Annotated in this window: 89 protein-coding genes and 1 tRNA gene (1 of these 90 cut by a window edge); 46 read left to right on the plus strand and 44 right to left on the minus strand. The window is 41.6% G+C overall.

Annotated features, from left to right (window positions below):
• The 10 genes from DCO56_RS07455 to DCO56_RS07500 all read left to right on the plus strand — a co-directional run.
• Nucleotides 1-171: the final stretch of a SusC/RagA family TonB-linked outer membrane protein gene (locus DCO56_RS07455; protein ID WP_108633133.1), read on the plus strand. It extends 2931 nt beyond the left edge of the window; only the last 171 of its 3102 coding nucleotides appear in the window; the start codon falls outside the window, past its left edge; the stop codon is at nucleotides 169-171.
• A 122-nt stretch (nucleotides 172-293) separates the two neighbouring features.
• Nucleotides 294-1808, plus strand: coding sequence for a RagB/SusD family nutrient uptake outer membrane protein (locus tag DCO56_RS07460; RefSeq protein ID WP_108633134.1), 1515 nt, complete (start codon nucleotides 294-296; stop codon nucleotides 1806-1808).
• Between the two features lie 287 nt (nucleotides 1809-2095).
• Entirely contained in the window at nucleotides 2096-5185 is a 3090-nt protein-coding gene (locus DCO56_RS07465) for a SusC/RagA family TonB-linked outer membrane protein (protein WP_245935790.1), read from the plus strand.
• An 11-nt stretch (nucleotides 5186-5196) separates the two neighbouring features.
• Entirely contained in the window at nucleotides 5197-6765 is a 1569-nt protein-coding gene (locus DCO56_RS07470) for a RagB/SusD family nutrient uptake outer membrane protein (protein WP_108633135.1), read from the plus strand.
• Nucleotides 6766-6783: 18 nt separating this feature from the next.
• Nucleotides 6784-8238: an alpha-L-fucosidase gene (locus tag DCO56_RS07475; RefSeq protein ID WP_245935791.1), complete on the plus strand. Its 1455-nt coding sequence runs from the start codon at nucleotides 6784-6786 to the stop codon at nucleotides 8236-8238.
• A 36-nt stretch (nucleotides 8239-8274) separates the two neighbouring features.
• Nucleotides 8275-10749 carry a glycoside hydrolase family 2 TIM barrel-domain containing protein gene (locus DCO56_RS07480; RefSeq protein WP_108633137.1) on the plus strand — a complete coding sequence of 825 codons (2475 nt, stop codon included), beginning with the start codon at nucleotides 8275-8277 and terminating at the stop codon, nucleotides 10747-10749.
• A gap of 4 nt (nucleotides 10750-10753) precedes the next feature.
• Nucleotides 10754-13324, plus strand: coding sequence for a glycoside hydrolase family 95 protein (locus DCO56_RS07485; RefSeq protein WP_219929341.1), 2571 nt, complete (start codon nucleotides 10754-10756; stop codon nucleotides 13322-13324).
• A 19-nt stretch (nucleotides 13325-13343) separates the two neighbouring features.
• Nucleotides 13344-14531 (plus strand): alginate lyase family protein, encoded by a 1188-nt coding sequence (locus DCO56_RS07490; RefSeq protein WP_108633138.1) that lies wholly within the window; start codon nucleotides 13344-13346, stop codon nucleotides 14529-14531.
• A gap of 87 nt (nucleotides 14532-14618) precedes the next feature.
• Nucleotides 14619-17312, plus strand: a complete 2694-nt coding sequence (locus DCO56_RS07495) for a glycoside hydrolase family 88 protein (RefSeq protein ID WP_108633703.1) — start codon at nucleotides 14619-14621, stop codon at nucleotides 17310-17312.
• A gap of 62 nt (nucleotides 17313-17374) precedes the next feature.
• Nucleotides 17375-21550: a hybrid sensor histidine kinase/response regulator transcription factor gene (locus DCO56_RS07500; RefSeq protein ID WP_181390492.1), complete on the plus strand. Its 4176-nt coding sequence runs from the start codon at nucleotides 17375-17377 to the stop codon at nucleotides 21548-21550.
• 183 nt (nucleotides 21551-21733) lie between these two features.
• Here the strand turns inward: DCO56_RS07500 and DCO56_RS07505 are convergent, their stop codons facing one another.
• The 7 genes from DCO56_RS07505 to DCO56_RS07535 form a co-directional block, all read right to left on the minus strand.
• The gene (locus tag DCO56_RS07505) at nucleotides 21734-22933 is read right to left on the minus strand and encodes an MFS transporter (RefSeq protein ID WP_108633140.1); all 1200 of its coding nucleotides are present in this window, start codon (nucleotides 22931-22933) and stop codon (nucleotides 21734-21736) included.
• A gap of 146 nt (nucleotides 22934-23079) precedes the next feature.
• The gene (locus DCO56_RS07510) at nucleotides 23080-24555 is read right to left on the minus strand and encodes a RagB/SusD family nutrient uptake outer membrane protein (RefSeq protein WP_108633141.1); all 1476 of its coding nucleotides are present in this window, start codon (nucleotides 24553-24555) and stop codon (nucleotides 23080-23082) included.
• Nucleotides 24556-24574: 19 nt separating this feature from the next.
• On the minus strand, nucleotides 24575-27643 hold the full coding sequence (locus DCO56_RS07515) for a SusC/RagA family TonB-linked outer membrane protein (RefSeq protein ID WP_108633142.1): 3069 nt from the start codon (nucleotides 27641-27643) through the stop codon (nucleotides 24575-24577).
• A 30-nt stretch (nucleotides 27644-27673) separates the two neighbouring features.
• On the minus strand, nucleotides 27674-28732 hold the full coding sequence (locus tag DCO56_RS07520; protein ID WP_108633143.1) for a dihydrodipicolinate synthase family protein: 1059 nt from the start codon (nucleotides 28730-28732) through the stop codon (nucleotides 27674-27676).
• An 18-nt stretch (nucleotides 28733-28750) separates the two neighbouring features.
• Nucleotides 28751-29773, minus strand: coding sequence for an NAD-dependent epimerase/dehydratase family protein (locus DCO56_RS07525; protein WP_108633144.1), 1023 nt, complete (start codon nucleotides 29771-29773; stop codon nucleotides 28751-28753).
• A 7-nt stretch (nucleotides 29774-29780) separates the two neighbouring features.
• Entirely contained in the window at nucleotides 29781-31013 is a 1233-nt protein-coding gene (locus DCO56_RS07530) for an Nramp family divalent metal transporter (protein WP_108633145.1), read from the minus strand.
• A gap of 4 nt (nucleotides 31014-31017) precedes the next feature.
• The gene (locus tag DCO56_RS07535; protein WP_245935792.1) at nucleotides 31018-32541 is read right to left on the minus strand and encodes a PQQ-dependent sugar dehydrogenase; all 1524 of its coding nucleotides are present in this window, start codon (nucleotides 32539-32541) and stop codon (nucleotides 31018-31020) included.
• Nucleotides 32542-32915: 374 nt separating this feature from the next.
• Here DCO56_RS07535 and DCO56_RS07540 point away from each other — a divergent pair, with 374 nt between their 5' ends.
• The 4 genes from DCO56_RS07540 (at nucleotide 32916) to DCO56_RS07555 (ending at nucleotide 41148) form a co-directional block, all read left to right on the plus strand.
• Complete coding sequence (locus DCO56_RS07540; protein ID WP_108633146.1) at nucleotides 32916-36032, plus strand: SusC/RagA family TonB-linked outer membrane protein; 3117 nt, start codon at nucleotides 32916-32918, stop codon at nucleotides 36030-36032.
• An 11-nt stretch (nucleotides 36033-36043) separates the two neighbouring features.
• Nucleotides 36044-37660 carry a RagB/SusD family nutrient uptake outer membrane protein gene (locus tag DCO56_RS07545; RefSeq protein ID WP_181390493.1) on the plus strand — a complete coding sequence of 539 codons (1617 nt, stop codon included), beginning with the start codon at nucleotides 36044-36046 and terminating at the stop codon, nucleotides 37658-37660.
• A 55-nt stretch (nucleotides 37661-37715) separates the two neighbouring features.
• Nucleotides 37716-40439 carry a hypothetical protein gene (locus DCO56_RS07550; RefSeq protein WP_108633148.1) on the plus strand — a complete coding sequence of 908 codons (2724 nt, stop codon included), beginning with the start codon at nucleotides 37716-37718 and terminating at the stop codon, nucleotides 40437-40439.
• A gap of 70 nt (nucleotides 40440-40509) precedes the next feature.
• On the plus strand, nucleotides 40510-41148 hold the full coding sequence (locus tag DCO56_RS07555; protein WP_108633149.1) for a GntR family transcriptional regulator: 639 nt from the start codon (nucleotides 40510-40512) through the stop codon (nucleotides 41146-41148).
• 38 nt (nucleotides 41149-41186) lie between these two features.
• On the opposite strand, the gene DCO56_RS07560 is transcribed toward DCO56_RS07555, so the two are convergent.
• A complete protein-coding gene (locus DCO56_RS07560; protein WP_108633150.1) occupies nucleotides 41187-41984 on the minus strand; it encodes an SMP-30/gluconolactonase/LRE family protein in 798 nt (265 codons plus the stop codon).
• Between the two features lie 159 nt (nucleotides 41985-42143).
• On the opposite strand from DCO56_RS07560, the gene DCO56_RS07565 reads away from it, so the two are divergent.
• From DCO56_RS07565 to DCO56_RS07595, 7 genes are all read left to right on the plus strand, one after another.
• Nucleotides 42144-43466: an aspartate aminotransferase family protein gene (locus tag DCO56_RS07565; protein ID WP_108633151.1), complete on the plus strand. Its 1323-nt coding sequence runs from the start codon at nucleotides 42144-42146 to the stop codon at nucleotides 43464-43466.
• Nucleotides 43467-43474: 8 nt separating this feature from the next.
• Nucleotides 43475-44653 (plus strand): galactonate dehydratase, encoded by a 1179-nt coding sequence (dgoD, locus tag DCO56_RS07570; protein ID WP_108633152.1) that lies wholly within the window; start codon nucleotides 43475-43477, stop codon nucleotides 44651-44653.
• A 13-nt stretch (nucleotides 44654-44666) separates the two neighbouring features.
• A complete protein-coding gene (locus tag DCO56_RS07575; protein ID WP_108633153.1) occupies nucleotides 44667-45437 on the plus strand; it encodes an SDR family NAD(P)-dependent oxidoreductase in 771 nt (256 codons plus the stop codon).
• Nucleotides 45438-45440: 3 nt separating this feature from the next.
• Nucleotides 45441-46832: a hypothetical protein gene (locus DCO56_RS07580; protein WP_108633154.1), complete on the plus strand. Its 1392-nt coding sequence runs from the start codon at nucleotides 45441-45443 to the stop codon at nucleotides 46830-46832.
• A complete protein-coding gene (locus DCO56_RS07585) occupies nucleotides 46813-48378 on the plus strand; it encodes an SLC5 family protein (RefSeq protein WP_108633155.1) in 1566 nt (521 codons plus the stop codon). Before DCO56_RS07580 ends, DCO56_RS07585 begins: the two co-directional genes overlap by 20 nt.
• Nucleotides 48379-48455: 77 nt before the next feature.
• Entirely contained in the window at nucleotides 48456-49655 is a 1200-nt protein-coding gene (locus tag DCO56_RS07590) for a M20 metallopeptidase family protein (protein WP_108633705.1), read from the plus strand.
• Entirely contained in the window at nucleotides 49648-50640 is a 993-nt protein-coding gene (locus DCO56_RS07595) for a Gfo/Idh/MocA family protein (protein ID WP_245935793.1), read from the plus strand. The genes DCO56_RS07590 and DCO56_RS07595 overlap by 8 nt, the downstream gene beginning before the upstream one ends.
• Before the next feature lie 28 nt (nucleotides 50641-50668).
• Here DCO56_RS07595 and DCO56_RS07600 read toward each other — a convergent pair whose 3' ends face one another.
• Together DCO56_RS07600 and DCO56_RS07605 are read right to left on the minus strand one after the other, a co-directional pair.
• Nucleotides 50669-51346 (minus strand): YiiX family permuted papain-like enzyme, encoded by a 678-nt coding sequence (locus tag DCO56_RS07600; RefSeq protein ID WP_108633157.1) that lies wholly within the window; start codon nucleotides 51344-51346, stop codon nucleotides 50669-50671.
• A 317-nt stretch (nucleotides 51347-51663) separates the two neighbouring features.
• Entirely contained in the window at nucleotides 51664-52158 is a 495-nt protein-coding gene (locus tag DCO56_RS07605; RefSeq protein ID WP_108633158.1) for a hypothetical protein, read from the minus strand.
• A 388-nt stretch (nucleotides 52159-52546) separates the two neighbouring features.
• Here DCO56_RS07605 and DCO56_RS07610 point away from each other — a divergent pair, with 388 nt between their 5' ends.
• The 5 genes from DCO56_RS07610 (at nucleotide 52547) to DCO56_RS07630 (ending at nucleotide 57354) form a co-directional block, all read left to right on the plus strand.
• Complete coding sequence (locus tag DCO56_RS07610) at nucleotides 52547-53356, plus strand: phosphoribosyltransferase family protein (RefSeq protein WP_108633159.1); 810 nt, start codon at nucleotides 52547-52549, stop codon at nucleotides 53354-53356.
• On the plus strand, nucleotides 53349-54857 hold the full coding sequence (locus tag DCO56_RS07615; protein WP_108633160.1) for a nicotinate phosphoribosyltransferase: 1509 nt from the start codon (nucleotides 53349-53351) through the stop codon (nucleotides 54855-54857). Before DCO56_RS07610 ends, DCO56_RS07615 begins: the two co-directional genes overlap by 8 nt.
• A complete protein-coding gene (nadE, locus tag DCO56_RS07620; protein WP_108633161.1) occupies nucleotides 54847-55629 on the plus strand; it encodes an NAD(+) synthase in 783 nt (260 codons plus the stop codon). Before DCO56_RS07615 ends, nadE begins: the two co-directional genes overlap by 11 nt.
• A 101-nt stretch (nucleotides 55630-55730) precedes the next feature.
• The gene (locus tag DCO56_RS07625) at nucleotides 55731-56645 is read left to right on the plus strand and encodes a cysteine hydrolase family protein (protein WP_108633162.1); all 915 of its coding nucleotides are present in this window, start codon (nucleotides 55731-55733) and stop codon (nucleotides 56643-56645) included.
• Nucleotides 56646-56649: 4 nt separating this feature from the next.
• The gene (locus tag DCO56_RS07630; protein WP_108633163.1) at nucleotides 56650-57354 is read left to right on the plus strand and encodes an NUDIX hydrolase; all 705 of its coding nucleotides are present in this window, start codon (nucleotides 56650-56652) and stop codon (nucleotides 57352-57354) included.
• Between the two features lie 74 nt (nucleotides 57355-57428).
• Here the strand turns inward: DCO56_RS07630 and DCO56_RS07635 are convergent, their stop codons facing one another.
• Nucleotides 57429-58004: a hypothetical protein gene (locus DCO56_RS07635; protein ID WP_108633164.1), complete on the minus strand. Its 576-nt coding sequence runs from the start codon at nucleotides 58002-58004 to the stop codon at nucleotides 57429-57431.
• A gap of 205 nt (nucleotides 58005-58209) precedes the next feature.
• Here DCO56_RS07635 and DCO56_RS07640 point away from each other — a divergent pair, with 205 nt between their 5' ends.
• The 4 genes from DCO56_RS07640 to DCO56_RS07655 all read left to right on the plus strand — a co-directional run bounded on the left by DCO56_RS07640 (nucleotide 58210) and on the right by DCO56_RS07655 (nucleotide 64486).
• Nucleotides 58210-58989, plus strand: a complete 780-nt coding sequence (locus DCO56_RS07640; RefSeq protein WP_108633165.1) for a hypothetical protein — start codon at nucleotides 58210-58212, stop codon at nucleotides 58987-58989.
• A 203-nt stretch (nucleotides 58990-59192) separates the two neighbouring features.
• Nucleotides 59193-61670: an SEL1-like repeat protein gene (locus tag DCO56_RS07645; RefSeq protein WP_108633166.1), complete on the plus strand. Its 2478-nt coding sequence runs from the start codon at nucleotides 59193-59195 to the stop codon at nucleotides 61668-61670.
• 9 nt (nucleotides 61671-61679) lie between these two features.
• The gene (locus DCO56_RS07650) at nucleotides 61680-64253 is read left to right on the plus strand and encodes an SEL1-like repeat protein (protein ID WP_108633167.1); all 2574 of its coding nucleotides are present in this window, start codon (nucleotides 61680-61682) and stop codon (nucleotides 64251-64253) included.
• Between the two features lie 8 nt (nucleotides 64254-64261).
• Nucleotides 64262-64486, plus strand: coding sequence for a hypothetical protein (locus DCO56_RS07655; RefSeq protein WP_108633168.1), 225 nt, complete (start codon nucleotides 64262-64264; stop codon nucleotides 64484-64486).
• A gap of 70 nt (nucleotides 64487-64556) precedes the next feature.
• Here DCO56_RS07655 and DCO56_RS07660 read toward each other — a convergent pair whose 3' ends face one another.
• Nucleotides 64557-65093, minus strand: a complete 537-nt coding sequence (locus DCO56_RS07660; protein ID WP_108633169.1) for a YfiT family bacillithiol transferase — start codon at nucleotides 65091-65093, stop codon at nucleotides 64557-64559.
• Between the two features lie 223 nt (nucleotides 65094-65316).
• On the opposite strand from DCO56_RS07660, the gene DCO56_RS07665 reads away from it, so the two are divergent.
• A complete protein-coding gene (locus DCO56_RS07665; protein WP_108633170.1) occupies nucleotides 65317-65982 on the plus strand; it encodes a DUF2625 domain-containing protein in 666 nt (221 codons plus the stop codon).
• A gap of 120 nt (nucleotides 65983-66102) precedes the next feature.
• Here the strand turns inward: DCO56_RS07665 and DCO56_RS07670 are convergent, their stop codons facing one another.
• The 3 genes from DCO56_RS07670 to DCO56_RS07680 all read right to left on the minus strand — a co-directional run bounded on the left by DCO56_RS07670 (nucleotide 66103) and on the right by DCO56_RS07680 (nucleotide 69700).
• Nucleotides 66103-66465, minus strand: coding sequence for a hypothetical protein (locus DCO56_RS07670; RefSeq protein ID WP_108633171.1), 363 nt, complete (start codon nucleotides 66463-66465; stop codon nucleotides 66103-66105).
• Nucleotides 66466-66758: 293 nt separating this feature from the next.
• Entirely contained in the window at nucleotides 66759-68069 is a 1311-nt protein-coding gene (locus DCO56_RS07675) for an NYN domain-containing protein (RefSeq protein ID WP_108633172.1), read from the minus strand.
• An 851-nt stretch (nucleotides 68070-68920) separates the two neighbouring features.
• Nucleotides 68921-69700 carry a helix-turn-helix domain-containing protein gene (locus DCO56_RS07680; protein WP_108633706.1) on the minus strand — a complete coding sequence of 260 codons (780 nt, stop codon included), beginning with the start codon at nucleotides 69698-69700 and terminating at the stop codon, nucleotides 68921-68923.
• Between the two features lie 153 nt (nucleotides 69701-69853).
• Between DCO56_RS07680 and DCO56_RS07685 the strand changes: the two genes are divergently transcribed.
• Nucleotides 69854-71062 carry a CynX/NimT family MFS transporter gene (locus DCO56_RS07685; protein WP_108633707.1) on the plus strand — a complete coding sequence of 403 codons (1209 nt, stop codon included), beginning with the start codon at nucleotides 69854-69856 and terminating at the stop codon, nucleotides 71060-71062.
• A gap of 116 nt (nucleotides 71063-71178) precedes the next feature.
• On the opposite strand, the gene DCO56_RS07690 is transcribed toward DCO56_RS07685, so the two are convergent.
• Complete coding sequence (locus DCO56_RS07690) at nucleotides 71179-73038, minus strand: CocE/NonD family hydrolase (protein WP_108633173.1); 1860 nt, start codon at nucleotides 73036-73038, stop codon at nucleotides 71179-71181.
• Nucleotides 73039-73595: 557 nt separating this feature from the next.
• Here DCO56_RS07690 and DCO56_RS07695 point away from each other — a divergent pair.
• The 6 genes from DCO56_RS07695 (at nucleotide 73596) to DCO56_RS07725 (ending at nucleotide 79383) form a co-directional block, all read left to right on the plus strand.
• Nucleotides 73596-74924, plus strand: a complete 1329-nt coding sequence (locus DCO56_RS07695; protein ID WP_108633174.1) for an inositol-3-phosphate synthase — start codon at nucleotides 73596-73598, stop codon at nucleotides 74922-74924.
• Between the two features lie 197 nt (nucleotides 74925-75121).
• A complete protein-coding gene (locus DCO56_RS07705; RefSeq protein WP_241254778.1) occupies nucleotides 75122-75862 on the plus strand; it encodes a nucleotidyltransferase family protein in 741 nt (246 codons plus the stop codon).
• A 4-nt stretch (nucleotides 75863-75866) separates the two neighbouring features.
• Nucleotides 75867-76760, plus strand: coding sequence for an ATP-grasp domain-containing protein (locus DCO56_RS07710; protein ID WP_108633176.1), 894 nt, complete (start codon nucleotides 75867-75869; stop codon nucleotides 76758-76760).
• On the plus strand, nucleotides 76741-77694 hold the full coding sequence (locus tag DCO56_RS07715) for a CDP-alcohol phosphatidyltransferase family protein (RefSeq protein ID WP_108633177.1): 954 nt from the start codon (nucleotides 76741-76743) through the stop codon (nucleotides 77692-77694). The genes DCO56_RS07710 and DCO56_RS07715 overlap by 20 nt, the downstream gene beginning before the upstream one ends.
• Entirely contained in the window at nucleotides 77684-78673 is a 990-nt protein-coding gene (locus DCO56_RS07720; protein WP_108633178.1) for a lysylphosphatidylglycerol synthase transmembrane domain-containing protein, read from the plus strand. The genes DCO56_RS07715 and DCO56_RS07720 overlap by 11 nt, the downstream gene beginning before the upstream one ends.
• A 2-nt stretch (nucleotides 78674-78675) precedes the next feature.
• Complete coding sequence (locus tag DCO56_RS07725) at nucleotides 78676-79383, plus strand: HAD family hydrolase (RefSeq protein ID WP_108633179.1); 708 nt, start codon at nucleotides 78676-78678, stop codon at nucleotides 79381-79383.
• On the opposite strand, the gene DCO56_RS07730 is transcribed toward DCO56_RS07725, so the two are convergent.
• From DCO56_RS07730 to DCO56_RS07760, 7 genes are all read right to left on the minus strand, one after another.
• A complete protein-coding gene (locus DCO56_RS07730) occupies nucleotides 79384-80256 on the minus strand; it encodes a helix-turn-helix domain-containing protein (RefSeq protein ID WP_108633180.1) in 873 nt (290 codons plus the stop codon).
• A gap of 1 nt (nucleotide 80257) precedes the next feature.
• Nucleotides 80258-80935 (minus strand): M15 family metallopeptidase, encoded by a 678-nt coding sequence (locus tag DCO56_RS07735; protein WP_219929342.1) that lies wholly within the window; start codon nucleotides 80933-80935, stop codon nucleotides 80258-80260.
• 134 nt (nucleotides 80936-81069) lie between these two features.
• The gene (gene ppk1, locus DCO56_RS07740; protein ID WP_108633181.1) at nucleotides 81070-83139 is read right to left on the minus strand and encodes a polyphosphate kinase 1; all 2070 of its coding nucleotides are present in this window, start codon (nucleotides 83137-83139) and stop codon (nucleotides 81070-81072) included.
• A 167-nt stretch (nucleotides 83140-83306) separates the two neighbouring features.
• Nucleotides 83307-83681: a hypothetical protein gene (locus DCO56_RS07745; protein WP_108633182.1), complete on the minus strand. Its 375-nt coding sequence runs from the start codon at nucleotides 83679-83681 to the stop codon at nucleotides 83307-83309.
• A 10-nt stretch (nucleotides 83682-83691) separates the two neighbouring features.
• Complete coding sequence (locus DCO56_RS07750) at nucleotides 83692-84270, minus strand: DJ-1/PfpI family protein (protein WP_108633183.1); 579 nt, start codon at nucleotides 84268-84270, stop codon at nucleotides 83692-83694.
• Nucleotides 84271-84347: 77 nt separating this feature from the next.
• Nucleotides 84348-84911 (minus strand): NADPH-dependent FMN reductase, encoded by a 564-nt coding sequence (locus DCO56_RS07755; protein ID WP_108633184.1) that lies wholly within the window; start codon nucleotides 84909-84911, stop codon nucleotides 84348-84350.
• A gap of 109 nt (nucleotides 84912-85020) precedes the next feature.
• Nucleotides 85021-85956, minus strand: a complete 936-nt coding sequence (locus DCO56_RS07760; RefSeq protein WP_245935794.1) for a 1-aminocyclopropane-1-carboxylate deaminase/D-cysteine desulfhydrase — start codon at nucleotides 85954-85956, stop codon at nucleotides 85021-85023.
• Between the two features lie 18 nt (nucleotides 85957-85974).
• On the opposite strand from DCO56_RS07760, the gene DCO56_RS07765 reads away from it, so the two are divergent.
• Complete coding sequence (locus tag DCO56_RS07765) at nucleotides 85975-87021, plus strand: RluA family pseudouridine synthase (protein WP_108633185.1); 1047 nt, start codon at nucleotides 85975-85977, stop codon at nucleotides 87019-87021.
• Nucleotides 87022-87041: 20 nt separating this feature from the next.
• The gene (locus DCO56_RS07770) at nucleotides 87042-87908 is read left to right on the plus strand and encodes an aminotransferase class IV (protein WP_108633186.1); all 867 of its coding nucleotides are present in this window, start codon (nucleotides 87042-87044) and stop codon (nucleotides 87906-87908) included.
• A gap of 37 nt (nucleotides 87909-87945) precedes the next feature.
• On the opposite strand, the gene DCO56_RS07775 is transcribed toward DCO56_RS07770, so the two are convergent.
• Nucleotides 87946-88521 (minus strand): NADPH-dependent FMN reductase, encoded by a 576-nt coding sequence (locus DCO56_RS07775; RefSeq protein WP_108633187.1) that lies wholly within the window; start codon nucleotides 88519-88521, stop codon nucleotides 87946-87948.
• 216 nt (nucleotides 88522-88737) lie between these two features.
• Here DCO56_RS07775 and DCO56_RS29030 point away from each other — a divergent pair, with 216 nt between their 5' ends.
• Together DCO56_RS29030 and DCO56_RS07785 are read left to right on the plus strand one after the other, a co-directional pair.
• A complete protein-coding gene (locus DCO56_RS29030; RefSeq protein ID WP_146190997.1) occupies nucleotides 88738-89253 on the plus strand; it encodes a hypothetical protein in 516 nt (171 codons plus the stop codon).
• A gap of 312 nt (nucleotides 89254-89565) precedes the next feature.
• Entirely contained in the window at nucleotides 89566-90492 is a 927-nt protein-coding gene (locus tag DCO56_RS07785; RefSeq protein ID WP_108633189.1) for a polysaccharide deacetylase family protein, read from the plus strand.
• A gap of 93 nt (nucleotides 90493-90585) precedes the next feature.
• Here the strand turns inward: DCO56_RS07785 and DCO56_RS07790 are convergent, their stop codons facing one another.
• Nucleotides 90586-91167, minus strand: coding sequence for a PhnA domain-containing protein (locus DCO56_RS07790; RefSeq protein WP_108633711.1), 582 nt, complete (start codon nucleotides 91165-91167; stop codon nucleotides 90586-90588).
• Nucleotides 91168-91337: 170 nt separating this feature from the next.
• On the opposite strand from DCO56_RS07790, the gene ypfJ reads away from it, so the two are divergent.
• Nucleotides 91338-92207, plus strand: coding sequence for a KPN_02809 family neutral zinc metallopeptidase (ypfJ, locus tag DCO56_RS07795; protein WP_108633190.1), 870 nt, complete (start codon nucleotides 91338-91340; stop codon nucleotides 92205-92207).
• A gap of 94 nt (nucleotides 92208-92301) precedes the next feature.
• Here ypfJ and DCO56_RS07800 read toward each other — a convergent pair whose 3' ends face one another.
• Nucleotides 92302-93282 carry a LuxE/PaaK family acyltransferase gene (locus DCO56_RS07800; RefSeq protein ID WP_108633191.1) on the minus strand — a complete coding sequence of 327 codons (981 nt, stop codon included), beginning with the start codon at nucleotides 93280-93282 and terminating at the stop codon, nucleotides 92302-92304.
• A gap of 138 nt (nucleotides 93283-93420) precedes the next feature.
• Nucleotides 93421-94164, minus strand: a complete 744-nt coding sequence (gene fabG / locus DCO56_RS07805) for a 3-oxoacyl-[acyl-carrier-protein] reductase (RefSeq protein WP_108633192.1) — start codon at nucleotides 94162-94164, stop codon at nucleotides 93421-93423.
• A 315-nt stretch (nucleotides 94165-94479) separates the two neighbouring features.
• Between fabG and DCO56_RS07810 the strand changes: the two genes are divergently transcribed.
• The 3 genes from DCO56_RS07810 (at nucleotide 94480) to DCO56_RS07820 (ending at nucleotide 97882) form a co-directional block, all read left to right on the plus strand.
• On the plus strand, nucleotides 94480-95979 hold the full coding sequence (locus DCO56_RS07810) for a malate:quinone oxidoreductase (protein WP_108633193.1): 1500 nt from the start codon (nucleotides 94480-94482) through the stop codon (nucleotides 95977-95979).
• Nucleotides 95980-96192: 213 nt separating this feature from the next.
• Nucleotides 96193-96813 (plus strand): nicotinamide riboside transporter PnuC, encoded by a 621-nt coding sequence (gene pnuC, locus DCO56_RS07815; protein ID WP_108633194.1) that lies wholly within the window; start codon nucleotides 96193-96195, stop codon nucleotides 96811-96813.
• Nucleotides 96788-97882, plus strand: coding sequence for an acyl-CoA dehydrogenase family protein (locus DCO56_RS07820; protein WP_108633195.1), 1095 nt, complete (start codon nucleotides 96788-96790; stop codon nucleotides 97880-97882). Before pnuC ends, DCO56_RS07820 begins: the two co-directional genes overlap by 26 nt.
• 201 nt (nucleotides 97883-98083) lie before the next feature.
• Here DCO56_RS07820 and DCO56_RS07825 read toward each other — a convergent pair.
• The 17 genes from DCO56_RS07825 to DCO56_RS07905 all read right to left on the minus strand — a co-directional run bounded on the left by DCO56_RS07825 (nucleotide 98084) and on the right by DCO56_RS07905 (nucleotide 115285).
• Nucleotides 98084-98155 (minus strand) — tRNA-Arg (locus tag DCO56_RS07825).
• Nucleotides 98156-98549: 394 nt separating this feature from the next.
• Nucleotides 98550-99842, minus strand: coding sequence for a flexirubin biosynthesis putative acyl-CoA ligase FlxY (gene flxY, locus DCO56_RS07830; protein WP_108633196.1), 1293 nt, complete (start codon nucleotides 99840-99842; stop codon nucleotides 98550-98552).
• Nucleotides 99839-101503 carry a C45 family autoproteolytic acyltransferase/hydrolase gene (locus tag DCO56_RS07835; protein WP_108633197.1) on the minus strand — a complete coding sequence of 555 codons (1665 nt, stop codon included), beginning with the start codon at nucleotides 101501-101503 and terminating at the stop codon, nucleotides 99839-99841. Before DCO56_RS07835 ends, flxY begins: the two co-directional genes overlap by 4 nt.
• A complete protein-coding gene (locus DCO56_RS07840) occupies nucleotides 101460-103001 on the minus strand; it encodes a phytoene desaturase family protein (protein ID WP_108633198.1) in 1542 nt (513 codons plus the stop codon). The genes DCO56_RS07835 and DCO56_RS07840 overlap by 44 nt, the downstream gene beginning before the upstream one ends.
• Entirely contained in the window at nucleotides 102994-106620 is a 3627-nt protein-coding gene (locus DCO56_RS07845) for an MMPL family transporter (protein WP_108633199.1), read from the minus strand. Before DCO56_RS07845 ends, DCO56_RS07840 begins: the two co-directional genes overlap by 8 nt.
• 1 nt (nucleotide 106621) lies before the next feature.
• Complete coding sequence (locus tag DCO56_RS07850; RefSeq protein WP_108633200.1) at nucleotides 106622-107794, minus strand: DUF2062 domain-containing protein; 1173 nt, start codon at nucleotides 107792-107794, stop codon at nucleotides 106622-106624.
• Between the two features lie 6 nt (nucleotides 107795-107800).
• On the minus strand, nucleotides 107801-108178 hold the full coding sequence (locus tag DCO56_RS07855; protein ID WP_108633201.1) for an ApeI family dehydratase: 378 nt from the start codon (nucleotides 108176-108178) through the stop codon (nucleotides 107801-107803).
• A gap of 56 nt (nucleotides 108179-108234) precedes the next feature.
• Nucleotides 108235-108849, minus strand: coding sequence for a flexirubin biosynthesis protein LolB2 (gene lolB2, locus DCO56_RS07860; RefSeq protein WP_108633202.1), 615 nt, complete (start codon nucleotides 108847-108849; stop codon nucleotides 108235-108237).
• Nucleotides 108830-109462 (minus strand): flexirubin biosynthesis/transport protein LolA2, encoded by a 633-nt coding sequence (lolA2, locus tag DCO56_RS07865; RefSeq protein WP_108633203.1) that lies wholly within the window; start codon nucleotides 109460-109462, stop codon nucleotides 108830-108832. Before lolA2 ends, lolB2 begins: the two co-directional genes overlap by 20 nt.
• Nucleotides 109452-110174 carry a polysaccharide deacetylase family protein gene (locus DCO56_RS07870; RefSeq protein ID WP_181390494.1) on the minus strand — a complete coding sequence of 241 codons (723 nt, stop codon included), beginning with the start codon at nucleotides 110172-110174 and terminating at the stop codon, nucleotides 109452-109454. The genes lolA2 and DCO56_RS07870 overlap by 11 nt, the downstream gene beginning before the upstream one ends.
• A gap of 41 nt (nucleotides 110175-110215) precedes the next feature.
• Entirely contained in the window at nucleotides 110216-111205 is a 990-nt protein-coding gene (locus DCO56_RS07875; protein WP_108633205.1) for a beta-ketoacyl synthase chain length factor, read from the minus strand.
• Nucleotides 111186-112379, minus strand: a complete 1194-nt coding sequence (locus tag DCO56_RS07880) for a beta-ketoacyl-[acyl-carrier-protein] synthase family protein (protein WP_108633206.1) — start codon at nucleotides 112377-112379, stop codon at nucleotides 111186-111188. The genes DCO56_RS07875 and DCO56_RS07880 overlap by 20 nt, the downstream gene beginning before the upstream one ends.
• Nucleotides 112380-112382: 3 nt before the next feature.
• Nucleotides 112383-112640, minus strand: coding sequence for a phosphopantetheine-binding protein (locus tag DCO56_RS07885; RefSeq protein WP_108633207.1), 258 nt, complete (start codon nucleotides 112638-112640; stop codon nucleotides 112383-112385).
• Nucleotides 112641-112644: 4 nt separating this feature from the next.
• Nucleotides 112645-113244: a 3-oxoacyl-ACP synthase gene (locus DCO56_RS07890; protein WP_108633208.1), complete on the minus strand. Its 600-nt coding sequence runs from the start codon at nucleotides 113242-113244 to the stop codon at nucleotides 112645-112647.
• On the minus strand, nucleotides 113245-114399 hold the full coding sequence (locus DCO56_RS07895) for a beta-ketoacyl synthase N-terminal-like domain-containing protein (protein ID WP_108633209.1): 1155 nt from the start codon (nucleotides 114397-114399) through the stop codon (nucleotides 113245-113247). It lies immediately after the preceding gene.
• The gene (locus tag DCO56_RS07900; RefSeq protein ID WP_108633210.1) at nucleotides 114396-114845 is read right to left on the minus strand and encodes an acyl-CoA thioesterase; all 450 of its coding nucleotides are present in this window, start codon (nucleotides 114843-114845) and stop codon (nucleotides 114396-114398) included. Before DCO56_RS07900 ends, DCO56_RS07895 begins: the two co-directional genes overlap by 4 nt.
• A 2-nt stretch (nucleotides 114846-114847) precedes the next feature.
• The gene (locus DCO56_RS07905; RefSeq protein WP_108633211.1) at nucleotides 114848-115285 is read right to left on the minus strand and encodes a hotdog family protein; all 438 of its coding nucleotides are present in this window, start codon (nucleotides 115283-115285) and stop codon (nucleotides 114848-114850) included.
• Nucleotides 115286-115343 lie beyond the last annotated feature (58 nt).

The following is a 115343-nucleotide window of genomic DNA, read 5'->3' on the forward strand; positions in this document are numbered from 1 at the left end:
CTAAAATATTTAAGAATATATGTCAGTGCACAAAATATATGGACATGGACCAACTACACGGGTTTTGATCCTGAGGTAAGCTATCAGGACTCTAACCGAAATGTCGGATTAGATTACATGGGCTACCCCAACATTAAATCGTACACCCTTGGCCTAAATCTGAGATTTTAATAGCACGGATAATATTTTAAGGTGTTAATGATGAGTGAATTAAAGATAAATAATATATAATTAGAGTGTATCATTTCAGTTAACAAATCGAAATACGCACTTGTTAATAATAATTTATGCTAATGAAAAAGATAACGATATATCGTATTATACTTACGACGCTGTGTTTTACCAGCCTGTTTTCCTGTACCAAACTGAACGAGGAACCGGTAAGTATTTTGGATCCCAAGCAATATTTTAAGACAGAAGCGGATGCAGAAGCTTCCGTGATGGGGATTTATGGGCTGTTAGCCAATGCCGATTTTTATGGGCGGCGATTGACCATGGTACTGCAATTGCTGGGGGATGACATTGATATTGCTGATATAGGTACGCAGTCTAGTCGGATTCAATTGAACAGTTTTACGCATGATGCGAGCAATCAGGATCTGCTCGCTGTGTGGAAAACCGCTTATCTGGGTATTGGCGCGGCAAATGCCGCAATAGATGGTATCCCGGCCGTAACAATGAATGAGACTAAAAAATCGGCACTTATTGCCGAAGCGAGGCTACTCCGGGCTTTGTATTACTATCACTTGGTGCAGCTATTTGGGGATATTCCATATATCGGTGAATTCGTCAGTGATCCAAGTAAAGTAATTGCAATCAGCAAAACTCCGGCAGCAAAGGTTTATGACAATATCATCGCAGACTGTGAATATGCGGTTGCAAATTTGCCGGATACCCATGCCAATAATAACAAAGCGAGGCCATCTAAAGGAGCCGCTCAGACTTTGTTGGCTTCGGTCTATATGGTCTTAAAAAAATGGGATGATGCCGCCAGGATGGCTGAGACTGTGATCAATGATGCAAACAAATACCAGTATGCATTGGTTAAAGATTATAATAACCTATGGGATGCTGATCTTGGTTTTCAGACTGAGCATGTCTGGGTCGTTGATTTTCTGGGCGGAATTACCGGAGAAAATTCATCCAATCAAGATTATACGGCACCGATGACCGGTGTGCGGGACGCTGATATGTTGGGTTGGAGCGTTCTTGTACCATCAACTGGCGTATATGGTAGTTTTTCTGATCAAGATTACAGAAAGAAAATTAGTTTTCTGACCGAAACACCGATAAAAGGAGTGATGACACCTTATCAGAAATGGAAATGGCCTCGTATACATACAGCAAAATGGTGTTTGCATCCGGGTACGAATGCTGGAGCGGATGGTTCGGATTCGGATATCAAACATGTTATCTTTCGCTATGCTGAAGTTCTTTTAATGGCAGCTGAAGCATTAAACGAAAGTAAAGGTGGACCGACAGAGAAAGCATATACCTATATAAATGCGGTTCGGGCTAGAGCAAGATATACACCACAGGGAGTACAGAATTATCCTGCCGACCTGGCAACGGGTATGTCGCAGACAGACTTTCGAAAAGCTGTGCAGGAAGAACGTCGTGTTGAATTAGCTTTTGAATGGAAAAGATGGTATGATATCAAACGTTGGGGACAAGTAGTGGATGCATTTACTAGGCAGGGAGCCTATGAAAGCCAGCCAAAAGTAAAAGATTTTCATGCGCTGATGCCTATTCCTCAGGATGAAATCGCACGTAATACAAATTTACTCCCCCAAAATCCAGGGTATTAAAATACTAGTATCAGACTACTTTGAAGCTAAATGAAAGAAAATATCAACTTATAAATAGGTTGATATTTTCTTTTTGAGTATAGACATCGCATTTTTATGCTATCTCCAACAAAGAAACAGCGATTAAAAATTTAATTTTCTTCAAAATCCATTCAATTCTGTCATAAATCAAGGAAAAAGACATTTTTTCCACCTATTTGAACGAAAAATACCCCGCTTGGACGGGGGCTATTCTTGATCTTTGGTTTCATTTATTGAGTTAAATAACCAAATAAACCAAGACAACTATGATAGCACCGATAACCAAAACGGTAGGGAAAGGGTTGCTTTTGTTTTCGCTAATGAGTATGGCCGCACCACAAGTGTTCGCACAGTCACAGTTGAAAATATCAGGAAAAGTAACCTCACCGGCGGGCGAACCACTCGCGGGGGTGACAGTACAGATTAAAGGCGCAAAGAATGGAACCGTTACAGATGTATCCGGCAATTATCAGATTCTTGCCAAGGATATTGATGTACTGATTTTTTCACTGGTAGGTAGAGAAAAAACAGAAATAGCTGTTGATAAAAAAGAGCATATCAATCTCGTACTACAAGAATCAAGTAGCCTAATGGACGAAGTCGTCGTTGTAGGGTACGGAACGCAGAAAAAGAGCAATTTGACGGGAGCAGTTGCTGCAGTAGACGGAAAAACCTTGAATAAACGAATTGCGACTAATCCTACCCAATTACTTCAAGGGCGTATGCCAGGACTTCGTGTGACACAGGGATCCGGAGAGGCGGGTAATGAAAATGTGAATTTACAAGTTAGGGGATTAGGATCTTATGGTGCTTCTTCCGCACCATTGGTCATTGTGGATGGGATTCCCGGTAGTCTGGAAAACCTGAATCCACAGGCAATTGAAAATATTACGGTATTAAAAGATGCAGCCTCAGCAGCAATCTACGGGGCAAGAGCTGCAAACGGGGTGATCCTCGTGACAACCAAACAGGGTAAATCCGGGAAAGCCCAGCTGAGCTACGATTACAATGTTGGAATAACAAAGGCTTCAGCATTACCTGATTTGGTCTATAATTCGGTAGATTATATGACCCTTTATAATCAAGCTGCTAAAAATTCAGGGATCACCAATGCGAATTCGCTGTTCAGTCAGGAAATGATTGATGCTTATAAAAATGCGACAGACAAAACGCTTTATCCTGACTTTAATTGGTTGGATGCCGTGTTTAAAACTGTACCGGTGCAAACGCATAACTTAAGTTTAAGCGGTGGTGCCAATGGAACCAATTATAACGTTATCCTCGGTTATGTTTATCAGCCCGATATTATGATCGGGACTTCCTTTAAGAAATATAATCTCCAATTGAATCTGAACTCAAAAATCAATGATAGAATAAGTTTTGGTTCAAGCATTACGCTGAATTACGGTGATCGAAAATATCCCAGAAATGGAGCCGAAGATCAGTTCCTTTCAACAATAAGTCAATCTCCATTATATGGTCCTGTACTTCCGGATGGTAGTGGACGATATACCTCAAGAGCATATCCTTTTCAGTCACCCAATAAAAATCCTGTAGCCGTTGCTGAAAATGCATTCACAAGACTGAACAATTACTTTATGCAGGGCAATATTTTTGTCAATGTAAAACTGTTGGAGGGGTTAGAATGGAAAACTAGTGGTGGTCTGACCTATGGATTTACCAAAAACTATACGAACAAGCCTGTGATCAATCAATACATGTGGCAGGCAAAACCAGATGCACTGCCTGCACGTCAATTGGATGTCGGAGGACAAGGATTGGAGGTGACTGATGATAACAATGTATATCCTGTTGGGTATACCCAACTGACTTACGACAAGTCAGTTGGAGATCATAACTTGAAAGTACTTGCCGGTACACAGGCAGAATATAACAAAACGCAAAAATTATTTGGCAGTAGGTTACAATTCCCTAATAAGGATCTGCTTGAATTGGATGGTGGTGGGGCGGGACAACAGTCCAATAGTGGTATCACGAATGAATGGTCTCTAAGATCCTATTATGGACGTTTGAATTATGACTACAAAGGCAAGTACCTGTTGGAAGGAAATGCCCGTTATGATGCTTCTTCACGTTTTCCCGAAAATCGTAAATGGGCCTTTTTCCCATCGGTATCAGCAGGATGGAAGATCTCAGATGAAGCTTTTTTTGGAGAACGACTTAAAGAGACAGTCAATGAAGTTAAACTTAGGGCTTCTATCGGAACCCTCGGGAATCAGAATATCGGAAACTATCCCTATCAAACTGTTTACAGCTCAGCTTTCGCCTATCCCTTTGAAGAAACTCTACAGCAGGGAGCACGTCAGGTTGCTATGGCAAATGAACGCATCAAGTGGGAAAGTACCAAAGTATTGGATTTTGGTATTGATCTTGGATTCTGGAATAATAAGTTGACAGCCTCTTTTGATTGGTACAATAAAGTGACCTCCGATATTCTGTCATCATCGACAGCATTCCCTTCCTATATCGGTCTTACTGCACCGACCGTAAATTATGGAACGTTGCGTAATCGAGGGATCGAACTCGGACTTCAATACCGTGAAAAAATTGGGGAGGTATCCTTAACATTAAATGGTAATATCCAGGCCAATCGCAATAAGGTTATAAAATATGGGGCTGAACGTATTTCAGGAAATACCATTATTCGGGAAGGTTTACCATATGGCAGTTTCTACTTGCTGGAAAGTGTAGGAATATTTCGCTCGAAGGAAGAGATCGCAAGTTCGCCAAAACAACAAGTCCCAGCGCAACCTGGCTATTTGAAATTTGCGGATGTCGATGGTGATAACAAGGTGGACAATAATGACCGCGTTGTAGTACCTGGGGCATTTCCAGATTTTGATTATTCATTTAATGCAACCGCAGTATGGAAAAACTTTGATTTTACAGCATTTTTCTTTGGATCTCAAGGCCAAAAAATATTTGTTAGCGAATGGGGAATCGTTCCTTTTAGACAAGGTGGGACTTTCACGCGAGAATGGATGGACGCCTGGACACCGGAAAATCCAAATGCATCATTGCCGATTGTAGGATTGGACAATTCGCCTGCAGCAAATAATGTACGGACGGCCTCTACATTTTTCTTGAAAGATGGATCTTTCTTACGGTTGAAAAATATTCAAATAGGTTACAGTATCCCACAGAATACATTATCAAAGGCAGGTATTTCGGGACTACGTGTTTATTTTGCCGCGGATAATCTGGTTACTTTTTCGAAGTTCCCAGGTTTAGATCCAGAACGCGGCGTATCGTCCAGTGGTGGGGCGACCTCAGGACGTTATGTAACCCATCCTCAAAATAAAGTTTTTGCATTTGGTGCTAATATCACCTTCTAACTGATGAGATCATGAAAATTAAACTAAAAAAAACATATCTATATTTTTGTTTGGCGGCTACCACAGCGCTGGGCAGCTGTGCAAAAGATTTCTTAGATAAAAATCCAACTGATAAAATACCTGAATCAACTTTTTGGAAAACCCAGGCGGATGCAGACCTTGCACTATCGGGCGTATATGAATTCTTATGTAGGGGATATAACTCTACATCTTCTTCCAATGCCCGGGGGGGCTGGGGTGGGGCCAGCATGTTCTGGGATGGCTTGTCCGATGATGCATTCATATCCAGCACATCCAATAATTTTAATACGATTTCTAGAGGTGGATTGACCTCAACGACAGGCGGTATGCAGGCGGAAGGTTATGAGATCTCCTATCAAGCAATCGCAGCCTGTAATAAATTGATTGCCAATATAGACCGTATCACCAGCATGAGCCAGCAGGATCGGGATCGCTATAAAGCCGAAACCCGTTTCATTCGCGCGCATTATTATTTTTTACTGACCAATCTCTACGGTGATGTGCCACTGACACTTGAGCCCCTGGGTTTGGATGATGCCAGCGCTAGACTGGGAAGGACTGAAAAAAGCAAAGTTTTAGAAGCTGTTTTAGCCGATCTTGATTATGCCATTGAAAAGTTGCCAAATACCGCGTATAAAGGACATGCTGTCAGAGGTGCTGCACTCGGTTATAAAGCAAAAGTATTATTGACAAATAAAAAATGGACTGAAGCTGCCGCAGTGGCAAAGATGGTGATGGATGAAAACAAATTTTCGATCTATCAAGGCGGCTATCGGGATTTATTTAGAAAACCTGGCCAAAATAGTAATCCTGAAATTATGTTTTCAGCGCGTTTTTTACCACCTAATATGTATAGCCCCGCAGATATGATGTACTCCTATTTAATGACGGTACAACCGCTGGGGTATCTGGTTGATTCTTATTATTGTATTGATGGCAAAGATATTAGTACTTCTGCCAAATATGACGCGAAAAATCCTTATGAAAATCGTGATCCCCGATTGAAGGCAACTATTATCTATCAGGGGGTATGGCGTGGAACAACAGCTTCTTCTGCCTTTGATCCTGTGGCGGCGGATGTTAAGGGAGGCTTCTTGCCCAGGAAATATATCAATGAAGCCAAATGGCCAACCAGCTACGCTACACAAAGTGATCAAGATTGGGTATTTCTTCGTTACGCGGATATTCTGCTGATGTATGCAGAAGCAAAAAACGAAAGTGCTGGACCTGAGCAAACAGCCGTAGATGCATTGAATCAGGTACGATCCCGTGCAGATGTGAAAATGCCTTTGCTGCAATTTAGTTCCGGATTGACAAAAGAAGAATTTCGCGCTATTATCCGTCACGAGCGACGTGTTGAATTGGCGCTGGAAGGACAGCGTTACTTTGATCTAAAGCGTTGGGGACTTATAAAACAAGTCATGGACAAAACCAAAGATCCCGATGGTGCAATGCGCTTATTTGCTGAGCGGGATACCTTATGGCCTGTACCACAGTCCGAAGTAGATATTGCTAAAAGTTTGGGAAATGATAAATTTACGCAGACAAAAGGTTTCTAAAATATAACCATTATAGGCATGAAAACTAAACTCAAGATGTATAAAATATTATTCCTGATACTCCTGATCTCAGGAATATCCAGTAGCGCATCAATGGCGCAAGAAAATAAACTACCTGATAGTCTACGGATGAAATGGTGGGAGGAAGCCAGATTTGGGATGTTTATCCATTGGGGTGTATATGCACAATTTGGCGGTGTCTATCGTGGTCATGAACAGGCTCGGGGTGGAGCGGAATGGATTATGAACCGTTCAAAAATCCCTGTTGACCAATATCAGGCTATGGCAGGCCAATTTAATCCTGTACAATATAACCCCGATGAATGGGTGCGGATGGCAAAGGATGCCGGTATGAAATACCTCATTATTACGGCCAAACATCATGATGGTTTTGCGCTATTCGAGACAAAAACCAGCAAATGGAATATGGTTGATGCAACTCCCTATGGTAAAGATCTGTTAAAGCCTTTGGCCGCAGCTTGTAAAAAGTATGGAATCAAATTAGGATTCTATTATTCGCAAGCGCAGGACTGGAATAATCCCGGAGGTTCGGCCGCCCGAAAACTCATGCGCGAAGGCTGGCCTAATCCGGATTCAGCCAAAATAGATGCCTATACTTTAGCACATAAAGGCCATTGGGACCCAAAGCAAGAAACTGCGAGTTTTGACGACTATATCAAAAATGTAGCTGTACCACAGGTGAAAGAACTTTTGAGTAATTATGGTGATATTTCCGTCTTGTGGTGGGATACGCCAACAAATATGACCGATGAAGCGGCGAGCATGTTACAGGAACAACTGCGCCTGCAACCCAATATTATTACCAATGACCGCTTGAAAAGACCAAATTTTCCGGGTGATACAAAGACGCCTGAACAGAAAATCCCAGATTGGAGCGAATTGGAAGGGAAGCATTGGGAAACTTGTATGACTATGAACGGAACCTGGGGCTTTCGTACGTCTGACCAGAAATGGAAGCCGGCAGAAATATTGATCCGTAATTTGGTTGATATCGCATCAAAAGGCGGGAATTATTTGCTCAATGTCGGCCCGAAACCCGATGGAAGCTTTCCGCAGGAAAGCATAGATAGGTTGGCGACGATAGGCAAGTGGATGAAAATAAACAGTGAAGCAATTTACGCAACCAAAAGCAGTCCGCTGCAACCTTTTGAGTGGGGAAGATGCACAATGAAGGAACAGGGCGACAAGACCCTGCTTTACCTGACCATATTTGATTGGCCTCAAGATGGAACGATCGTTCTTCCAATAAAAAATAAAGTTTTAAAAGCCAGTTTTTTAGCGAATGGTAAAACGCTTAAAGTGAAATCGCAGTCTGATGCGATCAAAATTGAGGTTGCCAAACAGGCAATTGATCCTGTCGCAACTGTGATCAAAATTGAGTTGGCTGGAAAACTAGAAAAAGAGAAGACCGCCACAGCAAAGAAAATGAAAACCGGAGCCTTGGATGAATAACCCAGATCTAAAGATTAAGAAAAGAGAAGCATATTAATGATAACAGAAAATAAATTTTATAAGATACTGACACTGCTATTGGGATTTGGCACCTTACAACTCCAAGCGCAGGAATCAAGACGCGTTGACCAAGAATGGGACTTTCTGAAGAGTGATCTCGGAGGGATTTGGGAGGCTGTACGACCGGTCGGAGCTGGTAATCCGGAATCCGTTCCCCTATGGCAAACAGTTAGTTTGCCTCATTGTTATAATGCTTTAGATGCTGTTGATCCAGCTGTCAATTATTATCAGGGCCCAGGTTGGTATAGAAAGACATTAACCATTGAAAATCCCTATCCAAATGGTCGTACATTGCTTCATTTTGAAGGTGCAGGACAAAAGTCTACGGTTTATATCCATACGCAAAAGGTTGGGGAACATGTCGGTGGCTATGACGAATGGACAGTAGATATTACTGAGGCTGTCGAACAGTTTAAAAAAACGGAAGCCTATAAAACACAGTTTAAAGGGAAGATACCGCTTTCAATTCGGGTAGATAATTCGCGTGACCTCGAAATGATTCCTTCGGATCTATCCGATTTTAACCTATATGGTGGCATCTACCGCCATCTGAATTTAAAATATGTACCACAGACAGCCTTAGAAAAAGTCTTTGTTAGCCCTACAGTGGATGCAGATGGAAAACAGGGGGTATTGCAAATCCGTGGTCGGCTATTAACACCATCCAACAGCTCAAATTTTGATGTCGAAACACAGCTTTATGACCCTTCGGGTAAATTGCTACTGAGTCAGACACCAGTTGTTCGTTCGGTGGAAGGATCTCTTGACTTTGGAAAATTAACGGTTAAAAAACCAGTATTGTGGAGCCCTGATCATCCCGCTTTGTATCGTTTGGTAACCATTGTCAAAAGCAATGGACAGACATGTAAAGAAGAGAGCCTTTTTGGTTTCCGGCATGTAGAATTTAAAGATAATGGCCCCTTTTTATTAAACGGAAAAAGACTTTTGCTTCGGGGCACGCATCGTCATGAAGATCATGCTGCTGTAGGCGCGGCAATGACAGATGCACAGATTTTACAGGAAATGACGATGATGAAAGAGATGGGCGTCAATTTTATTCGGTTGGGGCATTACCAGCAAAGCCGCAGGGTGCTCGAAGCCTGTGATAGTCTTGGTATTTTGGTTTGGGAGGAAATCCCTTGGTGCCGGGGTGGCTTGGGTGGTGAAATCTATCAGCAACAAGGGAAACGGATGCTGACAAATATGATTGAGCAGCACTATAATCACCCTTCGATCATTATTTGGGGGCTCGGTAATGAAAATGATTGGCCCGGCGATTTCCCCGAATTCGACAAAGAGAAAATCAGGACATTTATGCGTGAATTGCACGTCCTTTCCCACCAATTGGATCCCAGTCGAAAAACAGCCATACGACGTTGTGACTTTTGTAAAGATATTGTGGATGTGTATTCACCCTCTATCTGGGCTGGTTGGTATCGTGGAGTGTATACAGACTATAAAACGGCCTCGGCAGAGGAAATGAAAAAGGTTAGACATTTTCTTCATGTGGAATGGGGCGGAGATAGCCATGCTCGCCGCCATGCCGAGGATCCGGATCGGGCACTAGCCAAAATAGAAGGTGATGGTGCCACCGATGAACGGGCTGGCGATGCATCTCTCGTGGGGGGGGCTGCAAGAGTTTCCAAAGATGGTGACTGGAGTGAAAGCTATATCTGTAATTTGATCGATTGGCACCTCAAGGAGCAAGAAACCATGCCTTGGCTTACGGGTACCGCATATTGGCCCTTTAAAGATTTTTCGACACCTGTTCGGCCGGATAATCCAATTCCCTACGTCAACCAGAAAGGTGTCGTCGAACGCGATTTTACGAAGAAGGAGTCCTATTATGTGTTTCAGTCGTATTGGACTTCAAAACCCATGTTGCATATCTACGGACACTCTTGGCCTGTTCGTTGGGGGGAGCCAGATGAAGCAAAGATGGTCAAAGTATATTCTAATGCAAAGGCGGTCGAACTATTTGTTAATGGCGAAAGTCAGGGGATAAAGAAAAGAAATAGCCAAGATTTTCCTGCTGCCGGATTGCGTTGGATGGTGAAGTTACGTGAGGGAAAAAATCAGATCAAAGCTATTACCAAAAATGGTAAGGAGCTTATAACAGATCAAATTGAGCAGGTGTATCAGACACAGCGTTGGGGCAAACCTGCGAAATTACAGGTTGAAGAAATTGCACGGGAAGATGATATCATAACCGTACAAGCCAAGGTATTGGATAAAGATGGTATTCTTTGTCTGGATGCCAAAAACTGGATCTATTTTGATGCTACAGGAGATGGTGAGCTGATCATTGATCAGGGAACATCCATAGGGGCGAGAAAAGTACAGGCATACAATGGAAGAGCCTTGATACGGCTTCGCTTATCCGCGGGAAAAGCAGTTGTGTCCGGACGGATGGACGAATCAAAAAGTACGTTGTTGACAATTGAAAAATAGTGAGATGTTAAAATTAAACACTAATTTGAGCTTTTTTCTTTTGCTCGGAATCATGGCCATTGCTACCTGTGGTCATGCACAACATAAACAAAAGAAGCGCCAACTGTGGTACGATAAACCTGCTGCATATTGGGAGGAGGCACTACCATTGGGTAACGGTACGACAGGAGCAATGGTCTTTGGCGGGGTGAGCAGGGATCGTTTTCAGATTAATGATAATACCCTGTGGTCGGGCGAACCTGAGGCTGGAAACAATCCCAATGGTCCGAAAATTTTACCATTGGTACGTGAAGCTGTTTTAGCTGGGAAATATGAAGAGGCTGCTGTGCTCTGGAAGAAAATGCAAGGCCCTTATTCAGCACGTTATTTACCCATGGGTGATCTGTGGCTGGATTTTCATCAAGACGAGAAGGAGGTAAATGCTTACCGGCGGGATTTGGATTTGGAGGGGGCGGTAAGTACGGTAAGTTATTTGTATCAAGGTGTCCAATATCAAAGAGAAAGCTTTGTCAGTTATCCGGACAAAGCTTTGGTCATTCGCTTAAAAGCAAATAAAGCTAAATCGATCACTTTGGATCTGTCCATGACCAGTAAACTGAAAAGTACCGTTTCAGCACTCGGCAACGATGTACTAAGCCTTGTGGGCAAAGCCCCCAGTTTTGTGGCCAATCGGGATTACGAACCTAAACAGGTGGTTTACGATAGCATTGAGGGAAAGGGGATGACTTTCGAAATGCGTGTTAACGTACAGGCAAAAGGAGGGAAGGTCCAGCAAGAAAAGGATAAGCTTCGTATCATTGGTGCTGATGAGGTGCTATTATTACTGACAGAAGCGACCAGTTTTAATGGTTTCGACAAATCGCCGAGCCAAGCTGGAAAAGATGTAAAGGCGACAGTTAGCAGTTTAATGAAACAGGTCGCGGTAAAAAGCTTTACAACACTGCTCGCTGATCATCAGAAGGATTATAGATCGCTATTTAACAGGGTAGATTTTGAACTGGCTGGAACTTCAACACATGTGGATTTACCTACGGATCAGCGGATTATGCAATTTTCAAAAGGCCCTACAGATCTGGATTTACTGACTTTGTATTATCATTTTGGACGTTACTTGCTGATCGCTAGTTCGAGACAAGGGGGAAGACCAGCCAATTTGCAAGGCATCTGGAATGATCATGTACAGCCGCCTTGGGGAAGTAATTACACCACGAATATCAATACCGAAATGAATTATTGGCTGGCGGAAAATACCAACCTGTCCGAATGCCATCAGCCCCTATTTGATTTTATGGAGGAACTGGCCGTCAATGGAGCGAAAACTGCTGCCGTAAATTACAACATAAAGGAAGGCTGGGTAGTTCACCATAATTCGGACTTGTGGGCTAAGACCTCTCCTCCGGGAGGGTATGACTGGGACCCTAAAGGTATGCCACGATGGTCTGCGTGGCCAATGGCCGCTGCTTGGTTCAGCACACATCTGTGGGAGCATTATCGCTTTACAGGAGATAAATCTTTTCTCCAAACTAAAGCCTATCCACTGATGAAGGGGGCGGCTCAGTTTATGTTGCATTGGCTGATCGCTGATCCTGATAACAAATATTTGATAACAAATCCTTCCACATCGCCTGAAAATACAATTAAAATAGCAGGAAAGGAATATCAATTGACCATGGCATCGACGATGGATATGGCCATTATTCGCGAGTTATTTACTGCGGTTATTCGCTCTTGCGATGTACTGCAGATCGACCCTGAGTTTAAGTCGATATTGGAACAGGCGCGTGCAAAATTATATCCCTATCAGGTTGGACAATATGGTCAACTGCAAGAATGGTTTCAAGATTGGGATGATCCCAAAGATCAGCATCGGCATATTTCGCATCTTTTTGGCCTCTATCCGGGCAACCAGATTAGCGTTACAGAAAATAGTGAATTGGCCGCTGCAGCAAAAAAATCACTGCTTTTGCGCGGTGATGTGAGCACAGGTTGGTCCATGGCATGGAAAACAAATTGGTGGGCAAGATTACAGGATGGAAACCACGCTTATAAAATTCTTAAGGATGCGTTGAACTTTATTGATCCCAAACTGGATCGCGCTCAGATGAGCGGAGGTGGTGCTTATCCGAACTTATTTGATGCACATCCCCCTTTTCAGATCGACGGCAATTTTGGCGCAACAGCTGGAATGACTGAAATGCTTTTGCAAAGTCACGATGGTGCTATTCATCTGTTGCCAGCGCTGCCCGATGAGTGGTCAACAGGGCATATCAAGGGAATTAAAGCAAGAGGAAACTTTACGGTAGACATCGATTGGAAGGATAATAAATTGCAAGAGGCACGCATCGTTTCCAATATAGGTGGAATATGCAAGTTGCGGACCTCTATGCCAGTGAAAGTAATTGGAACAAATGGGAATAAAGCCAATGGGGCTGAAAATGAATTGCTATACAAACCAAGTTCATTAGAATACCATATCCTTGACCGCGAAAAATTATCGCCTTTATCAACCAAAGAAACTTTTGAAATTGAATTTCAAACAGTCAAGGGCAAGGAGTACCGAATTATCCCGATATAGCTTATATAAATCTAAGGAAATGAATTTAAAATCAATCTTCAGACTAGCTTGCACATGTATTGGGATTGTGCTGCTCCCCCTATTCGCTGAGGCCAATGAACCCAATGGATCTTTCAAGAGTAAAATCATGACGGTTTTGCGTCCTATTATAAAAAAGCAATCAAAATGGGCCATGAAGCAAAAGCCTTTGACTGTGACGGCTTACCCTGCAGTTCGAAGTAGTGGTGGTATCCATGACTTTTACTCGGAAGGCGACTATTGGTGGCCAGATCCAATGGATGCGGGCGGCCCCTATGTCCAACGGGATGGTATGAGCAATCCAGCCAACTTTGTTGACCATCGAAAAGCCATGATCCGTTTTAGCCGAATTATCGGCGCCCTAGCTTCGGCCTACCGTTTGAATCCGGATAAAAAATATGTGCAGCAGGCGTTGGTTCATTTGCAAGCTTGGTTTGTCGACTCGGAGACGATGATGAATCCAAATCTGCTGTATGCCCAAGCTGTACAAGGTCGATTTACAGGTCGCGGTATAGGCATTATTGATACCATTCATTTAATGGAAGTGGCGCAGGGTGTCAAAGTGCTCGAAAATGACCCAAATTTTCCACAGTCGACCAAAAGTGCCATACATCGTTGGTTTGCGACATATCTGCGCTGGTTGACAGAACACCAATATGGTAAAGATGAAATGGATGCAGCAAACAATCATGGCACCTGTTGGGTGATGCAGGTCGCATCCTTTGCCAGTCTAGTGCAGGATACGGCTTTGCTCAAGATGTGTGCTGAACGCTACCAGCAAATTTTATTACCCAATCAGATGGAAAAAGATGGTAGCTTTCCGCGGGAGCTCCAACGGACCAAGCCTTTTGGCTATTCCCTCTTTAACCTTGATGCGATGACCATGATTTGCCATATCCTGTCTACAACAAATGAACCGTTGTGGCAATATACGTTACCCGATGGACGTACCATCAAAAAAGGAGTGGATTTTGTGATACCTTATATCAGTGATAAGAACAAATGGCCTTATCAAAAAGACGTGATGTATTGGGAGCAATGGCCTGTCGCCCAACCTGCTCTTGTCTTTGCTGCAAATGCTTACCAAGATAGTACCTATTTGCAACTTTGGGCTAAGCTGGATCATAACCCCAAGGAGGAAGAGGTCATTCGCAACTTGCCTATCCGTAATCCTTTAATATGGTTGTAATGCAGGGATAATAATTTTATTCCGGCGTGTAAATCTTACCGATTAACCTTTTACTTAAACAAACCTAAATGTAATATCATGTTCAATATGAATACACTGCTATCAAAATATATTGATGTTTCGAATCGTTTTATCCGAAAAAGACGATTTATCATTTCGATACTGGGCTTGACAACTATCCTTTGTGGCATTCAGGAAACAAAAGCGCAGAGCGCAAAGCAATTGAAAAAAGCCTGGGATCTTGCGGATCGACAGTCGCAGCTGCTCTACAAGGAACTGCAGGTGCTAAAAAAAGTTGATTCCACATTAGCTTCCCCACGTACGCTTTCCGAAAATAACGAGCTGGTGGCCGTTAAACGAGGCGATTGGACAAGTGGTTTTTACCCCGGGGTTTTATGGTATTTATATGAAAAATCCGGAAAACAAAAATGGAAAGAACTGGCGGACGAATTGACAAGCTCAATAGAAGACGAACAATATAATGGGAAGACCCATGATATGGGTTTTAAAATCTTTTGTAGTGTTGGTAACGGTTATCGCCTTACGGCCAATACACATTATCGGGATGTTATAATCCAGTCCGCTAAAACTTTGGCAACACGATTTAACCCCAAGGTCGGATGCATCCGTTCCTGGGATCATAATAGCCACCGTTGGGATTTTCCGGTCATTATTGATAATATGCTCAATCTGGAATTGCTTTTTGAAGCAACAAAATTGACCGGGGACTCTAGCTATTATCATATCGCTGTAAGTCATGCAAACACAACGATGAAAAATCATTTTCGGTCGGATTATAGTACCTATCATGTTATTGACTATAATCCTGCAACAGGTGAAGTCCAGCACAAAAATACACATCAAGGGTTTAGTGATGAGTCTACCTGGGCTCGGGGAGAAGCATGGGCACTCTATGGTTATACCATGTGCTATCGTGAGACCGGTGATCCAAAATACCTGCAGCAAGCTGAAAAGGTCGCGCATTGGCTTTTTGGCCATCCACGTATGCCCAAGGATTTAATCCCTTATTGGGATTTCGATGCACCTCATATTCCGAATGAACCGAGGGATGTTTCAGCTGCCACCGTGATCGCGTCGGGACTATTGGAGCTGAGTACATTTAGCAATCAGGGGAAAGACTATTTGAGCAAAGCGCGGACAATAATGTCTAATCTGATTGACCACTACATGTCCCCTCCAAATAAAAATAAAGGGTTTATATTACTGCATAGTACCGGGTCAAAACCCTCCAATACCGAAGTAGATAAGCCATTAAGTTATGCCGATTACTATTTTTTGGAAGCCCTGCTTCGGGAGGAAAGTTTGCGTTCGGGACGGGCACAGTCTAGCCTGGTTCGAAAAGACCCCGAAGGTAAACTTATTTATTTTCCGGATGATAAGGGAAATATGGTACCTGATTTCAGTCGGGTTGGTTATCACCAAGGAAATCGACCGCTCCCAGCTGTTGGCAGCACTATTTCATTGCATCCTACAGCAGATGGAACTGATCAGCAGATGATACAACGTGCCATCGATGAAATCTCAAACAAACCCCTTGATAAAAACGGATATAGAGGGGCGATAACGCTGAAAAAAGGAATTTACAATATACCCGGCAGTCTACTGATCAAATCGAGTGGTATCGTATTGAGAGGAGAAGGGGATGATGAAGGTGAAACGCTATTGCGTGCCACAGGAAAGCAACAGCGTAGCCTATTGAAAATTTCAGGTGATGGTAACTATGTCGAAGACCAGGCTAAAGGACATGTGGTTCAGTCAATATATATCCCCGTCGGAAGTAAGTATGTCGTTGTGGACGACAGTCGCGATTTTCAGAAAGGGGCATCAATACTTCTTTCTTATGAACTCAATGCGGCCTGGATTAAAGCAGTTAAAATGGACCAAATTATAGCAAGGGAAGGAACAAAACAATGGACAACCAAAGAATATAAATTGAAATTTGAACGTGTTATCGCAGCCATTAGCGGAGATACGTTGTTTTTGGATAATCCGGTCGTTATGGCCATAGATCCGCAGTTTGGTAAAGTATCGGTCGTACCTTTTAAGTTTCCGGGACGTATTCAGGAAGTAGGGGTTGAAAATCTACGTTTTGAATCCGAATTTACCAATGAAACGGACGAAAATCATGGCTGGATAGCCGTTGAGCTTGATAAAGTTGAAAATGCCTGGGTGCGCAACGTTACAGCTCGCTATTTCGGCTATGCGGCAGTAAGCTTGGGACCCTTAGCAAAACAGACAACAGTCATCAGGTCAAAATGTCTTGATGCTAAATCTCAAATTACAGGGGGGCGTCGGTACTCTTTCAATAACAATGGACAGCTCAACCTGTTTACGCAATTATATACCACAGAAGGAAGGCATGATTACGTCACTGGGGCGAGAACATTGGGGCCAAATGTATTTAGTATGTCTGCTGCAACGGATACGCACGCGGATATTGGTCCACATCATCGTTGGGCTGTAGGTACCTTGTACGATCAGATTACGACCGATGGCGAAATTAATGTTCAGGACCGGGGCAACTGGGGAAGTGGGCACGGTTGGGCCGGAGTTACACAGGTATTATGGAATTGCAAAGTCCGGGGAGCGGCGGTACAGCGACCCTGGGCATCAGGACAAAATTTTGCAATAGGAGTAAGCGGCGAAAAAATCCCCGGAAGATTTAAAGATAGGCCCATTGGATTTTGGGAAAATCAAAACAAAAAAATGCAGATTGAGTCGCTTTATGAGCAACAATTAAACGATAGGTTAAATAAATAACTATTGGTGCTTTATAAAATGGAATGATTATTTTTAGCCTATCCATTTCAATTATATTCCTTATGATGCCATTGCGTATTTATATACTCTGGGTTTTTAGTTCACTGATTACCTTTTCTATTTCTCATGCACAGGAAAAGAACTATCGTTTTTTACATCTGGATGTAAACGAAGGTTTATCGCAAGGGAGTGTTTTTGCTATTGAACAGGACCACTTGGGATTTATGTGGATCGGCACCCGTGACGGCCTGAATAAATATGATGGCCGCAAGTTTACAATTTATAGAAGCAATCCGCAGGATAGTCTTTCTTTAGAGCATAATTTTATACAGGCGATCACTGAAGACAAAAAAAAACGACTTTGGGTAGGTACAACAGGCGGCCTTAACTTATACAATCGTGATGCAGATAATTTTGCGCGGATCTCCTTGCCCGTAGTAGAGAGCAACAGTGGGAAGATAGAAGTAAATGTGCATCAGATTTTTCAGGATTCTAAAGACCTAATTTGGGTCGCAACAAATGTTGGATTATATCGGATAAAAGAAGGAGCTCATTTGGAAGCTGAGCTTGTTTTTAATGAGATTACGGTAGAAGGGAGCAATGGGCGTTCGTATTTTAGGAATTTTAGAACAATCTACGAAGACGGGAAGAAAAGATTATGGTTATGCACAGATGATGCAATTGTACTCATGCAGTCAGCTTCTAGAGGCGGCAATAGGTTGAAAGTGTTACGCACCTATTTCAATCAGAAAGGATTGATTAATAAAGTAAATCAGCGATTTCAGGCTGTACTGGAATTTGCTCCCGGAGTCTTTTGGGTGGGAACAAAATATAATGGAATAAAAATAATCAATGAAAATACGGGCGAAGTATCTTCCCTAATGGGTCATGATAGCCAGACTGCAAATTTAGCAAACCAAGATGTCCGTTCACTAAAGAAGGCTGATGATGGCAGCATATGGATTGGAACATTCAACGGTCTCTATCTGTATCGAAATGGAAAGTTATTATTTATACAGGCTGACGATAATAATCCCAATAGTTTAAGTAACAACTCTATTCGACCAATTTTTCAGGATAAAAGAGGTTCTATTTGGATCGGGACCTATTTTGGCGGAATTAATATCTATGATAAGGATATACCTAATTTTCAAAATTTTACCCATCAGTCCCGAAGAAATAGCTTGAGCTATAATGTTGTCAGTGCTTTTTTGGAGAATCCGAATGGAGAACTAGTCATAGGCACAGAAGGTGGTGGATTGAATTATTTTAACCGATATAATGGTTCATTTTTTAATGAAAGACACGATAAAAATAATGCTGGAAGCTTAAGCCATAACAATGTGAAATCTATCTGTCGCGATCGGGAGGGAAATTTATGGGTCGGTACCTATGATGGTGGATTAAATTTGAGACGCAAGGGGCAGCAGGTATACGAACATTTTCGTTTTGATCCAAATGCGGCAAATGGGCTAGCTAACAATAATGTCTATGCGCTGTTGGAAGATCGCCAGGGCGATATTTGGATCGGAACATTTGGTGGCGGTTTGCAGGTACAGCGGAAAAATCAAAAATCCGGTTATTTCCAGACCTTCAACGTCGCCGGTAAACAGTTGAGCTCAAATATGGTCAGAGCACTCATGGAGGATTCCAGCGGTAATTTATGGATCGGCACTTCTAATGGACTAAATCTTAAAATAGCAGGTACCGATAAATTCATATCGTTTTTGAATCACAAAAATGACTCCCTTTCGATTAGTGGTAATGATATTATTAGTATTCATGAAGATAGAAAAGGACAAATCTGGATTGGAACCTATATGGGAGGTTTAAATCGGTATCTACCCGAAAAGAAAGCCTTTAAGCGTTTCAATAAACAGAATGGTCTACCGATAAATAATGTTTTTGGTATTTTGAGCGATCTTAAAAACAAATTATGGTTGAGTACCAATACTGGGATTACCTGTTTCGATCCGCAAGCGGGGAGTGTTAGAAGTTATACAAAAGTGGATGGCTTGCCGGGGAATGAGTATATTCAAAATGCAGCCACGATACTGCGCAACGGAAAATTCGCTTTCGGTAGTTTTTCCGGCTTTACCCTGTTCAATCCCGATAGTCTGAGTGTGAATAGTTATGTGCCGCCGATACAGTTTACTGATCTCAAATTGTTTAACCGTACTGTCAGACCTGACGTGGATGGCGTAATCGCCAAGGATATTTCCATGATTGATGAATTGGTGCTGGATCATAATCAGAATGTATTTAGCTTAGAATTCAGCGTGTTGAATTATGTCCATCCCGAAAAAAACCAATATGCCTATTATTTAAAAGGTTTTGATCAGGATTGGAATTACGTAACAAATCCGGTAGCAACCTACACGAATTTAGATCCGGGCAATTATGAACTCTGGATAAAAGGATCTAATAACGATGGTATTTGGAATGATAAGCCACGGGTATTAAAAATAAGGATTCTCCCTGCGCCATGGAAAACATGGTGGGCCTATACCGGTTATTTTTTGATTTTAGGGTTTGTTGTATTTTTGATTATTCGTTTTTTTCATGGTCGAAATAAACTAAGACGCGACCTTTTGATTAGGAAGCTCGCTTCAGAAAAACAAGAAGAATTGCACGAAGCTAAACTGAATTTCTTTACAAATATCTCACATGAGTTCCGTACACCTTTGTCATTGATTATAGGTCCCTTGAACCAGTTGAAAACGGATCATTCCCTATCGGAGTACGCAAAAGAACATTTGGGATATGCCACACGGAATGCTGACCGCTTAATGAATCTGGTTAACCAGCTGCTTGATTTTCGAAAACAGGAAGGTGGAAAAATGAAACTGAATTATCAGAAAGTCCTGGTCGCCGAATACCTTAAAAATGTTTTATTAAACTTCCATTTTATCGCAGAAAAGAATAATATCCAGTTTTTTCTCGAAAATAATATCCCCGTCGATTACAGGACAACGCTGGATCCTGAACAGTTTGAAAAAGTACTTGTCAATCTAATCTACAATGCCTTTAAATTTACAGATAAGGGGGGACGGATAAAAGTACAAAGCGAATTGCAGGATGTTGGAGGTGATACCAGACTACTTATTTCCGTATGGGATTCCGGTAGAGGGATTCCGGCAAAAGATATTCCCCATGTATTCGAACAATTTTACCAGGCAAATACCGACAGAATCGTCGCCACCAGCAGTGGCATTGGACTTGCATTGTCACGATCCATCATCCATTTACATGGGGGCTTGTTAACTGTTGAAAGTAATATGGCAAAAGAAGCTCTGGCGTACAATACTGTTTTCCGGATTAGTCTGCCACAGCAGAATTTGAGTATGGATACCTCAAGTACCACGGATCTTTTAACAGATATGGCTGAATCCGACGTGACCGTACACACGGATCAACAGGTGGATGATCACGACAAAAACGATATCGAGGCGGAGCACATAGCGGATGAAAAACCGGTTATTCTCGTTGCCGAAGATAATGTGGAACTCAGATGTTTCCTTTCTGAAAATTTACGCAAGAAATATGTGGTTTTAGAGGCCAATGACGGAAATGAGGCGCTGGCATTAGTTCATACGAGGCAACCTGACATTATTATTTCTGATGTAACGATGCCCAATTGCGATGGGATAACATTGTTGCAGCAAATAAAAAATGATAATAGCACAAACCACATCCCTGTTATTTTATTGACTGCCCGAACGGCAGATCCTTATATTACTGAAGCCTTTGAAGTTGGTACCGACGATTATATTACCAAACCATTTAGTATGCCACACCTGATTCAGAAAATAGCCAACATTATACAGACAAGAAAACGTTTGGAAGAAAAGTTTGTGCAGAATTATCTGCTGGGAGGCCAGGGAACAGAGACAACCGAAAGAACGCGTTTTTTGGATCAGGTATTGGGTATCGTGGAGGAAAACCTGGGCTGTGAAAACTTCGGTGTACAGGAATTGACGAAGGCAATAGGGGTGAGCCGATCCGTTTTATACCGCAAAATAAAACAGCAAACTGGTCTCAATCTGGTCGAATTTATCAATATGGTCCGTCTAAAAAAGGCCGCCCACATATTAGTACACAACAGCGAACTGAGTATCAGTGAAGTTGCCTATCAAGTCGGTTTCAATGATCCAAAATATTTTAGTAAGACCTTTAAGAAATTCTATAAAGAAAGCCCGCGTACGTACATCGAGAAATTGAATGTGAAAGAAAATTAAGAGAAATTGTATCGCATAAAAAAAGGTTTTCAAACGGGGAGAATGAAAACCTTCAATAACCAATTATAAACCTAAATTATGATGATACAAAGATAACTGTTTTTAAACTTATTCCAAAAATAAAATAGCACCCTTATCGGAATGTGTGGCTTAAAATCTACAATGTAGTTTTATCTGTTTATATTACAGCCTATTCGTTTTAGCTAACTTACTAATGAAAAGAAGAGTGAGCAAGCCCAGTACCGCAAATAAAGCATAGCCCAGTCCGATTTCAAGCTGAGACGAAGGGTTGACCAAGCTGACAGTGCCATAACTTAAGGAGGATGTGACCAGGTAGGTAATTCCACCGACTAATCCGCCTGCAATCCCCGCCGACAAGGGGAATCTGCCCAGACAATAACTGAAATAGTTGTTAAATATAAATCCGGCTGTACAATGGATGGCAAACGCAAAGAATGTCAAGGTATATAAATTTGCTATATAGGGAGAGACCACAATCATGACTAACACCAAGATGATCTGAATAAAATTTGCCATTCGCAATTTAGGGAGGAGGGCTCTTTTGATCAATGCTTTTCCAATAAAGCCTCCACACATCCAGGCCAATCCCATGATAAGCGATATGTACCCCGTCGTGATTGCCCCGTAACCCAATTGGTGCTCGATGAAAAATGGACCACTAAGGTTATAAAACATAACAAGTCCATAAGATATCCCGCACATCAATACGCCGAACGTGAAGTCATTTGTCTTTAACATCATTTTAAATTCGCCGATAAGATAGCTGATGTGCAATGGTTTTCTTTGTTTGATCGTCTCTCCGGAGAAGATCAATTCCAGCACAAAAAGGATAGCGCTATAAACGGCAAGAACCATAAAATTAGACCGCCATCCAAACTGTGTTTGCAGGTATCCGCCAATAAAAGGAGCAATAATAGGTCCGATCGACCAGACGATGGTCATAATACTGAGGTAATGTTTGCGCTGCTCTCCTTCATACACATCCACAAAGTAGGCCCGTTTCGAAATCACAACGAACGCAGACAGAATTCCTTGGAGAATACGCATACCGTAAATGACCCAGATATCATGTGTAGTTGCGGTTATCCAAAAACTAAGGACAAAGAGAAACAGTGAAATCAGATTAATTTTATATCGTCCCCAGGCATCTACAAGTGCGCCAGTGAAGAATTGTGCGACACCATAACTGATTAGAAACAATGAAAGCGTTAACTGGATGTGACCTTCGCTGAGACCGAGTTCCAGAGCCATTTGTGGCATCGAAGGTAGATAGATGTCGGTAGCAAGCCCTGTTATGGGAACAAGTGCAAAAGCCAGTATCGTCGGAATAAAAGATTGGCGGGGTTTAGCGTTTTTTTTCATCTTGATAATTTGTCGACAAAAATAATTCCATTGATGGAAACAAAATATATAGAATTCAAACAAATTATTGTGAAAATCAAACAGCCTGTGCGGCAAACTTCCAGGATAGCAATGCTGGCAATGGCCAACATTGCTATATATGCGTTTTAATAGCCTGGATTCTGCTCAAGGATGGTCTTTCCGACCAGATCGATTTCTGTTTGTGGAATCGGGAAAAGATGCATATAATCTTTGGGTGATAACGTGACTTTCTGAGCGATTTGTGAGGAAGGATTGTAATTACGTTCTTCGACCTTCATCACTGCCGTCATTTTTCCTTTACGGACCAAATCGTACCAGCGTTCGCATTCAAAGGCTAGCTCGATCTGTCGTTCATCGAGCAATGCGGTAACAAATTGGTCTTTTTGCGTCAGCTGATCAATGCTGTAGTTATGATTTTGATTTCCGAATGCCCTTTGACGTATTTTATTGAGTTGTGTTATTGCATCGCCAAGTTTGCCGTTTTCATTCAGCGCTTCTGCATACAGTAAAATGATATCGGCCAATCGAAGAATGGGAAGATCCAATCCCGCTGCCAATGCCGTGTGTTTGACAATAAATTTGGAGGCATATGGAAAATAGATGGCATTTTGTCCACCTGATACTGCGGAAAAATAATTTGATTCAATCGTTTTGCGAAGACGTTTATCATCAGTCTGAATCTTTTTATGTAGACTCCAGGAAGGGAGTGCAACCTCAGAACCACGGGACACCAAATTATAAATTCCGCCATTAGGAACAAATGCTGTAGACAGGTCTTGACCGTTGGTACCGTCCGTATAGCCAATGCTGAAAAGAACCTCACTATTGTTCTCATTTTCCAGTGACCACAACTGATTATAATCAGCGACCAGCGTATAATTATCTCCATAACTGGTGAAAAATTGTCGCAACACTGTCTCAGCGTTCGTCCAGTCTTTTTTTGCCACATATACTTTGCCAAGCAGTGCAAGAGCTGCTTCCTTACTTGCCCGATTTCTGGATAAAGCGGATTTTAACGGAAGTTTTTCAATCGCATCGTTCAGGTCCTGAATAATTTGATCGTAAATTGCTTCCGTAGCACTTCTTTTGTATTGTCTGGCTTCGTCAATCGACAATGCTGTAAGTACTTTAGGAACAGCACCAAAAGTTCGGACCAGATCAAAATAAAATAAAGCCCGCATAAACTTAGCTTCGCCCAGATGTTGATTTTTTTTGCTCACGGTATAATCTTTAGGTTTGTCTATATTCGAAATTACGGCATTGGCCCTAAAAATTCCCGCATAGCTTTCCTGCCAGAAAGTGGTCAGGATAGGGTTGGTTGGAGAGATGGCCAATGCATCTATTTCAGGAATACCCGCAAAACCGGTATTGGTTGATCCATATAAATTATCGGAACAAAGCTCCAGCAACTGATAATCATTTGGCTTCCGGCTTTGCATTTTAGCATAAATACCGAGGACGGCTTTTTCCATATCGTTGGCATCATTGTAATAATTGATGTCTGTCAGTGATGATGGTGGAATTGTGTTCAATAATTCATCCGTGCAGCTGCCGAACAGCAAACTTGAAGCCAGTAGCAGGGTTGTTGTGTTTAATTTCATGATAGGCACACATTAATAATTAAAAACTGAGATTTAATCCAAAGGTGTACACACGGCTTATGGGTTCAGAGCCCACATTATAACCGGGCGTGCTGCTGATACCACCGACTTCACCACCCGTATAACCTTCAGGATTGTAGGCGTGAAAACCTTTTTTTGTCAACAAGAAAGCATTGTTTACCGAGGTAAATAGCCGAAGACTCTTTATGCCCATTTTTGAAGATAAATCTGTCGGGAAAGTGTACCCAAAATTGATATTACGTAAAGCCAAAAAGGAGGCATCTTCGATGTAAAGGTCCGAATTGGCGTTAAAGCTTAGTTGGCTCAGAGACAAGGCTGGAGTATGGCCATCGCCAGGGTCTTGTGGCGACCACCAAGAGCCGGCAACCAGCGATTTTCTCATATTCCCCAATACAGAACCCTGATAAAACTGATTCTCGAAATTGTACATTTTTGATCCGATTACGGCCTGCAGGGTGAAAGAAAGATCGAAGTTGCGGTAAGAAAATGTATTGGTCATCCCCCAGTAACTTTTAGGCATAAAGTTACCAAGGATGCTGCGGTCGTCAGCTGTTATTTTACCATCTTTATTGATATCTTCATAAATGGGATTACCAAGCTTTTCGCCCGTCAGTTTCGGTAAACTGTTTAGTTGTTCCTCACTCTGGAAAACGCCAATATGTTTATATCCGTAGTAGGAAAACATCGGCTCGCCCACGCGAAGGAGCCAGTTCATACCATAGGAAATGGACGTCATCCTTTCATTGACACCGCCCAGATTAATCACTTTGTTGCGGTTGATGGAGAAGTTGAAATTTGTGTTCCACTTCAATTTGCCAATGAGATTTTTGCTGTTCAGATCAAATTCGAAACCTTTGTTTTCGATTTCGCCAATATTGGATAGAGAGCTGGTAAAGCCGGTTGTACCGGGGATGGAGACTTGGTAGAGCAGGTTTTTTGTACGTTTACGGTAGTAGTCGGCGGTGATCGAAAGTCGATTTGTCCAAAACGACAGGTCAATGCCAAGGTCAAACTCATTGGTTTTTTCCCAGCTTAGTTTATTATTGCCAAAACTGCTTTGTGCTAGCCAGTTCTGTGTTTGATCATTTACCGTATATAATCCGCCAGTGACCAGGCCTAAATAAGCGAAATCGCCAATGTTCATATTGCCTGAATTTCCTAGGCTTGCACGCAATTTAAAGTCTGAGATCAGATCTTGGTCCAGCATAAAGTTTTCTTTGCTAATGCGCCAGGCCGCGGAGGCTGAGGGAAACAGCCCCCATTTGTTATCGGGTCCAAACCGCGACGAACCGTCGGTACGGATGGACGCAGAGAGTAAGTATTTTTCTTTATAAGCGTAATTTGCACGTCCAAAATAAGAAATCATTCCCCAGACGGATTTTAAGGTATTGCTTCCGTTGGGATTGATCAAGGCATTATTTAATGTTTCAATTATATTGTTGTTGAATGTTCCGTTGACGGCCAGCAAATTGATATTTCGGCTTGTAGCTTTTTGGTAAGAAGCGCCTGCCATTAAAGAAACATCATGATGTTGAGCAAACGTCCTGTTATAATTTAACGTGTTTTCATTGAGCAGCGTGATGATGCGGGAATCTGCGGCATTGCCCGAGGAAAGTCCGGTATTGGATGCCCAAGAAGCCTGAAACTTATCCGTATTGTTGTAAAACATATTTGCATTCAGGGTCGTTTTAAATGTCAGGCCATCGAGGATTTTGTAGACGGCATAGATATTGCCCAATGCACTGAGTGTCTGTCCCTGATTATTGGTTCCCATCAAGATTCCCATTGGGTTGGCTTGTGAGGATACGTTGAAGCCCCAATAATCACGTGCTTTAGGGTAGCTTCCATCCGGATTTTGGATCGCAACAAAAGGTGGGTATTTATTGTAGGAGTCCATTGTCAACGGGGAGGTGCGAGCTGACTGATAGGTTGGGTTGAGCATTGCACCGATCTGGAACCGTTCGTTGATCTTCGTATCTACGGAAGCCCGCATGCCATAACTCTTGAAAAAGGTGTTTAACAGCGTTCCCTGCTGGTCTTTATAAACTGCAGAGAGGTAATATTTAGTCTGTTCAGTACCCCCGGTTACAGAAAGATCATAACTTTGAAAAGGCGCATTTTTGGTTACTGCATTTTGCCAGTTGACGTCGTTACCATTCAGTATGTCCGGATTCACCTGGTAGCCTGCCGGGCGGCGTGAGTCCCCCCACAGTGGGAGGCTGGTATCGCCACCTACATAAAAGTATTCCCGATTCTGATATTTAATAATGGTTTCATAATACTCTTGGCTGCTCATAAAATCGTCATGTAGGATAGGTTGTGACCATCCCGCCAGGACATTTGCACGTACAACGGGCTTGCCCGCTTTCCCTGTTCTTGTGGTAATGATGATGACCCCACCAGAGGCTCGTGACCCATATATTGATGCCGCTGATGCATCTTTCAATACTTCGATGGATTCAATATCATTTGCATTGATATTGGACCAGCTCGCCCCGGGGAATCCGTCAACCACCAGAAGCGGATCATTTCCAGCAGAAATTGAGCCTATACCACGAATCCGTATGACGGGAGCGGCACCAGGGGTACTTCGGGTCTGCGAGATATTTAATCCTGGTAATCTAGCCTGAAGTGCGGTCTCCGGCCGTGCGCTTGGAACCTGGTCCAAATTTTTATTTTCAATTTTTGACACCGAGGCGGTTAGCGAGCTTTTTTTGATCGAACCATAGCCAATGACAACGGTTTCCTCCAACTGGGTTGCCGCCTTGACTAGGGGGATAATAAGCGTTGGGGTACTGGTCAGGGCTACCCGATAGCTATCATATCCCACGGAGGTGATGGTCAGGGAATCCCCCGGTGATGCCAAGAGCTTAAATTTTCCTTCGTTATCTGTTGAGGTGTACTTTCCGCTGGAGGTTCTTATGGTAGCTCCAGCTAGTCCAACATTAAGCTGCTTATCCTTGACCAAACCATCGTAGGTTATTGCTTGTTGGGCTACTGAAAACAGCGGGCTGGCGCCACATGTTGCGCAGAGCAAAAGGCAGGAGATATTGGTTAATTTTGCCATAATTTAGTTTGTAAAGTAGTACGCAGTAAGTTATCTTAGACCTAAGAAATTTTGTACGAATGCATCGTCGTTTAGTTCTGGATAATCGCTGTACACACGGTCGATTTCCTCTTTTTGCCCCGGCGATAGTTGTTCCTTTGGATTGATACACCAAGTACCTTTCATCAAGCCCTGACGCGTAAGGACTTCATGGAGCCCCGGTATACAGCCGTGAAAAGCATTTGCCGGATCAAAAAATGCAGCATTGCTGTCGGTTATTGCAATGGCTTTGCTTAATAGGTGACTTGCTGTCTGATTATCAGGATTGCATTTGTAAGCCTTAATTTCATCCAGAAGTGTTACTGCTTTTTGCGTCCACACGGCCCAATGACCCAGTAAGCCTCCTTTAAAATCAATCTCAACAATCTTCCCGTTCACTGGAAATTGATAAGTGGTCATTAGGTCATTGACAATATTGTCATCATTGCCTGTATACATGGCGATTTGATCACTACGATTTGAATTTGCGAGCGCACGCATGACATCCAGTGTTTGGTAGCGATTGAAAGAAGCACATTTGATAGCAACAACATTTTCTATCGCAACAAACTCCTGCCAAAAGGAATAGGAAAAAATACGTCCGCCCACCGAGGGTTGGAGATAGAATCCAAATACCGGAATGATAGCGGCAATTGCACGTACCCGATCAAGTATAGCCTTTTCTGTCCATCCGTTGAGCCCGCCCATACTTAATAAGCCAATATCATAGCCATATATAAGTGCTGTGTTTGCCTCCTGTATCGCTTGCTCGGTAGGTCCGCAGATGCCCGCAATCTTAAGAAAGGGGCGTTGAAGCTGCGCCTTGTCCACCTCTTCGCTGGCCCATTTTAAAACAGTTTCGAATAGGTTGATTTTTGGATCACGAATTTCGAACTGGGTGGAATGTACGGCGACGGCAATTCCTCCAGCTCCGCTTGCGATGTAATATTTTGTCAAAAGGCGTTGAGACTCTTCATCTATGCTGCGGTCTTCATGAAGAGCCAGGGGATGGGCGGGGATGACCGTTCCTGCCTGGAGATGTTGTTGTAAATTAGCGTCTAATTTTTTCATTGGAATAATTGTTTTTCTTTAGAATTTCCCTTTTCTTTCTTGAAAATGGGTGTCTTTGTTCCAGAGCTCACCGCCGTTCATTAACCAGTGTGCCGTAATAGCAATGGCTTCCCGGATGGTCGTTTTTGGATAGCCAAATAGGCGGTGACATTCAGAGGCATTGTTGAGCAGGGCTGTTCCTGCAGCTTGGTTTATAAATACCGGTGTACTGTTGAAATGTTCGCCAAATCGCTCAGCAATCCAACGTATAGATAGGATTTCAGGACCGGTCACATTCAATATTTTTGCAGGAGTCTGGCAGTGCAATAGGGATCTTAAAGCAATTTCATTCGCGTCCCCTTGCCAGATTACATTCACGTTTTCGGTTGTCAGGTCTATGGGCAATTGCTCCTTGACAGCTTTTGCTATTTCAACCAATACACCATAGCGAAAATCGACAGCGTAGTTTAGTCTATAGATAAGGGTCGGTGTATGGTTTTTCTTGGCAAAATATTCGAAAATGCGCTCTCGGCCCAAGCAGGATTGTGCGTACTCACCCACAGGTTCTGGTGTAGTTTCTTCGGATGCTCCGGCACGATTGATGGGCACAAAAGGAAGTACATTACCCGATGAAAAGGCGACAATATTGGATTTTTCGAAATGGGAGGCAACCATTCCGGGGAGGTAGGTGTTCATCGCCCAGGTGAAGTCCTCATTTCCCGTTGTGCCAAATTTATGCCCGGCCAGGTAAATAACATTGCGGACCTGCGGAAGCTCCTTGAGCTGATTGGGATCCAATAGGTCGCAGGCAATAGTCGAGACACCGATATCTTCTAATTCCTGCTGTAATTCTGTCGTTGAAAAGCGCGATACGCCAATAACCTTTTTTTTAATGCCAGCAGCCTCAATCGCCCGAATAGCCAATTTAGCCATGCTTGGCCCCATTTTTCCGCCGATTCCTAAGAATAGGATGTCTCCCTGGATTTTTTTTATGTCTTCAATGAGCTCCGCCGATGGCGCGAGTATCTGTTGCTCTAATGCTGCTAAAGTGTTGTTATCCATAGCTGATTTATTTGATTAAATTGTAAAAATTACTGATAGCGAGGGCGACGAGCAATACAAGTCCCAGGACGGTCCACAATTTCGTCAATGGTTTGTTTCGGAGATCGCCCATGATCTCCTGATCGTTGGCGATGAGAAATAGGATAATACCAATAAAAGGGACAAGGAAAATGGTGATACTTTGTGCAAAAACAATTAGTTCCAAGGGTAGGTTTCCGAAGATAAGGGCAATGACAGAACCAAAAATCATAACCATGGAAATGAACAGCTTGACTTTCGGATGGTTCAGGTTATTGCCATAACCAAAGGTATCACCGAGTAATGATCCGCCGAGGACGGCGTTTCCAATTAAGGACGAAAAAGAGGCTCCAAACAGTCCGACGAAAAAGAGGTGCGAAGCATAAGTTCCCAAAAGTGGCTCCAGCGCACGACCCATTTCAGCAGCCGAACGCAGTTTGATGCCCTGAGGATGGAGTGTGTTCGCCGCACATACCATTACGGCGGCACTCATAATGCCCAGGATAATGATACCGATCCGGCTTCCCATGAGCTGCCTTTGGGTCGTCTGCTGGTCGCCGGATAATTTGCGCCGGGATTGTACGAGATAGCTCTGATAGAAAGCGCCCACAATGGAAAAACAGGAAGCCGTAAAAGCAATGATCAGGCCGACTGAGCCAGGTGGGATACTTGGTGCAAATCCTTTAAGAAAGTCGCCTACAGGGGTCTCAATCATAATCGCTGTTGAAAGAAAGGCAAAGAGCATAAGAATAATCAATGCCAGCATTAATTTTTCCAGCAGTGCGTAGAATGATTTAAAGAAGAGTAGCAGAATACCGATCACATTGAACACAATAATCCAAATTTGCGGATTTGTTCCTGTTGCCTCCGAAATGGAAATGGATACCCCGGTGGCGTTGCCCGATTGGAAGCAGGTGGCGACGAGAAAAATACCGATGCCAATAACAATGGATATTGTCTTCCCGAATTTATTTCGGATTAAAGTGAGGAGGGATTCGTCACGGGCAATGCCGATACGTGCCGCCATATTGGTGAAAACTGTCATAAAACAGATGGCGACAACGACGACCCAAAGGAGTGAAAAACCGTAATCGGCGCCCATTTTTGATGTAATGGTCATTTTACTTGGACCGAAAACCAGAGCCGCAGTAATGACACCCGGTCCCAGGATGGATAACCAGTTCTTGAATAAGGAGCGTTTGGGAGCTTGTTGCTGTTCCATAAATTTAGCGTAATGAGGTTAAGTTCTGTTGGTTGATTTTAGAGGCATTATTCCCAAAATGAGTTCGAATATAATTTGCAACCGCGATGATCTCCTCGTCTTTGAGAAACGAAAATGCCGGCATTGCACCCTCATAGTTGACCCCATTGATCGACTGACCGTTCAGTCCATGTAAAAGCAGCTTTAATAGGGGTTTGGGCTCACCAATGACCGTGGCTGACTGTGTTAATGGCGGAAATGTATTTGTCAGTCCCTTACCGTCAGATTTGTGACAGGAAGCGCAATAGGAATCGTATAATGTTTGCCCGTTTTTTACGGTCGGCGCGATACTGTTGGCCGTTTGTGGCTTAAGGATGGGAGCGGCCGCCTTGTCTGAAAGCCGAAGCCGATAAATAACATCGTCATCTGGCTTCGGAAATCCTTTTTGCGGATTCCAGTCACGGTTGCTCGAACAGAAATAGATATCACCGTTGGGTAAAACCAAAACCGAGCGCAAGCGGCCAAGCTGATCTTTAAATAAAACTTTTTCATCGGTTATCTTTTTGCCATCGGCTGATAATTTCAGAATCCGTAAGGACTGGTTTTTTAGCGTTGCTAAAATCAAGCTGTTCTGCCATTCAGGGATGGTTGCGGCACCATAATAAGCCATTCCGGAGGGGGCAACCACTGGTGTCCACGATTTTATCGGTTCAGTTCGAGGGCTTAGCGTGGCTATAGCTTTTTCCTTTTCGGTATCAATCATACCTTCAATTTGCGGCCAGCCATAATTTTTAAGGGGCTGGATAAGATTAATCTCATCTTCAATGGCATCCCCATGTTCGGAGGTGTAGATTGTTCCTTTGTCGTTATGGGTAAGTCCCTGCATATTACGGAAACCCCAGGCATAAACATAACTGTTTGCTATCGGATTATCCGAAGGAATCGTACCATCCAAGTTTAACCGTAAGATCTTTCCATTTAACGAACAGCTATCCTGGGCAAAGGTATCACTTGCCGCATCGCCTGTCGCCCAATACACTTTCTTGTCAGAAGATACAATGACACGCGAACCATTGTGTCCGGTATTGCCGGGTATCTGCAACAGGAGCTTAGGGTTGGACAGTCTGCCATCGGCACTATAATCGTAGCGGTACAAATTTGAAAAAATAAGGCTGTCTCTTTTACTGGTATACGACAGATAGAGGTAGGCCTGCTCGTGTTCAGGCTGATACAGGGACATACCTAACAAGCCGAGCGTACGCTGATGGTAGACGTCTTTTAGGCTGTCGACTAAACTGACCTTTTTTGTTTGTATATCCAGCCTTCGGATACTTCCGCCAATTTCCGAAAATAAAATAGCCCCGTTTACATGATCGTATTGTAAGTCCCATGGAACTTGTAGGCCAGTGGCCTCTTTGGATAAAGAAAGTATGCTGTTCTCCAATTGGATGCTATTGATTATCACTGTCTCCTTTTCGTCCCTTGTAGAACAGGAAGACAGAAAGAACATCAATGGCAATAACCAAACATAGTTTATTTGTTGTTTCATTGTCGGTCAATGGTTACTTTTTTGATTTATCTGGTTATGTCAAAATTAGTTTATTAAAAATAAATATACAAAAAATAATGTAATTTGTATACAAAATTATTAGATACGTATTGCTAAATTCGATTTAGTGTTGTTATTAGTTAATTCTATAGATAGTTTTACTAGGTTGATCTGTGTTTATTAGGGAGGATGCTTTGTAAAAAAGTAAAAAAAATATTGAATTGTATACAAAAAATATATATTATTGTATTCACTATGATAAAGTATAGGAGCGAAGTCATTGTAAATTATAAAACGAAATGCCGCTTCTTTAAAATACCAATAAACTGAAGAGCTTATAAATCATTTATTTAACCACTTTAACCTGAGTATTCATGATACTAAAACAGATTAAAATACGGGATGTGATAAACAGGAACTGTCTTTTGGTTGGACTGCCTTTTATTTCAATGGGTGCGTTTGCCTCTGTTCCCTCTTTTCCCTATCTGGAAAAGATTCCTATTCAACGCGTTCTTAATTCGGCAGGGAGCGCAGTAAATTTTCAACAGCAGATCGTTGGGCAGGTGCTCGATGCGAAAGGTCAGCCACTGGCTGGAGTGGAGGTGCGCAATCTTAAAAACTCATCCGTTACGGTGACAGATCAGGAGGGGCGGTTCAAATTGAATGGGTCTTCTTCGGATCAGATTCAGTTTCGCCTGATCGGTTTTAGTACAAAGGTGGCTTTGGCAAGGGATGTGCAGGCTTTGGTGCTTGAAACGAATGAAAGTACGCTTGATGAAGTCGTTGTAGTTGGTTATGGTAAGCAGAAGAAAGAGACGCTGACAGGTTCTGTTTCCAGTGTTAGGTTTGATGAGTCAACGGTGAGCCGACCAAACATGAATTTAGCATCCGCTTTGGTCGGTAAGGCATCTGGACTTAATATTGCGCAGACCTCCGGTAGTCCCGGTGCAGAAGGATTTGATCTGTTGATTCGTGGTAAGGGGACAATGAATGATGCTTCTCCTTTGGTTGTCATTGACGGGGTGCCCGGTGCATTGAATGATGTCAATCCCAATGATGTGGAAAGTATATCCGTGTTGAAGGATGCATCATCGGCTGCAATATATGGTTCCCGGGCTGCGAATGGCGTTATACTGGTAACTACTAAGCGCGGGAAGGGAGAAGATTTTACTGTAACTTATAATGGGTACTTCGGGCGCCAGCAAGTGGCTAAAAATATCGATTTTATAACTGATATGGCAACCCATATGGAGCTTGTTAACGAGTCGGAAGGGCGGGAAAAATATAGCGCTGAATTAATTGATACCTGGAGAAAGGAGTCGGCGGCAGGTAATCCGCTGTATCCAAATACAGATTGGTACAAGGAAATGCTGAATACCGCGCCGTTAACCGAACATACACTGTCTGTTCGTGGCGGCGGTAAAAAAGGGAATTTTGCCATGTCCTTGGGTTTTCTGGATAACAAGGGGGTGGTGGATAATTCCGGTTTCAAAAAATATGATTTTCGGATCAATGCCGATACGAAGATCAAGAATATCTTGACCTTGGGCGGAAATGTTTTTGGTACCTGGTCAAACCGGCAGCCTCTGGATGTGAATAGCTTTTTTGGAGCGATCCGTAATACGACGCCGGGAGTTGTGCCACAGTATGAGGACGGCCGTTATGGAGGGGAGATGTTTCTAGGGCTGCCTCAGGGGTCTAATCCAAGAGCTTATGTAGATAATATTCGGGGTGACTACGAAAGGCAAAAGCTTGGGCTTAAGTTTTTTAGTATAGTGAATTTCATGGAAAATCTGGAGTGGGAGAGTAGTTTTGGTTTTAATTACAACAATAACCGGAATTGGGAATATGTGCGGCCTTACTCCTTGTGGAACTTACAGACCGGATTGGAATATCAAAAAAAGCCAAGCGTAAGTAGTTTGTTCAATGGTAGCATCCGTAATTATACAACGGTGCTGAATACCCTGTTGCGGTACCGTGAAACAATTGCGGACAATCATCATTTGGCGGTATTGCTTGGTTTTGATCAGCAGTATAACCGTATGGACAAATTTGATGCAAAAAAGAATGATATATTGGGGGATGATGCGATCTATATTCTGGATGCGGGGGCAAACCTTGAAGCGATCAATGGTTCCGGGACAGATGATGCTCTTCAGTCTTATTTTGGTCGTTTGAATTATGATTTTAAAGGAAAATATCTATTTGAAGCAAATGCACGCTATGACGGTTCTTCCCGGTTTGCAAAGGAGAATAGATGGGGGTTCTTCCCGTCCTTTTCAGCGGGCTGGCGTGTAACGGAAGAGGAGTTTGCGCAGCCTTTGAAAGCTATATTTGATGAAATTAAAATTCGTGGTTCATGGGGTAAGCTGGGGAATAATAGAATCGGCGATTATACTTATCAAGTCGTATACGGTTCCTATTTGTATCCATTTGGTGGTCAGCTGAAGCAAGGGGTGGCGCCAAAGGAAATTGCGAACAGTAAAATTATGTGGGAAACGACAACGATCGCTAATATCGGTTTGGATCTTGCTTTGTTAAATAATAGGTTGACTTTTAGCGCGGAATATTTTGATCGTAACACCTCGGATATCCTGACAAAGATCCCTATTCCTATGGTTATGGGTAACTTCTCGCCACCCTGGCAGAATATTGCCGAGATGCGTAACAGAGGGGTTGATCTCCAGCTTGGATATTTTGGGAAAATAGGTGCAGATTGGTCCTACGGTCTGAATGGTAACCTGTCCTTCCTGAACAATAAAGTGATTAAGTTCAACGGTAATAGATCAATCAATGAAAGTTATATTACCATGGAAGGAAAGCCTTTCAATAGTTTTTATATGCTTGAATTTGATCGAATTATACAGGACCAAAGTGAAATTGATCAATTGAAGGCTGATGGTTATACTTTTGGGACATATGTGGGCGGAGAACCTAAACCGGGGGATATGTTGTACAAAGACGTGAACGGCGACAAGGTGTTCAATGAGGAGGATAGGGTTGTCAAGAATTATTCGGGATTGCCTAAAGTTACCTACGGATTGAGTCTGAATGCAGGTTTTAAGGGTTTTGATCTGAACGTCGTGGCACAAGGTGTTAGTGGTGTGAAGCAATATTGGGGTAACGATGGTTTTAATACCTTCAACATCAATGAAGGTTTCTTGCAGAATGCGGAAATATTAAACCGCTGGACACCTGAAAACCATTCTACCGAATATCCGCGACTGCGTACTTCGGGCAGTGCTTTAAATACCGTATACAGTGACTACTGGTTGCATAATACCTCGTTTTTGAGAATAAAATCGCTACAGCTGGGCTATGCTTTGCCAAAAGAGGCTTCGGCAAAATTTAAAGTGGATAGGTTACGTGTATTCGCTAATCTGGAGAATTACTTTACATTCACAAAGTTCAAAGGTTATAATCCGGAGAACGCCAGTGTCTCTTATCCCTTAATGAAACAATGGGTAGTTGGTTTAAATGTAACATTTTAAGACGAAAAGCCATGATTAAGAAATTTAACAAAATAATAATTGCATCATTTGCATTGGCGCTACTAAGTTCTTGTAGTGATTTTTTGGACCGAAACTCACTGGTCGGTCTTTCGGAGGAGAGTTTTTGGAAGTCTGAGCAAGATGCTGTCATGGGGGTGAATACCCTTTACCATGCCAATAGGGAATTTACCAATAGTATCGTGATTTATGGGATGATGGATGATTTTACCGATATATCCTATCAGTCTTTTGCAACAGGATTGACAACGGGTGTTTTTCCTGCCAACGCAGGTTTTTACCTCACCTCCTGGGGGATCTTTTTTAAAGGAGTGTATCGTGCAAATACGGCCCTGAAGAATATTCCTGCTATCGCAATGAGTGAAGCTATAAAAAAACGGAGTATTGGCGAAGCTAAGTTTTTCCGGGGGTATTTTTATTTTAAATTATGGGATTATTTCGGTGGAGTTCCTTTGTATGAAACTCCTATTAATGTGGATGAATCTTATGAGCCCCGGAATACAGAGAAAGAGGTGTACGAGTTTATTGTTAAAGACATGACCGAAGCTTATGAGACATTGCCAGATACTTATGATGCGTCAAATAAGGGACGTGTGACCAAATGGGCTGCCCTCGCCATGCGGGGCAAAGCACATCTTTGGGCGAAGGAATATGCAAAAGCTGCTGCTGATTTTAAGGAGCTGATGGATAACAGTGACCGCAAGTTGCTTGCTGATTTCCATACTTTGTTTCGGGTTGCCGGCAATAACAATAGTGAAGTGATCTTTGATGTGCAATATATTGCTGAACAGGGGCATGGTATAGCGACCGACCGTAATTACGGTAATGCCCGAGGTGCGACGACAGGGTCCCAAAGGACAAGGCCCACGCCTCAGCTTGTCAATGCTTTTGATATGGAAGATGGAACGGCTTTTAATTTTGCGAATTATACCAATGCAAAAGGGCAGCCTTTTAACCCCAATAGTGCGGAGGATTGGAAAGACGAGGCTTCGGTGCGTAAGCTATTTGAAAAACGCGATCCGCGCTTGCAGCAGTCCATTGTTGTGCCGTGGTCAACTTTTGTGGGGAGAGGTGGCGTGACTTATCTCTACAAGTTTCCGGTAGCGAGCACCGACCCGAATGCCTATGTGCCCGTGTGGACAAATGGTAGCTATGCATGGCGCAAATTTGTGGAGACAGGTTCTGTTTATACGCTTCAGGATAATATGCCGCAAAACTTTCCGTTGATTCGCCTGGCGGATGTGCTTTTGATGTATGCTGAAGCAAAGAATGAAACCTTGGGTGCACCTGATCAAACGGTCTATGATGCAGTGAATGCGGTTCGTAAAAGAGTTAAAATGCCTGATCTGCCTTCTGGCTTGAGTAAGGAACTGATGCGTGAGAAGATACGTCACGAACGTATGGTAGAGCTGGCCGGTGAAGGGCAGCGGTATTCGGATATTCGACGATGGAAAATCGCAAAAGATGTCGTGGATAAAGTTTGGATGACAGATTTTAACGGGACGCAGATCAGGCAGCGGGGGTTCCCGGATCATTATTATCTGTGGCCTATTCCGCAGGCAGAAAGGGATGTGAATCCAAATTTGACACAAAATCCAGGTTGGGAGTAAAAATACTTCCGGCTGTTGGCTAAATAGTTATATTGTATCATTGGTAATGAGTTGGATGAAAATATATTTTTCGTTGTTTTTGGTGTTGGTGTCAACGTCGGCCTCCCATGCGCAGCAAAAAGAGATTCTAGTTGATTTGAGTCGGGGTGACTTAAATAAAAAGACCGTCGTTTATGAAAAACCAAAAGGAAAAGGTGAGCGGGGGCTGGTGTTGAAAACCGTTCCCGTTTCAGGTTACCCTGATCGTTTGGCAGATATTGAAGTTGCGGTTAAGGTGCCGCAGGCAGGGTGGTATGTGCTGGAGTCAGATGCTCGGCCCCGGGATCTGGAGCGGTTAAAACAGGAGGATGAAACGGGCTTACTGACAAAAGTCGCCTATTTTCAGTTGGGTAGACAGCGGGTGACAAAACGTATCGTGTATGATAAACTGAAAGGTGGGCATCAGGAGCTTGGAAAATTTGAACTCCTGAATACAACGGAAAAATTAAAAATCTGGCTGCCTGCAAATTTAATGTTGCAGGGCTTACGCATCAGGCCCTATGTTCCGCCTGTGGCACCTTTAGAGGCTGCACATTATCAGCCTAAAATTACGCCGCCGCAAGAAAGGCCAAGGTTGTGGGTGAATAAAGAAAGCTTGCCTGTTGTCAGGGCGCGGCTTTTATCTGAAGAGAATGGTCCGGCATGGAATAAAGTGAAAGTCTCGGCTTTGGCTCCCTATACCTTTCCGACCAATGAACATCAGGAAATATTTTACAATGAAGGGCTAGAGCATATCATTGAGCAGAAAGCTTTTTACTACCTTATGACGCAGGATGAACGAGTTGGCAGGGAAGCTGTGGATCTGGTCTCGCGTTATTTGTCAGTTCTGGAATTTGGGAATGTAACACACGGTGATATTACCCGCGAATTGGGGCGTGCGATCTATACAGGGGCACTGGTCTATGATTGGTGTTATCCATTGATGGATGCCGGTGTTAAAAGTCAGATGCGGAAGGATTTTAAGCGATTGGTCATGGATATGGAGGTGGGCTGGCCGCCATTTTACGGACTGGAAAGTATTATTAACGGTCATGGTAACGAAGCGCAGATCTGCCGGGATATGCTGTCCTGGAGTTTGGCGGTATATGATGAAGATCCTGAGCCCTATAAATATGTTGCTTATAGTGTTCTGGAGCAGCTTGTGCCGATGCGTAAGTTCGAATATCAGTCCCCACGGCACAACCAGGGGGTTGATTATGGTGGTTATCGCTTTGGCTGGGAAATGCATGCTGCCTGGTTGTATTACCGTATGTTGGGTTATCCCGTATTTGATGATAACATCAAGAATATGCCCTATTATTGGTTGTACATGCGTACGCCTGACGGTAAAATGCTGCGCGACGGTGATATGTTTAATGTGAAGTATAATTCCAGTGATGATTTTTATTGGAAAAATCCCCAGACAATGCTGCTGTGTTATGCCTATTCGGGAAATGCGATGATCAAGGCAGAGTTTTTGAAACAGGGTGGTTTGCCCGACAATCCGGTGTTGTTTCTGTTGTTAAATGATCCGAAGCTCAAAGCAGATTTCGATCGCTCAAAGCTGCCATTGACCAAAGATTTTGGATCGGTTTTGGGGGCTATGGTCGCCCGGACGGGATGGAGTGAGGAGAAAACAAGTAAGGAGGTTGTTGCTGAGATTAAAGGCGGTGGTTATCATTTTGGAAATCATCAACATGCGGATGCCGGTGCCTTGCAGATTTATCATCATGGTATTCAGGTGGGTGATCTGGGTTTATATCTTTCTTATGGATCACCTTATGACTTTAATTTTAATAAGCGCTCCGCGGCGCATAGTATGCTATTGGTTCGCGATCCTGCTGAACCGCTTTTATTCAGGACCAAAACTAATGATGGTGGGACACGCTTTAGTCAGCGTTTTCCGCGTACCGTAGCGGAAGTGCTCGGTGACTCCTGGTACCATACTGGGGAAATCAGGGCTTCGGCGTTTGGTGCGGATCCTATCCAACCTGCTTACAGTTACTTTAATGTGGACCTTACTGCTGCCTATTCGTCTAAAGTAAAGTCGTATGCAAAGAGTTTTCTGTTTTTGAATCTGAAACGGAAAGATGTGCCTGCTGCGATTGTGTTATTGGATGAATTGAAAACCAATAATAGCGAATTTCAGCCCTACTGGCAGATTAATACGCTGAATAAACCGGTCGTTAATGAAGCAGGGTTTGTTTTGAATAGTCAGTTTAAAAATGTGGGTGGAACGACTTATGTCGATATGTTTAAGCCTGCTGTGGTCGATCGGGAGGTGAAAGTTTATGCCGGTGATTCCACGGCTTTTGTATTTGGGGACCTGTATCAGGTGAAATCGCCCTGGCCTGAGGCGCGCGGGGCGCGGGTTTTGGTTAGTCCAAAAGCTAAAAGCACACAGGTGAGCTATGCGACGGTTTTTCAAATGGCGGAAAGTGCCGAAGCAAAATTACAGGTGAATTACGAGGAAAAGGAAGATTATTACTTGATTCGGATTGCAGACCGTATGCTCGTTATAGCCAAACCCGATCGGTATCTCGATAAAACGATTGAAATCGCTGTTCCTGCGGATCAAGAATACGAAGTGATTGTCGTGGGCCTGAAAGATGGTTTCTGGAATGTGAAAAATCCATCGAAAAATAGTAGCTTTAATATAAATATCCTCAAAGGGAATCATACGACCAGTTGGAAATCTAAGGCAGAACTATTCTATTTGTCACCGGGGAGACAGTATGGTGCCCGTGAGGGGACGTTTTAGTAAAGGAATATATTGTTTAAATTTTTTAAATGATTTTGTATTCTTATTTTTGTAGAAAATTGTATACAATATGAAAGAGGATTCGCTTGCCAATAAGGTTTATTTGGAAGTCCGCAAGAAGATTTTATCAAGTCAGCTCGCTGGTGGGGCGCGGTTGGTCGAAAGTGCCTGGGCTGATAAGTTGGCTGTAAGCAGGGTAGCTGTTCGCGAAGCCTTTATGCGTTTGGCCGGAGAGAGTTTGGTGGAGTTTGGTGAAAAAGGAGGTTGCTTTGTGAAAAAGATGACCGTCGAGGATGTGCGGGACATCCGTGAACTGCGTGAATTGCTTGAAGTCGGTGCTTTAAAGATTTTGTTTTCAAAAAAGAATAACGAACTGATTGATGATTTGGAATTGATCTGCAATGACTTTTCGGATATGGTGAGCAAAGGGTATTATGGTGGGGCCTGTGAGGCCGATGTACGCTTTCATGAACGAATTATCGAAGGTACTTGCAATTCCAGATTAATCGCTATTTATAAAAATAGCAATATTCCTTTATTTCACATGAAATTAGGGGCCATTCTTGGGCAGATGGAGGATTATCTGGACACCGAACAAGAGCATCGTGCAATTGTGGATGCATTAAAAGCGAATGATTGGAACAAGGCTTATGAGACTTTGGTGCATCACCTCGATCGAGGTGAGCAGGAAGCTTTGGAACTTGTGTAAAGTCTCGCTGGAACATACGAAAGACAAGGGGATATAGACTATAATATCCCCTTTTTTATGTGATTCAGTTGGAGTAATTGACCCTTTTCTGCTTCTGTAATAATTAATCCCATCGCCCCGGATGGGTCTAGCGCACAGTTGGTAGGGTTTTGTCCTGATGTTTGAATTTTTTCAGTGGCTGTACCGTATTGATCCAGTACTAAGATATGCGAAGAGCCATATATGGCAACAAATAAATTGCCTTCCTCATCAAATGCGATCCCATCGGGTCCGATCTGTCCACCTGCAAGTGCAAATTTCTCAATGGAATCCATTTGGCATGATAAGGCATTCCAGTTCATTTTCCAAATCCATTTACTGCCTGTTTCAGCAAGGTATAGTTTGCTGCTGTCGGGGGCAAAGGCTAGCCCGTTTGGATAGTACATGTTCTGATGGACTGCCTGAGCGGTGCCATCGGTCCGTAGGCAGCAGATGTAGCCCGTTCCATCTGTCAATTCGCTTCCCGGACAGGTAAATAACAGGTTTCCCTTGCTGTCAAAACATAAATCATTGGGCATTTTTAATGCCTTGTTGTCCAGTTTATTAAGGCGGGTGTCGCAGCTGTTGTCGGTGGGATTATACCTACGTATGCTGTTTTGTAATGCATCGCAGAACCAGATTGTTCCGTCTGGCGCAACAGCAATTCCGTTGGGATGCCCGTCAACAGGTATGCGATCGTACTTGTTGTCCCGGTAACGAATCAGGTTGCCGGCATTTTTTTCTACCAGCCATATATTGCCTTGATGATCAAAGGCGGGGCCTTCTGGAAAATGTAGGTCGTCAATAAGTATGTTCATCTGAATTATTTTAAAATTTATTTTAAATGTATACAAAAATATTGTAATTTGGTATACATAAAACAGTGTGTATTTAAATACAAGATTGCTGTATCACGGATTAGATACGAAGCAGTCACCCCAATTATAAAAATAATAAAAGCAAAACTTTTAATAAGCATGCAAGAAAACGAAAGATCAGCCGCAATACTGCGCGAGAATGCAAAATGGATACCAGGAGGTGTGGTATCGTTGAACAGAAAGTCGGATCCCAATATCTGCTTCGTTAAGGGAAATGGTAGCCATGTGGAGGATATCGACGGAAATAGTTATATCGATTATCAGGCTGGATTTGCCGCTTCCTTTCTTGGTCATAATGATCCAGATGTCAATGCTGCGGTATTGAAGACGCTTCAGGAACAACAGGTGCTGATGGGAGCAGGGCCCACTTTATTGGAAGGGGAGTTTGCGGAACTGTTTTGTGCATCGGTGCCCAATGCCGAGAGCGTGCAGATCACCACAACGGGATCCGAGGCCACTTATCATGCGATCCGGATCGCCCGAGCGGTAACAGGACGCGATCATATCATCGTCATGCAGGGCGGATACAATGGTTGGCATAATGATGTGGCCTGCAATGTAATCAGTCAAAAAGCTGATATCGGATCTTATCAAAGTCCTGGTGAATACCCATTTGACTCACTGAGTGCCGGGGTTCCCAAAAACCATAGTGATCTGGTACATGTCATCAATTACAATGATCTGGATAGTGTTAGCTATGTGCTGCAGAAGTATTCGGTAGCCTGTATTTTATTGGAACCTATTTTACAGAATATCGGTATCGTAAAGCCGCAACCGGGATACTTGGAAGGACTTCGTAAGCTCGCAGATGAGCAGGGTTTCTTGTTGATCTTTGATGAGGTAAAGACCGGATTTAGACATGCTTTAGGTGGTTATCAATCCATTTGTGGTGTTCAGCCAGATCTTTCCACCTTTGGAAAGGCGGTAGCGAATGGTTATCCTTTGGGCGTGATAGCGGGAAAGAAAAAGTATATGGATTATTTTGTTGATCCAGATAAAGCCAAGCGGGTCATGATTGCGGGAACATTCAATGCTTTTCCGTTGACTACGGCTGCGGCAATTGCAACATTGAAGAAACTTTCTAGTCCTGAGCACCAAGTCTATAAGCATGTTGAACGTTTGGGCGCACGTTTGGAACAGGGATATCAGGAAATATTTCCTAAATTAGGCATACCATTTTTTGTCGCTCGTCAAGGCTCGGCCTTCTGTACTTACTTTATGGATCATGCGCCGCTTAATTTTCACGATATTCTGGATAATCATGATTTCGAACTGGATATCCGCTACCGCAAAAATCTCATAAAAGAAGGGATCTTTAATTTCCCGGCTGCAATTAAGCAGGGAAGCATTTCCTTTGCGCATACGGAAGATGATATTGACCGAACCTTAGAAGCGACAGCACGTGTAATAAAAACTTTGTAACCCTAACTATGAAAATAACCGCTATCGAAACCTTTGTATGCCATGCGCGCATGCGAAATTGGATTTTTGTTAAAATTGTAACCGATCAGCCCGGACTTTGGGGTTGGGGTGAGGCGACGTTGGAGTGGCATACACAAAGTGTCGTTGGTGCAATTAAAGATATATCTCAGCTGTTGGTCGGCGAGGATCCACGGCGCATTGAATATCTGTGGCAGATGATGTACCGTCAGCATTTTTGGCATGGGAACGGAATTGTCCGCGGAACGGCAATCAGTGGTATTGATATCGCCCTATGGGATATTTTAGGTAAAATTCATAACGTGCCCTGTCATGAATTGTGGGGTGGTCGTGTACGGGATTATATCCGTCTCTATTGTCATTTGGGTGGTGGCCGAATGGAAGATTTTTACGAAACAGCACCGGACGACGCTAAACGTTTTGGCGATCTTGCCTTAAAAGCCGTTGATGAGGGTTTTACGGCTTTTAAATCCATGGCTGTTCCGGAAACGATGTCCCTAGAAGGGCTTCGTCCGATTAAATATGCTGAAGCCTGTGTAAAGGCAATGCGCGATGCCGTAGGTGATGATATCGATATTATGGTAGATTGTCATGCACGTCCTAGCCCACGCATGGGCATGCAATTTGCCAAAGCGCTGGAACCTTATGGTCTGTACTTTTTTGAGGAGCCATGCTGGCCCGAAACCATGGAGGATATCGCCCTGATCCAACGGGCAGTGGCGACGCCTATCGCTTCCGGCGAACGCCTGATCGGTGTGCATGCTTTTCGGGATATGCTTGAAAAACGTGCGGTAAGTGTTATTCAACCTGATATTACACATTGCGGTGGATTATCCGAAGCCCGTAAAATAGCTGCTTTGGCGGATGCTTATCGCGTGTCCATGGCGCCGCATAATCCACAGGGACCTGTAAGCACAGCTGCCTCTATCGAGTTGGGCTTTGCAACACCTTCGTACATTATCTGTGAAAGTGTTCACAAAGATGTTGAATGGCGGCAAGATGTCGTCAGTGAAGGATTTACGGTGCAAGAAAAAGGCCGTATTGTCCTCCCCAATACACGTGCCGGTCTGGGTATTGAAATCAATGAAGAAGAAGTGAAAAAGCACCCGTTCCAGCAGGAAATTTTACAGCGTACATTTTACAAAGATGGCAGTGTTGGTGACTGGTAGATTTTAAGTAGATATGAGAGCAGAATATAAAAACAAAGTAGTTTTGATCAGTGGTGGACTTGGTGATATTGGCAGGGCAATAGCCGGGGCTTTCCTGACGTCGGGGGCAATTGTCTGTATTGCGGATCGTTTTGTGCCAGCGCTCGCGAAAGAGCGCTGGCCCTTGCTCGATGAATCTCAGGTCAACTTATTTTACGATCAGGTTGATGTCTCAGATGCTGATCAGGTAGAGGCTTGGGTTGATCGTATACAGCGGGAGCTCGGAACAATAGCGATCTGTATTGCCAATGCGGCCTGTGTCACGATTCAAAATTTTCGGGAGCTCAGCAATGCGGCATGGAAAAATGAAATGGCGGTCAATCTGGACGGTGCTTTTTTTCTGGCCAACGCCTGTGCGAAATCATTTGTTGCTACCGGTGTTCGCGGGAATATTGTCTTTTTGGGTAGTTGGGCAGGGCATGCCGTGCATCAGAACCTGCCCGCATACAGTGTTTCCAAAGCTGGCTTACGGATGCTTTGTCAAGCCATGGCGCTCGAATATGCTGTTGATGGAATCCGTGTCAACGAAATTGCACCCGGTTATGTCAACGCGGGGTTGAGTAAAGTGGTTTGGTCCAAGGATGCCGCGCTTCAAAAAAAGGCTGCCGCGGTAGTACCGCTGGGGGATATCCTCGAAGCGGAGGAAATCGCCAAACAGGTGCTTTGGATATGCTCCGATAATTGCAGACAGATGACGGGGACAAGTATTGTACTGGATGGGGGACTCTCATTAATTAGACCTTAGATCATGGAACAAAAGGATCCAAGAAAAGAAACAACAGGTGGTTTACAGACCAAAATTGGACTTGCCCAATGCGATATTACACCTACTTTAGGGATCTACTCACGCAATTGGGGGGCTGCTACTGCTGATCGGGCTGTTGGCGTGCACCAACCCTTGCTGATGCATTGTCTCTATATGGCGCCTGTTGATTCTCCACCTGCCATTATATTGACAGCCGATCTGGGCTGGTGGAAAAATGCGGAAGACGAACGGACATTGCGTTTTGCATTGCTTGATCATTTCAATCTGACAGCATCACAGCTGGTCTTTACACTTTCACATACGCATGCTGGCCCCAGTATCTGTTCTACGGATATACATCAACCCGGAGGTGAGTTGATTCCACCGTATCTGGAATTCTTAAAAGCGCAGGCGATCAGCTGTATCCAGCGGGCAAAGGATGAATTGTTTGAAGGAAGTTTACATTGGAGTTATGGGGTATGTGATCTGGCCTGTAATCGGGATCTGGAACTTAATGGCGAATACCTCATCGGGTTTAATCCTGTAAAAGAAGCTGATCATACCTTATTGCTCGGACGTGTATACGATAACACCGAAAAATTGAAGGCGTTGATCTGCAATTATGCCTGTCATCCGACGAGCTTTGCCCACGAAAATGAACTGCTTTCTCCGGATTTTGTTGGTGAAATGCGGCATACGGTGGAAGCGGTCGTGAAAGTTCCCTGTTTGTTCCTACAGGGCGCATCAGGTGATCTGGCTCCCAAGCGTCAATATGTCAAAGATCCTGCTTTGGTCGAAGCCAATGGTCGACAGTTGGGCTATGCGGTGCTTGCAACGTTGGCTCAGGAGGATCATGCAGCTCAGCGTTGGGCGTTTGACAAAGCGTTAATTTCGGGAGCACCTTTGGCTTGTTGGAGTTTTCAGAAACAGGTGCTATCGACTGAATTTAAGCAACTTGTGCATACGGTCCAAGTGCCCTACAAAAACTTACCGAGCCTTGAGTCTATTTTCGAGGAGTACGAAAGCTGTTCGGATCGGGTTATAAAAGACCGCCTTTGGCGAAAATACAATACCCGCAAAACCATTGCCGATCAGCGCGAAGCAAACATTCCGGTATGGCTCTGGAAAATGGGGGACGCGATTTTGGTGGCTCAGGCCAATGAAGCATACTCTTGTTACCAGTCAATTATACGGGCCGAATTTCCCAATCATACCATTGTCTTTATCAATATCGCTAATGGTTATGTGGGCTACCTCGCGCCAGCGCAGCTCTATGATAAAGATATCTATGCCGTATGGCAGAGTCCTTACGAACGGGGTAGCCTCGAGATACTTATTGAACAAACGAAATTAGGAATTCAAACATTACTGACTGATGAAACTAGATTGGATTGATGTCATTATTTTTGCGGTATACATAGTCGGTATCGTCGTATTGGGATTATATGCTTCGAAAAAAAGTTCTTCGTCCAAACGGGACTATTTTTTGGCTGGTGATAAGTTGCCCTGGTGGATGATCGGAGGGAGTATTATTGCCGCAAATATCAGTAGCCATCATCTTGTCGGCGCCATGGGAGCGGCCTACAGCCGTGGGTTTGTGGCCATCACTTTGGAATGGGGGGCCATATTGATCGGTTTTAATGCGCTGCTTTGGATATTTCTGCCTTTCTACATCCGCAATGGTTTTTATACAATTCCAGAATATCTTGAAAAAAGATATGGAAATGCCACACGGGTACTCTATGCAATCTTGATTTTATTTACCTATGTATTTGTGGAGATCGGTGCGGTGCTCTATCTGGGTGGACTCTCTTTACATGCTTTATTTGGTATTCCCATTTTGTATAGTATTTTTGGGATGGCGATTTTGACGGGCTTGTATACCGTGTTAGGAGGGCTGAAAGCCGTTATCTGGACTGAAATGGTGCAACTTGTTATTTTGGTGCTCGGCGGTATCGTCCTGACCTTCGCTACCATTAATGCGGCGGGCGGATTTCAATCCGTCGTGGAATCATCCAAAGACTGGAAGATGTTCTATCCGGCGTCTGATCCCGATTTTCCCTGGACAATGTATCTGGGAGGTTTGCTTTGTATCAGCGTATTCTATTGTGCGACCAATCAATTTATTGTTCAGCGTGTCTTGGCAGCAAAAAATGAATGGCATGGCCGTATGGGGGTTATTTTCGGTGATTACCTTAAATTCCTGGTGCCGCTGATCATAACCATCCCCGCTTTGGTAGCACCCAAATTTTTACCGCATTTGGATCAGCCGGATCTGTTATTTGCGACGCTCGTGGAAACACTGTTGCCTAAAGGGCTGATCGGGCTGGTCATGGCTGGTCTCATCTCTGCGATTATGTCCCATATTTCAGGCGCTATAAATTCGTGTACTACCATACTCACGGTGGATATTTACAGTCAATACATCAATAAAAACGCCTCTGATGATCAAGCGATCCGCTTTGGTAAACGTGCAGGAGTCGTCATCATTGTACTTGGTATTATGAGTGCTATCGTGTTGATTAGTTATTCCGACAAACCTGTATTTCTCTACCTGATGAATCTGTATGGTTTATTTACACCGGGTATCGCTACCATGTTTCTGATGGGGGTCTTTTGGAAGCGGACTACGGCACAGGGCGCATTAACGGCTGGCTTATTGACCATTCCACTTTCGTTGCTTTTGGAGTATTTACTTCCTGACATGCCATTTTTTAACAGAACCGGCATTGTGTTCTGGACCTGTATGATCGCCTGTGTACTGGTCAGTCTATGTACACCGGCCGTTCCGGAAGCGCGTTTGAAAAATCTGATATTGACACGCGATTCGTTTCAGATGCCCGAAGGGGATCGAGCTTCTTACCGTGGCTTTCGGAATCCAACCCTCTGGTGGATCATTATTACAGTGATGGTGCTGTATTTTTATGTGCGCTATTTTTAACTTAACTTGTTGGACGATTCCTTATGAAAGTATCGTAATTGAAATATCTTTTTACCAATACATCGATGAAGAATGCTATGTTGAAAGAATTAGACGCTGAAATTGAAGCTATTTTCCCGGAGATTGTTGCGATCCGCCGGCATATCCATCAGCACCCTGAACTGTCTTTTCAGGAATATGAGACGAGTGCATATATCCAAGAGAAGTTGACCCGGCTCGATATTCCGTTTAAAGTTGTTGCCAATACAGGTGTGGTTGCCGTGCTTGAGGGCGAAAAGTCCTTAAGTGACGATATCGTGGTTTTGAGAGCTGATATTGATGCATTACCTATTCACGAGCAGAATGATGTGCTATACAAGTCCACAAATGAAGGTGTTATGCACGCTTGTGGTCACGATTTTCATACGGCAAATCTATTGGGTGTCGCTACTGTTTTAAAGGGATATAAAACCGAGTTTTCAGGAAAAATTGTGCTCTTGTTTCAGCCTGGGGAAGAAAAGATTCCCGGAGGTGCGATCCAGATCTTGCAGTCTGGTATTTTGGAGTCTTTCGGTGGAAAGATCAAAGCTGTTTTGGGTTTGCACGTCAGTCCACGTGTACCTTTAGGGAAAATAGGCTTACGCCCGGGGCGCTTTATGGCTTCAAGCGATGAGTTTTATTTTACCATTAAAGGACGTGGCGGTCATGCGGCCGAGCCACATCGTGCCGTTGACCCAATTATGATTGCCGCTCAGTTGCTGACCACTTTACAGCAGCTGGTCAGTCGTAAGGCAAACCCTGATATCCCATCTGTATTGACTTTTGGCCGTTTTATCGGCGATGGTGCGGCGAATGTCATTCCCGAAGAGGTCAAGTTGGCTGGTACCTTTCGTACCATGGATGAAACCTGGCGCAAGGAGGCGTTGGAGACTGTAGCGACAATTGCCCGGACATTGCCCGAGGCCTTGGGCGCGACAGCGGATGTGGAAGTGCGCCATGGCTATCCTGCATTGAACAATGATCCCCAATTGACCGGGCAAGTAAAAGATATCCTACAAAGAAGCATGGGAAATGAAGTCGTGCAAGATTTGGAAATCTGGATGGCAGCAGAAGATTTTGCTTATTACTCATATCGGTACCCCGCTTTATTTATGTTGGTGGGCACGAATAATGACAGCATCAATACCCAATATGGGCTTCATAATCCGCAGTTCAATCTTGATGAAAAGGCGTTTAAGACGGCGATTTCAGCGTTGGTGAATAGTGCTGTTTCCTTATTGAATGAGTCCAATGGATAGAAAACATTTCTTACTTTCTTTATTGCCGTTGGGGCTTTCTTTTCAAACAAAGGCAGATTTTTCTAAACAAGGGTTCAACCTGATATTACCAAAGCCGAAGAAGAAAAAAATCGGCATTATCGGTTTGGACAGTACGCATTCCATTGCTTTTACAAAAGCGATTAATACGGCCAGTGCCGATAGTTTATATGGGCAATTTTCGGTTGTTGCGGCTTATCCTTATGGTAGTAAAACGATCGCGCTTAGCGCGGAGCGTATTCCAAAGATCACCGCCGAAATTCAGCAATATGGCGTCTCGGTTGTTTCCAGTATTGCTCAGCTGCTCAAACAAGTGGATTATGTGTTTTTGGAGACGAACGATGGAAACCTGCATTTCCAACAGGCTCTTGAGGTTCTCGGGGCTCGAAAACCCTTGTTTATCGATAAACCTATAGCCAATTCGTATACCGATGCCCTAAAAATATTTGAAGCTGCCCGAAAATACGGTTGCCCTGTTTTTTCCTCCAGTTCATTACGTTACATTGTAGGCCTGCAGGAGCTTGATAAAAGTAAAGTTGTTGGAGCTGATGTCTATAGTCCGGCTGTCACGGATCCGTCGCACAAGGATCTGTATTGGTATGGAATTCATGCAGTGGAAATGTTATTTGCCCTAATGGGGCCGGGCTGTATGTCGGTGCGAACGGTACAGGAAAGGGGGACTTCCATGTACATTGGTCAATGGGATGATGGCCGGATTGCCTCGGTTCGCGGTATTCGCGAAGGGAAGGACGATTTTGGTGGTACCGTCTTTCTGAAAGATCAGATTGTTCATCTGGGACAATTTATGGGTTATGGTCCCCTGCTCGATCGTATACTTCCCTTTTTTCAAACAGGAGAAAGTCCTGTGGATGAGCGGGAAACCTTAGCAATTTGTGCTTTTATTGATGCTGCGGAACAGAGCAAATTGAATGGCGGCGCGCCCGTTAAACTGCAAAAGGTAGGCTAATTCGAAGCCGATGTCGTGTAAGGCTTGTTTAGTTGCTTGCTACTGTTGTCAAAAGATCGCTATTAAAAATCGATGCCGGTGAAATTACTGTTTCCTCCAAAGGGATCTGATTGCCGTAACGTTCTTTGAGTTTGCTTTTGACCTCGGCGCTACTGAGATCAAAATCTTTGAGTTTTTCCAGTTTGCCTACTTCAATTCCGGCCCCCCGCTGGTATATTTTCCAGATCAGTTCCGAACAATAAATTCTGTTATCCGACCATTCGAATGTAGCATCATAGTTTTTACCCAAAAATCCCTCACCGATCCCTTTCATTTTAGCTAAAACCTCAGCCGATAGTACTTTGTCTGCTTCTTTAAGTCGTTTGATGACATAATGTTCGTTTTTTCCTCGAGCGATCCAATCTGTTAAGCTGGTAACTGTTACGGGCTGAACAGCCTCTAGTACATATGGTTTTCCCTGTTCATGAAAAATTAACCCGCAGTGGGAATAGGGCGAGTGAGTCGCTAGTTGTACAGCTTTACATTGGGGGGAGATCGAGGATTGAAAGATCATATCCCCATCTTTTAATTCCGGTAAAATTGAACGGTTTGAAACGTTTTTGCCAGTAGAAGCAGTTTCGGCTCTTGTTTCATTGATCCGGAAATAAGCCCGCCCGATCAAGAGGCCGCAAATTAACAATAGGACAAATACAGCTTTTTTTTTCATGTAGCATAATTAAATCTCCAATAAGTAATAAGTGTTTATTCCAACAAGACGTAAAACGTACCGGCTTAATTGACGGATTTACTTGTCCGATAATAATTTGATAACGTTATTTAAGCGATTATTAGTATGTTATGACTCCACATTTGTGCGCAGGAGCAGATTGTGCCGATTCAGTGCCATAGCAAGATAGCTGCTATCGTTTACCGGTAGATTATAATGTAAAGGTCTCGAGTGGTATTAAAAGTGTACTTAGACTGACGTGTAAACAGGAAATGTACGCTGAGGTTCTCAAGAACAATGCTCGAACGAAAGACAATTTATTCATCATCATATTGTGCGAAAATTGTGTTGATTTCATCTATAATTTTATAGGCATCTGATTCCAGTAGGTCTATTTCTGCTTGAATGGCAGGTGTAATCGGCGATTGCATCAATTTTTGATACACCTGTATATCCAGTTCAATAACGCTGAGTTTGAGCTGAAGTAAATATTGTCCTTGCTGGGTTTGTAAACTTAATTGGCTGAGCGCCCGTTTCAATCCTTCCAGTTCGGCAATTGTTCTGCTGTGGTCATTTTCTCCCGCGAGACCATAATTGGGATATTTTTCACCTAATTGATTAAACGCATCAAGATATTCTTGTTCCGATAGGGAATGTATATTCATGTAAAGCAGATTATAGGCATATAAGGCTTCCTGATTTTCCTCACTGATCGGAACGTCCTGATAATCTTTGACCAGATCCGTGATATCCTGATATTCAATTTGTAAAATAGCTTCGATATCCTTATTGATTAAATCTGATGTGTTCATGTGTATATTTTATCCTCTTTGGCAGTCAACGATAGTGATCAATTCGCTTGAGCGCTTGTCTTAAGGGCAAAGATCAGGTTTTCAATGAAAGAAACTATCCCTATATTCAGCCAATTTTTTACGACTTTCTTTATCTTTTTGTTTCTCTCACTTTCAAGCCATTCTGCGATAATTGAAGAATATTATCATTCTACGTAAGGTATATCCTTATGTTTTAAATGAATTGGTAGTTTTAGGGTTTTAAATTATTTAGTTTAAAATCAATTAATTATGTTTTAGTATGGGTTTGTTGAGTATTTTTTACTCAATAAACTTTGGTGAAATAAAAATAATGTGCATCTTTGTTGAGTAAAAAGTACTCAAATAGAGTAGTGGTAAAAAATGAAAAATGATTATATTAAATAAACATCAGCTTATCACCGAACAGTTTCCCAATGGGGAAACGAAGGTGAAGGATTTCGATCAGTTGATCAAAGCGGAAAACCTGCTTGAATTTACCTATCAGGAAGATGGCGATTTGATTCGTCTGTTTTTTGTCAGGAAGCGATTGGAAGAAGCAGGGGCAAGCTGTCAATTATGGATTCGTTATATGCCCTACAGTCGTATGGACCGTAAAATTGAGGGGGACCTATTTACGCTAAAATATGTCGCTGCATTTATCAATAGTTTACAGTTTGATAAGGTTTATGTTGTTGAGCCACATTCCGAAACAACCCTCACATTATTGGAAAATAGCATAGCGATCTATCCTGCTTTGGACTGGCTGCCGAAACTGATGGAAAAACTGAAATTCTCGGACAATGACCGCATAGTATTTCCGGATAAAGGGGCGGCGGCACGCTATCTAAATAGCGGTTACGACGATGCCTGTGTCTTTGAAAAACAACGCAATCCGCAAACGGGGCGTATCGAAGCGATGGAATTGAAAATAGGAAACATTGAAAAGGGGGCGAAATGCATTATTGTCGATGACTTATGTTCTGCGGGTGGAACGTTTCTTTGGGCGGGAAAAATTCTAAAGGAGATGGGAGCAAGTGAAATCTATCTGTTGGTGACGCACTGTGAGCCAAGGGTTTTCAAGGGGGCTTTACTGGATGAAGATTCACCGATCGACCTTGTTTTCACGACAGATTCGATGATGAACACCATGCATCCAAAATTAAATTATATCAACTTAACAACTGAAAGCTATGTTTAGAGCAATGAGCAAAAATCCGATTCTCTGGACGGACGGTTACAAATTGTGTCACAAAGATCAGTATCCGACACATACAGCGTGGGTTTACGAAACCTGGACTCCCCGGATGTCACGGATCCCAGGAGTAAGCCATGTTGTCTTCTTCGGCTTGCAGGGTGCCCTGGCCGAGATCAGCAATTCTTTCGATGAATATTTCTTCGCCCAGCCGGAGGATGCTGTTGTCGCACAATACGAAGAAGCCATCCGCGAAGTGTTCGCGATGACCAACCGTAATTTTGCGGACACACATCAGTCACAACATATACGCGATTTACACCGCTTGGGTTACCTTCCGATCAAGGTGAAAGCTTTGAAGGAAGGGAGTCTCGTGCCTATAGGGGTGCCTATGTTTACGATCGAGAATACCCACCCGGATTTCTTCTGGTTACCGGGTTACCTCGAAACGCAACTCTCTGCCTATATCTGGTCCCCGATGACTGCTGCAACTATTGCCGATCAATACAAAAGATTGTTGATGGGCTTTGCAGAAAAAACAGGCGATGTCAATAAGGTATTTACACAGGCCGGTGACTTCTCCATGCGCGGTATGGGATCACCGGAAACAGCTTATCGCACTGCGGGCGGTCATTTACTGAGTTTTGGTGTTTCAGCAACACTCTCGGTTCGGGAATACCTCAAAACCTATTATGGTGCAACAGGCGACGTCATGATGTATACACCATCCACAGAACATAGTGTAATGTGTTCTTACGGTGAACACGAAGTAGAGGCCTTCCGCCATTTGATTACGGAGGTCTATCCGAGTGGTAACATTTCGATTGTGTCCGATACCTATGACCTATGGCATGTTGTGGATCATGTATTGCCACAATTGAAAGATTTGATCATGGGGCGGGAAGGTAAAGTTATCATTCGGCCGGATAGTGGCGACCCTGTTAAGATTATCTGTGGAGATCCGCTGGCAGACCATGAAACAGTTCAAAAGGGGATTGTCGAGCGATTATTTGAACTCTTTGGCGGGACAGTTAATGCGAAAGGTTTCAAAGAACTTGATCCGCATATCGGTGTTGTGTATGGCGATTCCATTACCGTGGAACGGGCAGCTAAGATCTGCGAAGGTTTGATGGCCAAAGGTTTTGCTTCGACCAATACGGCGCTTGGAATAGGATCTTATACCTATCAGTATGTGACAAGAGATACCTTTGGATTTGCCTTAAAGGGAACAGCCGAAATTGTTGACGGTCAGTTTAAAGCTATTCAGAAAAGACCGGCCACAGATACCGGAAATTTTAAGAAATCCCAAAAGGGCATCGTTGCTGTCGTATTCGAAAACAATGAGTTTCGCTTGATAGATGATCTCAATCCAACGACCGTCGAACAATTGAACGATAGCAACTTGCTTAAAGAGTGCTTTTTGGACGGAGCATTTGTCAGCCCCGTTAGTTTTAAGGAAATAAGAAACAGATTACAAACAGAATCAATAAGAGTATATGGAAAATAACCTAAGAAAACCGTTTTTCATCAATGATGAAAACGTCGAACAGTATGCACAACAAATGGCATCATGGATTGCGGGACAGGTGAATGCGGCAAACCGTCAAGGTTTGGTGCTTGGCATGAGTGGCGGTATTGACTGTAGTGTGGTTGCTTGCCTATGTCATTTGGCCAACGTGGATGTACATTTGATCATGATGCCCTATGGTAGTGACATGAACAATAGCAAGAGCCATGCACATGGCATGGAGCTTATCGAAAAATTTAATTTTCCTTACCATATCTTTGATATCAAGCCTGCGGTCGATGCGCTGACCATCAATAATGAAGCTTATATTGCAGCTTCTAGTGAATCCAACCGTGTCTTGAGTTTGGCCAATATCCGGCCGCGGGTCCGCATGACTTATCTCTATCAATTTGCACAATTGGGAAGCCGTTTTGTGATCGGTACCGGTAATATGGCCGAAGCGACTGTGGGTTACTTTACCAAATGGGGAGATGGTGCTTATGATCTTAACCCCCTGGCCATGGTGACCAAACAAGAAGTATATACACTGGCAAAATATCTGGGTGTCCCCGAATCCATTCAAGATAAGAGTCCTTCAGCAGGGCTATGGGAAGGACAGACGGATGAAGAGGAGCTGGGAATGAGCTATGCACAGATTGACGCATTTATTCTGACCGGAACATCCGGAGAACCAGCGATAGATGAACTGATCCATAGACGTCAACAACAGTCTGCCCATAAGTTTGCTGCAATTCCAACATTTAAGGGCTGATAAAAAAATTAAAGCTAGAAATCAGTTAGGTTTAAAATTTTATCACCTAAAGGAATGTGAAATTGAACACATACAATACATAAATATTGAATTACTGACAGATGAAAACAAGATACGAACAGATCGTTGATGTAAGACATATAGCATCCGAAAAAAGGGATCATATTCCGTCCATATTGTCATTGGTAGGGCAGGAGCAAATCCTGCCCGCTTCTACCGATAAAAAACGGACACTGCTTTTGGCTATTGACATACAAAATGATTTTATGGAATCCATTGGCAGTCTACCAGTAGCTGGTTCGCGTGCTGATGTACACCGGCTGACCCAATGGATGTACAACAATATGGCTTCTTTGACCCAGGTTATGTGCAGCCTCGACTGTCATTCGCTACTACAGATCTTTCATGCAGACTGGTGGGTGGACAAGAAAGGAAATCAGCCTAAACCATTTACAGTCATCCGTTATCAGGATCTTGTGGATGGGACCTGGACTGTTTTCAATGCGGATACACTGGAACGTTCATTGGCTTATCTTAAAAATTTAGAAACCGAAGGGAAAAAAGAACTGTGCATCTGGCCATATCATTGCCTGGAGGGTAGCTACGGAGGGCAACTGGAAAGCCAGTTTGCCAATATGCTCTATTTTCACAGTGCCCTGCGCCAGTCCAAACCTCTCTTAGTCTATAAAGGACAGGATCCCTATACTGAAATGTATGGCATTATCAAGGCTGAATATGATAACAATAAATTTGTCAATCACGCTGTACTTGAAGCTATTCGGGCTTATGATGCAATTTATATTGCTGGGCAGGCATCAAGTCACTGTGTATTGGCCTCTGCAATGCAGATATTGGAATATTTTGCGAAGGACAAAGCGATTACCTCCCGCATTACCTTACTGATTGACTGTATGTCACCTATTGCGGGTTTCGAAGAGTCTACGCGGCAAGCCTTTGAATCACTACATGAAAAGTATGGTATACAAATCAAAAAGTCCACTGACATAATTTTATAAGACGATGGCTACCGCTCAAAAAAAATACACCTACGATTATCCAAGGCCTGCAGTTACAGTCGATTGTGTGATCTTTGGTTTTGAGAAAAATCAGCTTAAACTGTTATTGACCAAACGGGCGATAGAACCTTATTTAGGGAAATGGGCATTTCCCGGTGGTTTTATCCGGGAAGATGAAACTGCGGATGAATGTGCGCTGCGTAAACTGTCCGAAGAAGCCGGGCTAAGTAATATCTTTCTTGAGCAACTTTATACTTTCTCAGAGCTGAACCGCGACCCACGGGGACGGGTCATCAGTGTAGCCTATTTTGCGTTGGTCAAGCCGACCGAATATACGCTAGAGGCGGGACTTGACATCGATGCGGTGCAATGGTTTGGTTTAGAAGAGGTGGCTGATCTGGCATTTGATCATCAGCAGATCTTGTCTGTTGCGGTCGAACGGCTGAAAGGTAAAATCCGTTACCAACCGATCGGATTTGAATTGCTGCCAGCGCAATTTACGTTACCTGAGCTACACAACTTGTATGAAACAATCCTCCAGCGTTCAATAGATCGGGGCAATTTTCGTAAAAAGATGCTAAGCATGGGCTTGCTAATTGACCACAGCGACATGCAGAAGGATAGACATGCCAGAGCAGCAAAAATCTATAGTTTTGACAAAGTAAAATACGAGGAACTGAAGGAAAGCGGATTTTACTTTGAAATCTGAGCGCAGTTAACGATCCACCATGCTCATATGCGTGTCAAATGATGCTTGGTGGATATATCCATTGAAGGGCACAGTTACCCTTGAAAGTCTCCACAGTCATGTACTTCAAATTGGCCAATTAACCCATCTTGTGTGTAGAATTTGGCGATTCTCTTGTTTTTCAGAAGAAATGGTTCGCCAATAATCTTTAGTTCAAAAATTGGCTCTTTTTCAACTTTCCTCAGGATAAACTCGGAACGCTCGGTTTTTATACGGAGTGTAGAGTCGTTGGCAGTATAGCTGAAATTCCTGAGTTGATAGATTTCATTCGAATCACAGACATTCACAAACTGGACCAGATCTTTTTCGACCTTGATCTCCGCTAGATCACAGGAATAGCAGATACCCGAAAATTCGATGCCATATTTTTTAAATGTATCTTTGCTTTCGGGCTTTAGCATGTCAATCGGATAGAGTTTGTGAAAAATTTTCAAAGGATCAGTAGCGGTCAATAAGGGTTTTTCTTTCGCCTTTACCGTTTCCTTTTGTACGAGCGTATCTTTGACTGCTGCGCTAGGCTTGCGGACAACGTTGTCTCCTCTTTTTTCCGGATGACAGCTGAATATAGAAAGCAAGACCAGCAAGAAGAGTATTGTCGGATATAATTTCATACCAATGATCGTCTATTAAATATCAATAGCCTAATATACATTTAACTATTTAATCTTTACAAGTCGAATATTGATTGTCACGGCCCGTAAATTGAGTTACCTTTAGTATTGTGTGGCTAAAATACGATATTAGACAAAATATCTTATGGGTAACTTAGTTATGAAGAAAGTACTTTATTGCGCTGCCATTATTTTAATGTTGTGTATGGCATGTCAAAGAAATCAGGTAAAAAATGCTGCGAACATTTCCACGAACATTTCCGCCGGAAAGCTTGCGCCAACGAAGAAAACACCTGTGGACTCGCTTGTCTTTCAGGATAAAATGATCAGAATTTATAAGATAGATTCCATCAGCTTTTTTAAGGAGCAACAACAGGCCGATTATCGGAGAGATACCATTGCTTCAGTCAGTGACATAAATGTCGTAAAGAAGATGTTGCAGGGACGTGTCAAATTTGGAGGCTATACTCCGGGTAAGGACATGGAAGTCGACACCCTTGTGGAGGGAAATTTAATTGCTCTGGTACGATTTAATGATGGTCGATTGCTATCGGCCGGAAAAACAGAAGGTGCCATTGATCTGTTGGAGAATATGTTTGTGAAATATTTTCCTTCAGAGGAGGTTATGCTGCTTGAAGGTGGTCATACGACAGATCAAGCACTTGATTTGCGTCAGGGAAAATGGGACGTCGAGGAGATCGGTAATTTGGATTATGTCTATTTTTCGAAACATAAGAAATATAGGTTGAACGGCATGTTTAACGGGCAGGAATGTTCCAGTTACTTTTTGCAAAAAAAGGAAAATGGAGGCTATCTGACTTACGCGCAGATTCCCCTGGACTGGAACGACAACTTTGAGCTATGTACATTAAAAGAGATCTTTTGGAAAGGCGATCAGCAGGTGTACTTTCGGAATTTTTTCTATGGAGCACCACATGACAAACGAGCTGGTTTTTATAGGCTAGATATTATTTCCGAAGATTGATAGCGTCACCATGAAGGTGTCTATCAATCGCCCGGGCTTCTGTAAAACCACCTTCCGTACCTATTTAAAAAATCCCTGTTTTCCGCTAAATGGAATATTTGATAATAGCTGTATTTTTACTGCTTTAGATGTGGTGTTTACCGTTTTCATCCTATTGAGATAAACAGTATACATCTATTTTAAGACTATTGCACAATCAGATTATGGCACATCGCATTTACATATATAACGTCAATTCCAAAACAAAAGAAACATTTGAAACATATCTGGCCGAATGGAATTATGAAATTCCAGCCCTGATGCTCCCGCTATTTTCTTCGGGTATCCATGCCAGGGGTACACAGCTCTATGCCAATAAGGAAGATGGTATTGCAAGACTGCGCTATTTTTATGCGCTGCTTGCCGATGTTTATCAATTGCATTACAAAAGGAAATATACGGAACCCGTCAATAAGATGTTTGAGTTTTTGGAAAGTTTACCGTTCGATACTTTTCAGATTGATGCACGGGATGTATTCAACATGAATGTGGAAAAACATACGGAACAGGCAAGTGACTGGGTCGCTGAGATCAGGACGACGGGAGCAGTATATACACAGGCGTTTGAGCAACAAAGTTTGGATCCTTTACAGAAGATCTTGCGATTGTCTGGCTACCATACTTTCCTGGAAATGCTCGAGACAGACTGGATTAACTATGGCTTGGGTCTTTGGGAAGAACATGCTTTTCAGCAGCATGGGGTCGAAGTCTTTGATGAAAATGGAAAACAGGGATTGAAAGACAGACTTGGGAATATCCTGGCTGTTGCAAAATATAATGAAATATTTGAATTCAACGAAGCCGGGATTGCTGTGGTTCAGCTGGATAACCTATTTGGTTATATCAATGAGCAAGGAGAGGAAATTATACCTTGTCAGTACGTTGAAGCATTTGACGCGCGTGTTATCGATGGTGTTAATTACGCGGAAGTTGAAATCGAAGGCAAGCGTGGTGTATTGCACATTGCAAGCAAACAACTTTCCCTACCTGCTGCTTATGACAAATTGGACTGGTTTGCCCACGGTTTTTTGAACGCAAAGCAAGGTGCTGACTATTTTCTTTTTGCTGCTGATGGGGTAAAGGTTATTGACGAATCAGCGGATGAACCTTTTGGATACGATTACAGTAAGCTTTTTTATAAGCGGCAAAAAGGTACAATGAAGCGGAAATACTTTCGTATGGATGGTCACTATTTGGGCAGTTTTCTGGAAGATAGCCTACAGGCTCTTCCCAACGCCTATTTTTGGATCAAACCCAACAAGTTACAGCGGAAGATTTCAGTCATCAAGCCCGATGGTAACGTGCTTGATGAAGAGATTGATCGGATCATCGTTCTGGATGATTATCGCAGTATCGCTTACCTGAAAAATAAACAATGGCAGATTTACTCACTTGCGCATGACCTATTCCGCCTAGGCGATCGGACCATTGACAAAGTCTTGGTCGATAGCATTAAAAACTTTCGAAAAGATGTCTTTGTTGTCGCCTGTGCCGAAGGGCAGGGGATATATGAAGCTCATCTTGATCAATGGTTGCTCGAACCTGATCGGGCTTATCAGAAAATCGAATATTGCTATCTGGACTTTATGCGTATCCAGCAATCCGAAGGCATGCGCTATTTTGATACAAAAGTAAATTTCCGTAGTCCGCTTTACGATTATGTCAGTGCGCCGATTCATGATCCACATCCGGAACGAAGCGAAGGTGAATTCTTACTCTTATTTAAAGGAGAAAGGCTGTTTTATGTAGATCTAAAACGAAATGTCGCGGAATTTCCTGAAACAGCATTTGGCCGTTTGTATGCCGAAAAATATAATTTGCAGGGAGCTGACCAGAATTACTTTGTACAATTTTATCAAGCATGGACAAAACGAAAGGGGGCGGGCTACGAATCTTATCTCGATAATGAGACGCTATACGAAAAAGCACAGAAACTAAATTGGGCCGGTAAGAAAAACGAGGCGATACATTTGTTGACCATCGGTGCCTCCCGAGGTAGCGCTGACTGCCAATACCTTCTCGGCAATATCTATTGCGATACAGATCATGAAGATTTTCTGGATATTCCTAAAGCGATTCGCTTCTACGAACAGGCCATTGCGCAGGATCATGCGCAGGCTTGGACGAACTTAGGGTTCATATATGCTACGGGCCTCGGCCTTCCGCTTGATATTCCCAAAGCCTTAGAGGCCTACCAAAAAGCTGCGGCATTGGGGGAACCACAGGCGATGAGCAATCTTGGCAATTGGTATTATGAAGGGGAATATCTGGAACAGGATTTTGTGCAGGCCTTACACTATTTTAAACAGGCTGAAAAAGAAGGTATCAATAACGATGCGCAGGTAGCCGAAATTTATTACCAACAGAAAGATTACGCCAATTTATTACGCTATCTTAAAAAGGATAAAGACGGACAATATGCTGCGATTTATTATGGTATTTTGTATGAAGAAGGCTGGGGCGTAAAACAGAGTATGGTGAAGGCACTGCGTTACTATGAACAGGCAAACGAAAATGCGACCTATGCTTATGCCGTCAATCGTCTCTTGTATTACTATAAAAATGGAGCGTTTGCAGATTCCGCTAAATACAACTTTTGGTTGGATTTTGCCAAAAACAATGCGGTTGATATTGAAGAATAAAAAAAGAATATGGCACATCGAATTTATATTTATAACACAGATAAAAAAGATCAGGAGTATTTCCATGCTTATTTGGGTGAATGGAACTATGTCATTCCAGATTTGTTGCTGCCTTTGTTTGCCGCAAATCCAAAAGCGAAAGGTACCTTGGTATATGCTGAAAAAGAAGCGGGTGTTTTAAAATTAAGGAAATTCTACGATCTGCTTATACAGGAGTATAACTTGATATCCAATGCTGCTGTCCTGTTGACCATCGAAAAAATGTTCGATTTTCTGCATGGACTTCCATTTGAATGCTTCCAGATCAATGCGCGTGATGTTTTTAATATGTCTGAGGTCAAACACAGCCAACAAGCAAAGGATTTTGCATTTGAAATTCAGGAGAAGAACCTGTATTACAAAAAAGCAATAGAGAAGCAGTCGTTATCAGCGCTTTATCCTATTTTGAGCCGCTCAGGTTATGATTCCTTTTTAGCGATGTTACAAGCTGAGTGGAGCAACTATGGATTGGGCTGGTGGAATGGGGAAGCGATTGATAGCCTTGATAACCAGTTTTTTGAAGAAAGCGGATGTTGGGGGATCCGGAATGCGAAGGGTGAGGTGAAAGTCGAACCCTGTTATGACGAGATCGGAGACTTTGATTACAATGGCTTTGCAGTTGTTGAGAAAGAAGGCTTGTTTGGCTATATAAATAGAAAGGGCGAAGAGACCATCCCTTGTATGTACGCCTCTGCAGAGCCTGTACAGAGCGGCCGTGGTAAGATTGTAGGAAAAGTGAGTTTAGCGGGCAAATATGGCTTGGTGGACGTGGAGACTGGAGCTACAATTATTCCCTTGAACTATGCGGTTTTGGACGATTTTGCTTATGGATTCTACCAGGGACAGCTGGATGGAAAATATGACATTATCGATGCTGAAGGTAAGGGCTTGAATACGACGAGCTCCGATGAGCCTTTTGAAATAGACTACGAGGGCTTTATTTACCAACCAATAGCGAACAGCAAACTACGTAAATATTATTCCAATCAGGGTGCTCTATTGGGCGAGTATCCAGAAGGGGTTTTAAACGAATTGTTGTTTGATTTCTACGCGGTCAATTTAAACAATAAAAAAAAGAAATCAGTCCATGCGGCAGACGGTTCCCTTTTGGTAAAAGATGTGGCTGTGCTAAATGCCATGAATGGGCTCAGTGCATTGTATTACCTTACAGCGGGCAAATATTTTCTGTATGACCTCGCCAGTCGGGATTTTCTTCTGCAAGATCTGACGATTAAATCTATACAGGGAGGTGCAAATTTTGGTAATGGTGCCTATAATTGTTATATCATTGAAACCGAATCGGAAAGAGGAATCTATCACACTGAGACTAAAAGCTGGCTGCTTCCATTGTCAGCACATTATGCCACAATCAGCTACGCGCTGATGGACTATTTTATCCTGCAAGATCAGGTGGGCGGGTATTATTACTACGATACTGATAGCAAAGAACTGAGTGAATCCTTCGATTTCATCTGTGGTAGTGTAAGACATTATCAAGATCTAATGATGTTGCGTGACGGCAAACTGTTTAATAAAGGATATGAAGGATTGGAAGAGGTGCCCCAAGATCAATATGGATATTATATCAAGGCATTGGACAAGCTGGAAGGAAAGGAACTTGAGGTTTTTGACCATTTTTTTACGCAGTGGAAATCGGATCGGGGCGTAGATTTTGAATCTGCCTATGATAGCTATACATTGTATCACATGGCCATGGATTGCTGTAGAAATGGAGACGTCGAAAATGCTATCCGTTACTTTACATTTTCAGCTGATCAGGACAATGAAAGCAGTATGTATGAACTTGGTAATATCTATACGGATACCGATAATGAAAATAAGCGTTTTCTAGACCTGAAAAAAGGAATTGCATACTATGAGCGGTCTGCTGGAAAGGGGTATGCAGCTTCTTGGAATAGCATCGGTTATCTTTACCAGCATGGAATAGGCTATACATCGGATCTAAAAAAAGCTTTTGAGGCCTATACCAAAGCGGCTGATCTTGGGGATGGCTATGCATTATCCAATCTGGGTTATTTCTATTTTAGTGGGACCTACGTGGAAGAAGATCTTGAAAAAGCATTGGATTACTACAAAAAAGCGGAATTGAAACTGGTTGAAAATAATGGCAATATTGCCTCGATTTATTATAGTTTAGATGACTATGACCGTCTACTTGTTTATCTGAAGAAAGATAAAGCGAATAGCTATTCTAACATTTATTACGGTTTGATGTATGATGCGGGTTTAAAATTTAAAAAGGACAGCAAAAAAGCCATTCATTATTTTGAGCGGGCAAATCATTATAGTGTCTATGAGTCTGCTACAGAAAGCTTATTGGGTTACTATAAAAATGATCCCAATTTTATGGATCAGGAAAAACACGCCTATTGGTCGGACTTTGCCCGACAACACGAATTGGATATTGAACCCGAATTGTTGATTTGGGCGAATGAGAAAAGTGGGGGAGTAGAAGCACAGGACGAACCTACAGGAAATAGTAGTTCATCCTTTTTTAGTAAACTGTTTAAAAAGAAAAAATAATCTGCACGATGTTATCTTCTGCGAATTTAGATTTCACAGGTATGCTGATCGACATAGCCTTTATGCTATTTTTTGGCGTAGGTGCAGGTTATTCCCTGATTGTGGGGATTATCCATATTATCCAGAAAAAGACCAAAACGTTCGGCTATTATCTGCGGACGTTTTTGATTTCGGGGATTATAGGTCTTGCATTGGGCGCTTTAATCGTTATGATGTGGGTACAATCATTGTAGTTCGCACACAACTTGATTCAGGAGCTTTTGTCGTTGGGTAGACTCTGCTCCTGAAAATAGGACTTTATCGTTAGACTGATCTATTTTTTGCATTGAGAATGTGCATCAGATGGTGGTTGCAATGCCAGGCATATAATCCAATATTTACTTTAAGTGAAATATATCGTTTGGTAACGGGATGAATAAAGGCACGTTCAAGTTGCTCATCACTTAGACTTTTCAAAAGAATCTCCCAACGTTGATGCAAACCTTCCAATAGACGCAGCGAGCTTTCTATCGGATTGTGTTTTGCATCTGGAAGTTCGGCCCATAGGTTTTCTTCATAGAGTTTTATCGTAGGGTCATCTTCTGACAGGGCTAGCTTAAAACGGACAAAGCTATTCATATGGCTATCTGCGCAATGATGCACCACTTGTCTGATCGTCCAGCCATCTGGGCGATATCGTTTTTCCAATGCACTATCCGGTAGGTCACTGACTTCCGATTTTAGGCGGGTCGGGAAGTCTGCAATTGTTTTTATCCAATCGCTCAATAATTGCTTGTTAATCTGATCTGGTACGGCGAAGCGGCCTATGGGATACCGAAGTTTTTCTAATTCATGTTGCATGGTTTAAATTTAACGAAAATTGCTTGAAGGTTCGTATGTTTTATGTGTAAAGTAACGGTCAGATCATCTTTTGGACTTTAATAAACCTACCTATGTGATTTGGATGACAGGAAGAATTATGGTAATTTCGGCAATTCGAGATGCATCACTTTATTTTTTTTCTATAATCGATGAGTTAGGAAAATAGGTAAGGACGGTTTGTTTTGGATATAAAGCACAAGGAATGAAGAGTTTAAATGAGTTGATTAATCCGACAGATTCAGGATGGAGCCTGGTCGAAGAATGGATGAAGGGAGCTAGCAATCCTTATGAGGTACTGCCCAGAAATGCAAAACGTGCAGATGAGGAGCTGCTAAGAGCTCAGATCACTACAAAATCACCTATGGGCGCTATAATTCATCAAACCGGAGGAATACTGATTGACAATGGGTGGCTACGGATATTGGGTTCGGGTTCAGTTAAATTGAATCGGGGTATTATGGAGTGGAACAAAGGAAAGAGTTTTGACAAAGAAGGAGAGAAAGGTGGTTTTCTATTAATTGCCGATGATGTTTTGGGTGGCTATTTTGCGATTAATGCGGGGGCTTTGGGCGAGGGCATAGGACAGGTCTATTATTTTGCACAGGATACCTTGGAATGGGAAAGCTTAGAGTGCGGCTATTCTGATTTTATTTATTGGACACTGAAGGGGGATATCCGTCAATTTTATGAAACATTTAAATGGAAGGATTGGGCCAATGATGTGCAAAAATTGGATGGTAATCAAGTATTTTCATTTTATCCTTTTTTGTGGACGGAACAGGCCCGCGATTTTCGGAAGGTTGATAGAAACGTTGTTCCGATCGATGAAAACTACCATTTTACAATGGAATTTGCTGGTGGAAGATAGCTTTTTAGCAGTTAGCAGGCTTGATGGTCACCGTTTTCCTAACGCTGGTTTAGTTGGAAATTTATCAGCGAACCAGCTTGTCCATGTGCGAGATAGACGATTTTATTGGACATAAACAGATTATTTTATCTGGATTACATGCTTTGAAAACGTCTTTCGTTTAGATATTAAATATTGTTGAATAGATATCGGCGTTGTATAAGCTTGTTTTTGCTGTCTGTTTAGCATGACTATCGAATCAATTTGATCGACCAATAAGTATTTAATCGAGGTTCCATCCCATTTTCCAATTGAAAAATGCTGCCTGAATTGCGGATTCGTATGCAGGGATACATCAATGGGATTTGTTTTCGAAGAAATTCCGACGTGCTTGCTGTCAGTTGATTTCAGGTATACTAAAATATGTATATCCTTTTTCTTTGCTTCAATCTGGATCGTTCGTACAGGATCACAGGCTAGCAACAGGAGAATAGATAAAAACATTGTTATTACAAAATATAGACTCATTTTCATCATCGAAGATTTACATTTCGGCAATCAGACCAACCATCTAGCACGTAAAGAATTCTTTTTAGACCGTAGATTATTTCCCCAAAAAATTGGAGCCTCTCGGATAGTTACAAATATAACTGGAAATAGGAAGGATATTCTAGCTGTTTTCAGGGAATTTTATAGCGAGCGAGAAGGGAAGGAGAATCTATATTGACTGCTGACCGAACGATTATCTTTTCCTTCGATCAGCAATCATGTCTTTTTTTACTCAATAAAAAGTCATCCTAGCTGGGTTGATTTTGGAGCGCATAGGTATGCTCGTTGAGTTTCGTTATCTCCAGTTGAATTCCTTCTGCAAGTCCAAGCTGTGTAGCTGCTTCTTTCCCTAGTTTAAGGACATGGAATCCACGACCACGGTAAGTGAAATTGCATTCATACTCATTGGAATCGATCACGATCCGGAGCTTTTGTGATTTTGCTGGAAATAAAGGCTTAAAATCTTTCGTAATTCTGATTTGCGATTTTTTTGCATCATCCGCTGTAATTTTATTTCCTGCTGCTGGAAATAACATACGATTGGGAGAATCATTTTGAGCTATGTTTTCTACTACTTGTTGTTCATCTTTCTGTTGAACTGCCGCAACCTCTTTCGGAGGATTTTCCGCTGGCACTGTATCTTGAGGCTTTTTATTTTGGCGGCCTTTTTTTCTTGCATTTTGATTGGCAGGTTTTGTCGAAACTTCCTGCGATTTTGCATCAGTAGTCGATACTGTTTTTTTGTCTTCAGCGGTTGGTGAAGGGGCGGCGGCAGATAAAGGTCTTTTGATAATATTTCGAATATAATAATGTTTTATACGCGATTTGTCCGTATTACGTTCTTCAATTTCAAAATCTTCTGTATAGGCTTTAAAAAGGTGGGACATTTTATCGTAACCATAGTTTCGCGCATCAAAATCTGGTTTTCTTTTATTGAAAAGGCTGCCAATTTCCCCTAAAAATGCCCAGCCATTTTCATCTGCGGTGTCATCAACAGTATCTTTTAATAATTCCAGCGTCTCTTCATCAAGCACAGCTATACTGGTTGGATTGTCTACAGGGACAGGTTTGGGCTGATTTTGCTGTTTTTTCTTTGTGTTAGGTTCTTTCTTTGGATTCTTTTCAAAGATCTCAACATAAATAAATTTGTCGCAAGAAGCGATGAAAGGCTTCGGCGTCTTTTTCTCTCCGATACCGATCACCAATTTGCCGGATTCTCTTAACCGTGTCGCCAGCCTAGTAAAGTCACTGTCACTTGATACAATACAGAACCCATCAACCCTGTCGGAATGCAGGATGTCCATCGCATCAATAATGAGTGCCGAGTCCGTGGAGTTTTTGCCCTGAGTGTAACTGTATTGTTGGATAGGGGTGATCGCATGGGTGAGGAGCTTATCCTTCCATTTTTCGACATAGGGATTTGTCCAGTCACCGTAGATCCGTTTGATCGTAGGAATACCGTAGCGTTTGACTTCGTTCAGAATTTCTTCGATCTTTCGATAAGAAACATTATCCGCATCGATTAATATTGCGATTTGTAAATCCCCATGTTCTGCCATATATGTTTAATTATATTTCGATGTATTATTATGTGTACGCCACCAATAGGATTTTCCTATTTTTTGAACATACGGTTAAAAATACGTTATTGTTGAAGAATTATTGAATTTTTTGAAAATTTAATTTGAGTGATGATTTTCTGAGGGACACTATTTTGAAAGATTTCCTATCCTCTTTTATGAATAATATGATAACAAGAACATCGGAAGAGGAACATCAAATAGCGCTTAATAGGAAGAAGCGTAGGAACAAAAAAAGGTTTTCAAACGGGGAGAATGAAAACCTTAAATAACCAATTATAAACCTAAATTATGATGATACAAAGATAGTGTGTTTTTCACACTTATGCAAGTATTGTTTAATTTTTTTTTATTGAGCAATTATTTTTGTGGCTAAAAAACTACAGACTCCGTTTGCTATCCTGATTTCAAACATAATGATCATCTGAAGTTCGCCATATCCGTATTGCCGGTATATGATCTTAGGTAAAAATTGACCACTGTTTCAGATTTTAATTCGAAACCACATTTATAAACTTGATAATTACCGTGATCCAACTTTATATCAAGATAAGGCCAAAACCGTATTTAAAATCGAAATAACACTATATTTAAACCATATTAACAGGGGTATAAAAGGGATATACCCCTGTTATACCCCTGTAAACCCCCTGTAAAACCCCAGTAATTACTAGGTTATTATAAAAGTTGGTATCAATCAGGTATTTTCCTTTACCAAATATGGTACGGAAGGTTTCGCAATGGAGCAGGTCATGGTCGAAGAAGTTTGAAAAAAAGCAGATGAAATTAAAATGATATAAGACGCGCTGCCGAGAGCGTGCTACCGGTGATCAACGCTGAATAAATGCAGATGGGCGATAGCCCATAACGGTATAAAAGCTATTGGTGAAAGCTTGTATGCTTTGATAGCCCACTTTATAAGCGATTTGAGATATGGTCAGTTCGCCTATACTTAAAAGCTCAAGGCTTTTAATGATCCGAAGCAATTGTTGGTACTTGACAAGTGTCATTCCTGTTTCTTTTTTAAACAATCGTTCGATGGTACGTAAGGAAAGGTTGGATAACAGGGCAATCTCTTCCATTTTGATGGGATGGGTATAGTGGTCATGCAAGTGACTTAAAACTGTCTGCAATCTGTTTTCATTCGGCAGCGTAATTTCCAAATGTAATAACCGCGCTCCGAATGCGGGGAGCTCGTTGAGAAGCGCGCGCAGGAAGATTTTTTCGTTTTCATTTTCTTCCGTTAATTTTGACCACTTTTCAGCATAGCGGATCATTTCCCGTAATACTTTCGGGGCTGCAAATATCTGAACGTTTTCGAAAAATGGATCGTCTTGTTCGATATCGAAAAAAAGGATCATTAACTTGATGCTTTCCGAATGCGAATTGGTCTTATGTAACGCATTCGAGGGAACCCATGCAACATGATTTTGGGGGAGTAGGTACATTTTTCCTGCCACAGTAAGGTATTGGAAACCTTGCTCGACATAAATCAGCTGTGCCTTCCGATGGGTATGCAAGGCATTGTCGTGAATCCAGTTTTCTTCAAACCAGACAAAATTAGATTTTTCGATCCCTTCAATTGTTTCAATATGATTCGAACAGCTCATGTCGTTATAAATTAAATCAATGGCAAATTTAATTAAATGACTGAACATATCTTTGCAGCAAATCATCATGGTAGGGAAATCCATAAAGATATATTGCCGCTTCACAGCGGAATGGATTCAGTGTGCATTATGCACAAGAAACAATTAATTTCTATGAATAGCAATTTACACAAATCAAATACTGTCACCTGGAGCTGGTTATCTGTATTTGTCATTATTTTGGTGTCCACGAACCTAAGGTCGCCGATTACAGCAGTGGGACCTGTTTTGGGACAGATCAGCGAGGTCCTCACATTGGACAGTTTTCAAAGCAGTCTATTGACCGCCATTCCTCTTTTTATGTTTGCGACTTGCTCGGTTGCTGTTAGTAAGTATTCTCATGTTCTGGGCATGCATCGCTTTTTGTTGTTTGGGCTGATCATTCTCGCTGTTGGGATCATTGTCAGGGTATGGGGTGATACAGGCTCTTTATTTGTAGGTTCTGTTATGATCGGATTAGGAATATGTGTGGGTAATGTGGTGGCACCGGGTTATATTAAAACCAGTTTCCCCCATCATATCGGACTGATGACGGGAATTTTTGCCGTAGCAATGAATCTGACCGCGGCATTTGCATCGGGCTTTAGCCTACGTATTGGGGAATGGACAGGATTGGGATGGCAAGGTTCTTTAGGGCTGTGGGGCATATTGGCCATATTCACAATTATCGCTGTCTTTTTTGATCAATTCGCTGGACCGAAAGATACTGCTCCCGGCCAAAAGCAGCAATCTAAGAGCAGTATTGGCCATATTTTTAGATCCAGATTGGCTTGGTATATCAGTATATTTATGGGTATTCAATCATTGGTTTATTATAGCTTGATTTCTTGGTTACCTAAGGTATTAGTCGACTATGGAATGGCGGCTAAAGATACGGGATGGTTGTTATTTCTGATTCAGATTGCGATGATTCCCATTATGTTTTTCGGACCTATTATTGCACACCGGATGAAAGATCAGCGGTTAATGGCTGTTGCTGTTGCGGCTGGCATGTTGGGCAGTATACTGATTTTCTTTCTGTTTAAGCTTGAGGGGATTTATGTTGCGGCCGTATTGCTCGGACTTTCCAATGGTTTGTCTTTTAGCCTTTCTATTCTCTTTTTTAGCTTAAGGGCAAAAACCACGGCAAATGCAATTAAAATTTCGGGAATGGCACAGTCGGTCGGTTATCTGATAGCTGCATTTGGTCCACCAATTTTTGGAAAACTGCACGAGGTTGATCCCTCTTGGAATTACTCTTTTTATTTTCTTGCCGGTAGCATTATCCTCCTATTGATTACAGGAATAAAAGCAGCGGAAAACAAATTCGTGGAAGAATCTTGAAACAGTAAAAACAGTGCTTCATAAAACAGATTCGGGCCGATATTCTTAAATATCGGCCCGAATCTGTTTTGCGACTGGTTGATTTTCGCTACCAGGTATCCAGTGATCAGTTAGCCTTAATCTTTTAAGATATCAAATTCGATATAGGTCGCATTGTTGACATCATGAAAAATGCGTTGTGTAGCCTTACGGAAATCGGCTTTGGTCGCTGTATAGGGTTCCATAAATACTTGCGGATTTCGTTCAGCCAATGGGAACCACGAGTTTTGCACCTGAACCATGATACGATGTCCTTTTTTAAAGGTATGGGCAACATCAGGCATAACGAAGTCTACTTTTTCCACCATGCCCGGTGTCAATGGTTGCGGTTTGTCAAAGCCATTTCGATATTTGCCCGCCATGATCTCTCCTCTGACCATCATCTGGTATCCCGCCATTGGTTTTCCATCAAAATTCGGCGCATCGTTGGGATAGACATCGATGAGTTTAACAATATAATCCGCATCGGTACCAGTTGATGCTACTTTTAGAAAATTCTTGATCGGCCCGACAATCGTGATGTCTTCCGTCAATGGTACTGTCTGATAGACCATGACATCTGGACGGCTGGCTGCAAAACGTTGATCATCGACCATATACTCGCGGGTACGGTTCTGGATTAATCCGCCTTGGTGCGGAACCGGTTTGTTGGGATCAGTTACATATTCATCCCATGAATCTGTACGTTGAACTTTCTCAAAACCAAGTTTACCCTGTGGCTGAAAATAAAGCTTTTTTGTTTCGACATTCTTTGGTGGCCATTGTTCAAATTGCTTCCATTCATTGCTTCCGGAAATAAAGATATTGGCCTCGGCGGGAGAGAAGCTTCCTTCTTGTTTTAAATGATGACTGAAAAATGGTTGTTCAAATTTTTCCTGGTAGGTGACGCTTGTTTTTTTCTCAAATTGGATGTCACCTAAGTAATCTCCTGTTGCACGTACCCAGCCACCATGATACCAAGGGCCTGCAACCAGAATTGAATTGTTTTTTTTGCTCTTTTCTTCAATGGATTGATAAGTTTTAAATGTTCCGTAAGCATCCTCGGCATCGAAAAAGCCACCAACGACCATGACTGCCGGTTTCACGTCCTGTAGATAATTGGTGACGACACGGCTTTTCCAGAAGTCATCGTAATTCGGATGCTTAAAGAGGTTATTCCAGAATAGGACAGAATCGCCAAAATATTTTTCTTTGAGTTCTCTGGCGGTTCCGGCTTCAAGGAAAAAATTGTATTTATCCACTTCGTTGATCTGAATCTTACTGTTAAATTGATCCGGCGTAATTGGTTTAGGGCGCGGAACGCCAAAGGTCGACATAAATGTGAAAGCGTCCTGCAAGAATAGAACACCATTGTGATGGAAATCATCACCGATAAACCAATCTGTTACCGGAGCCTGTGGCGAAACAGCTTTGAGGCTCGGGTGCGTTTTGATCAGTCCGACCGTAGAATAAAATCCCGGATAAGAGATACCATAAAGCCCCGCTTTGCCACTATAATTCTTCAGGTTTTTTTGTAACCATTCCAATGCGTCATAAGTGTCCGTGCTTTCATCAATCGCTTTTTTATCCTTACTGAGGTTTGTGGGACGAACGTCTTCAAAATCGCCTTCACTCATCCATTTTCCACGCACATCCTGATAGACGAAGATATAACCGTCCCGCATCATTGCAGGAAAGTTGCCTAAACTCTTTTTGTATTCGTTTTGGCCATAAGGGCCTACCGTGTAGGGTGTTCGATTCAATAAAACAGGGTATTTCTTGGATTTGTCTTTGGGGCTGTAGATCACAGTAAACAATTTCTTACCATCTCTCATCGGAACCTTTACTTCGGTTTTTTCATAATGATCCCTGACATAAGCGGAATCTGTGGTCGTCTGTGCATGTAGCTGGCTTCCCGTAACAAGTGCTAAAGCCAGAAACGAAATTGTAGTTTTCATTTAAATAATGATTTAGGAATGTCGATTTATCATGTTTTACATGGATTCTTTACACTCGGTTTGTTTTCTTAATGGAAATGTAGCTATCATGAGCGAAATTATTTTCGGTTTTGTTAGCTGATTTGAGCTCACGATGGTTGCATTAATTTAAGCCTAAAGGTAATGCTCCCGAAATCATTTTCCAATTTTATTGTCATATTTATATGGATTACAAAAAGAAAAATTGACCAATTTTTTAGAAAGAATAACTTTTTTTGAATTGTATTTGGATTAGTTTTTTAATGTTAATATATTGAGTAAAATTAGTTATGATTATATTTTATTTTTCAAGGTATGTTCAAATGACTTAAATTTCAATGAGATGAGTGATGACGACTTCGGTCGGAATCGTATTTTATTGTAGTTCTTTTGTATTCGAATAGGCCTTGAAAAAGCAATTGTCACGATTTTATAAATAAAGTGACAATGGGTGTGAAATATGTTTTTTTAAGCTAATTTTAAGAATTATTTTATCATAAAACATCAATTAAATAACAAATTAAGTATATAGAATTAATATGGGACAACAAGTGAAAGATGCCAATGGCAAATTGGGTATTCTTATTCCGGGATTGGGTGCTGTGGCTACAACATTGATCGCTGGTGTGGCATCTATAAACAAGGGTTTTTCAAAACCGATAGGATCTGTTTCGCAGTTGAGCAGAATCCGTTTAGGTAAGCGCACGGAGAATAGAAATCCATTAATAAAGGATTTCGTCCCTTTGGCAAAGTTGGAAGATGTAGTTTTTGGTGGTTGGGATGTTTATGAAGATAACGTCTATGAAGCAGCTTCAAAAGCACAGGTATTGGAACAAGGTCAACTTGATGCCGTAAAAGCTGAACTGGAAGCTATTCAGCCGATGAAAGCTGTCTTTGATCGCAATTTTGTAAAGAATTTAGACGGTACACACATTAAAACGGAAAAGACACGTCGTGAGTTGGCTGATGCCGTACAACGTGATATCCGTGAATTTAAAGAAAAAAACGGCTTAGACCGTGTCGTATTGGTATGGTGTGGTTCTACTGAACGCTATATTGAGACAAATGAAGCCTTCTCAACAATTGCAAAGTTAGAAGAGGCTTTGGATAATGATGATCAACGTATTCCACCTAGCATGATCTATTGTTATGCGGCTATAAAAGAGGGTGCTCCTTATGTTAACGGTGCGCCTAACTTAACGTGTGATGTTCCTGCTATTGTAGAATTAGCTCATGAACATGGCGTTGCAATTGCTGGAAAAGACTTCAAAACAGGTCAAACATTGATGAAAACAATTGTTGCTCCTGGTCTTCAGGCAAGAGCGCTAGGGGTAGAAGGATGGTTCTCTACAAATATCTTGGGTAACCGCGATGGCTTGGTATTGGATGATCCAGAAAACTTCAAAACAAAAGAAGTTTCTAAATTATCCGTATTGGAAGAAATTCTTGATGCGAAAAAGAACCCAGAATTATACGGTGATTTATACCACAAGGTACGGATCAATTACTACCCTCCACACGGAGACAACAAAGAGTCTTGGGATAACATCGATATCTTTGGCTGGTTGGGTTACAAAATGCAAATCAAGATCAACTTCTTGTGCCGAGATTCAATTTTGGCAGCTCCAGTTGCTTTGGATTTGGCATTGTTTATTGATTTGGCACAACGTGCTGGTATGTCAGGTATCCAAGAATGGTTGTCTTTCTATTTGAAATCACCACAAACGGCACCGGGTTTACCTCCTGAGCATGATATCTTCAAGCAATTAATGAAATTGCAAAATACCTTGCGTCACATTATGGGCGAGGACTTGATTACTCATTTGGGACTGGATTATTACCAAGAGTTAGTAGATAGTATTCAATAGATTACCTTTATAAAAAGGGGAACAATTACTTCGGGTGATTCTTCCCCTTTTTCTTCGGGATAATTATATCGTGGCCTCCGGATTTGCGCTATTAAAAAATAGGATAGGGATGCTACCAAATAATTACCCACCAATAACCCGCTGTAAACTTTTGCGTTTGCAAACGCTAGCATGGTGACAGGGGTTTTACTTTTTTAATGAATGATTTTATTTTGCAATTAGAAGGAATGGAATTTGCTATTATTGCGGCGGGAGAAGGATCTCGATTGCGAAAAGAGGGGTTTAATTTACCTAAGCCCTTGCTACCCTTACATGGAGTTCCATTGATTGAACGATTGATTCGCGTTTTTGCTAAAGAAGGTGCGCAGCAAGTGCATGTTATTATCAATAGACAATCACCTGAATTGAAGACGTTTTTAACACATACAGCATTTGAACTCCCTATCATCCTGATCGAGGAGGACACCCCCAGTTCTTTGCATAGTTTTGCTTTGTTGGTCAAAAACAATCCTGCTTGGACTTCCTGCTGTCTGACGACTACAGATACTGTTTTTAGACCCCACGAATTTCACGAATACCTCACCGCTTTCCATCAGAAGTCAGATGCAGACGCCTTTATGGCTGTGACACCATTTGTGGATGACGAGAGCCCACTTTATGTGAATACAGACGATGAATTACATGTGGAAGCATTTTTGGACAAGGCCACAGCCGGGACAAAATTTGTTTCGGGAGGGATTTATTGCTTTCGCAAGGCTGCGATGGACTGCGCACTCCGCTCTGTCGCCGCCGGAAATTCCAGGATGCGTAATTTTCAACGTGCGCTTTTAGAAAACGATTTGAACGTTGACGCTTTTGTATTCGAGAAGGTGGTGGATATCGATCACTTAAAGGATCGCATTGTAGCGGAACGGTTTTTGAGTGAGGAAGTTAGTTAATAAAATGAGCGAAATGATTTCTATTTTAGGCGTGACGCGTAAAAATCGCTTTTCACCCAATCACGTGGGGAATGATGCTGCAATATTTAACGAAGTTGTGCTAAAATTAACCGAAAAAGGTGCAGCCGTTGAAATTTGCAATGAGGATGAATTTTTAGCTTCTGATTCCGTCAAACAGGGAAATATCCTGACGATGGGAAGAACAAAAACCTTGGTTAAGAAGCTGCAATCACTTCAAAATAATGGTGTTCATGTATTGAATTCAGGTTTTGGTATTGAAAACTGCTTTCGAAAAAACATGACACTCAAATTGTTGGAAGGTGGGATTCCATACCCTAAAAGTATTGTTATCTCTACCGTCGCAGATATGCAGTCAATTTTTGAAAAGTTGAAGGGGAAAGGCGTCTGGATCAAACGCGGCGATTTCCATGCCATCCATAAAGAGGACGTTACCTTTGCTGCTAGCCTCAAAGAAGCACAGCATATCTTGAACGAATACGCCCTTCGGGGAATTAAAGAAGCGGTAATATCTGAACATTTGGCTGGGGATTTACTCAAGTTTTATGCAGTGAGGGACACCGATTTCTTTTTCTATTTTTATCCCTACGAGCACAATCATCATAAATATGATTTGTATGAGCAAATTAATGATGAAGTTGTGCATTTTCCGTTTGATTTGGCTGATTTAAAGCAAGTAGCCAACCGCGCAGCAGAAGTGTTGGATGTCCATATCTATGGCGGTGATGTAATAATCGATCCAAACGGAGATTTTCATATTATTGATCTAAATGATTGGCCAAGCTTTGCCCCTTGTCGAGCCGAAGCCGCTGAAGCCATTGCGCAAATGGTTTACCATAAATTTACTGAAAAGAACCAAAATGCAGAGAGAACAAGTTAATGTAGTCGAAGAACAGAATTTGAGTGCATTCGAACAATCTTTAAAATCCAACGATACCGAAGAAAAAATAGATATCTGGTTTTATAGGCCTATTGGATTTCGTATTGCACAGATATGCGCTAAAATCGGGATTACACCCAATGCAGTGACTATTATAAGTATTTTCTTTGGTGTTGCTGCGGGTATTCTATTTTATTATGGCGATTTATGGATAAATGTGATCGGGATGTTGCTGCTGATCTTCGCGAACTCCTTGGATAGCGCAGATGGACAATTGGCACGAATGACAGATAATAAGAGTCGTTTTGGTCGAATTTTGGATGGTTTTGCAGGTGATTTTTGGTTTGCATCCATTCATATCGCTATTTGTTTGCGCAGTATCAACGAAGGCTGGACGGATTGGCTATGGGTGTTCTGTATCCTTGCCGGAGTATCCCATATGATACAATCTGCAATGGCCGACTATTATCGTAATGTCCACCTATTTTTTATTAAGGGTAAAGCTGGTAGTGAGTTGGATAATACACGCGATTTGAAAGTTGATTACGATGCGCTTTCCTGGAAGAAAAACTTTTTCAGCAAATTTGTGTTGAACGGTTACATGGGGTATACCCGAAATCAGGAAAAATTATCCCCAAAATTGCAGAAACTGCTGCATATCGTCAAATCACGATATAAAGACGACTTGCCAAAACAATTGATGGTTGATTTTAGAATGAAAAATAAGCCATTGATGAAATACACCAATATTGTACAGTTCAATACCCGGGTAATCTTTCTCTTCGTTTGGTTGTTTATCGGGCAACCATGGATTTACTTTTTCTTTGACATGTTTGTATTAAATCCAATCTTAATCTATATGTGCAACAGACAGGAAAAGGTAAGTGGTTATTTTGTAGATAAGTTAACAAACGATCCAACCTATGGGGAGTAAAATCTATAAGGTCCTTTTTATGCTGATTGGTATAGGCACCTTGGCTTATATGATTCGTGCGATGGGAGTTGAGGAGATTTGGACTAATCTGGAGAAAATCGGTTGGTGGTTTTTGCCGGTACTGGGTAGCTGGGCTGTCCTCTACTGGATGAATGCCATCGCGTTTAAAGCGATTATTCAGGAACCGCAATTGCCGCAGACCGATGTTCCTTTTTGGAAAGTATTGCAATTGACGGTATCGGGGTATGCGATTAATTACATTACACCATTTGTCGCACTAGGGGGGGAGCCTTACCGAATTATTGAGCTTAAAAATTATGTTGGTGGTTCAAAAGCAGGTTCATCCGTTCTTTTGTATGGTGTTATGCATATTCTATCCCATATTTTATTTTGGGTAGTGTCTGTTTTTCTGATTCTCTGGTTTGTACCGGCCAGTACATTAGTCGATGTCGCCTGTGCCGTAATTTTTGTGATGGCCATCGTATGTACCTGGTTGTTTACCAAATTCTATAAAAAGGGAATTACGGTTTCGTTATTGAGAGCTTTGTCAGGTTTGCCTTTGGTCGGAAAGAAAATCAATAATCTGCTGGAGGCGAAGTTCGAGACACTGAATGATGTTGATCAACAAGTCAAGAATTTATTTCAAAACCGTAGGGGCCGATTTTATACGGCTCTTTTCTGGGAATTTGTTGCTCGGGTAGTCGGCTGTCTGGAGATTTATTTTATCGGTCTGGCCTTGGATATCAATATAGATTTTATTGATGCCATGATCATTAGTTCTGGATCTTCTTTATTCGCCAATTTGGTATTTTTCTTCCCGATGCAGTTGGGGACACGTGAAGGTGGGTTGGCGATGGCAGTAATGAGCATCGGCCTACCGGCTTCTGTCGGTATTTTTATGGGAATTGTAACCAGAATCCGGGAAATCGTTTGGATCATTATCGGTTTGGGCTGGATGAGTTTAGTTAAAAAGAAATAACAATGGATAAGTTTATAATTAAGGGAATTATTTTTGATTACGGTGGTACGTTGGATACAAATGGGGGACACTGGGGGGCGGTAATATGGGCCGGCTACGAAAAGTATCAAGTTCCGGTCAACTTAAGTTCATTTCAAGAAGCATATGCTTATGCCGAAAGGCAGATGGCGATTCAGCCGATCATCAAACCGGAGTTTAACTTCTTGGAGGTACTTAAAGCAAAATTGAAAGTGCAGTTTGAGTACCTTATTGCTGCTGGCTATGACCTGGATAGGCAACTGGCCGATAAAATTGCATTTGATGGTTATTCTCTTGCCAAGGATACGGTAGCCCGGGTAAAGCCATTATTGGTTGCGCTAGGCGAAGAGTATCCTATTGTAATGGTTTCCAACTTCTATGGCAATCTAAAGGCTGTGCTGGCTGATTTTGGTATTTTATCTTATTTTAAAGCGGTTGTTGAGTCAGCTGTCGTGGGCGTACGTAAACCAGACCCCGCGATTTATGCGCTCGGTGTCGAAGCAATGGGTTTACCTGCTGCGGAGATTTTGGTCGTTGGTGATTCCTATAGTAAAGATATGGCTCCAGCTAAGGCTGTAGGTTGTCAGACACTATGGTTGAAAGGACAGACCTGGGGAGAAGATAAGTTGCAGGATACTTCTGCTGCGGATAGGCAATTTAATACAATTTTTGATCTCCATGATTTCGTTTAATCAGGCTTTTTGACGAAATTCTTTAGGCGATATGCCTACATTTCGCTTAAAGAATTTCCCAAAAAAAGACTGATCTGAAAAATGCAGTTGCTTCGCAATTTCGCCTATCGAAAGCCCCTGGCGGAGCAAGCATTTAGCCTCTTCCACCAATACATTCTGTATTAATTCTATCGCTGATTTTCCCGTAAGTTCTTTTGTGATCACCGAGAGATGTTTTGGGGTGATACCAAGTTCTGAAGCATAAAACTGCACGGTATGGTCCTGACGAAAAGACTGTTTTAGCAGGAGGTAGAAATTGGCCAATATTTCTCTTTTTCGTGAGGGTACGACGGGGATATTTTTGAAATTTTGACTTGCCAGGCGCGCAATTTCACAGAACAGCACTTCGGCCAGAGATTTGATAATCTTTGGTTTGAAAATATAATCATGCCCCTGTTTCTCGTAATGGATAAACTGTTTAAACAGATTGGACAGGTTGGTGGCATCCTGCACCGAAAGAGCGAACACATGACTATTATCCAAGGCGAGTGATTTTTTTGTGAGATCAAAAAAATCCTTTCGAAAGTCCAATTTGAAGATAAAATCTATACTGAAGAAGATCAGATAAACTTCGCAGTCCCAAGATTTGGCAACAGATGCACCGTTAACTTTCGAGGATGGACTGGTCAATAGCAGGTGATGCTGACCAACCTGTACCCGCTCATCATTAATCATGAAAGATGTTTCCCCCTTTTTTATTAAACAGAGTGAATAAAGATTCTTGTTCGCCAATATAAGCTGCTGCTGCGGACTGAATACTGGCTTGGATCTGTTTCCTTTGATATGAAAAGCAAAAAAATCTTTGTTGTTGAGATGTTGATCGACGACAGGCATATTATTTTACAATAAAATCAAAATAGGTTTTACGATAAGGTTCATCCTTTAGGGTGTAATGCCACCATTCTTTGTCGTAGGCTTTAAAGCCAAATTTAGCCATGGCTTCGCGAAGTATTTTACGATTTTCTTTTTGTTTTGTTGTTAGTTTTGAATAGTTGTGGTGGGAGATATCACCAAAGAAATCAAAAGGTGCTCCCATATCGAGTTCTTTATTATTAGTGAGATCGATCAAGGTTAAGTCGACAGTACTACCTCGACTATGGCCAGACTTGCCGGCAATAAAGCCCAGTTTAAATAAGTTTTTTTTATCTAACTGTGGATAGAACTCACGTTTAGCAATGGTATCTTTGATGACCAGTGACCAAGCTTTGAAATGATCGACAGCCCGTTGTGGACGATAGGCGTCGAATATTTTTAATGCCAAACCCTGTTTGTTCAGATGTTTTTCAACTTGTTGTAGGGCCAATGCGGCACGCTTGGTCAGAATGGCAACTGGTTTTTCATAGCCGTGAACAGGGCGGCCCGTAAAGTTATGGCTTCCAAAGTAACGCATATCCAAGCTAATTGTCGGAATAAATTCTTTTACATAGGTGAAGTTTTGCGGCATTTCTTGCTGGGCTTTCAATTGGAAAGCAAAAAATACAAGACTAATGGATAGACAAAAATTGAGTTTCATGGGTTGAAGATACAACTTTAGATGCTCAATTCCAGCATCGAGATGTGGGCTACATAGCCCTTATAGCTGATAATAAGGATGGTAAATACGCAAAACCTCAGGCAATGAAGGCCTGAGGTTTGTTGGAACTTATCTTAATGATCCGTTATTTTCTTTTTTAAGTATTTGTAGATCTCAATCTGTGAGCGGCAGGGGTCTTTTTTATTTTCAACATAATGATTGCTTAAGGAATTGTTCAGCATACGAGCCTTGACGTTATCACTGAGCTGTATGTAAAGCATTTCCTTTAGGTCTTCCTTGATCTTCTTACTCGTGATTTTTACGGCGGCTTCAATACGGTGATCTAGATTTCGGGTCATCCAATCTGCTGAGGAGATATACATCAGCTCTTTACCGGCATTGTAAAAATACATGACCCTTGCATGTTCGAGATATTCATCCACGATTGAAATCGCATTCATGGGTAATTTAAATGTTTTCTGGTTCGTCGCACAATAAATTCCCCGAATAATCAGATCTATTTTAACTCCGGCGGTTGCCGCATCATAGAGCTTTTTAATCATATCTTTGTCGCTCAGCGAGTTTACTTTGATAATGATGGATGCTTTTCGGCTAGCTTTAGCCTCTGCTATTTCCAGATCGATAAAATGCAGCAGTTCCCTACGCATATCTATGGGACAGATCAATAAACTTTTACAGTTTTTGATCATGTCAGCTGGGTTGGATTTGGGCCGTCTGAGGTAATTGAATACTTTATTGATGTCGGCGATGACATCCCTATTACTGGTCAAGAGGCAATAATCTCCATATAATTTAGCGGTTTTCTCATTGATATTTCCTGTACTGACAAAACCATACTGAATGGTTTTTGCACCTGTCCGTTTTTTGATGACACATAATTTGGCGTGTACTTTTTTATTGGGAATACCTGTAAGTACCTTGATTCCTTCAAGTTCTAGCTTCTCTTTCCAATCCAGGTTATTCTCTTCATCAAATCGCGCCCGCAGTTCAAGCATGACCGTTACTTCCTTTCCATTTCGTGCAGCATTGATCAATGCATTGGCGACCTTGGAATTTGAAGCCAAGCGGTAGGCGGTAATCTGTATTGTTTTTACATCCGGATCCATTGCTGCTTCGCGTAATAAATCGATGATTGGCCTAAACTCATGGTAGGGAAAAGACAGCAGCACATCCTTTTTTAATACAGTATCGGTGACCCGCTCATAATTTTGAAAATAGGGGTGTGGGAATGAAGTTCGTTCCTGTGGTTGATGATAGGACTTAAATACGTTCGGAAAGTCCATAAAATGTTTAAAATTATGGATCTTCTGTCCGGGTATGATACTGTCTTTTTTTGATAGGTTGAGCTTTTTGATCAGAAACTCCACGAGTTTTGGATTCATCTCCTGATCAAAAATAAAACGCGTCGGTTTACCTTTACGTCTATTCTTAACCCCTTTACTTATCTTTTCGACCAAGGTTGTATTGATGTCGTTGTCGATATCAAATTCAGCATCTTTTGTGACTTTAAACACATGTGCATGGAAAACATCAAAGCCAAAATAGGAGAATATCAATGGAAGATTGAACTTGATGACATCTTCGAGAAGGATAATATGTTTTTCATCCTTTGGTGCAGGCAACTGGACGAAGCGTCCATTTTGGCTCGTAGGGATTTCAATTAAAGCAAACTTAGTTTCATATTGCCATTCACTTTTACCCATAGCAATACCCAGATAGAGGCTCTTATCACGGATATAAGGCATTGGACGGACATCATCGAGGATCAGAGGGATGACATTTGATTCCACATCATCCTGATAATACTCGCTGACAAATTTTTGTTGTTCCGGACTTAGTTCTTCACTCGTTTTGATAAAGACATTTTGCTTGGCCATATCCTTTTGGATTCGGTTCCAGGTATTGTCAAATTTCTTTTGCTGTTTGATTACCCGGACATTAAGCTCTTCCAAAATCAACTGCGGATCTTCATAAAAAGATTGATTGGCACTTTTGTCTTTGAGGTCAATAGCACGTTTGAGTCCGGCAACCCGAACCCGGAAAAATTCATCGAGGTTATTGGAAAATATACCTAAAAATTTGATCCTTAAGGGTAAAGGAACAGACTCATCTGCAGCTTCTTGCAATACCCTGCCATTAAAGCTTAACCAACTGATATCTCTAGGAATAAATTTTTTCGCCATAGCTAAATATACATAAATTTAAGATGCAAAACTAGAGCTATGGGTGCGATAAACGAACTTTTTCGTGTTAAAGAATTATTAATTTATTTTTTCTTCATCTTGTCTAAAAAAAATACCCCAAAAAGTGCGAAACGTTTTGGGGTAAACAGCAATCTTGTACCTGACGATTACTTTTTTCCGTATTTTTTGGAGATCTGAATCGCTTTATATTTGCTGCTGTCAAAATGTGGGGCATCAATTGACAGGCTTGTTGGATAAGGAGCCGTACGATCGAAAAAATATACAGTTGTTGTACTACCATAATCATTGACCGGTAGCAGCTCCAGGCAGCCCGTGTAATCTGCATTCAACACATCACCTACTGTCACGGCATAGATGCGGATAATTCCACCTTTATTTTGTTCATTCCTGACAAAAGCAACTTCTTTAAACCCGCCGGGAAGATCTTCTATACTTTTCTGATTGAAAGTATCTTTTAAAATAAAACCCAACAACACTAAAATCGGAATGACCAAAAGCCATACCTTTTTATTCTTCTTCATTAAAATACGCTTAAATAGTAATGTTTATAGCCAATAATTTATAAAATTCTTTTAGGATAGCCTGATGTCCCGGCCAAGCAGGAGAGGTCACCAGATTTCCATCCACAATCGCTTGGTCAGCTGGAATATTTTTCCAAGTTCCGCCAGCCAATTCAATATCTGGTCCTACCGCTACATAGGCGGTCAAGGTACGTCCTGTCAAAACCTTTGCCGCTGTCAATACCTGAATTCCATGACAGATTGCAGCGACAGGCTTATTCTTTTCAAAGAAATGTCTAGTAATCTCCAATACGCGTTGATTAAGGCGGATATATTCCGCCGAACGGCCACCGGCGATATAGAGTCCATCATATTCTTCGGGATTAACCTGGTCAAAATCCTTATTGATCGCAAAATTATGTCCCCGTAGTTCCTTATACGTTTGGTCGCCAGTAAAATCATGTACAGCAGTGGGTACGACATCACCCTTTTTTCGATCGGGGGCGATGGCATCAACTGTTATTCCTATTGATCCCATTGCTTGAAATGGAACCATTGCTTCGTAGTCTTCTACAAAGTCTCCAACCAGTAATAATATTTTTTTTGCCATATCAAAAACCTCTTTTAATAGGTTTTGAATTTACGTATTAAAAGAGGTTTTCACAATGATTATTTGTTAATCTTTTGTTAACCTTGAACAGCCAATTTCTCTGCAAGCACACGTTTAGTCTTACGTACTTTCGCTTCGAGCTGGCTTCTTAAAGTTGGATTGATAATACCTTTTCCTTCTTCAAAGTTTTTATGGAATTCAGGAAGGGAGAATGAATCCAGGATTTCAGCACCGTCCCACGTGATTCTATTGACTGCAGCATTTAATACAGTAGATCCACCCATTGGTCCGGGAGCGGTTGCCAATAAGAAAACTGGTTTGCCATTGAACGTTTTGCGATTTGGGATGCGGGAAACCCAGTCTACAATATTTTTGTAAGCTGAAGTGTAGGATCCGTTGTGTTCTGCCAATGAAATGAGTAGGAAATCTGCAGCATCCATCTTTGCGGCAAAATCATGGGCCAACTGTGGAATACCCAATTCTACTTCCTTATCATAAGAATAAATAGGCATTTCGAAATGATTGAGATCAAGGAGCTCTATGCTGTCATCCGCTTCTTTATAATATTTAGAGGTACTCGTTACAAAGATTTTGTTGATAGAGTTTTTATTACTTGTTCCTGCAAATGCTAATATTTTCATCTGTGTATAAGTTTTTAATTTTTAAACTGGTCAAACTTACAACATAATCATAAAAAAAATGTCAGTCGAATGTCTGCTGAGGGCATAATACCACATTTATTGATCTAGGTCAATTAAAAACAAACCGTTGGTACATTCCGAGCAGCCCGGTGAGTCCGCCTGTGTGTACTATCAGCAGTTGATCCGCGGGTGTGAAATAATCCTTTCTGATCAGATCATCCACGGCGTAGAGCAATTTTCCGGTATAGGTGGGTTCGATCATAATTCCCGTGCTGCTCATAAAATGCTGAGTGAATGCGAGGAGATCCGGTGTTGTTTTGGCATAACCGCCAAAATGATAGTCCAGATGCAAAATAGGGGATGGAAGTTGAGGGTAAAGCTGAGCGACCTCGTCATTGATAAAACCGCCATTCTTTAGTACAGGTACACCATGTATCTGTGTGAAAAGATCTTTTTTATCAATTGCATTGGCAATTCCGGCCAGGGTGGTTCCGGTACCACAGGCGGTAAAGATATGTTGGTAATCCTGTTGGAGTTCATCGACAAGTTCGGCACATCCTTTGGCGCCTAGGAGTCCGTAGCCACCTTCGTGGATATAGAAAGTTGTTGGATCCTGATCGAAATGCATACGATAGAGCTGCTCTTTGTCCCGATAGGAATCGCGGTCCACATAAATAAGTCGCATGCCAAATAATTGACACATGGTTAGAACAGGGTTGTTCGCCTGTTCATCACCTCTGACAAAAGCTGTTGTTTTGAACCGGAAAGTAGCTCCTGCGCAAGCAGTCGCCAGTAGATGGTTGCTCCATGCACCTCCAAAAGTAACGAGATGATTTTTCTGAAGCTGTAAAGCTTCCTGAAGATTGTATTTCAATTTTCTCCATTTATTGCCTGAAATGAAGGGATGGATCAGATCATCCCGCTTCAGCGTCACCTTAATATGCTTTTTTTCCCATAGAGGTAACGTGATTTCTGTTTCGGGGCTATGGATTTTGAATGGCAACATAACATTAAATGAAAACAAAGTTAACGAAAATTGTTTCATTTGGTTTATTTTTGTAGCATGACCGAACAAATGGGATCGCAAGATCAAGAAGAACAGGAGTTATTTGAACATCTACGAATTGAAGTGGATAAGGGACAAGCTTTACTCCGTATTGATAAATATCTGATGAATAGGGTGGAAAATGCGACAAGAAGTAAAATTCAGCATGCCATTGAAGCGGGTTCTGTCATGGTCAATGGTAAAGAGATCAAGGCGAGTTATAAAGTCAGACCGGATGATGTCATTACTTTGGTATTGCCCGATCCACCACGTGACAATGAAGTTTATCCCGAAGATATTCCCCTGGACATAAAATATGAAGATGATGATGTATTAATTGTCAATAAAGAAGCCGGTATGGTTGTGCATCCGGGCTATAATAATTATACGGGTACTTTGGTCAATGCATTGACTTACCATATACAGCAGCTGCCGCAATTGCCTGGAAATTCAGACCGTCCGGGGCTGGTACACCGTATAGACAAAGATACTTCAGGATTATTGGTGATTGCCAAGAATGAAAAATCGATGGCATTTTTGGCCAAACAGTTTTTTGACCATAGTATCACCCGCAAATACATTGCGCTGGTATGGGGAGATCTGAAGGAAGACGGAACGATTACGGGATATATTGGTCGTCATTTGAAAGATAGACGTATTATGGCTATGTACGATAGCGAAGATAAGGGAAGGTGGTCTGTGACGCACTACAAAGTGCTGGAACGATTGGGTTATGTGACCTTGATCGAATGTCAGCTGGAGACAGGCCGTACGCATCAAATCCGGACCCACATGCAGTCTATTGGCCATCCATTGTTTAATGACGCAATGTATGGTGGCGATAAGATATTAAAAGGTACTGTATTCTCAAAGTATAAGCAATTTGTGGACAATTGCTTCGCCCTGCTTCCACGTCAGGCGCTCCATGCGCAGGTATTGGGATTTATTCATCCAACTACAAAAGAAAATATGTATTTTGAGGTACCATATCCCGAAGATTTTCGTTTAGCATTAGAAAAGTGGCGCGGTTACGCCGCAAATTCCATGGCTGTAGAAAATGATTAAAATTTAGAAAATAAACAAAGATGCCGACAAACTATATCAATTTTAATGGCAATGTAGTGCCGGAAGAACAGGAAATATTTAGCATTGAAAATAGAGGCTTTCGCTATGGTGATGGATTGTTTGAAACCATGTTGTATAAGGATGGTGATATCCGTTTTCTGAATTTTCATGTAGTGCGCTTACAGCAGGGAATGGAATTGATACATCTTGATGATGCAAATCTTTTCGATGAATTTTTTATTCGTTCAAGATCAGAGGAGCTGATTCGCAAGAATAATATGTTGGGACAGCAGGTTCGCATTCGGCTGATTGTATTCCGAATGGGTGGGGGGCTCTATAGCCCAACGACAAACAAACCTGGATTTGTTTTGCAAGTACAACGTATTGAGCCCAATCTGAGGGATAAGAAAGTCGGTCTGATTGTGGGTTTATATAATGAGTTCAAAAAACCTTATAGTGACTTGTCAAGATTAAAATCACTCAATTCGCAAATTTATGTGCTGGCGGGCATATACAAGAAAAAAATGGCCTTTGATGATGTATTGATTTTAAATCAGGAGGGCTACCTTTGTGAGTCTCTGACCTCCAATATCTTTGTGTATTATGAGAAAATACTTTATACGCCTGCGCTTTCTGAAGGTTGTATTGAAGGGGTCATGCGTCGTGTTGTGATGGATATGGCGAGGGCTGAAGGGATTGAAGTAGTGGAGGCGCAGATTAGCCCCGAGATCATGAAAAGGGCAGATGAAATTTTTTGTACAAACGCTGTACAAGGGGTGCAATGGGTCATGGGATATAAACAAAAACGCTATTTCAATAAGATCTCACGTATATTGCAGGACAAACTGTTAAGTTGGAATTACGATGCAAACGAGGAGCAAAATTAAGCTTGCACAAATAAATAACAAAGACAAAAGGCCAAGATTAATCTTGGCCTTTTGTGTGTACGATCCGGATGATCCAATGTTCAAAAGCTTTTTTAAAGCTGAGTAGAAAATCTTTTGTTCTCTGGAGTTCGATTTTTCCATTTTCACCGATACAGTCTTTTATATTTCCGAGATAGGCTTCCGGCTGCTGCATGGGATAAATATTAACAAATACCAGTGACTGCCGGATATGATGATTTGCTCCGAACGCCCCGTAAGCTCCCGTTGAAGAGGAGATAATAGCGCCGGGTTTGCCGTCCCATTTATTTTTACCATAAGGCCGGGATCCGACATCTATGGCGTTTTTTAAGACGGCGGGGACGGAGCGATTATATTCAGGTGTTATGAAAAGAACTGCATCAAGTGCAGCGATTTCTTTTCGAAAGCGGACATAACTTTCAGGTGGGTTGCCTTCATCATCAAAATCCTGATTATATAAGGGGAGATCCCCAATTTCGATCACGCGATAGTTAAACTTATTGGCCGGTTGTTCACAGATAAACGCTGCTATTTTTTTATTATAGGATTGTTTCCTTAAGCTGCCGACGATGATTCCAATGTTGTAAGTATTCATTCCAAAGTCCAGATAATGTATGAAAAGTATTATTGGTTGAACAATTCTTATCCCAAAAAGTTTCCCTGTAAAATAAGATGAAGTTAAAACTAAGCTGTTTATGCTGAATAGGTTAAGTTTTTGTTAACAAAAATTAACATTTATCTTTTAATCTTTTGCATACAGTTTGTGTCGTAATGTAAAGAAGAAATTACAAAACTAAGGGAGGAGCTACTTATGAAAAAATTGTTGTACACCGCTGTTATTGTTGCAGGACTTTTCGTGACAGGGAAGGCCGATGCACAGGTCAGCATTAGCGTAAATATCGGAAGTCAGCCAAGCTGGGGACCGGTAGGTTATGATTATGCCCGTTATTATTATATTCCTGAATATAATATGTATTATGATGTGCCTGCAAGATGTTACGTTTATTACGATAATGGTGGCTGGATACGAAGAGCAAGCTTGCCGAGAAGATATCGACATTATGATTTTTACAGAGCACATAAAGTTGTGATCAATGATCGTAATCCTTGGCGTCATCATGACCGTTATAGAAGTAGATACGGTCACTCACGTGGTAGACAGGTGTCTATCCGTGATAGTCATCATAGACACGGCAGCTATTCTTTTGCAAGCGAGCGTAGGGTCAGCCGTAATCATTCTTGGAAAGAAAACCGAAGAGATCATGATAGAGGTAGAGGGCATGGACGTGGACACGATCACGGGCATGGAGGAAGGCACAGAGATTAGTTGGATGAAGAAAGTGCCCATTTTGAGTATCTTAATCGTTTAATAAGAAAGGGCCTACCTTGTGGTAGGTTCTTTTTTTTGTTATTATTTTGATAAAACATGGCATTCGCTCAGCTCCGCGTGCCTTCGCCTATGCTAAAATTTTATAATGTTATGTTCAATAAAATATAATGTGGAGAATAAATTGAAAGATATAACACGTTGATTCATGAAAATAATCTTAATTTTGCGACACGAACATGCTAAGCAACTTTTAAAAGGGCGGATTTTGCATGTTTGAGGTAGCATGTGACCTGTAAGTTAATTTTTGTGATGGGAAAAATATTTAAATCAAGCCTCGTATGGATGAGCTTGGGAATGACCGCTTTGGGACTAGTGTCTTGTAATCAAAATAGCGGTAAAAAAGAAGAGAAAAATGTTTCTGTTGATTCTGTACAACAAAAGAACGATAGTCTGGTTGTCGTGCAGAATTCCATTACGAAAGTGGATTCATTACGTAAAGATTCTATTACCAAAATGGAGGAAAATACCTCTTATACTGGCGTTAAGGATACTACGGTTCTACTCACGGACTCGATTTCACCGCGTTACGTTTACCTTACTTTTGATGACGGTCCCCTTAATGGTAGCCAATATTTGGATTCTATCGCTACAGCTAAGGGCATTAAAATCAATGCGTTTTTGATTGGAGCTCATGACAAAATGAGTAAAAAACTGCATGGTTTTACGGAGCGTTATAAAAATAATCCGTTGGTCGATTGCTATAATCATAGTTACTGGCATGCACATGATAAGTATACTACATTTTACTCAAATCCACAGACGGCATTTGAAGATTTCGAATTGGCAGAACAGTCTCTGGGTTTGCAACATAAAATCGTTAGACTTCCGGGGCGAAATATCTGGTATGTGGGTGACCGTAAAAAGGTTGATCTAAAAAGCGGTGCTTCTACTGCCGAGCTTTTACATCAAAATGGTTATAAAGTTATGGGCTGGGACTGTGAATGGAAAATTAATGGGGTGACCGGTAAACCAGATTTAACGGTCAATCAGCTGTATACACAGATGAAAAACTTACTTCGGAAAGGTACGTCTTATACAAAAAATAATGTGGTACTTTTGACGCACGATAATATGTACCAAACAAAAAAGGGACAAAAATTATTGTCAGATTTGATTGACAGCTTAAAACAGCATCCAAACTATCGTTTTGAGTTTATGCGTAATTATCCAAAATAGGGCATTTGTGCTATTTATTATTATTTAGCCCCAAACTAATCGTCTTTCGAAACTAGTTTGGGGCTAAATTTATAAGTGGAAGGCTGTTTTTTCTTAATTTTGTTTGCGCAGGTATTTTGTCAATATGACGATGGTCTGGCCTTCTATTTTTCCTTCGATCTGCTCAATATTATCAGCTACTAGACGGATATTTTTAACCACGGTACCTAAGGTTGCCTTGAGTGAAGAACCTTTTACATCCAGTGTTTTTGTCAATACAACGGTATCGCCTTCCAATAGTCTTTGACCAATACTATCTTCATGAAAGGAAACATAACCATCGTTTTCATGATCACCGGTTTTCTTTGCTTCCGTTAACGTTTCATCATCAAGATAAAGGATATCGAGTGCTTCGGAAGCCCAGCCTTCATTTTTCAGACGGCTTAACATACGCCAGCAGACAATTTGTATGGCAGGTATTTCTGACCACATGGCGTTAGGCAAGAATTTCCAGTCTTCTGGATTTAATTGCTCCGTTTTGTTGAGCTGATTGGCCAGGGTTGCTGAAATCAGTAGGGTGTTATCCAAAGTAGAACTGGTTTCCGGTGGTAAAATATAGGTTACTACATCCGTTTCAGCGCCTGTTAGCTCACATTTCCCTCCAGCCCGCGCGAGTAATTGTTCTTCTAATTTCATATCTGTTTCTATAAAAGCCCAAAAATAAGAATATAAATTGTAGTAAGTTCTAACTGTTAAAATAAAGCTGGTTTTTTGCAAAAAAAATAAGGACATACCGCTATATTGGTATTGAATTTGTACACTAACGAGATTGGAAAAGATTATTAACTGAAATAAGAATATAGCATATGAAATGGCAAGGAGGTAAACAAAGTGGCAATTTTGAGGATCGTAGGGGGATGTCTGGGGGTGGAAAGATTGCATTGGGAGGTATTGGGGGGATCATCGTATTGGTCATTGGTTTTCTGATGGGGGGAGATCCCATGCAGTTGTTGCAGCAGGCGCAAAATATGGGTACACAGACGGAGCAGTCCGGACAGCCGCGCGAACTAAATCCTGAAGAAAAGAGACTGACAGAGTTTTCCTTGACCGTACTTCAGAGTACAGAGGATGTCTGGGCTAAATTATTTAAGGAACAAATGCAGCAAAATTATACGCCCACTACCTTGGTTTTTTACGATGGTGGTACACAAACAGATGGTTGTGGAATGGGACAGGCTTCATATGGGCCGTTTTATTGCCCCGGAGATCAGAAAATCTATCTGGACCTGACTTTTAACCGTGAACTTTCTGATAAGTTCGGGGCGAAGGGCGAATTTGCCATGGCCTATGTGATTGCGCATGAAGTCGGGCATCATATTCAGCAACTGGTGGGATTGTTACCTAAAACGAATCAAGCCCGGGGTAAACTCAGTGAGAGTGAAAATAACAAGATATCGGTTATGACAGAACTTCAAGCCGATTTCTATGCCGGAGTGTGGGCACATTATCTCAATGAATATACGGATATAAAAATAGATTATAACGATATTATGGATGGGATGAAAGCGGCAGAGGCAGTAGGTGATGATAAGTTACAGACAGCCGCACAGGGGTATGCCGTGCCAGAGTCTTTTACCCATGGAACCTCAGCACAACGTATGGCCTGGTTTAAGAAAGGATATGACTCTGGCGATATGCGTGCTGGAAATACATTTGAAGATCCAAGCCTGAGATAATAAAGAACAGGTTGCCGGATAGTTGTATCTATAAATAAGAGAAGCATTATATTGAACTGCACCCTACAAGTTGGACAAAACTTGTAGGGTGTTTTTATTGAACTAATAAATTGCAGCCCCGAATATCGCTTTGGTCAAAGCGGCCCAATATCTCAAATGAGCCATCTTGATACACTTTTCCTAAATCCTGCGTTGCAATAAATGAGCAGGAATACCGATTGGCCAGGTCGATGACATTAATGCCGCCTGTGCTATCGGAGGAGATTAAACTCAGTGGATCATTTGTATCACGTATTAGTACTTTCATCCATTTAGGTAGGAGGAAAATTCCCTGACCCGAAGAGTAGCCCTGTGACAGCAATTCGGTCATGCCATATTCTGAGTGGATCCCGCTGACCTTGAAGGCATCTTCGAGGAGCTGGTGGATCTCCTGTTTGACCATTTCTTTACGTTTACCTTTCATTCCGCCAGTTTCCATGATAATGAGCTCCGGAAAGTCAAAGGCATATTGCTCAATAAAATCAAGCAGGGCATAGGTAACGCCGAAAAGGATGGTTTTGGTTCCGTTATCTTTTAATTGGACAAGTGTATCATATAGTTCCTGATGATTGTAGAGGAAATAATTGCTCTGCACTTGTTTACTTTGTTTCATCAAGTCATCGATCATATAGATCAAGGAGGAACCACTTCTTTCCAGATAGGACGGCAGCAGGGCTAAAATAGCGATATCTGTAGTTGGACCGTAAAAATCTTCAAATATACGGCGAAAAGTACGCTCATAGATGGATACATCAGCAACAAGATGCTTAGAAGTGACCATGCCCGTTGTCCCTGAACTTGAAAATACAATTTGAGGGGTCATTCCGGCAGCCAGTACTTTTTGTGTTTTAAAAAATTCGATTGGGAGGAAGGGGATGTCCGTATAATGCTGGACTTGATTTTTTTCTTTGCCTATTAGCGAAACATAGTCGCGGTAGACCTGACAATGCTGCAGCTGGAAGTGATAAGTTTCTAAACAATGTTGATTAAAATCGTCTTCCGTTTGAATTTCAAGAAAATCCGTCCAATTCGTCATAGCATTTAAATTTGTTGGACAAAATTAGCTAAAATTTAGAAATATTGAGTAGCAAAGCCGGAGCCGGCAGTAGGAATAACATAAAAGCGCCTGCTGCTGAATTTCAGCAGCAGGCGCTTTTATGTCGAAAGCTATATGTTACAGCATACCACCGTCAACAGGAAGAACCTGTCCAGTGACATATGCCGATAAATCAGATGCAAGGTATAGGCATGCATTGGCAACATCTTCTGGAGATCCGGCGCGTTTCAATGGAATTCCGGCTTCCCATGTTGCGATCACTTTAGGGTCTAATATATCTGTCATTTCCGTACGGATAAATCCTGGAGCAACCACGTTCGCGCGAATATTGCGAGAACCTAATTCTTTCGCAATGGATTTGGTGAATCCTATAATACCTGCTTTGGAAGCGGCATAATTTGATTGACCAGCATTTCCCTGAACGCCAACAACGGAAGACATATTGATGAAAGAGCCTTTACGGTTTTTCATCATTATTTTTGAGGCCGCTTTTGTTACATTAAATACGGATTTCAAGTTAACGTTCAATACATCGTCCCAGTTTTCTTCTGTCATACGCATCAGCAGACCATCCTTTGTGATGCCGGCATTATTGACTACGATATCCAGGCTTCCGAAATCTGCAACGATCGCATTGACCAGTTGTTCTGCTTCTTCAAATTTTGAAGCATCAGAACGGTAGCCGATTACTTTTGTTCCGTAGGCTTGAAGCTCTTTTTCCAGCGCTTGTCCCTTTTCTACAGACGAAAGGTAAGTGAAAGCGACATTGGCACCGTGTTGTGAAAACACTTCGGCAATTTTTCTTCCAATTCCTTTTGATGCTCCAGTTACCAAAGCAATTTTTCCTTCAAGTAGTTTCATATAAGAGTGTAATGTTATTCGTTGATGTTTTTGCAAAAATGTTAAAACTATATTATAACACAAAATCTTTCGATAAATAAGGATTTAAAACGCGCCAAGTGTTGGTGTGATTTGTGGCTATTCATGGCCGGCAGAATAGGCGATATCATGTGTATGGTGTTCGGAAACCTGAAAAGTGGAATTTTGCCAACACTTAGGATTATTTTAATAAATCAATGGTATTTTTGAATAAGTGTTCCTAAAAAGTACAGTTTTTTGACAAAAGACTTGGGCGTTTACCAAAAACTATATTAAATTTGCATCAATCACAAAAACATGAGCAAAAAATCAAATAAAGAAGTTGACGTTGTTCTAATCGGCGCCGGTATTATGAGTGCTACTTTGGGTACGCTAATCAATGAATTAAGCCCAGACGTTAATATTGAAATTCTTGAGCGTTTGGATGTTGTGGCGGCTGAGAGCTCTGACGCTTGGAATAATGCTGGCACAGGCCACTCGGCCTTGTGCGAATTGAATTATACACCGGAACAAAAAGATGGTTCGGTAAAAGTTGATAAAGCTGTTAAAATTGCGGAGCAATTTGAAGTATCGAAGCAGTTTTGGTCGTACCTGGTTGATAAAGGCATTATTGCCCAACCGGAGAATTTTATCCGCAGCATTCCACACATGAGTGCGGTTTTTGGTGAAAAAGATGTGAAATTCCTGAAGACAAGATGGGAGACGATGAATACCCAAACTTTGTTCAAGGGCATGGAATATACCGAAGATGCAGAACTCTTGAAATCATGGATTCCTTTGATGATGGAAGGACGGGATGCAAGCGAGAAAATTGCTGCTACCAAGATGGATTTAGGTACTGACGTGAATTTCGGTTCATTGACACGTGATTTGATTAACAACCTTGCAAACAAAGAGAATATCTCAATTTCCTTAAACCATGAAGTTGTGGACATCGACCGTGAGGATGATGGCCGTTGGGAAATCGAAGTGAAAGATCTAAAAACAGGGGTGAAGAGAGAGCTAAAAGCGAAGTTTGTTTTTATAGGCGCTGGAGGTCACTCATTGTTATTGCTTGAAAAATCCGGTATTCCAGAAGCAAAAGGTTATGGTGGATTCCCTGTAGGGGGCCAATGGTTGAGATGCGTAAACGAGGAAATTATCAATACGCATCACGCTAAAGTCTATGGTAAAGCATCTGTTGGTGCTCCACCGATGTCTGTACCACACTTGGATACCCGTTATATCGATGGTAAACAAGCCTTACTTTTCGGTCCTTACGCTGGTTTCTCAACCAAATTTTTGAAACAGGGTTCTTATTTTGATTTGCCGGCATCAATCAAATTATCCAATATCCGTCCGATGTTATCCGCAGGACTTGATAATTTGCCATTGACCAAGTATCTCATTACAGAGGTTATGAAATCTCCTAAAGATAAATTGGAGTCGCTGAAACAATTTATGCCAACCGCTAAATTAGAAGATTGGGTTATTGAAAAAGCTGGCCAGCGTGTACAGGTGATTAAAAAGGATGAGAAAAAAGGAGGGATTTTAGAGTTTGGTACTGAAGTGGTATCGAGTGCAGATGGTTCTATCGCTGCCTTATTGGGCGCGTCGCCGGGTGCATCTACTTCGGTGGCGATCATGATCAGTCTCTTGAAGAAATGTTTCCCTGAGCGTGCTAAATCTGATGAATACCGCAAGAAATTACGCGAGATGATTCCTTCACACGGTAAGTCATTAAATGATGATGCTGAGCTTTGTCGTGAAACTCGTATCCGTACGCATAAAGCATTGAAATTAATTGCTATAGATTAATTTCAATAAACAATATACTTATGGGGTGCTCGGAAATGACAATGTCATCCGGGCTGAGATTATACCCAATAAAAGCGATTGTACGGCCTTGTACAATCGCTTTTATATACCTGATCCGGGTAATGCTGGCGTAGGGATTTTAATTTCAATAAAAACATCCGTTTTTCCGCTCATAAGTTTATTATGTAATTACACAAAATAATAAACAATTGAATGACTTCTGAGACAATTTTCGAAGCTTTTATTAAACAAATACAACAAGCCTCCATAGCCGAATGGCTGGGGGTCTGTTTTGGTATCTTGCAGGTTTGGTTTTCACGACAGAATAAATCGGTCAATTACCTCTTTGGGATTATTGGTATCATCATCTCGGTATATGTCTTATTCCATGCAAAATTATATGCCGAAATACTGTTGCACCTGTATTATCTTGTCATGAGCGTTTATGGTTGGATCTATTGGAAATATAGCAGTGATATTATTGTGCCGATCAGTCGTAGTACAGCCCGAGATTGGCAGATTGTTGGTTTTATCTGTGTGGCAGGTTTTCTATCGTTCTATTTTGGTCTGGTGCATTTAACTGATTCAGATGTTCCGCTATGGGACTCCTTTGTTTCCTGCACAGCCTGGGCGGGGATGTGGCTGCTGGCGAAGCGTAAACTTGAAAATTGGATTTTATTGAACATCAGTAACCTGATGGCGATTCCTTTGCTTATGCACAAGGGTTTATTCCTGTATGCTGCTTTAACCTTATTTTTATTTGTGATGGCTTTTAGTGGCTATTTTAATTGGCGGAGAATATTAAGTGATGAAAAAAAATATGCAACTGACTGATGCAGCTATCGCTGTTCTAAAAGATCAGCAACGTAAAGGAATTCAGCAAAAGAGTTTGTCTGATGAGCAGCTTGAGCTAATATACCGGAACAAGTGGTTTAAAATCTGGGTACCACAATCTTTGGATGGCTTGGGGCTGGATTTGGTCAGCGGGCTTTCTTTGTTGAAGGAGCTGGCCTACCAGGATGGCGGATTGGCGTGGACAGTAACTTTATGTGCCGGTGCGAATCTTTTTGTTGGCTTTATTGATCCAGCGGTCGGGCAGGATATTTTCAACTCAAAAACGGTATGTTTTGGCGGCAGTGGGCAGGTTGCTGGTGTCGCTGAACGTGAGGGTGAATCTTATCGTCTGAAAGGGCTTTGGAAATATGCTACCGGTGCTCCCCACTTGACACACTTTACGTTGAACGCCTATATTCAGGAGGATGGAAGGCCGCTATTGGATGAGGGTGGAAATCCACTTGTAAAATCTTTCTTTGTGGCGCGTGAATTTGTATTGATTCATTATGATTGGGATACATTTGGCCTGGAGGCGACAGCATCGCATTCCTTTTCGCTGGACAGTATACGGGTAGACGAAAACCAGTCATTTTTTATCGATGCCTCAAAAAGTACACGGACTGAGCTGCTCTATCAATACCCTTTTGTGCCGTTTGCCGAGTTGACCTTACTGGTAAACTTTATGGGGATGTATCATCGGTTTTTAGATTTGATCGAGAAGTTATTTGTATTGAAGTCCAATCAGGGGAAATGGGAGCAAATGGAAAGTAAAGCTGCTTTTCGGAAATTGGATGAAATGCAGCAGGACTATACAGCTAGGGAAAATAGTATCATGGAGCTTGCTGTTCGATCTTGGGATAATCTCAAGGACGAAGCTGATAATACCGCGTTATATGAGCGTATAGCGATAGAAAGTAGAGACTTTGTGGAAACTATTCTGTCCAATGTCATTAAACTCTATCCCCATACGGGGATTTCGGGCGCAGCCACTGACAATGAAATCAATATTTTGTTTCGGAATATATTTACGGCATCTCAGCATAAATTACTGCAAAAGAATTTGTCCTAAACGTCGGGCTAGACAAGCATGTTGCAATAGAATTTTAGCTGGAGATCCTTGAAGAACTTGGAGTTATAATTGTTAAATAAAACCTTTCATGATTCCATTGAATCACCAACAGTCATGAAAGTTCTTGATGGCCTTTGAAAATAGACACTTTCAGAAAAAAAGACGATCAATTGATCGTCTTTTTTAGTGTTAAATAGGAAGTGTCCCCGACGAGATTCGAACTCATATCGTCAGAACCGGAATCTGAAATTCTATCCATTGAACTACGGGGACGTGTCGCAAAGATATACTATTTTCTAGATCTTACAAATAATCTTTGCTATAAAATTTAAACTTTTGAGTGGGGAATTTATGGAGCATATCTTTCCTATTTTTTGACGTCCCCGCTTTTAGAATTTGCGTCATTCCGCTTTTCTGCGCTAACTTTTTGTCTATTAATATTATGCGTGAAAGTAATTTTAATTGGTCTCAACCAAATAGGGTATTGTAGCCTTTCTTTATCAGGCAAGGTCAGCTGGATATTTAAATCTGAGCGTTTAATTTTTTTTTTGACTGCAGAACTAAGGCCGTTGATGATAAACCTATTTAGACGTATTTACGCGATTAATTCGTCAATAGTCAAATTATCGTTTTCTTTTATTGAGCTTATTGTTCATTTTTACCAGATTTATTGCTCTCTTTTATCAAGCAAATACGTCGGTTTTCTGTTCAGTGGATTATAAATTTTGCTAATTAGTATCTCTTCCCGTTCAAATTCCACTATAGGAATTACACGTAATTTAGCTTGAAAACTATCTTTTATTTCCTTTAATAAAGTGGCATTTTCTTGTTTGGCAGAGATTAAAATTCGAATATCGTCGGTACCAATTACTGTGCTGGATATCTCAATCTGATAATGTTCAATCTCTTCATAACTGGCCAATACATCAAACATCGCAGGGGGAAACAAGGTGGTTCCTTTATATTTGATCATCTGCTGTTTTCTTCCTTCGACTGGACCTAATCGATAGCTGTTTCTGCCACAGGTGCAGGGGGCGGCATGCCGTCTAACCATATCACCGGTTTTATAGCGCAATAATGGCATTGCTTGAATACCTAAAGTTGTTACAACAAGCTCACCAAGTTGCCCGTCAGGTACGGCATTGCCATCGTTGTCCAGTATTTCCGTAATAATCAATTCTGGATGCTGATGACCACCATTGAAAGCTTCACATTCAGTAAATGCCGAACTCATTTCGGTGGAAGCATAGGTGGAGTATAGGGTAATATTCCATTTCTCCTGAATACGTTTGGCGAGTTCGTTATCTTTTAATTCGGCTGTTCTGAGATTTTCACCAATGCAAATAGCCACTTTCACAGAGCTATTATTGTAATCGATGTTGTGATCTTCGGCATAGGCGATCATTTTAAGTAGGAACGAAGGAACAACAACGAGAAATTTAGGTCTAAACTGTTGTATTGAATCCCATTGCATTTGCGGTATACCCGCTCCGATACGGAGTATTCCAGCGCCAATTTTACGGAGACCGAGGAAGTAGGCCAGACCCGCCATAAAACGACGATCTAAGGTTGTCATGATCTGCACACGATCACCCTTTTGTATACCAACACGTTGAAATGAAATCATTTCATTGTAGGCAAGCCGCTCCAGATCTGCATCCGTAAGTCCGAATACAACCGGTGTACCCAGTGTTCCTGAAGTGGTAGAATAGTCTATAATCTGATCTTGGGGAACACATAAGAAATCCCAGTTGAACTGTTGCAGCTGTTCTTTGGATGTGGTTGGAAGTAAGGGCAGGTCTCTGATACCGTGAATGCTTTGAATATTGATCGCTTCAGTTTTGAATAATCGTCTGTAATAACTCGAATGTGTATTTAAGTAGTTTAAAACAGTCCTGAGCTTTTCATCTTGAAAGCTGGTTATTTCCTCAATACTTGCTTGTTCTATGTTTGGGTTCATCGATGATCTCCTTTCTTTTCGATTTTTCGGATATATGAAGCAATATTTTTTTGATCAACCGCGGTTGTTACTTCAAGTGCATTAGCCCGTTGGAATTGGTCCAATGCCTCTCCGTATCTTTTTTGATCGAAATAGTATTTTCCTTTTTTATAATAAACTGCCCAAAACAATGGGTTTAATTCTTGATAGTTCTGCCATTCCGATTCGGAAATCGATTCTTTGGTCTTTAATTTATGGTCTATAATGCGGTCAAAATTACGATACCGTTCATAATCCTGGTATGCCTTGCTATTTAAAAACGGATCCGGAGGGATATTCAATCCTGCACTAGATACCGAATGACCGGTTTTGTGTAAAGTACTGTCAAATATCTTGTTTAGGTCGTAACAGACAAATTCGCCGAGCTGATAAGGGTTTGCTGATACCCAGACAAGACGTTTTTCGGGTTGGAAAACAATGCCATGATGCGCTAAAAGCTGGTTTAGTGCCTTTTCGTTGCCTAAACCTATTTCCTTATTTTTTAAACCATTCCGGTCCCTTAATATGGTTGCGACCTTATTAGGAGTGAGTTTGTCATGTTCCTGTAGCTGCGCTGTCAACAATTGATAGCGATAGGTACTGTGGCTTTCCTCAATTTGCTTTAGGTTGCGTTTGTCCGAACGATATGCAGGGCTTTGAAAATGGTTCGTGCACAACAGATGGTTCGTGTTTTCAGATTCGTATACATCAAATTTATGAGGCGACATTTCAATTAATATTGCTTTTCCTTCATCTGCGGAACCAATCATCAATGATTCAGAAATAAAAATGGGGTGTTTTTTTGCAATTGCAATCGCTTCTTTAAAATTTCGTGCATATTGGAGAATTTCTCTTGCCACTATAGATATTGGGGTTTTTGCAGCCCAAGGAATAGAAGATTTCCCCGCATTAAGTGTCACTGTAAGTCCTGCGCGATTCATTCCGGAGACAACTCCGATCATCCCAGCCCAGCCGACGGAAAGAAAGGCATAGCCAGAATCAGGTTTAACAATGGAAATGAGCTTATTTTTACTAAAATCATCACCGGCATAAAAATCAAAATTTCGGCCGATAATTAGGCCTCCATCCGCGGACTTCTGATCCCAGGCTGCCAGAGAGGAGCAGCCGACCAAAGCAAGATCCTGAAAAGCATGGCCCAGGTCGTGTGCTCCGTGTAGAAAAAGATTACGTTGATAGGGATCCATTAGCGCGTCATAACGTGGAGAAGCATAGGTTGACAAAGCAAAAATCTCCTTTTTATATTCCGATGGGATATATTTATGGATTTTACGATTATAAATTTTTGTCAGCCGCATCATCCATTTCTGTTTCTTCGTAGAGGGGATAAATTCCTGTATTTTAGAAAAGAATGCATCTTCCTGATAGGCATATAACGATCGTGTCAGTAAGCCTGTTTTTAACCCGATTTCCATTGGATTTCCAGTGACATAGAGTTCCCAAAGTCCCTGTCTATTCTGTAATAGGAAATTACTGTCTACAGCAATGTAATTGCTTCCCGAATCGGATAACTTCAGTTCTGGTATAGTCTGTGTTTCAAATTGAGCTTTTTCTTTCAGTGCGCCATTAAGGCTGCATGAACTAAATAGCAATAGTATCCAGTTCGTTAGCCACAGCTGTCTCATCGTTCTCTTTAAATAGGTCATCTTCAAATTCCTTTCCAAGCATCATTAAGCAACAGGAGAAGGCTGTAATCGTAACGCCCAATACACCATGCATCTTGACATTTTGCCCCGTCAAAAATAAATTTTTGACTTTTGTTTTTGTAGAAATCAAGCTGTTCAAGGGATATTGGTGCTCTTTCAGGTAACCATACATGTTGCCTTCTTCCGCGCCAATAAAGTCGCGATAGGTCAATGGGGAAGAGGTATGGACCGATCGGATTGCATCCTTTATATTCGGGAACAAATGCTGCAGCTCTTCAATAATTTGATTGGCTTTTGCGGTTTTAAATGCTTCATAACTATCTCCTCTGGTACTCAGTTGCTGTATAATTGAGCGATTGAAGCTTTTATCCCATTGCTGTACTTCTGCTGCCGTCATATAGCACATGACGGTCATTGTACTGCAAAAGGTTTGATCTTGATCGTTACGGCTCATGGAGATGACCAAAGGCGATTGATTGTGATCATACCACACTGACTTTATATTTTTATAATGGTATATATTGTAGTTTTGGTAGGGAATAAGATCCTCCTTACAGACGATGTAGACCGAAAATACAGAAGGACTCAGGGGGAGGCTGTGGATACGTTTGACATAGGCCTGCTTCTGAAAACGTTCAGGTAGCATCGCAAAAGTATGACGAAGATTGATATTTGAAACAAATTCATTTGCATAAATCAATTGCTGATCATCTGTACGTATGGCTTTAATCAACTGATCCTCCATTTCTACAGCAATGACTTCTTTGTTTTTCAAGATATCACCACCATATTTTCGCAATTGGCGTATCAGTAATTTTGCGATTTGACTTCCTCCATTTATACATCGCCAAGCAGATTGAATATAGGAGTTGATGGTCAGCGCATGGACATAAAGCGGCGTACTCTCGGCCTTGGCAACATATAAGAAATTGGAACCAACAAGGACAGCTTTGAGTAGTTCATTGTCGGTCAGCTCATCTAGGAAAGATTTTAATGAGGTCCCTAGGACGGTTTCATTGAATCCAAAGCTTTTCCGAAGATTATACATCGGAAAAGAGTTACAGATTTCCTGTATTTTTTTGCAGTAATTTCTTAAAGCTTCTTCTTCTTCCGGAAAATAGGGGAGCAATTGATTGACGAAATTATCATAACCTTGAGCGTGCGGATAATTGATCGGATCTCCTTCAAATGAAATTCGGTCATATTCATCGATATCCATGCGCTGGATGGCTAGATCCTGCATGATGCCCAGGTAATCAAAATATTTATGCAGGTTTTCACCTTCACCTAGCCCGCCAATATAGTGTACTCCAGTATCTAAGATCTCCTTGTCGCGTACAAAGGTCTGTAGATTGCCACCATATTGATTGTTCTTTTCAATGACACATACCTTGCGCCCAAATCTGGCCAGCAGTACAGCGGTAACGAGACCGCCGAGGCCTGAACCGATGATCACACTATCATAGACCTTACCCATTCGTTTTTCTCTTTAATACATAACTGTGCTGGTCACTAAATACCTGTTCAAAACCTAGGTAGCTCGGTGCTTGTACAACATCATAGTATATGATCGTCTGTACTGAATCTGCAATTTCATAGTTTTCGTCGTTGCTCCCGAAAATCACTACATCCAGTTTTAATTGACTTTCAGCAAGATGTTTTAGATAGGTTAGTTTACGTTTTCGAACCAAATAGTTATTTGCCGCAATAATGCGTTTTTCTGAATCCCGGATAAAGGTTTCTATTTGCCGTTGCGCCTGTTGCATGGTTAACAAAAATTCAATATGACCATAATTGTCTCCAATATGCAAAATTTTTGCATTTGCTGCAATGAATTTATTCCATGCAGCGTAGGATGTCTGAAAGCGGTCAAAGGCTTTTAGGCTGGCTTTTTCTATTTCACTTTCTTTATAACGATAGTTTAAACTGATTTTTTCTCTAAAATAAGCTGGATTTTCAAACTTATTTCTAATATCCGCAAATTGTTGTTTAAAAAAGCGACTGATATTTTTACAACGCAGGGTATAATTATCACCAAATTGCTGATCTGTGGCAGGGATCCTTTTCCCTATGACTGTGCTTAATGTACCGTCATAGACAATAAAATCGCCTTTAGGACATACATCTGCAGCGCCATGGATGTAAATTGGGATGATATCCAATTGCAATTGTTCGGCCAGATAAAATGCTCCTTTGTGAAACCGTTGAATGTCATTGGTCGCCGATCGCGTACCTTCAGGAAAGATAACGATAGAAAACCCTTCATCTATCCGTTGCTTTAATATTGTTTTGGTCTTTTCTAAATCATCATCTAACATCAAAAATCCGGCCCGCCGAACTACTCTTCCAAATACCGGTGACTTATAAACCCATTCGTTGGTCACAAAAATACATTTTGGCATTAAACGCCCGATCAGCAAAGTATCCAATAGGGAATTGTGATTGGCAATAATGATCGCTGGTTTTTTGAAATCCTCTCCGTGTGGATTGAATTGCTGCTTTTTGACAAAAGGATTTGATTTTAGGACGGAATCCCCAAAGCGGGACATGAGCCTTGTTATCAAGGATCGGTTGCGGATAAGACTGAAAATAAAACCAGAAACAACACTTCCAATGATGTAATAACTAAAAGAAAAGAGCGCGAATAATCGCAAACGCAGCGTCAATGGAGAACGACCTGCTGCTGGCCTACGGCTAAACAATAACCTAAAAATAATAGGATAGAGAACGAAGGTGTTTAAAACGGCGGCGGTTACCCCGAGCAAAGAGACTGCGGAAATAGATTTTAACGCCGGATGTTTGGCAAAAATTAGTGCACCGATAGCCAAAATTGTGGTCAATACGGCAAGGAGAATGGATGTTCGGTAGGTTGGCATCTCATCTTTGCCGGTACTGTATTCTTTCTGTAAGGCCGTTGTCATGAATATCGTAAAATCCACACCATGACTGAATACTAATGTACATACGATCGTGCTGAAAATATTGAATTCAAGATGAAATAGGCCCATGAGTCCACCAGTGACCAATCCTGTCAATGCAATGGGGATCATACTGACCAATGTCAGCTCAATACGACGAAAAGACAACCAGAGAATAATAAATATCGCGATAAAGCTGTAATTAACCAAGGTATTGAAATCATTTACGAGCTGACCCAGAAAAGTTTCGTTCATCTCTTTTCGGTCAATCACAACAGTAGTTTTGTTGTTGAATTGCCCGATCAGATTTTCTCTGTATTTTTCCCTTGTTTTTACGACAGTATTTGCTGTAAGAAATCCATTTTTTGAACTCAGATACTCCGATAAGATACCACTATTCAGCGTGCGGTACTCAGCTAATGATATGGCTGAGAATTTTTGATCCAAGAGATCAAAAAAAGCTTGATATGCATCGGGCTTAAACCCAAAGGCAGCGCTTGAACGGACGAGATTACTGCGGATTTCTTTTTTACGTGTCTTAGTCCAAAAGGCATTCCATTGTGCAATTTTTGCCGCCTGATCCTTTTTCGATAAAACAATTTCACCTATTGAGCTAATGGATGTGATTGTTGTATCTTGCTTTAACCTGTGATATAAGACGGTATTTTCGGAAAGAACCTGTTCGGAATTATTACCGTAACTTATTAAGAATAATGATTTGCTTTGCTGTTGCGCAGAATTTTCAAGCTTTTGCTCTGCTTCCTGAAGCTCCTTTGGGAAAAAGTTTAATGCCGACAGATCTTTATTAAAACCCACCCGCCAAAAAGTGAATAAACTAACAACAACTAACAGGTAACTAAAGACCTGTAGGATTTTATTTCTCTCGAAACTGAAAGCAGATATGCGATCGATAAGATGATTTTTATCATCCGAACGTTTATTATTGGGCTTGTATATATGTGGAATGAGAATCAAGGAAAAAACTCCTGAAAAAAGAATAGCAATAAATGCGAAAATTCCTAAGTCCTTTAGCGCTTCGGAATTGACAAATAAGAGGCAGAGAAAAGATACTGCTGTCGTTCCGGCACTCATCAATATCGGTTTGGTGATTTCTTTATACAGATGCTTGATATCCTGCGTTTGTTTGAAATGTGTCATGATATGGAGCGCGTAATCAATGGTAATACCTATCAGGACCGCTGCGATGGAGATCGATATAGCCGAAATAGTACCTCTCAGAAAGTAGAGAAATGAGAGCGCTAACAATGCCCCAAATAATGATGGGATAAAGATGATGACGGGAATTTGTATTTTCTTATAAAAAAGAATCAAAATCAGCATCAATAAACTCATTGAAATAAGGATCGTTGTTTGGATATCCGTTTTGATTTGTTTTGCATTGGCAACAGCCACCAGTGAAGCTCCAAAATAACTTAATTTCAATTTCTTGCTATAATGCTGGTTGAGATCTTTTTTGATCCGGTTGAGCCCGTCTACAAAAATGACATTATGTTCAGTCTCTGAACCCGAATATTTCGGATTAATAAAGAGCAATAGCTTGCTTGAATCTTTCGTGATAATATAACCATTATAGAGCTGAAAATCACCGGCAATATTGAGTTGCTGGAATTTTTTTAGCGCTAAGAAACCAATTCCCAATGGATCCCGCTGTATAAAAGATTTTGCGATAATACTGGTAGGGGAAATTAATGCCGCGTAATTAGCCGCAACTGTCTGGGCTATGCTATCACTGGAAAGTCGTTCTTCGATTGATTTATAATCGTTTTCATCAAGCAGGGTAGGCAACTGCCCGTAGACGAATTTCATGGTGTTCTCCATTTCTTCGTCACTAATCTGTCCTTGGATAGCCCGATAGTAGGGGGCAAGAAGCACGATGCTATCTGAAAAAGAGTTGGCCATATCAACCATATCATCAATTGAAGCATCTTTCTCCCGCTCGATGATTACACTGATTTTATCAGAAAATTTCAGTTGCGCTAATATTTTGGCTATTTCGTTTGTTCGTTCGTTTTTCGGTATTATCCGGGTGATATCTTCTTCAAATTTCAGTTTCAAAGCAAAAAATCCGGTAGCAAGCAAAAAAAATAGTGCAATTAACCAGGCAATATAGGGCTTCTTCTTAAAAAATAAATAGAGCTGATAGAAATAGTGCTGCATATTAACGTCGTTGATTTAACCTTAATAGAGTAAATGATGAAAGTCCAAATAGAACAGCGGTAAACAGGGCTAGAGCAAGACTACCAAAGATATATTGCAGAAAGTGCTCAGATATGGATTGGAAATCAATATTGCTATAATCTCGCAGCGGTCTGGCATTCGGAATGATCAGTTTGCCGGTCTGTATAGATCCCCAAATGATTAATGGTATCATAGGGGGAATACTGATATTTGAAAAGGCAAAGCAGAGCCCCTTGTTAAGCCTAAAAATGGAAGCGAGAAAGATGGACAAAAAAGACTGAAATCCCCAGACTGGAGCAATGCCGATAAACACACCCAATGCGATGGAGATAGATTTAATTAGATCCGAATCATTGGTGCCTAGAATGTCCTCTTTTAGAAATTGCTTAAAGCTTTTTTTTTTGAAACTTTGGAAAGCATTTCTTGGGAATATATAAAGTAGGCTGATCAATACCAGAAACGTATTAAGTATACTGATCCGGGTGAAGTCTTTAAATGGTCGAAAATGGGAAACTCTCTCCGAGGGGTCGTAAAGTATTTTAATGGGTACATTTTTTACGTTAACACCCTTCCATGCCGAGCGAACAATTACTTCAATTTCGAGCTCAAACTTATTGGTAAATAGTTTTTTAGGTATGAGGTTTAGCGGATATAAACGATATCCAGATTGCGTGTCTGCGAGCTTAATGCCGGTTTCAAACCAAAACCAAAAGTTTGAAAACTTATTACCAAAGCTACTTTTTTTTGGTATTCCGACCTGATCCATCTGACGTTCACCAATCAATAAAACCCGACCATCACTCCGGTCAAGGGCATTCATAAATGTTGGAAGATCATCGGGGAAATGCTGCCCATCTGAGTCTATTGTTATCGCATAGTGAAAACCTTGCTTTCTCGCTAATTCAAAACCTATTCGCAATGCCTTTCCCTTACCCGAGTTTTTATCAAGATGCTGTATCTCAATGGATGGATACTTTGCCAAAATTTCGGCTGTAGCATCTGTTGAACCATCATTGATGACGATGACCTGTGCGGTGTAGAACAATACTCCATCCAGAACCCGCTGCAAAGTTTTTGCATTGTTGTATGTAGGGATTAGTACACATACATCTGCTGGGATCGCCATTTCACGGATAGGTTGCGAATTTAACATAGCTATTTAAATGGAATTAGTATAGCGATGAAAAAAGAGCTCCATTTTTAATGCGATAGTTTCGTCAAAAGAGCAATTGGCTTTGATCTGGATGGTATCAGCTTCTTTGATTGCTAATTCTAAACTTAGATTTGGATGAGCAAAAGGATCTATGATCGCATAAAAACGAATGTTTTTTGCGGCGCTCATACGCAACTTTGATTGAAGTAAATCTTCACTTATATTTTTAATGATCTGTAACATGCATACCCCCGGTGTAACCGGTCTGTCTGGAAAATGTCCATTAAAAATAGAATGATTCGGATTGAGACTTATTTCCAACAAGTGTTTTCCATCTGCACTCAATCGACGTCCATGTATCTTATAAAAGTCTGCTAAAACCATATCCCAAATATACAGCTTTATTTATTTTTCGTAAGCTGAGTTGTGTATCAAGTCAGTTAAAATGGAATATTTACAAATTCCATTTGCAACTTGATACCATGATGCTGTATACTAAACTTATCGAGTTTGCCGATGGAATCAGTGCTCAATTGGATTTTGAGTTTTGGTTTATATTTAGATGCGGTTTCAATTTTGACTAATTTCCCCTGATCGTTTAGATTCAAAAAATATCGCTTCCCATCCATTGTGCTTAAAAATTGTCGCGAAGATGAATCTTGGTATGTAATTGGATAATTCACTTGTGTTAAGGTCCTAAAGTCTTTAACAAGCGTATTGATGATGATCTTTTTGTTGAGATCCTGCATGATATAGTTGACCTGATGCTTATCCTTGGCAATCGTCATATCAAAGAATGTATTCCCCAGATCAGAAGTAAGCACAATGCGGTGTTCCTGCTGATTTATTCTTTTAGCCACAAACATACCCGAGAACTCTTTTTTATAAAAGCGGATCGTTGCCCGATAGAGACGTTCATCATTTAGATCTGCAAAATAAGGGTTCTGAATAACTGTATCCGCTTGTTTGTAATCCTGCTGTGTATGGTTTGGGTAGTATACCTTACAGCCGGTTAGGAGCAATAGGAGTAGTGTACTAAAAGCTAAATGACGCATCAGCGATGGGTTGATTGATCTGTTTGTTTTTGAAAACAATTTTTGTGTAATCTTTGGATGGTTCTATTAATTGTACTTCGGATACCGTGAGCTGCTGATTATTAAAATAAAGAATAACTGTCTGTATATAAGTGGACAATTCTTTGGTTTTGGGCGATAATTTCGCAATCCGCTGGTTTTTATTTTTATAAAATGTGATATTGAAATCATTTGCCGAAAAAAGATCGCCGCTGATACTGCCAATGATCATTTTATTGATTTTCTCAAATTTCTTATTGTTGCCCAGATCCACTTTATTCTTCTTGCCCTGATCATTTATGAGCACTTTATTGTCTTTGAAAAGAATCCCATATTGAATGGGCTTATTATATTTCCACAATAATTTATTTGGATTTTTTAAGAGCATTGATCCGCTGGACGTAATTTCCTTCGACAAAAAATCCAGGTGCTTGTATTGCACAAAGTCTGTTTTTAATGTTTTAATTTTTTGCGCTTCGGCTACTACCGTTTGTTTGAAGTTGCTGATCTCAGCATTGGACATAGCTTCTTCTTGCGCTTTTGTGTAAGCAAAATGAAATAAACAAATAATGAGTAGAATGAGCTTAGTTTTCATATACTTTTTGATTTAAGAAATCTTCTAAATTTAACGCTTCTAGTTTGTTTGTCTGTAATTCTATTAATAAACTTTTAACAACATGGACCGTTTTTTTGGATGTATCATGCAGCAAAATAATCTTACCGGGACGGAGTCTTTTCTTTATGCGTTTGAAAATTTTATTTTCATCTCGATTTAGGGTATCCAAAGAGCGGATACTCCAGCCGATCGATGTCATTGCGCAATAGTCTAATGCTTTTGCAATATGCGGATTACTGACGCCAAATGGCGGTCTATACAGCAATGTTTTTTTTCCTGTGATTTTCTCAATCGCCTGATTTGCATGTTTCATTTCAACAGCGACGCTGTCACTGGAAAAGAAACCGATCGAATTAGGATGATTCATACTATGGTTGGCGATAACATGTCCCTGCATAACAATTTGTTTTGCTATTTCGGGATATTTGAGTACCTGCGATCCGATACAAAAAAAACTTGCTTTGACACCGTACTGATTTAATAAATCTAGAATTTCCAGCGTATAGGGTGTGGGGCCGTCATCAAAGGTGATGGCGATTTGATTTGTACTGGTTTTACGGTCATAGGTGGACTGCATAAAGAAATTCAACCGGAGGTCAAAAGCCCCCCAGGATAAGGTGCCGATATATAGTAGCAATACAACAAGGAATGGATAATAGAGCTGATATTCTTTCCATAGTAATATTGCCATTAAAAGTAGTGCAATGCATCCGTATGTTGTATTTCTAAAATTTAGCATCTTGATAACAGCATTAAACTGTTTTGTTCTCCAAAATTACAGATAAGAATATTTCGATCATGTTGTTTTTTACCTTCATTTAGACTGATAGATGTTGAAAAGGTTTGATCGTTCAGTCGTTTTAAAGCCAGATCAAAAGCAAACACAATGTCTGTGTCGAATATTCCGGTCTGAGAATTATACTTTATTTTACTGATTTTCTCCAATGTTGGTGATACAGTGTTAAAGGGAGCTTCTACTGTTGTTGAACTATAAATAATGGCTTCAATTTGGTTTATAGTTAGTTGGTTTCTTTTGAGGAATTCGCCGATATGTTTTTCCGATGAGTGACCAGCGGTATTACGATAGATGTCAATATCCTTTAATTCGCCGAGGGTGTGGCTGTCTTTTTGATTGGAAAATACAAAGAAACCAGCACCTTCTGTTTGAATGCCGTTTGTATCGTTTACCTGATCTTCGCCGATTGCTTGGTTTACTTCAATGCTAATATCTGAGAGCTCGTCAACGGCACCGACCAATAGCGACGCGCGTTCATTCATTGTAAGCTGGATATAGGCGTCTAACGCGGCGGATTCAAAGGATATTCGCCCTTGAGAATAGGTCATATTATAACCTGAATTTTTGGTCAGTAATGCAATTTGCCCTGCGACGGTATTATGGGTAGACTGGATAAAGGCCGTAGGAGATAAGAAATCCTCTTTTTGTTCAATGATCGCTTTTAGAAATTTGTCAGAGTCAACCAGGCAACCTTTACCTGTACCGACCAATATACCATCAGGATTGGGGCAGTCCGCTTGCCGCATCGCTTCCATCCCGCAGATAATGCCCATTTTTACGGCCTTGGACATGCGTCTTGTGGCAGCAGGGGGGACTAGCTCGCTATCTATTTTTGGTAAGTTGATCTTTATCCACTGTTCTGTAGTATCCAGCTGAGCTGAGTTAATGACAGCGACGCTGCTACCATTAATATAAACTTTCTGCATCGGAAAAAATTAAAGTTGAGCAATTTCCGCCAAATCCAAAAGAGTTGCTGAGGACATGTTTGATGGAGGATGATCGATGATCGGTTACTGGCTGTAGTGCAGGTTGTTCCATTGCTGTTTCAAACCTTAAATTGGCAAAAGCCAATTGATGCTGGATTGCCAGTAATGCATAAATCGCCTCTATACCAGCGGAGGCCCCTAATGTATGGCCTGTATAAGCTTTTGTTGAACTAAAAGAAGGAACATTGTCCCCGAATATACGCTGTATGGCCATCGCCTCAGTTCGGTCATTATTTTCTGTTGCTGTTCCATGTGCATTGATATAATCAATTGCGTCAGGAGCCAACCGGCTTATTGTTAAAGCTTCTTTCATCGCCAAATAAGCCCCTTCACCGCTGTCTGAGGTAGCTGTTTGATGAAAAGCATCATTCGCATTGGCGAATCCCGTAAGGTAACCTAATATAGGCTTAGGTATTTTTTCTAATGCTTTAGCAGACTCTAGTACCAGAAAGCCTGCCCCTTCACCGAGGTTTAATCCGTTTCTATTCCGGTCGAATGGTCGATTAGGCTTGTCAGATAGGAGCATCAAGCTGTCAAATCCATTGATTGTAAACCGCGATAATGCATCTGAACCGCCGACCAAAACACGTTCTGTACGACCTGAAAGTAATAAACGGGCTCCAAAACTAATCGCATTGGCCGCCGAAGAACAAGCTGTACTGATCGCTGTAGCAAAACCATTACCACCCAGTAATTTTGAAAGCACAGATGCCGAATCTCCCACATCTCTTCTCTGTATGAGCGTTCTATCGCCATTTAAATGTGGAAAGTATTGTTCGAAAATATCCATTCCGGCGACAGATGTGCCCATAATAACGGGTATATTTCCTAGATCTGTTATCGCTGCTTGTGTCAGGGCTTCTTTGGCAGCAATGGCGGCCAATAAACTCGTGCGTGAGCTGTATTTCGGAACGGTAATTCCCAACTTTTCTACTAGCTCCTGGTTTGTCCAAGGGACTTCACCGACAAGGGTGCACGCTTGATGTTTTCCCGCAATATGCTGAAGTGGTTTAATACCATGCTGTTTCCGGAGTAATGAATGATAGTTTTGCGCTACGTCATCTCCGATAGCGGTAATCATTCCCATTCCGGTAACAGCAATCGCATTATTCATGGGTTATTTTGTTCTATTTTCTGAAATATAGTGGGCAAGGGTGTCAATGGACTGAAAAATTGTCTTTCCAACTTTTGGATCAGTCACTTTGATGCCATAATCTTTATCCAATAATACGGTTAGTTCCAATGCATCGATCGAATCGAGCCCAAGGCCATCTCCAAACAGAGGAGCATCGTTTTCAATGTCTTCTACCGCAATCTCTTCCAGATTTAATGCTTCTATTATCTTTGCTTTTAATTCAGATTTCAATTCTTCCATTCCTTTATAACATTAATTGTCTTACGACGTTTAAATCATGCGCTAAATTGCCTGTTTTTTCCACAAGATACAAAACCAATTTATAGTTTTCTTCCAAATATTCTACCCAGCCGCACAATACCTTTTCTGCTCTATTGCTGTTTAAAAGGTAATTGCAGTAGTTTACTGTGAGTTGACTGTCAAACTGCTCCGAAACAAAAAATATATTCTCCGTTTGCAGATGATGTCGAATCGCAATCTCACCGATACAGACATTCGGTAAGGTGTAAACAAAAATTGCAGGACTTGGGTAGTATTGTTCCGTGCTACTGATCGTATGTATATGCTTTAGATCTGTATCGTAGCTGCTGGAACGATTTGATAACACGATTGCAATATTTTTGGAAAGCTCCTCTTTTAGCAATATTTCAGCACCTAGCCAGGCTAATTTGCTGAGATTATCCATTTTAAAAAATTTGGGATAAGTCGTTCCCAGCGAATAATAAAACGCCTTCGAAAAGATGGAAAATTCCGTTGATATTTCTGCTGACAAGGGTTGACCATTGTAAAGTACACCATGATGATCAATACGACAGTGCTTGCTGATATGATATTTACGTTCCATCTATATGATCTCCTTCTCGAACAGTATTGCCGTATTGGTGCCCGCAAATCCAGATGCTGTTTTCAGGAAGCGGGAGAGTGGCTTGTGAATTCTTTCTGTGATCACCGCCAGCGGCAATGAGGTTCCCTGTTTTTGATAACCTAAACTGGGTAATAATATATTATTTCGTAAACTCTCCAGGGAGAGAATGCTTTCTATTAGTCCAGCAGTACCCAATGTATGTCCAAAATAGCCTTTCAGGCTATTGATCGGTTTGTCGGCCAGTTTCGTGCGATGCAGCGCTATGGCCTCCATTTCATCGTTATATACTGTGGCGGTTCCGTGGGCGCAGATAAAATCGACCGCTTCCGGCAAGATAGCGGCTTCGGCTAAAGCTCGTTCTATGCTACACTTCAGACCTTCTCCTGTACGTGAGGGGCCAGAAATATGGTTTGCGTCATTAATTGAGGCTTCTCCAGCGACATAGAATTGTTGCTTTTGGTCTGGAATTGGTTGTTTGCTGATATACAGCGCTGCTGCGGCTTCACCTAGATTCAGGCCTTTTCGGTCTTCATCATAGGGTCTGCAAATCCCATCACTCAATGCCTGAAACGATCGGAATCCCGAAAGGACAAACTCGCTTACCAAATCGGCGGCAACAATGACAGCATCTTTGCAATAATCCATCTGGATAAGTCGTTTAGCCGTTGAAATAGCCTGTAGACCCGAAACACAGGCATTACTGATAACGATAGGGCTACGTTTAAAGCCAAATAGGTATGCTATCCGCTGTGCGAGTGCAGGGAGGCTGGCAGCTGCACCATTTTTATCTTTGTCATCACATTGGTCGATATTACCTTTTGTTGTGGAAATGATCAATTCGGTCTCCGTAGTAATGTCAAGGTTTCTGACTATTGGTAACAGCGCCGAAATCATCAGTTTTTCCAGCTTTGTGAAACTGAAAGGCGTGGATAACTTTATATCCTGTAGTTGCGCTGTGAAGTAGCTGTCGAGTTCATCCCTGGCAATTATAGCAGCATAAGTATTGGGAATTTCACCGATTGGTTCTTGAAGAGTAATACCTGATTTCCCCTCGACAACAGCGCTCCATGTGTCTTCAAGCGTATAACCCAAGGAGGATATGCAATTGTAAGGGCCTATATATACCTTTCTCATCTGTTGGAAAAATGGAGCGAGTTTTTCCACTGTTGAAAAAATTCTGGGAGATACAACTGCAGGTTTCCGTCTGCATCCAAAAAAACCTGGATTGTTTCGCCTAAACAGACAATCTGATTGTCATCGTTTAAAATACGGTAACGGTAGATTATTTTTGCCGCTTTGCAATCAACCAAGGAGGTTTCAATGCGTGCATGTTCACCATAACGTAAAGGCAATTTGTGCTCGCAGGTGCTTTTCACAATAGGCGTGGTATAGCCTTGCTGATGAATGTCCAGATAAGTCAATCCATGTTCGATTCCGAAGGATTCTCTGCCATCTTCAAAATAACTGATATAATGACCATGCCATACTATTCCCAACGAATCGACCTCATTAAAACGTATATGTAAAGGACTTGTCCAACTGACTTGACTAGCTGGTTCTGGTAATTTGTTTTTTGCCATAATTAAGACGCTATTACACTTTTTATCTCGGCATAGGCGATGCGTTTATCTCCTATGAAGGTCTCTACCGAGACAAGTGTGACTCCCATAAATTCCTGCAATATTGTAGCGCTGGTCGATATATCTTCACCAATCATCGGAAAATAATCAATAGCAATACTTTTTATTGTACCAAGGTAACCGATTGGAGCAGCCTTTTGTTGGATATAGAAGCTATAACCAGTATGTAAAGCAATGGATTGGGCCATATGTTCTAAAATACCAGCTTCGAGGAATATGCCATCTTCAACAAAAATATTATCTTCTTGAATAGTTAAACCAGCTTGCACGGTAGTGTCTGTAAAATCATATAAGGTATCAATCATTATTATAGGGGCACGATGCGGAAGCAATTCCTGCAATAATATGCTATCGGTTATTGGAAATGGGCTTGCTGTCATTTATATTAAAGTTGCACCAAAGGTAGTAATTTAAAGACAAAGTCAGCGATTGCAGGAA

It is taken from the genome of Sphingobacterium athyrii (assembly GCF_003071065.1).
Classification (GTDB): Bacteria; Bacteroidota; Bacteroidia; order Sphingobacteriales; family Sphingobacteriaceae; genus Sphingobacterium; species Sphingobacterium athyrii.

What these genes read in the sequence shown, in the direction of transcription:
- DCO56_RS07695 (WP_108633174.1), top strand. Translation starts at nt 73,596, where the DNA reads ATGGGACAACAAGTGAAAGATGCCAATGGCAAATTGGGTATTCTTATT.
- DCO56_RS07685 (WP_108633707.1), top strand. Translation starts at nt 69,854, where the DNA reads ATGAATAGCAATTTACACAAATCAAATACTGTCACCTGGAGCTGGTTA.
- DCO56_RS07895 (WP_108633209.1), bottom strand. Translation starts at nt 114,399, where the DNA reads ATGAGAAAGGTATATATAGGCCCTTACAATTGCATATCCTCCTTGGGT.
- DCO56_RS07715 (WP_108633177.1), top strand. Translation starts at nt 76,741, where the DNA reads ATGCAGAGAGAACAAGTTAATGTAGTCGAAGAACAGAATTTGAGTGCA.
- DCO56_RS07560 (WP_108633150.1), bottom strand. Translation starts at nt 41,984, where the DNA reads ATGAACATACTTATTGACGACCTACATTTTCCAGAAGGCCCCGCCTTT.
- DCO56_RS07800 (WP_108633191.1), bottom strand. Translation starts at nt 93,282, where the DNA reads ATGACGAATTGGACGGATTTTCTTGAAATTCAAACGGAAGACGATTTT.
- DCO56_RS07770 (WP_108633186.1), top strand. Translation starts at nt 87,042, where the DNA reads ATGCCGACAAACTATATCAATTTTAATGGCAATGTAGTGCCGGAAGAA.
- DCO56_RS07625 (WP_108633162.1), top strand. Translation starts at nt 55,731, where the DNA reads ATGAAAACAAGATACGAACAGATCGTTGATGTAAGACATATAGCATCC.
- DCO56_RS07735 (WP_219929342.1), bottom strand. Translation starts at nt 80,935, where the DNA reads ATGAAACTCAATTTTTGTCTATCCATTAGTCTTGTATTTTTTGCTTTC.
- DCO56_RS07550 (WP_108633148.1), top strand. Translation starts at nt 37,716, where the DNA reads ATGAAAATATATTTTTCGTTGTTTTTGGTGTTGGTGTCAACGTCGGCC.
- DCO56_RS07465 (WP_245935790.1), top strand. Translation starts at nt 2,096, where the DNA reads ATGATAGCACCGATAACCAAAACGGTAGGGAAAGGGTTGCTTTTGTTT.
- DCO56_RS07580 (WP_108633154.1), top strand. Translation starts at nt 45,441, where the DNA reads ATGGAACAAAAGGATCCAAGAAAAGAAACAACAGGTGGTTTACAGACC.
- ppk1 (WP_108633181.1), bottom strand. Translation starts at nt 83,139, where the DNA reads ATGGCGAAAAAATTTATTCCTAGAGATATCAGTTGGTTAAGCTTTAAT.
- DCO56_RS07460 (WP_108633134.1), top strand. Translation starts at nt 294, where the DNA reads ATGAAAAAGATAACGATATATCGTATTATACTTACGACGCTGTGTTTT.
- DCO56_RS07835 (WP_108633197.1), bottom strand. Translation starts at nt 101,503, where the DNA reads ATGAGACAGCTGTGGCTAACGAACTGGATACTATTGCTATTTAGTTCA.
- DCO56_RS07555 (WP_108633149.1), top strand. Translation starts at nt 40,510, where the DNA reads ATGAAAGAGGATTCGCTTGCCAATAAGGTTTATTTGGAAGTCCGCAAG.
- DCO56_RS07500 (WP_181390492.1), top strand. Translation starts at nt 17,375, where the DNA reads ATGATGCCATTGCGTATTTATATACTCTGGGTTTTTAGTTCACTGATT.
- DCO56_RS07905 (WP_108633211.1), bottom strand. Translation starts at nt 115,285, where the DNA reads ATGACAGCAAGCCCATTTCCAATAACCGATAGCATATTATTGCAGGAA.
- DCO56_RS07490 (WP_108633138.1), top strand. Translation starts at nt 13,344, where the DNA reads ATGAATTTAAAATCAATCTTCAGACTAGCTTGCACATGTATTGGGATT.
- DCO56_RS07840 (WP_108633198.1), bottom strand. Translation starts at nt 103,001, where the DNA reads ATGGGTAAGGTCTATGATAGTGTGATCATCGGTTCAGGCCTCGGCGGT.
- DCO56_RS07760 (WP_245935794.1), bottom strand. Translation starts at nt 85,956, where the DNA reads ATGAAACAATTTTCGTTAACTTTGTTTTCATTTAATGTTATGTTGCCA.
- flxY (WP_108633196.1), bottom strand. Translation starts at nt 99,842, where the DNA reads ATGAACCCAAACATAGAACAAGCAAGTATTGAGGAAATAACCAGCTTT.
- DCO56_RS07845 (WP_108633199.1), bottom strand. Translation starts at nt 106,620, where the DNA reads ATGCAGCACTATTTCTATCAGCTCTATTTATTTTTTAAGAAGAAGCCC.
- DCO56_RS07900 (WP_108633210.1), bottom strand. Translation starts at nt 114,845, where the DNA reads ATGGCAAAAAACAAATTACCAGAACCAGCTAGTCAAGTCAGTTGGACA.
- DCO56_RS07575 (WP_108633153.1), top strand. Translation starts at nt 44,667, where the DNA reads ATGAGAGCAGAATATAAAAACAAAGTAGTTTTGATCAGTGGTGGACTT.
- DCO56_RS07605 (WP_108633158.1), bottom strand. Translation starts at nt 52,158, where the DNA reads ATGAACACATCAGATTTAATCAATAAGGATATCGAAGCTATTTTACAA.
- DCO56_RS07610 (WP_108633159.1), top strand. Translation starts at nt 52,547, where the DNA reads ATGATTATATTAAATAAACATCAGCTTATCACCGAACAGTTTCCCAAT.
- DCO56_RS07470 (WP_108633135.1), top strand. Translation starts at nt 5,197, where the DNA reads ATGAAAATTAAACTAAAAAAAACATATCTATATTTTTGTTTGGCGGCT.
- DCO56_RS07870 (WP_181390494.1), bottom strand. Translation starts at nt 110,174, where the DNA reads ATGGCAATATTACTATGGAAAGAATATCAGCTCTATTATCCATTCCTT.
- DCO56_RS07850 (WP_108633200.1), bottom strand. Translation starts at nt 107,794, where the DNA reads ATGTTAAATTCGCAACCTATCCGTGAAATGGCGATCCCAGCAGATGTA.
- DCO56_RS07755 (WP_108633184.1), bottom strand. Translation starts at nt 84,911, where the DNA reads ATGAAAATATTAGCATTTGCAGGAACAAGTAATAAAAACTCTATCAAC.
- DCO56_RS07660 (WP_108633169.1), bottom strand. Translation starts at nt 65,093, where the DNA reads ATGCAACATGAATTAGAAAAACTTCGGTATCCCATAGGCCGCTTCGCC.
- DCO56_RS07650 (WP_108633167.1), top strand. Translation starts at nt 61,680, where the DNA reads ATGGCACATCGAATTTATATTTATAACACAGATAAAAAAGATCAGGAG.
- dgoD (WP_108633152.1), top strand. Translation starts at nt 43,475, where the DNA reads ATGAAAATAACCGCTATCGAAACCTTTGTATGCCATGCGCGCATGCGA.
- lolA2 (WP_108633203.1), bottom strand. Translation starts at nt 109,462, where the DNA reads ATGAAAACTAAGCTCATTCTACTCATTATTTGTTTATTTCATTTTGCT.
- DCO56_RS07640 (WP_108633165.1), top strand. Translation starts at nt 58,210, where the DNA reads ATGGCATGTCAAAGAAATCAGGTAAAAAATGCTGCGAACATTTCCACG.
- DCO56_RS07615 (WP_108633160.1), top strand. Translation starts at nt 53,349, where the DNA reads ATGTTTAGAGCAATGAGCAAAAATCCGATTCTCTGGACGGACGGTTAC.
- pnuC (WP_108633194.1), top strand. Translation starts at nt 96,193, where the DNA reads ATGACTTCTGAGACAATTTTCGAAGCTTTTATTAAACAAATACAACAA.
- DCO56_RS07665 (WP_108633170.1), top strand. Translation starts at nt 65,317, where the DNA reads ATGAAGAGTTTAAATGAGTTGATTAATCCGACAGATTCAGGATGGAGC.
- DCO56_RS07480 (WP_108633137.1), top strand. Translation starts at nt 8,275, where the DNA reads ATGATAACAGAAAATAAATTTTATAAGATACTGACACTGCTATTGGGA.
- DCO56_RS07520 (WP_108633143.1), bottom strand. Translation starts at nt 28,732, where the DNA reads ATGAAAAAATTAGACGCTAATTTACAACAACATCTCCAGGCAGGAACG.
- DCO56_RS07655 (WP_108633168.1), top strand. Translation starts at nt 64,262, where the DNA reads ATGTTATCTTCTGCGAATTTAGATTTCACAGGTATGCTGATCGACATA.
- DCO56_RS07600 (WP_108633157.1), bottom strand. Translation starts at nt 51,346, where the DNA reads ATGAAAAAAAAAGCTGTATTTGTCCTATTGTTAATTTGCGGCCTCTTG.
- DCO56_RS07545 (WP_181390493.1), top strand. Translation starts at nt 36,044, where the DNA reads ATGATTAAGAAATTTAACAAAATAATAATTGCATCATTTGCATTGGCG.
- DCO56_RS07515 (WP_108633142.1), bottom strand. Translation starts at nt 27,643, where the DNA reads ATGGCAAAATTAACCAATATCTCCTGCCTTTTGCTCTGCGCAACATGT.
- DCO56_RS07585 (WP_108633155.1), top strand. Translation starts at nt 46,813, where the DNA reads ATGAAACTAGATTGGATTGATGTCATTATTTTTGCGGTATACATAGTC.
- DCO56_RS07880 (WP_108633206.1), bottom strand. Translation starts at nt 112,379, where the DNA reads ATGAATAATGCGATTGCTGTTACCGGAATGGGAATGATTACCGCTATC.
- DCO56_RS07635 (WP_108633164.1), bottom strand. Translation starts at nt 58,004, where the DNA reads ATGAAATTATATCCGACAATACTCTTCTTGCTGGTCTTGCTTTCTATA.
- DCO56_RS07630 (WP_108633163.1), top strand. Translation starts at nt 56,650, where the DNA reads ATGGCTACCGCTCAAAAAAAATACACCTACGATTATCCAAGGCCTGCA.
- DCO56_RS07885 (WP_108633207.1), bottom strand. Translation starts at nt 112,640, where the DNA reads ATGGAAGAATTGAAATCTGAATTAAAAGCAAAGATAATAGAAGCATTA.
- DCO56_RS07645 (WP_108633166.1), top strand. Translation starts at nt 59,193, where the DNA reads ATGGCACATCGCATTTACATATATAACGTCAATTCCAAAACAAAAGAA.
- DCO56_RS07705 (WP_241254778.1), top strand. Translation starts at nt 75,122, where the DNA reads ATGAATGATTTTATTTTGCAATTAGAAGGAATGGAATTTGCTATTATT.
- DCO56_RS07855 (WP_108633201.1), bottom strand. Translation starts at nt 108,178, where the DNA reads ATGGTTTTAGCAGACTTTTATAAGATACATGGACGTCGATTGAGTGCA.
- DCO56_RS29030 (WP_146190997.1), top strand. Translation starts at nt 88,738, where the DNA reads ATGAAAAAATTGTTGTACACCGCTGTTATTGTTGCAGGACTTTTCGTG.
- DCO56_RS07730 (WP_108633180.1), bottom strand. Translation starts at nt 80,256, where the DNA reads ATGCCTGTCGTCGATCAACATCTCAACAACAAAGATTTTTTTGCTTTT.
- DCO56_RS07540 (WP_108633146.1), top strand. Translation starts at nt 32,916, where the DNA reads ATGATACTAAAACAGATTAAAATACGGGATGTGATAAACAGGAACTGT.
- DCO56_RS07595 (WP_245935793.1), top strand. Translation starts at nt 49,648, where the DNA reads ATGGATAGAAAACATTTCTTACTTTCTTTATTGCCGTTGGGGCTTTCT.
- DCO56_RS07565 (WP_108633151.1), top strand. Translation starts at nt 42,144, where the DNA reads ATGCAAGAAAACGAAAGATCAGCCGCAATACTGCGCGAGAATGCAAAA.
- DCO56_RS07510 (WP_108633141.1), bottom strand. Translation starts at nt 24,555, where the DNA reads ATGAAATTAAACACAACAACCCTGCTACTGGCTTCAAGTTTGCTGTTC.
- DCO56_RS07535 (WP_245935792.1), bottom strand. Translation starts at nt 32,541, where the DNA reads ATGAAACAACAAATAAACTATGTTTGGTTATTGCCATTGATGTTCTTT.
- DCO56_RS07820 (WP_108633195.1), top strand. Translation starts at nt 96,788, where the DNA reads ATGAAAAAAAATATGCAACTGACTGATGCAGCTATCGCTGTTCTAAAA.
- lolB2 (WP_108633202.1), bottom strand. Translation starts at nt 108,849, where the DNA reads ATGCGTCATTTAGCTTTTAGTACACTACTCCTATTGCTCCTAACCGGC.
- DCO56_RS07765 (WP_108633185.1), top strand. Translation starts at nt 85,975, where the DNA reads ATGACCGAACAAATGGGATCGCAAGATCAAGAAGAACAGGAGTTATTT.
- DCO56_RS07875 (WP_108633205.1), bottom strand. Translation starts at nt 111,205, where the DNA reads ATGCAGAAAGTTTATATTAATGGTAGCAGCGTCGCTGTCATTAACTCA.
- DCO56_RS07810 (WP_108633193.1), top strand. Translation starts at nt 94,480, where the DNA reads ATGAGCAAAAAATCAAATAAAGAAGTTGACGTTGTTCTAATCGGCGCC.
- DCO56_RS07745 (WP_108633182.1), bottom strand. Translation starts at nt 83,681, where the DNA reads ATGAAGAAGAATAAAAAGGTATGGCTTTTGGTCATTCCGATTTTAGTG.
- DCO56_RS07680 (WP_108633706.1), bottom strand. Translation starts at nt 69,700, where the DNA reads ATGAGCTGTTCGAATCATATTGAAACAATTGAAGGGATCGAAAAATCT.
- DCO56_RS07485 (WP_219929341.1), top strand. Translation starts at nt 10,754, where the DNA reads ATGTTAAAATTAAACACTAATTTGAGCTTTTTTCTTTTGCTCGGAATC.
- DCO56_RS07530 (WP_108633145.1), bottom strand. Translation starts at nt 31,013, where the DNA reads ATGGAACAGCAACAAGCTCCCAAACGCTCCTTATTCAAGAACTGGTTA.
- DCO56_RS07720 (WP_108633178.1), top strand. Translation starts at nt 77,684, where the DNA reads ATGGGGAGTAAAATCTATAAGGTCCTTTTTATGCTGATTGGTATAGGC.
- DCO56_RS07710 (WP_108633176.1), top strand. Translation starts at nt 75,867, where the DNA reads ATGAGCGAAATGATTTCTATTTTAGGCGTGACGCGTAAAAATCGCTTT.
- DCO56_RS07670 (WP_108633171.1), bottom strand. Translation starts at nt 66,465, where the DNA reads ATGTTTTTATCTATTCTCCTGTTGCTAGCCTGTGATCCTGTACGAACG.
- fabG (WP_108633192.1), bottom strand. Translation starts at nt 94,164, where the DNA reads ATGAAACTACTTGAAGGAAAAATTGCTTTGGTAACTGGAGCATCAAAA.
- DCO56_RS07890 (WP_108633208.1), bottom strand. Translation starts at nt 113,244, where the DNA reads ATGGAACGTAAATATCATATCAGCAAGCACTGTCGTATTGATCATCAT.
- ypfJ (WP_108633190.1), top strand. Translation starts at nt 91,338, where the DNA reads ATGAAATGGCAAGGAGGTAAACAAAGTGGCAATTTTGAGGATCGTAGG.
- DCO56_RS07785 (WP_108633189.1), top strand. Translation starts at nt 89,566, where the DNA reads ATGGGAAAAATATTTAAATCAAGCCTCGTATGGATGAGCTTGGGAATG.
- DCO56_RS07750 (WP_108633183.1), bottom strand. Translation starts at nt 84,270, where the DNA reads ATGGCAAAAAAAATATTATTACTGGTTGGAGACTTTGTAGAAGACTAC.
- DCO56_RS07775 (WP_108633187.1), bottom strand. Translation starts at nt 88,521, where the DNA reads ATGAATACTTACAACATTGGAATCATCGTCGGCAGCTTAAGGAAACAA.
- DCO56_RS07495 (WP_108633703.1), top strand. Translation starts at nt 14,619, where the DNA reads ATGAATACACTGCTATCAAAATATATTGATGTTTCGAATCGTTTTATC.
- DCO56_RS07590 (WP_108633705.1), top strand. Translation starts at nt 48,456, where the DNA reads ATGTTGAAAGAATTAGACGCTGAAATTGAAGCTATTTTCCCGGAGATT.
- DCO56_RS07675 (WP_108633172.1), bottom strand. Translation starts at nt 68,069, where the DNA reads ATGGCAGAACATGGGGATTTACAAATCGCAATATTAATCGATGCGGAT.
- DCO56_RS07525 (WP_108633144.1), bottom strand. Translation starts at nt 29,773, where the DNA reads ATGGATAACAACACTTTAGCAGCATTAGAGCAACAGATACTCGCGCCA.
- nadE (WP_108633161.1), top strand. Translation starts at nt 54,847, where the DNA reads ATGGAAAATAACCTAAGAAAACCGTTTTTCATCAATGATGAAAACGTC.
- DCO56_RS07725 (WP_108633179.1), top strand. Translation starts at nt 78,676, where the DNA reads ATGGATAAGTTTATAATTAAGGGAATTATTTTTGATTACGGTGGTACG.
- DCO56_RS07505 (WP_108633140.1), bottom strand. Translation starts at nt 22,933, where the DNA reads ATGAAAAAAAACGCTAAACCCCGCCAATCTTTTATTCCGACGATACTG.
- DCO56_RS07690 (WP_108633173.1), bottom strand. Translation starts at nt 73,038, where the DNA reads ATGAAAACTACAATTTCGTTTCTGGCTTTAGCACTTGTTACGGGAAGC.
- DCO56_RS07475 (WP_245935791.1), top strand. Translation starts at nt 6,784, where the DNA reads ATGAAAACTAAACTCAAGATGTATAAAATATTATTCCTGATACTCCTG.
- DCO56_RS07790 (WP_108633711.1), bottom strand. Translation starts at nt 91,167, where the DNA reads ATGAAATTAGAAGAACAATTACTCGCGCGGGCTGGAGGGAAATGTGAG.